We start from the raw sequence: 111972 nt of genomic DNA, 5'->3' as shown, positions 1-111972 counted from the left end.
TGCTGCACCTTGAAATCATCCAGGAACGGCTGGAGCGCGAGTTCGACCTCGACCTGATCGCGACGGCCCCTTCGGTCGTCTACAAGCTGTTCATGACCGACGGCTCGGAACGCGAGCTGCACAACCCGGCCGACATGCCCGACGTCGTCAAGATCGCCGAGATCCACGAGCCGTGGATCCGTGCGACGATCCTGACGCCCGACGACTATCTCGGTGGCATCCTGAAGCTCTGCCAGGACCGGCGCGGCATCCAGATCGAGCTGACCTATGTCGGCACCCGCGCGATGCTGACCTACGACCTGCCGCTCAACGAAGTCGTCTTCGACTTCTACGACCGCCTGAAATCGATCTCCAAGGGCTACGCCTCGTTCGACTACCAGATCACCGACCACAAGGAAGGCAACCTTGTGAAGATGTCGATCCTCGTCAACGGCGAGCCGGTCGACGCCCTGTCAATGATGGTACACCGGATGGCGGCGGAAAAGCGCGGTCGCGAGATGTGCGAGAAGCTCAAGGAACTGATCCCGAAGCACATGTTCAAGATCCCGATCCAGGCGGCAATCGGCGGCAATGTTATCGCCCGCGAAACCATCTCCGCGCTGCGCAAGGACGTGACGGCCAAGTGCTACGGCGGCGACGCCACCCGCAAGCGCAAGCTTCTGGAAAAGCAGAAGGCCGGCAAGAAGCGCATGCGCCAGTTCGGCAAGGTGGAGATCCCGCAGGAAGCGTTCATCGCCGCACTCAAGATGGGCGACGAGTAAGCGGCAGAACCGCATGCTTCTACGTTTGAAAAGGGCGGCCTCGGGTCGCCCTTTTTGGTTTGCCACTAAGACGCGCGTCAGTCCGCGTCGAGCAAATACCGCTTCGAAATCCGATCCACCAGCCGCCCGTCACTCAGCGGCACCGCCTTATCAATCTTGTAGTCTGTGAAGCCCATCCTGCCGTAATAGGTGAGGCCGCCCACGTTGTCGGCGCGGATGGTGGCGTTGAGCGCCTTGAAGCCGATGGAACGGGCGTGGTCGCGGGTGGCCTCGAAAAGCGCCGTGCCGGCGCCTTTGACCTTGTTGCCGGGGCGGGAGAAGGTGCCGATATCGGCCCAATCCTTGGGTATTCCGTCCGAGCGCTCCAGTCCCTGGAAAGCGCAAGGCTCACCATTCTCATCCTCCGCAACGAAGCAACTGACGAAGCCGGGACCTTCGAGATAGTGTTCCGCAAAGCTTTTTGGCGTGAACGGCGTCTGATGGGCGGTGGTGCCGCCGATCCGGATGATCTCGTTGAGGAAGGCGCACAGAACAGGCGCATCGTCCCGCCGCGCCGGGCGCACATGGATCGTTTTCGTCGCATCGACCATAAGAAAAACACTCCTTGAAAAGGTCTAAAGTATTCAGTTTCCTGCACGCGGCAGCGGGCGTGCCGGGTTTCCGGCGACGGTCGCCCCGGCGGGCACATCCTTCGTCACCACCGCGCCGGCGCCGACAATCGCACCATCGCCGATCGTCACACCGCCCAGGATGATGGCGCCGCCGCCGATCCAGACATCCGCGCCGATCGTCACCGGGCGGGCGACTTCGAGGCCCTGGCCACGCAGAACCGCGTCCTTGTGGTGCTCGGCACAATAGATCTGCACGCTCGGTCCCAGCATCGTGCCCTCGCCGATCGTCACCCGACCGCTGTCGAGGATCGTGCAGCCGGCGTTGAGATAGACGCGGGCGCCGAGACTTGTGTTGATGCCGTAGGAGCAATGGAACGGTGCTTCGATGAAGACGCCATCGGCAACCGCACCGAACAGTGCACGCAAAGCCGGCGCCATGCTTCCGCGCGCGGCCGGTGACATGGTGTTGTGCTGGTGGACCGCTTCGCGTGCCGTCAGTCGAAGCGCATCGAGCTCGGCATCGAGGCACGAGTACCATTCACCTGCGGCCATCTTGTCGCGTTCGCTGGCGGTCATGCTCTTGCCTTTGCTTCCGCCGCTTCGCGCCGGGCCAGGCTTTCGGCCGGCCACATCGTCTTCATGTCGTAATAGATCTCGAAGGCTGGAGCGCCGCCTTCGAGCGACAGCCACTCCACCTTGGAGCGAGTGAAAATGTGCGCATCCGGCGAGAAGTCCGAGGGACGGTCGAGGCTCGCGATGCGGAGGAAGGAGAGCCAGCCGCGCCGGCCATAGTCGCTCCAGAGCGCCGTCTGGCATTCGGCGCAGCGATAAACGTCGTGCGGGCGGCCGCTGTCGGTGGGGAGCGTCACCATGACGGGCTCGCCCTCGGTGAGCTCGATATTTTCGCGCTCGATAACGCCGTTGACAACGAAAGCGCTGCCGACCTGGCGCTGGCAATCGCTGCAATGGCAGCAATTGACGAACATCGGCGCGGCCTTCAGCCGATAGCGAATGCGGCCACAGAAGCAACCGCCGTTTAGTGTCTCGCTCATCCGTCCATCTCCTCCAATACCGGATCCGCGTTCGCGGCGGCGCCCTCACGCCGACCGATCGTCGCCACCCAGGCGCGCGCCAGCGCCAGGCCGGCAGCATCGGCCTCCCGGCCATGGCGGGCAGCGTGCTCGCGATAGCGGGCAAGCCAGGTGGTATCGAGCCGGTTGATCGTATCCGCGAAGGCGCGGTTCCAGTCCTCGACGAGATGCGTGTCCGCCTCGAAATGGAACTGGGTGCCATAGGCGGCGCGGCCGATGCGGAAGGCCTGATGGGTGGTGACGGCGTTTTCGGCGAGATGCACGGCGCCCTCGGGCAACGTAAAGGTATCGCCGTGCCACTGGAAGATCGGGAAGCTCTCGCCGACGCTGGAGAGCACCGGGTCCTCAGCGCCTTCGCCGCGCACCTGGATCTGGCACCAGCCGAACTCCCTGGCGGTGCCCAGCAGATTTTCCCCGCCATAGGCGCGCGCAAGAAGCTGGCTTCCGAGGCAGATGCCTAGCACGGAGCGGCCGCTGTCGCCGAAGGCGCGCATCAGTGCGGCGAGATCAGGCAGATAGGGATAGGTGGCATCGTCAAGCGCGCTCTGCTCGCCGCCAAGCACGACGAGCGCATCGTAACCTTCGGGCGTCGCAGGAACGGCTTCGCCCAGATAGGCGCGGTGGATCTCGATCTGCGCCTTGACCTCGCGAAGCGCCGTGCCGACCTGGCCGAGCTCGGTCTTCGCCATGTTTTCAACCACCAATACCCGCATCGTCACCTTCCCTTCGCCGTCGCGAACCGAGATTGAACACGAGCGTGGCCGCTGTTCAAGAGGCGCAATGATCCGCCCTGCGCTTTGCACCTTCCGCCACGGGTCTTGACTTCCCGGTCAAACTTTCCGACCTTCGGGGCATCATGATGTCGACGATTTCTTCCTATCACTGCTTCCGGGTGTGCCCGATCGCAGGAACCTGACCCCAGCCCGGATGCTTGCGCTCTCCGGGTAAGGGGAGCCTTTCGCGTCGGCAGAAGAAATTTTAGACGCAGCTGAACGAGCGCCGAATTCCCAGAAAATTGATTCCGAGTGCGCCCGTGGGCGCCAAGGCCGAACACGGCAGGTCACATCATGGCGGCATCCCGCAAGAAACTTCCCCCCATCATCGTCAATGCCGACGATCACAAGCGGCTGACGGCGCTGGCGTCCTCCGCGCTCGACCGCGTGCCCGACGTGGCCGAAGCGCTGCTCTGCGAGCTCGACCGCGCCCGCATTGGCGCGCCAGAGGCGCTGCCTGCCGACAGCGTGCAGATGGGCTCCAGCGTTGCCTTCGAGGCGGACAACGGCTTTGCCAAGCAGGTGACGCTCGTCTACCCCGGCGAGGCCGATATCGAGACCGGACGCATCTCGGTGCTGACGCCTGTTGGAGCAGCCCTGATCGGTCTTTCCGTCGGCCAGTCGATCGACTGGCAGGATCGGTCGGGCAAGGTCCACCGCATGACCATTCGCAGCGTGACGCCCCAAGCAATTCCAGGAAAAGTGTGAAACGGTTTCCATCCGGAATTGCGTATTCCCTGAAGGCAGACCGGCGGCATGGGCACTACGTGTCGCCAAACGAAAACGGGGAGGCCAGTCTTCACCGCCTCCCCGTTTCCCTGGTCATCGTTCGATCAATCAGAACTGCTTGCCGAGCTTGGCGTCGACCGACTGGCTGTTGGCGCCGCGGATGGCGAAGAAGAACAGGATCGCCGCCCAGAGGATGGATTTCTCAGCGCCGAAGAGGCCCTCGCCCTGCACGATGCCGTGGAAGTAGACTGTGACAAGCAGAACGATCATGCCGGCGAAAGCAGCCGGGCGCGTCAGCAGGCCGATCGCGATCAGGATGCCGCCGAAGAATTCGGTCGCAGCCAGCAGCGGTGACCAGAAGACACCGGGATAAAAGCCGAGGCCTTCAACCATGCCGATCGCGCCGAAGGGATCGGTGATCTTGCCGAAGCCGTGGACCGCGAGCAGGGCACCCGCCAGAACACGCAGCAGCGTCTCGGCTGATGTATCCAGCGGCAGATAAATCTTTTCCAGCGCCGGCAGGATGGTACGCGGGCGGGAACTGGAAGCGGTGACGTCGGTCATGAATGGCCTCTCCGGCGGTTGGGGTGCGACAATTTGTGCAATGCCGCATTGTCTCGCCGCGACGGCAGCGCAAAGCAAGCTATCCCCCGATAAAAACATGACTAAATTTGTTGACAATTATGTGAGCAGGGCGTGAGCATCTGAGGCGCAGCGACGCAGTTGTTTCCGCCTGGCGTCGCCGATATGGTCGCCGCCCCGACACATGTCCGAGACCAGGCCGATGGATCCGAAACCGCGTATCACCATCCTCTATTGCACCCAATGCAACTGGCTGCTGCGCGCCGGCTGGATGGCACAGGAACTGCTGCAGACCTTCGGGCAATCGCTCGGCGAAGTGGCGCTCATTCCCGGCACCGGCGGCAATTTCGAGATCCGCGTCGATGACGCGCTCGTCTGGGAACGCAAGCGCGACGGCGGCTTCCCCGGTCCCAAGGAACTGAAACAGCGCATCCGCGACATCATCGAGCCGGAGCGCGATCTCGGCCATACGGACAGGAGCTGATCCTGGATTTCGGAATTCTTGCCGGCGTCTTTTCCGCTGCGTTCCTGTCGGCGACGCTGCTCTTTGGCATGTCGGAGGCTGCAGTCGTTGCTGCCGCCTTGCATGGAGAAACAAGCCGCCCTGCCCTGTTCGTTGCGGCAACGCTCGGCAACGTGCTCGGCGCCGTCGTCAACTTCGCGCTGGGGCGCTTCCTGATCCGCTTCGAAGGTCGACGCTGGTTTCCGGTTTCTCCGGCAAGCCGACAGAAGGCGGAGGCGCTCTTTGCCCGCTACGGCCAGCCGGTGCTGCTGCTTTCCTGGCTGCCCGTCATCGGCGACCCGCTGACGCTGGTCGCCGGCCTGTTGCGCATGAAGCTGCCGCTATTCCTGCTGTTCGTCGCCATCGGCAAGGCGGCACGTTATGCCGTCGTCCTGTACCTGACGCCCTGACGCCAAGCAAAGCGATCAGACGTTGCGATCGCGGCTCAGCTGTGAGCGAAGATATCCGTCTCGTCCCAGCCCAGCAGATCAAGCTTGGAGCGCGTAGGCAGGAAGGCAAAGCAGGCGTCGGCATGCTCCATGCGGCCGTCGCGAAGCAGGCGGGCCGTCAGCTTGTCGCGCAGCGCATGCAGGTGCAGTACATCGGAAGCCGCATATTCGAGCTGCGCCGGCGAGAGGATGTCCGCCGCCCAATCGGACGACTGCTGCTGCTTGGAAATGTCGACGTCGAGCATTTCCTTGAGATTGTCCTTGAGGCCGTGGCGGTCGGTATAGGTCCGGGTCAGCCGCGAGGCGATCTTGGTGCAGAAAACCGGCGTCGTCGTCACTCCGAACGTGTGGAAGAGCACGGCGATATCGAAGCGGCCGAAGTGGAAAATCTTCTGGCGGGCCGGATCGGCGAGCATGGCGACGAGGTTCGGCGCTTGCCTCTGGCCGGCGGCGATGCGGATGACGTCGGCGGTGCCGTCGCCCGGCGAAAGCTGTACGACACAGAGACGGTCACGGCGGGGGATGAGACCAAGCGTTTCAGTGTCGATGGCGATCGCACCGGTATAGCGCGCAGCATCGGCTGCGGAAATGTCGCCTTCATGGACCCGTATTGCATTCGCCATCGAAAATCCCCAGATCAAACGAAGTGGTGTGGCCTATAGCGCAAGTTTGGCGCCGGCGATACCGTTACCGTATCCCGCCAGACGGTCGCCCGTTCGAAAGTCCTGACAATGACGTCTTTTCGCTCCGCTCTCGCCCTTTCGGCCCTCGCGCTGACTTTGGGGCTCTCCATCGTCCCGGCAACGGCACAGACCTACCGGGACCTGCCCGGCGTGCGCCAGATGGATCCGCTGAATGGCGGCGGAGACCATACCGTCTGCGAACAGACCTTCGTCGACCGCAACTATCCGTTCGAATCGACGGCCCGCGGCGGCCCCGTCTACGACACGATCTACAATTGCCGCCGCGGTGATGGACCGGTCTTCCAGGGCAGCGACCTGCCGCCGTCGCTCTATCGCCAGAAACGCGGCCTCGGCTATTGAAGCAGGTGTGCCTCGGCGCCCTTCGCGTTGCTCTCAAGCTTGCCTCCTCGACGACCACGCCGCTTGGCAAGGCGGGGATTTCTTCCTAGCCTGACAGCACGGAAGCGGGACTGCCTCCGCCTACAGCACTTTGAATTGCTACATGTTTTCATCCTTGAATCGGTTACGATCAAAGGAAACATGCAGTGGGAGGAACCATGCCCGATATTATGGCCAACAATCGGCCGCTTGCCATCAGCGCGCCCGCTCCGCGCACGCTTGACCTGATCTTCACGCCGCAGGCGCTGAAGGACCTGCACCAGCGTTACCGGATCGTCGAAGCCGAACCGGACGATATCGCCGGGCTTAGCGACGATATCCTGTCCGAAGCGCGCTACATCATCGGCCAGCCGCCGCTCGATCATGCAACGCTCCAGCGCATGGGACAACTCCGGGCGATCCTCAATGTCGAGAGCAACCTGATCAACAACATGCCCTACGAGGTGCTGTTTGCGCGCGGCATCCATGTGGTGACCACCGGTCAGGTCTTTGCCGAACCGGTCGCCGAACTCGGCCTTGCCATGGCGCTCAACATCGCCCGCGGCATCGTCGACGCCGACCTTGCCTTCCGCGAAGGCCGTGAACTGTGGGGCGGCGACGGCAACCGATCGGCGCGGCTTCTCGCCGGCGCCGACATCGGCATCATCGGCTTCGGCGATCTCGGCAAGGCGCTGAACCGCGTGCTCTCCGGTTTCCGCGCCAGGATCCGCGTCTTCGATCCCTGGATGCCAGCCTCGATCCTGAGGGACAACGGCGTCGAGCCGGCATCGCTCGATACGGTCCTCGGCGACAGCGACTTCGTCTTCGTCGTCGCATCGGTCACCAGCGAGAACGAAGGCTTCCTCGGCGAAAAGGCCTTTGCCCGCATGCGCCCTGGCGCTGCCTTCATCCTCTTGAGCCGCGCCGGCGTCGTTGATTTCGATGCGCTGATGGCGGCGGTCGCACGCGGCCATATCGTGGCGGCCAGCGACGTCTTTCCGGAAGAGCCGCTACCGCTCGATCATCCGGTTCGCCGCCTGCCAGGTTTCCTGCGCTCCGCCCACCGCGCCGGCGCGCTCGACAGCGCCTTCAAGAAGATGGGCGACATGGTGCTCGAGGACATGGATCTGATGGACCGCAACCTGCCGCCGATGCGCTGCAAGCGGGCCGAGCGGGAAACCGTCGCGCGCATGCGCTCGAAACCGGTGACGGTGAACTGACCCAGCGATTTTTTGAGGCGGGTGTCGGCGGGGCGTGCATCCCGCCGGTTAACGTGTTTTATGGGAATCGCATTTAACTTTCCTTGCACATGCGACCACCCTTGCACGCTAAGGTCGTCGCCAGTTGATCGGTACGGAAGCAGAGAACCGCAATGGCAGACACGGCGTCCGGTGCTCGACAAGGCAGAACACGCGATGGCTGGAACAGCTCGCTGCGGTCGCTGTTCAGCCTGGTCATCGTCACCATGCTGATTGTCGTCTCGGCCACACTCGTCGGGCTCGATTATCATCGCTCGCGCAACGCCGCGATCGCCGACGCCGAGGCCAATATGCGCGGCTTCATGAACCGCCTCGTGGATCGACTGGGCGTGCTCTCGGGCGATACCTCGGCCCTCGTCAACCTCGTTTCCTCGGTCGCCAACTCCTTCCTCGTGCCGCCGCCGGAGCGCATGAACGACAAGGTGGCGGTGCTGCGCGAGGGCATCACCCGCTCGCCGCATATTGACGGGGTCTATGTCGGCTATCCCAACGGTGCTTTCTTTCAGGTGGTCGATCTCAAGCAGGTCGCCTGGCGCATGGCGCTGGACGCGCCACGTGGTGCTGCCATTGCCGTGCGCTCGATGGAAAAGGATGCGAGCGGCAAGTCTCTGCAGCGCGTGCTCTTCCTCGACAAGGACGGCACGCAGTTTTCCGAGCGGCGGCTGCCACCTACCGGCTTCGACCCGCGGACCAGGCCGTGGTATCGCGCGGCGGTCAACGGAAAGGCCGCGGTCTCGACCGGCCCTTATGAAAGTGCCACGACCGAAACGCTGGGCATGACGATCTCGCAAGCGCATCGGGGCAATCCTGAGATCGTCATCGGCGCGGACGTCATTCTCGATACGATCACCGATTTCCTTGCCCGCGAGCGGCTGACGGCCGGTTCCGTCTCCTTCATCCTCGATGCCGTCGGGCGTCCGATCATCCACTCGGACCTGGTGATGATGCGACGCATCATGGCGGCGAAGGACAAGGATAGCCCGATCGTGCAGGCTGAGAGCGATCCCTTGATCCAGAGCATCCGCCTCAATCCGCCTAAGCCCGGCAAGGCCGACTTCGTCGAGGTCGGAGACCGAACCTATCTCGTCATGGTGACGCCGCTCGAATCCGCGCTGCTTCTCTCCGGCAACCGCGCCGTGGTGGCGGCGCCGCTGGACGAGTTGATGGCGGAGGCCAACCAGACGCTCGTGCAAGGGCTGGCGATTTCCGGATCGGTCGTGGCGCTCGCGGTGCTCGCTTCGCTGGTGCTTGCGCATTTGATCACCAAGGGGCTCAACCAGCTGACGGCCAGCGCCAACCGGCTGCAGGATCTCGACTTCACGACGCCCATCGACGTCTCGTCGCATGTCAGCGAGATCTCCACGCTCGGCGGGGCCATGAACCGGGCGCGAGACGCGATCTTCACCTTCGCGCTCTATGTGCCCAAGGAACTGGTGCGCAAGGGCATCGAGTCCGGTCAGTTCAGCGGACGCTCCGCCTGGCGACAGGAGGTGACGGCGCTCTTCACCGACATCTACGACTTCACCACGCTCAGCGAAAAATATCCGCCGGAAGATGTAGTGGCGATGCTGTCGGAGTATTTCGACATCTTCAGCGAGACCGTCGGAGAACACGACGGAACGATCATCCAGTTCCTCGGCGATTCGGTGTTCGCGATGTGGAACGCACCGGCGGCGGACGAAAAGCACGCAGAACATGCCTGTCGGTGCGCGCTGGCGGTCGAGGAACGCTTGCGTGTCTTCAACGAGGCGCAGCGTCAAAAGGGTCTTCCGGAGTTCCGCACCCGTTTCGGCATTCATACCGGCACCGCCGTCGTCGGCAATGTCGGCGCGAAGGAGCGACTGCAATATACGGCGATGGGCGATACGGTGAACGTCGCCTCCCGCCTGGAAGGCATGAACAAGAACTACGACACCACGATCATGGCGAGCGGCGCCGTCGTCGCCCATGCCGGCACCGCTATCCGCTTCCGGCCCCTCGGCTCGGCGCAGGCGAAGGGCCGCGCCTCTGCGTTGGAGATCTATGAGGTGCTGGGCGCAGAGCCGGCAGCCGCAGACATGCCGGCAACCAAGCCGGAAGGCACGCAAGGCGGGGAAAGCGTATAGGCGGCCTCAGTGACCAACACTGCGGCGCGATCGGGTGACCCAGCGGATACCGGCGACGACAGCAAAGGCGAGCAGCGGCCAGACGGCCCAGAATACTCCATGCCACGTCAGCACGTTGATCGTCAGGAGCACCAGCCCGGAAAGGGCCAGCACACCGATGCCGCGATCCACCCACGGGTTTGCCTTGAGCCACGCAAGGCCCGACAAAATGCCGAGCCCGAGCAATGGCCAAACGGACCAGAGCACCCCGTTCCAGGTGAGGAGGTTCAGCGCGACCAGTCCTGCGGCGATGACGGCGAGCACGGGAAGAGATCCTCGCTTCGCCGCGGCGACCGCCCCGCCGCCCCCCTTTGCCTCAGCCCCTGATCGGCCGCCATTCCCGCTCGCTTGACCAGCGGAACGTCCGAAGCCTTGGATGCCGATTGCCGGGCGGGGATCGGCCGTGCCGATGCGCACGGCGTAGCTCGGAACACCACCATCGATGTTCTTCACCTCCAGCGGCCCCAGAAAATCGAACCCGACGGCGACCTTGTTGCGCACCTGGTCATAGACCGTATTCGAAATGACGATGCCACCGGCGGGTGCTGAAGCCTGCAGGCGCGCCGCGACATTGACGCCATCACCATAGAGGTCGTCGCCCTCGGCGATCACGTCGCCGAGATTGATGCCTATGCGAAACAGCATCTGCTCGTCCGAGGGGCATTTCTCGTTGCGACCGGCCAACTCGTTCTGCACGTCGATCGCCGCGCGCACGGCTTCGACGACGCTCGGAAACTCCGCGATGAGGCCATCGCCCCAGGTGTTGACGACACGGCCCTCATGCGCCTCGATGAGCCGTCCCATGGCATCGCGATAGCGCTTCAACGTGGCGAGCGTGCCCTCCTCGTCGGCACGCATCAGTCGGGTGTAGTCTTGAACATCCGCGGATAGGATAGTCGTCAGCTTGCGACGCGTCTCGGACATCGCTTCGTCCTCGCTCAGTTCCGCCGCCCCGGCGGACGATTGCATGGTGCCGCGTTCGTGCGGTCTGCACGCCACTTCGTTGCGAATAGAATATCAATGCTGCCGGTCAAAGCTTCAAGGCGCGTCGCGCGAAAATAACGGCGACGCGCAACCATATCGACGGAAAGAGCGCGCCGCGCGACAGGAAATCGCCTCGATTTGCGGGCAAACGCCAGAAACGAAAAAACCCCGGCTAACCGGGGTTTTCAAAACCAAATCAAAGACTTGGTTGGGAATTTGGTGCCCAGAAGAGGACTCGAACCTCCACACCCTTGCGAGTACCAGCACCTGAAGCTGGCGCGTCTACCAATTCCGCCATCTGGGCGACGGGCTGGGGTGTAAAAGGCCCGAGCTGAAGTGTCAACAGGGTTTTTGAAGTTTTCGTGTCGGATTGCAAAAAACTCAGTTCGAAGCGGATTCTGCCCACCGGCGGATTGTGGATAGCCCCCTTGAGAGCAGCGCTTCGGCAGCCTCAGACGACTCCGCCTCGACGTAGCACCGCATCTCCGGCGCATTGCCCGAGGGTCGGAAATGGATGATCCGACCATCATCCAGCGTCACTCTCAGCCCATCGATGTCGCTCACCGCAGCGACGCCGCCGATCGGCGCCAGGAATTCCGCAAGATTTGCCTCGTCTCCGCGCAGATAGGCCATCAGCCGGGCGCTTGTTTCCACCGGGAAATTTTCGAGCCTATCGCTGAGCGCCACAGGCAACCGGTAGGAAGCGGCGAGCGCGGAAAGCGAAAGCTTGGCCTCAGCCGCCGCGGCCAGTGCCGCGACAATCGGCAGAAAGCTATCCCGGGTGGGTAGCGCTTCCAGCGTTGCGCCATTGATCTCAAAGGGGCTCGCGGTCAGCGTACCGCCATTGGCCTCGAAGCCGGCGACCTTCTGCGTACCCTCTTTCAGCGCCTGCTGCATGCCGGCGATCACGAAGGGCGAGCCGACGCGGGTGCGCAGGACGGAAAGCCCTTCCCTGCCCTCAAGGCCGGAATTCGACGTGACCGGAGTGACCGCAAGTCTGGCGCCGAGGAAACCGCAAGCCATCAGGCCCAGCAGGTCACCACGCAGGGGCAGCCCGTTCTCGTCGGCGACAAGGGGCCGGTCGCCGTCCCCATCCGCCGATACGATCGCATCGAGGCGATGTTCGCGCGCCCAATCCTGAAGCCGCTCGATCGTCTCCGCCGAAACGGCCTCGGTATCAACAGGAATGAAGTGTTCCGAGCGCCCAAGGGCCACGACATCGGCACCAGAGTGGGTCAGCAGGTCGGCGATCAGGTCGCGGGCGACGGTGCTATGCTGGTAGACACCGACCTTGAGCCCGGACAGCGCCCCGGCCGCCAGCAATTGCCGGTTCCGTTCCATGAAGAGGGCGGCGGCCCTGGCCGCGTGGTCCTCACCGGTTCCGGCATCGGCGACCGGTGCGATCTGGTTTGCAATGCCGTCGGCGATGCGGCTGATCGCCACCTCGTCCGCCTTGTCGATCTCGCCATCCGGGCGATAAAACTTGATGCCGTTGCGATCGGCCGGAATATGGGAGCCGGTGATCATCAAGCCCGCTGCCCCGTTGGCGAGGCCGTAGAGCGCCAGTGCGGGCGTCGGCACCGTGCCGCAGTCAAAAACGCGCAGCCCCTCGCGCGACAGCGCCGCGGCGCAAACGGCCGCGATCTCCGGGCTCGAATCGCGAAAATCGCGGGCGATGAGGATGGGATCGCCAGGCTTGCTGTGCCCGGACTCCACAAGATGCCGGGCGAAGGCCGTCGCATAGCGGGCGGAGGGTTCGCCCTTCAGTTCCTCGGAGAGGCCGCGCAAACCACTGGTGCCAAACTTCAATTGCATCGTGTACCTCGCTGACGACGGGAAGGGACCGGACAAGAACCACAGTGACACGACCGACGGATAGGCGCATCGTACTGAAGAGAGCAACGGGCGGAAATCCAGTGGTTCCCGCAACCACACACAGCGTCCGGCGCCATGAATAAACCAAGAAAAACAAACGTAATACAGGCAGGGACACAAACGGAAGGCATGGCCTTCTGAAAGTGAGGATAAAATGACGGGATTTCGCAATTTCGTTATCGGCTGCAGCTTGGCCGCCACCTCCCTGATCACCCCCATCGGACCTGTCGAGGCAATGCCGATCCAGGCGCCCGATCTCCAGATCAAGGCACAGGGCGACGTCCAGAATGTGCAGTATTACCACCGGCGCTACGGCGGATATGGCGGGTACGGCTGGCGTCGCGGATGGGGTCCAGGATGGGGAGGAGGGCCTTACTACCGGCGAGGATGGGGTGGCCCATATTATGGTGGTTCGGGCCTGAGCTTCTACTTCGGCTCCGGCGGCTATTATGGCGGCGGCTACGGCAGCTACTATGGCGGTGGATACTATCCCCGTTACTATGGCGGCTACTATCCGCGTCGCTACTACGGTAACCGCTATTACGGTAATAGCTACTACGGCAATAACTACTATTATCGGGACCAGTATGTTCGCGGCGGCTCACATGTGAGCTGGTGCATGTCGCGCTACCGCTCCTACAATCCGGCGACCAACCGGTTCCTAAGCTACGGTGGTGCCTACAGGGTCTGCTACTCGCCTTACCGATAGGCGAGACTGACGCGCCGCCGCGCAAAGGCGATGCTGCCTCACGCATTTCTCCGTGCGCAATCGCGGAGCAGATGGCTTCGTCTGCCCGATCGGTCCCGATTTGTGGGAAACGTCGGTTAAGCCGGCATTAACCGCGACGACCTACCGTTTCGGAAAGCTCCACGATGCTGTCCGGGGATCATACATGCTGCTTCCGACCCAGCAATCGACCGCCACCGCAACGACCAGCCTGGTCGGCTCGATCCTCAAGGACATCGAAAAGCGGCAGGCGGAAGAAGAAGAAAAGGCCAAGGGCACCAAGGACGACAAGGTCCTGAAGGCGCAGGTCCAGTCCGACGATGCCCGCAAGGCGGCCAACGAAAAGATCAACGCGCACTTCTTCGATCGCACCCAGAACGACCCCAACAGCAATCGCGCGGCTCTCGTTCGCCAAGTCGGAGCGTTCTTCCACCTCGACCGCGAGACGTTCAAATCCGACGCCGCCTTCGCCAGAACGCTCGAGAACCAGATCAAGGATCTGGATCCGAGCGATATCGCCAAGGTCGAGGAGCAGCTTGGGCTGGATAAACACGGCCTCTCCCTCACCGAATTGGCTGAGGCACTCAAAAATCCAGGCGGCCGGGAAAACGAGACACTGAAGGCGGCGCTTGGAGAGACGAGCGGCAAGAGTTCTCAAAGCCAGGCACAGGCTGCCAAGGCGGTGGATCGACTCAAGAGCACAACGGAATCCGGGTCGCTCGAGGAAGCCCAAGTCGACAGCTTGCGCAACGATCCCACGCGCAGAACCGACAAGCAGTCGCTGGTCGAACAAAACGAGCAGCTTCGTGCGCTCCAACTCAAGGACGAGATGGAAAATGTCGCCAAGCGCCGCGAAGCCGAGTTGCAAAACCTGGTCCGCTTCGACGAGAACGGCCTGTACAGCCTGACGGCGCAGAGCTTCTGATCATTTCCTCCGCACGATACCGAGCCTTGCCATGACCTCCTTGGGAATGCCGTAGCGGCGAACGGCATCGCGGCTGTCACGCAGCCCGCAGATCTCGCGCTGGATGAAAAAGGCCCAGACGACATCGGCTGCTTCATCGAGAAGCCGCTCGCGCAAATCCGGGGCCGCCTCCGCCTTCAGTTCCGACAGTGCGGCAAGCGCCTTTTCCACCTTCAGCCCATGCCGGCCGAGCGCATCGGCCCGCTCGGACATGAGTTCATATTCGAGCACGTTGAAGGCGCCGGTGGTCGAGAAGGTCGGGCTCAGGGCTTTTGGGGGACGAACGCTCATCCGAAACTCCTCAGAAGTCCAGAAGATGGCGCTGTCGAAGCCCGCAGGCAAGGGCGGGCGGCTGCCGCAGCGATCGAAACTTGGTTAAGATTTCATAAACCTCTTTCACCTAGCCTCAGTGATCATGCCGATTCCCTTATCCGCGACATGGTCGCGGCTGTCCGGCCATTGGACCCCTGCATGTTTCTTTAAAAAACATGCAGCAACTCAAAGTGCTACAGTGACCTTTGCGCGTCTCATAGACCCGCGGCGCTGTAGACGCGCATGAGGCGCCAACCCGTAAGTGACAAAGAAAACAGTTCGCACGCGAGCCGGAAATCGGTCCGTGTCCAAGCGTGCACTCGCGTTTCGTCGGTCAACGACGATTGGTCAACCTGAGGTCAAGCGAGATGGAGACCAGAATGCTGATACCCATCCAGACGGCCCGAGCCGCGGCCGCTACCGCAGAAGACACGAACACCAAAGCGCAGCAGCCGGCAGCGCTGTTGCCCGCCGGCCAACGCGGCGAAGCCATTCAAAAGATCCTGGACGCCCTGACCCGACACCTCTCGGGCCGGGAAATCCTCTCCAAGGACGCTTTGGTGCGGCTGATGGAGGATCTGGCGCGCATCCTGAAGTTCCCACCCCTGCCTCAGGAAGGCGGGCGCGATTTCGTTCGGCGCCTGGTGGCCTTCCTCGAAACGATGCCTGCATCCGATCGGCTGTTGCTCGAGCGCCAGCTCGGCGGGCGCAGCCTCGCCGTCCGGGTCGGCCTGCTTGCCGAACTGCCCGCGATCCGCAATGGCACGAGTGCCCCGAGCAGCACCGTCACTCCGATGCCCACTCAAGCGCGCGACGTCATCCTGCGTAACCCCTCTCTCCAGCCGGCAATGCCTTTCAACCCGGTTGCTGCGCGTACCCCGGTTGCCGGCGAAGTCGCGCTGCTGCAGGCGGTGCTGCGCAAGACCTTTGGGGTCGGCAACGACACCGACGCGCTCGAACCGCGGGGTGATGACCTGGACCAGGCCGGAACGACAGAGGCGCCCTCAAAAGCCCGAAACGCCGCACCGGAGCGAAGCGAAACGCGTGCGAGCACAGGCAAGCCCACGCCACAGGAAAGCACGCCGGTCGAAACCGCCGCCGCCCTGCTTGCAGGCGAAGGCGAAGTCGAGGAAGCGCCGCAAACGGCCCTCGGGCCTGAGCCTGAGGAAACCGGCCCCCCAACCGATGGCGGGCATGTCGAAACCGAGGTCCCGGCCAGCGAGAGCACGGCGGCGCCGGCCGAAGCCGATACGACTGCGGAAACCGCTGAGGACGCCGACCCCGATGGCACCTATGGCCCAATGCCTGATGCGGAGGAGAAGGACGCCAAGACAGCAACGGCGGCCGGTCGCGGCAACCCCGAAGCCCGGCCGGTGCGGGTGCTCTTCGAGGCGATCAAGACGCTCATTCGCGACAGCGTAAACCTGCCCGGAAGCGCAGCCGGCGCCGAGACCAAGCCGGCGGCTGAGCACGCCAATGGTACCGACGCGCCGGCGCCGGTCCCGGTAAAAGAAACCGCCACACCGGTGCGCGCAAACGACGCCGCGGCGCACCAGCGCGAGGCCCCGGACGGCGGCAACGCCCTGCCGTCCTTGCTCGACGACCAGACCGAGGACACAAAGGCTGCCCAGCGCCTGCCTGTGGACATGCGGCCGCAGCGCGCAACCGATGAACAGACGATGCAGCAGGTCATCGCCAGGCTGGTCGAAAACGGCCTGCCGCGCGAAGCCATTCCTTTTGCCATGATCCCCTACCCGCCAGCCGCCAAGGATGCGGCGGAGACCGAAAACCTCAGCCATGAAATGCCTGGCGGCTCGGAAGATGAAGCATCGGACGAAGAGCAGGGCGCAGAAGAAGGCGACGGCCACGATCAAGGGGATGGAGCAGAACCAACGGACGAAGCCATGCTCGAGGGCGAGACGCCGGAAGCACCCGACGCCTATGATCTTTATCGCCGGCTCGGCGGCCTCGGCTGAGGGCGCGACCCGAGCAAGTATTCGGCCAAAGAAAAACCCGCGGAGATCGCTCTCCGCGGGTTTTTCAGTTCAGGTGTCAGGCAACGATTACTCGTTGTTCTGGCGGTTCTTCAGAGCCGCGCCGAGGATGTCGCCGAGCGAAGCGCCCGAGTCGGACGAACCGAACTGAGCAACGGCTTCCTTCTCTTCAGCGATTTCCAGAGCCTTGATCGACAGCTGGATCTTGCGGTCCTTCTTGGAGAAGTTGGTGACGCGGGCGTCAACAACCTGACCAACCGAGAAACGCTCCGGACGCTGTTCGTCGCGGTCACGCGCGAGGTCAGCGCGGCGGATGAACGAGGTGATGTCTTCGTGGTTGACGAGCTTCACTTCGATGCCACCATCGTTGGTCGCGATGATTTCAGCCGAAACAACGGCGTTCTTGCGCAGTTCGCCGGAAGCAGCGGCGTCGCCGACTGCATCCTTGCCGAGCTGCTTGATGCCGAGCGAGATGCGCTCCTTGTCGACGTCGACGTCGAGAACAACAGCGCGAACGACGTCGCCCTTGTTGAACTCTTCGATGACCTGCTCGCCCGGACGGTTCCAGTCGAGGTCGGAAAGGTGCACCATGCCGTCAACGTCGCCGTCGAGGCCGATGAACAGGCCGAATTCGGTCTTGTTCTTGACTTCGCCTTCAACTTCCGTGCCAGCCGGATGGCTGTGCGCGAATGCCTGCCACGGGTTCTCGAGCGTCTGCTTGAGGCCGAGCGAGATACGACGCTTTGTCGGGTCGACTTCGAGAACGACAACGTCGACTTCCTGGCTCGTGGACAGGATCTTGCCGGGGTGTACGTTCTTCTTGGTCCAGGACATTTCGGAGATGTGGATCAGGCCTTCGATGCCCGGCTCCAGCTCGACGAACGCACCGTAGTCGGTGATGTTCGTGACGGTACCGGAGATCTTCTTGCCGACCGGGTACTTCGCACCGATGCCATCCCACGGATCCGACTCGAGCTGCTTCATGCCGAGCGAGATGCGGTGGGTTTCCTGGTTGATGCGGATGATCTGAACCTTGACCTGCTGGCCAATGTTCAGGATCTCCGACGGATGGTTCACGCGACGCCATGCCATGTCGGTGACATGGAGCAGACCGTCGATGCCGCCGAGGTCGACGAACGCACCGTAGTCGGTGATGTTCTTGACGACGCCTTCGACAACCTGGCCTTCTTCAAGGTTCTGAACGATTTCAGAACGCTGTTCGGCGCGGGACTCTTCCAGAACCGTACGACGCGATACGACGATGTTGCCACGGCGCTTGTCCATCTTGAGGATTTCGAAGGGCTGCGGGTTGTGCATCAGCGGGGTGACGTCGCGGATCGGACGGATGTCGACCTGCGAACGCGGAAGGAAGGCAACGGCGCCGTCGAGATCGACGGTGAAGCCACCCTTGACCTGATTGAAGATGATGCCTTCGACGCGTTCGCCGGCTTCGAACTTCACTTCCAGGCGCATCCAGCTTTCTTCGCGGCGAGCCTTCTCGCGCGACAGAACTGCTTCGCCGAGCGCGTTTTCGATGCGCTCAACGTAGACTTCGACTTCGTCGCCGACCTTGAGCGAGCCGTCCTTGGCCTTCGCGCCGAATTCCTTCAGAGCGATGCGGCCTTCGACCTTCAGACCGACGTCGACAACGGCGACGTCCTTTTCGATGGCCGTAACGATGCCCTTGGCAACATAGCCTTCGGCGAGATCGGTCTTCGCGAAGGATTCTTCGAGAAGAGCGGCGAAATCGTCACGGGTAGGATTGGTAGCAGACATGGAATCTCCTGCATGCATCTCATTCGAGACGCACATGCGCCGGGGGCTGGTGTTGAACAGGCCTGAACCCAGTCCGCCCCATCGAAGGGGCAATCCGGCGCGTGGACGGAATTTCAGGCTATGCAAGAAGAGCGTTTCAAACGAGGGTTGTGAAAGGGCTCTTCTTCAGATCTTCTTGATCAGGGCCGCATCGATCAAAGTCTTCGCGGCCTGAAACGCCGCCTCTATACTCATTTCAGACGTATCAAGCAAGTGCGCGTCTTCGGCAGGGCGCAATGGACTGTCGGCGCGGCCCATGTCGCGCTCGTCGCGCTTCTTCACATCCTCGAAAATCGCCTGATAGTCGGCCGGCTGGCCGCTGCCAATGATCTCATCATAGCGGCGCTTGGCCCGCACTTCCGGCGAGGCGGTGACATAAAGCTTCACCGGCGCATCCGGGCAGACGACCGTGCCGATGTCGCGTCCGTCGAGCACCGTTCCGGGCTCGCGCAGCGAAAAGGCGCGCTGCGCCTCGATCAGTGCCCGGCGCACCGCCGGCATGACGGCGATCTTCGATGCCGCCTCGCCGATCGCGTGGGCGGAAAGCACCGACCGATCAAGCCCGGCGAGCTCGACCTCGCGCGCCATCTTCTCGGCGACCGCCTCGTCATCGAGCGGCAGCCCGCTATCCAGCAGCGCCTTGGCGGTGGCACGATAGGTCAGCCCCGTATCGAGATGATGAAAGCCGTATTCCTCGGCGATCCGGCGCGAGAGCGTGCCCTTGCCGGCCGCTGCCGGCCCGTCGATGGCGATGGTGATCATAAGTTTCCTGCAATCGATGTTGTTACTGGCCTGTAACTGAAAGCGATGCTGGCTTCCATGCTTGAACAGCGACTATCTTAATCCACACAATCAAAGAAGCATCCTCCGCCGACGAACCTGAGCGGATATCGGCCGGTTCGCCCGTCGGCTTCACGCGATCCTCGCCCCGAGCCCCGCCATCAGATCAATGTACCCCGGAAAGCTCGTCGCAATCATCGTCGAGTCATCCACCTTGACGGGGTGCTCCGCGGCAAGACCCAGGACAAGGAAGCTCATGGCGATACGGTGGTCGAGATGGGTCTTCACCACTCCGCCTGAGGCATTTCCAAGGCCCTTGCCGCCGCGGCGACCGCGCACGACGAGCGAGGATCTGCCCTCCTCGCAGTCGACACCGTTGAGCTTCAGGCCCGCGGCGATGGCGGCGAGGCGATCGGACTCCTTCACGCGCAGCTCATCGAGACCATGCATGATGGTCGCGCCTTCGGCAAAGGCGGCGGCGATGGCGAGAATGGGATACTCATCGATCATCGAGGCGGCACGCTCTTCGGGGACCGTAACGCCTTTCAGTTCGGAATGGCGTACCCTCAGATCCGCCACGTCTTCTCCGCCGACCTGCCTGATGTCGATCACCTCGATGTCGCCGCCCATCTCCTGCAAGGTCAGGATCAGCCCCGTACGGGTCGGGTTCATCAGCACGTTCCGGATGGTGATGTCAGAACCCGGAACGACGAGCGCCGCGACCAGCGGGAAAGCCGTCGAGGACGGATCGCCGGGCACATCGATCTCCTGGGCGACGAGCCTGCCGCGGCCTTCGAGCCGGATGGTGCGGACACCGGTGGCATCGGTTTCCACCGAGAGTTCGGCGCCGAATCCGCGCAGCATGCGCTCCGTGTGGTCACGGGTGATCGCCGGTTCGATGACGGTGGTGATACCGGGCGCATTGAGACCGGCGAAGAGCACCGCCGATTTCACCTGGGCGGACGCGACCGGCACGCGGTAGGTGACCGGCGTCGGCGTCTTCGGTCCGCGAAGGGTCACCGGCAGCCGGTCACCCGTAGCAGCCTCTACCTGCACGCCCATCTCACGCAAGGGATCAAGCACGCGCGCCATCGGCCGCCGGCTGAGCGAGGCATCACCGATGAAGGTCGTTTCGAAATCATAGACGCCGACGAGGCCCATGATGAGGCGGCAACTGGTGCCGGCATTGCCGAAATCGAGCGGTGCTTCCGGCGCAAGCAACGCGCCGTTGCCGACGCCGTTGACGATCCAGGTGTCGCCCTCCTTGCGGATCCTGGCACCCATCGCCTGCATGGCCCGGCCGGTGGCGATCACATCTTCGCCTTCGAGCAGACCGGTGATACGCGTTTCGCCGGCGGCAAGCCCGCCCAGCATCAGCGACCGATGCGATATCGACTTGTCGCCGGGAATTCGGACCGTACCCTTAAGGCCGTCTGATTTGCGGGCGGTGGCAGGGCTTTGGCCCAATCCTTGCGACATGCGGAATCCTCGAAACATGCAAGACAGTGTCGCGCTCAAGACGCGCCAAAGTCGCGGCGGCAGCTGAATGGCTGACTGTTTTTATTCTTAGACCGGATAGGGTTGAAGAAGACAATGCAACTCGTAAGGCGTCCTTGCAGGCCGGCCTGCTGTCGGCAGCACTCCTGCCACAACCCCTGCTGCATACTTCCTTAAATCGCGGCGAGCGGCCATGCTTGCGCACGCCGGAACGCCCGTGACACAGGGCCTTGCAAGTTTTGCCTTTGACAGATGCGGTCAAGATGATTATGGGGACCGGCTAATCATCATAAGCTTGATACCCTTTCCACCCGCCGGTTTTCGGCAAGAGCCGGCTCGGCCGGCCATTCAAGAGGCTTTGACAGTGGCAAAACCGGAACTTGGAACAAAGCGCATCGACCCGGAAACCGGGCGCAAATTCTACGATCTGAACCGTGATCCGATCGTTTCGCCTTACACCGGCAAGTCCTATCCGCTGAACTTCTTCGAAGAAACCTCGGTCGCCAAGGTGCTCGAGAAGGAAGAAGAAGAAGACGTCACGGAAGTCGATGCAGAGAACACCGAAGTCGAACTCGTTTCGCTCGAGGATGCCGATGATGAGGCAGCGGGCGGCGACGACCTGCCGGATCTCGGCGACGACGATGTCGAGATCGACGGTGACGACGACGACACCTTCCTCGAAGCCGACGAAGACGAAGACGACGACGACATGAGCGGCCTCATCGGCGTCTCCGACGACGAAGAAGACGTCTAAGCGCTTCAAATGACATGGGAATGCTCCCGTCCTCGGCCTATAGGGCCCGGACGGGAGAAAATCGGCCCGGACTAGAAATAAATCCACAGGCCACGCATTTTTCGGCTTGCCATCCTCAAAAAGGGGAAGTAATAAGCCGCCACTCGCCGGACACAAAAGGCCGACGAATTTCCCGGACCGGCCTAGCCGGAACCCGATATGGGGCTATAGCTCAGCTGGGAGAGCGCTTGCATGGCATGCAAGAGGTCAGCGGTTCGATCCCGCTTAGCTCCACCAAATTTCTTCTTCGATTGATGACCAATGGACCTTCAAGGTCCCTCACTGCTTTCCAACTCGTCCAGCGAATCCAGGATCATCGTCAGCAACCGGATGATGTCGGCCGACTCGAGCAGGGCGTTGCGGATTTCGCGTTCCGATCGGTTGGGCGCGGAGGCGGCAATGTCGAGCAGAACATTGGTGACATCGGGGGCATCGGTGTTGGGTTCCATGCCGGTCTGTTCGCGCATGCAGCGGATCAGCGCCACTGCGCCTTCGAGCAACCGTTGTGCCTGCACCGGGGTGAGTTCATGGACCTCATTGGCGGCACGAAACAGCTGGGATCTGAAGCCCGATATCGTGGTCATCTCCCGGATGATACTCCTTTCGGCTTCAAATGAAAGTGGTGGCCGGACCCACCTGTGCAACGTTCGGATGAACAGGTTACGCGAGCGACCTTGCGCGAAGGCGAACAAGACGGCCAAGCCGCACAGTCACACGTCGGTGCAGCCGGCCCCTCCATCGCGTGTTTATAATTTGTTAAGCATCGGAACGCAGAAGCTGATGCCATGTTCCTGATCTCGAAAATCTTCTGGCTGGCCGCACAGCCGCTGTCGTTCTCGTTCTTCGCCGCCCTTGCCGGGCTGCTGGCGACGGCGGCGGGCCTGCGCCGCACCGGCGGCTTCCTTGGCGGGCTTGGCGCGCTGGTGCTCTTCGTCAGCCTGTTCACCACCGTCGGCCCCTACGCCCTCCAGGCGCTCGAAGACCGCTTCGCGCGCCCCTCGCCATCACCTGCAACGCTCTCCTGCATCATCGTGCTTGGCGGCGCCTTCGAGAACGAGGTGATGGCAGGCCGCGGCGGCATGGAATTCAACCAGGCGGCGGACCGCTTCATCGAGACGGTGGCGCTCGCAAAACGCTACCCCGAGGCGCGTATTCTGGTTTCCGGCGGTGACGGCTCCTTCAGCGGCGCCTATGCCGGCGACGCCGAGGCTTCGCAGGGCTTCCTCGCTGCATTCGGCGTCGGCGGCGAACGGCTGATTCGCGAAGAACAATCGCGCACGACCTTCGAGAACGCCCGTAACACCAAGGATTTGCTGGCGGCGAATGGGCTATCGAATTGCGCACTCGTCACCTCCGCCTTCCATATGCCCCGTTCGGTCGGGCTCTTCCGCGCGCTCGACATCCCGATCATTCCCTGGCCGACGGATTACCGCACCAGCGGCAAGCTTGGCCTTAGCTTCGACTTCACCCAGCCGTCGCTCAACGCACAATTGACGACGACGGCGGTGCGCGAATGGATCGGCCTCCTCGCCTATCACCTTGCCGGCCGGACACCCTCGATCCTGCCGGCGCCCTGAGAGTTGACGGCGGGGCCCGAGATAGCCCAGCTTCAAAGCGAACCGCCGAATCTTGCCCGGAGCACCCATGCCGATCTTCGAAATCCTCGACTACGCCGGTGTGGCCGTCTTCGCAGCGACCGGAGCGCTGTCGGCGTCACGCAAGCAGCTCGACATCATCGGCTATCTCTTCCTCGCCTCGGTGACCGGGATCGGCGGCGGCACGATGCGCGATGTCGTTTTGGGCGCGACACCGGTCTTCTGGGTCACCAACCCGACCTATCTTCTGGTCTGCGTCACCGTGGCGGTCATCCTCTTCTTCACCGCCCATCTCTTCGGCTCGCGCTACCGGGTCCTCGTCTGGCTCGATGCGATCGGCCTTTCAGCCTATTGCGTCATGGGTGCTGCGAAGGGATTTGCGGCCACGGGCTCAGCGGGTGTCGCGCTGGTCACCGGCATGCTGACGGCCACCTTCGGCGGCATCCTGCGCGATCTGCTCGCCGGGGAACCCTCGGTGCTGCTGCGGCCGGAAGTCTATGTCACCGCGGCATTGATCGGTGCCGGTGCCTTCGTACTTGCGACCATGGCCGGCCTGCCGCTTGCGGCGGCATCGACGCTCGGCGTCGTTTCCGCCTTTGCCGTGCGCGGCGGCGCGCTCAAGTTCGGCTGGACGCTGCCGACGGGCAAGGCGCAGCCGGGCAGAGATCCCGATGATGTGATGTGAATGGGCTCATGCGTCTGATCGGCGCAAACGCCGCGCGATCAATTTATTTTGAGGATCGCCGCGCGCGCTCGTTTGAAGTCATGCAACGGCGAACGGAACCCCGTTTCGCGCTTTTCCTGGAATTGCCCTGAGATCAGCGGCCGCTCTTGCGGCGCAGGCGGATCACCACGTCGACATGCGAAATCTCCATGCCCTCGGGCGGCTCCGGGAGATTGTCGATCTGAATGTTGCTGACGGGGATATCGAGAACCTCGTTCTGGCCCTCGACGAAGAAATGATGGTGATCCGACACATTGGTGTCGAAATAGGTCTTGGCGCTTTCCACCGCCAGGACACGGATCATGCCGGCCTCGGTGAACTGGTGCAGCGTATTGTAGACGGTTGCGAGCGAAACGGGCACCCCGGCCATGACAGCCTCCTCGTGCAGTTCCTCGACGGTCAGGTGACGGTCACCCTTGGCAAAGATCAGATCGGCGAGGGCAACGCGCTGACGGGTCGGACGCAGGCCTGAGTGGCGCAGCCTTTCTTCCGAACTCACTTCTGTTGCTTTCGTCATCAAGGGTCGTTCCATGTATCCCGGCGAAATTCACAATACTTCCGTTGCGATATAACTTTTGCGCCCCGCGCTTTCAATAGATTCTCGGTCAAACATGCGTTGCAAAGCCCGAAAAACCGGTCAAACTCGGGGAAGGCTGGCAATTAACTCTGGTCGCGCCCACATTGATCCTGTAAGCGACGGCGGAACGAAAATGCCATCTGAGGCGGCGGTAACCTGGCCGGAAACGAGAAGGTTCGGGTTCGCCACGCTTCATTTCAAGCCGAACTTGCTCTAAAGCAGATCGGACAACACGTTAAGTCATTCGGGGAAGCATCCATTCATGACCACCAGACAATCCAGCTTCAGCTACGAGGAAATCCTGGCCTGCGGCCGTGGCGAGTTGTTTGGCCCTGGCAACGCGCAGCTGCCGTTGCCGCCGATGCTGATGGTTCATCGCATCACCGAGATTTCCGAAACGGGCGGTGCCTTTGACAAGGGTTATCTGCGCGCCGAATACGACGTGCGCCCTGATGACTGGTATTTTCCCTGCCACTTCCAGGGCAATCCGATCATGCCGGGCTGCCTCGGCCTCGACGGCATGTGGCAATTGACCGGCTTCTACCTCGGCTGGCTCGGCGAGCCTGGCCGCGGCATGGCGCTTTCCACCGGCGAAGTGAAGTTCAAGGGCATGGTTCGTCCCCACACCAAGCTTCTCGAATACGGCATCGACTTCAAGCGCGTCATGCGCGGCCGGCTCGTGCTTGGCACCGCCGACGGCTGGCTGAAGGCCGATGGCGAGACTATCTATCAGGCAACCGACCTGCGCGTCGGTCTGTCCAAGGATAAGGCCGAGTAGTCCAGGCCTACCTGCACCGAACGAAATAAAGAAAAGGTCAGTATCATGAGACGGGTTGTTGTCACGGGCCTCGGCATCGTTTCCTCGATCGGAAACAACGCGGACGAAGTCACCGCGTCGCTGCGCGATGCAAAGTCGGGCATCACGTTTTCTCCCGATTTCGCGGAGAACGGCTTCAAGTGCCAGGTCTGGGGCGCCCCGTCGCTCGATCCGACCGAGCTCGTCGACCGTCGCGCCATGCGCTTCCTGTCGCAGGGCGGCGCCTGGAACCACGTGGCGATGAAACAGGCAATCGCCGACTCCGGCCTCGAAGAAACCGTCGTTGCCCGCAACGAGCGCACCGGCATCATCATGGGCTCGGGCGGTCCGTCCACCCGCACGATCGTCGAAGCCGCCGACGTCACCCGCAAGAATGTGAGCCCGAAGCGCATCGGCCCATTCGCGGTTCCAAAGGCGATGTCGTCCACGGCGTCCGCGACGCTCGCCACCTGGTTCCAGATCCACGGCGTCAACTACTCGATCTCCTCGGCCTGCTCGACCTCGGCGCACTGCATCGGCAATGCTGCCGAGATGATCCAGTGGGGCAAGCAGGACGTGATGTTTGCTGGCGGCCATGAGGATCTCGACTGGACGATGTCCAACCTCTTCGACGCCATGGGCGCCATGTCCTCGAAATACAACGAGACGCCGGCGACCGCGTCCCGTGCCTATGACGTCAACCGCGACGGTTTCGTCATTGCCGGCGGCGCCGGCGTTCTCGTTCTCGAAGAACTGGAACACGCCAAGGCCCGCGGTGCGAAGATCTACGCCGAAATCGTCGGCTACGGCGCGACCTCCGACGGCTACGACATGGTGGCTCCCTCGGGCGAAGGCGCAATCCGCTGCATGCGCCAGGCGCTTTCGACGGTGAAGGGCGATGTCGACTACATCAACACCCACGGCACCTCGACGCCTGTTGGCGACAGCAAGGAAATCGGCGCGATCCGCGAAGTGTTCGGCAGCAAGATGCCGCACATCCAGTCGACGAAGTCTCTGACCGGCCACTCGCTCGGCGCTGCCGGCGTGCAGGAATCGATCTACGGCCTCCTGATGATGCAGGCCGGCTTCATCGGCGAAAGTGCGCATATCACCGAACTCGACCCCGAATTCGAGGGCGTTCCGATCGTTCGCAAACGCATCGACAATGCCAAGATCGATACGGTTCTGTCGAACTCCTTCGGCTTCGGCGGCACCAATGCGACGCTCGTCTTCCAGCGCTACAACGGATAACACCATGACGGGACTGATGACCGGAAAGCGTGGCCTCATCATGGGTGTGGCCAACAGCCATTCCATTGCCTGGGGCATTTCCAAGGCGCTTGCGGCGCAAGGGGCGGAACTCGCCTTCACCTACCAGGGCGAAGCGCTCGGCAAGCGCGTCAAGCCGCTTGCCGGCGAGCTCGGCTCGGACTTCCTGCTGCCTTGCGATGTCGAGGACATTGCGTCCGTCGATGCCGTGATCGATGCGATCAAGGAACGCTGGGGCAGTCTCGACTTCATCGTGCATGCCATCGGCTTCTCCGACAAGAACGAGCTGAAGGGCCTCTATGCCGACACCTCGCGCGACAATTTCAGCCGCACGATGGTGATCTCCTGCTTCTCCTTCACCGAAATCGCCAAGCGTGCTGCCGAGCTGATGAATGACGGCGGCTCGATGCTGACGCTGACCTATGGCGGCTCGATGCGCGTCATGCCGAACTACAACGTCATGGGCGTTGCCAAGGCGGCGCTCGAGGCTTCCGTGCGTTACCTCGCGGCGGACTACGGCGTGCGCGGCATTCGCGTCAACGCGATCTCCGCCGGCCCGATCCGCACCCTTGCCGGCGCCGGTATTTCCGACGCCCGGGCGATGCTCTCCTGGCAGCAGAAGAATTCGCCGCTGCGTCGTACTGTCACCATCGACGACGTCGGCAATTCCGCGCTCTACCTGCTCTCGGACCTGTCGCGCGGCGTCACCGGCGAGATCCACTACGTCGATTCCGGCTACAACATCACCTCGATGCCGGCGCTCGAAACGTTGCGGACGGCCGACGCCGAGTAACGCTTTCAACTTACCGGAACACAGAACAAAGCCCGCGGATCGGCCTCGATCCGCGGGCTTTGTCATTCATGAGCCGCTCAGGGAAATAGAAACAGTGCGAGCACGGCGACCACGATCGCCAGCACGATGAACCCCGTATGCGTGCGCCGCCCCGGCTCCAGCGGCAGGTGATAGAGGCTCTTCAGGAACGACATGGGTACCTCGGAGGTCGCTCCATGTCCCTCGGCATGCTTGATGTCCTTGGCAACAGCCTCGGCCGCATCCTCGGTCAAGGGCGGCCTGTTCACTCCCCACGTCATGGCACTCATCCTCCGACGAGAAATACCGACGGCGTCATGGTGAGCCCGAACAGGGGCGAAGGCAACAGGCAAACTGTCGCTGCCCGTTGGCCGGAGCGCTACTGCATGTCTCCTTAAATCGACCTCGATTTAAGGACGAAGACATGCAGAAAATCAAAGTGCTACAGCGACCTTTGCGCGTCTGATAAGACGCGCGGCGCTGTAGGCCCGGAACGCAAAAAGCCGGGCGATTGCCCGGCTCCTTGCTTAATCCTTGATGGTCTTCAGCGCTTCGCCCAGAGCACCTTGAAGCGGGCGTTGCGGCAGGTTTCGCCGTATTCCTTGGAGTTCTCGGCCAGTACCTGCTCGTAGGGCAGGCCGCGGTTGGCGACCAGCATCAGCTTTCCGCCCTGCTTCAGCGCCTTCAGCGCCGTCTTGATGATGGCAATGCCAAGCGCCGGCTCGGCGGCGTGGGCCTCATGGAAGGGCGGATTCATGACGATGAGATCGTACTTGTCGCGCGGCTCTTCACTCGTCAGGTCGAACCAGTGGAAGCGCGCCGGCGTCGACGGCGCGTTTGCCATCATGTTGACGCGCGCGGCTTCGAGCGACTCATGGTCGGCTTCGAAGAGATCGACGCCCTTGAGGCCCGGCGAGGCTTCAGCGAGCTTGACGGCGAGATAGCCCCAGCCGGCGCCGAAATCGGCGGCATGGCCGTGAAAATCGTTCGGCAGACGCGACGCGAGCAGTTCCGAACCCGCGTCGATGCGGTCGTGCGAGAACATGCCCGGCGAAGCCTCGAACAGGCCATCGACGCGTACCGGCACCTTGGCGAGCTTGTGCACCGCGTCGGTGACGTCTTCGGGACGGGTGAACCAGAAGGCGACGCCGTGATATTTCGGCAGATGATCGCCGTCCCATTCGAACTTGGCGATCCGCTTCTTCAGCGACTGGATGCCGTCTTCCTTGCCGCCGGCAACGACGATCAGGCCGCCCTCGCGGGTGCGCTTCAGCGCCTCGGCGATCCGGTCCTCATTCTCGCCCTTGTGCTTGCCACAGAGCACCAGCGTGACGTCGTAGTCCTCGCCGGTGATCTCAGGCGTCACATCGGCGCGCATGGCCTCCAGGGCGCGATAGAGCGGCCGCAGCGGCTGAACGGCGGCGATCGAGGCTTCGAAGCCCTTGGGCAGCCTGTAGCCCGCCTCGGCGCCGAGAAAGAGAACACGCTCGCCTTCGCCCGGGGGGTCGATCACACCGCTATCGAACGGGTAAAACAGGGTCTTCAACGCATCTCGGCTCATCGGTCTATCCGTCATCTTCCTACAAGAAAGGGGCGCGGAGCGTTCTGCCCCGCGCCCCGAATGCATTCGGGTGAAGCTCGCTTATTCGGCGGCTTCGCCGTCGCCCTTCTTCTCAGACTTCTCGGCAGCAACTTCCTTGCCGGTGGCCTGGTCGACGACCTTCATGGAAAGGCGAACCTTGCCGCGCTCGTCGAAGCCCATGAGCTTGACCCAGACCTTGTCGCCTTCCTTGACGACGTCGGTCGTCTTGGCAACGCGCTCGGAAGCGAGCTGAGAGATGTGGACGAGGCCGTCGCGGGCGCCGAAGAAGTTGACGAAGGCGCCGAAGTCGGCGGTCTTCACAACGGTACCTTCATAGATCTGGCCAACTTCCGGCTCGGCGACGATCGAGTGGATCCACTTGCGGGCCGCTTCGATTTCCTTGCCCGACGAGGAGGCGATCTTCACGGTGCCGTCGTCTTCGATGTTGATCTTCGCGCCGGTCTTCTCGACGATTTCGCGGATGACCTTGCCGCCGGAGCCGATGACTTCGCGGATCTTGTCGACCGGGATGTTCATGACTTCGATGCGCGGAGCGAACTCGCCGAGCTGGCCACGGCTTTCGGAAATGGCCTTGGCCATTTCGCCGAGGATGTGGAGACGGCCGCCCTTGGCCTGGTTGAGCGCAATGCCCATGATCTCTTCGGTGATGCCCTCGATCTTGATGTCCATCTGGAGCGAGGTGATACCAGCGTCGGTACCGGCAACCTTGAAGTCCATGTCGCCGAGGTGGTCTTCGTCGCCGAGGATGTCGGAGAGAACGGCGAAGCGCTCATCTTCCTTGATCAGGCCCATGGCGATACCGGCAACCGGCTTTGCCAGCGGAACGCCGGCGTCCATGAGAGCGAGCGAGGTGCCGCAAACCGTCGCCATCGACGACGAGCCGTTGGATTCGGTGATCTCGGATACGACACGCAGTGTGTAGGGGAACTGCTCGGCTTCCGGCAGCATCGGGCGAATAGCGCGCCAGGCGAGCTTGCCGTGACCGATTTCGCGACGGCCCGGGGAGCCCATGCGACCGGTTTCGCCGACCGAGAAGGGCGGGAAGTTGTAGTGCAGCATGAAGCGTTCTTTGTACATGCCGGTCAGGCTGTCGACGTACTGTTCGTCTTCGCCGGTGCCGAGCGTGGCAACGACGATCGCCTGCGTCTCACCGCGGGTGAAGAGCGCCGAACCGTGGGTACGCGGCAGAAGGCCGACTTCCGAGACGATCGGACGAACGGTTTCCAGATCGCGGCCGTCGATACGGCTCTTGGTGTCGAGGATGTTCCAGCGAACGATCTTGGCCTGCAGGTGCTTGAAGACGGCGCCGATGACTTCAGCGGTGTACTTGGGCTCCGCACCTTCCGGGAAGAAGTGTGCCTTTACGTTCGCCTTGACGGCATCGACGGCAGCGTAGCGGGCAGCCTTTTCGGTGATCTTGTAGGCGTCGCGCAGTTCGGCTTCGGCCATGCCGAGCATTTCGGCTTCGAGCGCGGAATGATCTTCCGGTTCGAATTCGCGCGGCTCCTTGGCAGCGACTTCAGCGAGCTTGATGATCGCGTCGATGACCGGCTGGAAGCCCTTCTGACCGAAGACGACGGCGCCGAGCATGACGTCTTCAGCCAGTTCCTTGGCTTCCGATTCGACCATCAGCACCGCTTCCTGGGTGCCGGCGACAACGAGGTCGAGCGTCGATTCGTCCATCTCGTCGAGATGCGGGTTCAGCACGTACTGGCCGTTGATGTAGCCGACGCGCGCGCCGCCGATCGGGCCCATGAACGGGACGCCCGACAGCGTCAGCGCTGCGGAAGCGGCAACCATCGACAGAACGTCGGGGTTGTTTTCGAGGTCATGCTGCATGACCGTGACGATGACCTGGGTATCGTTCTTGTAGCCATCGGGGAAAAGCGGACGGATCGGACGGTCGATCAGGCGCGAAACGAGCGTTTCGTTTTCGCTCGGACGGCCTTCGCGCTTGAAGTAGCCACCCGGGATCTTGCCGGCAGCGTAGGTCTTTTCCTGGTAGTTGACGGTCAGCGGGAAGAAGTCCTGGCCCGGCTTCGGCGACTTGGCCGAAACGACGGTGGCGAGAACGACGGTTTCGCCGTAGGTGGCGATGACGGCGCCGTCAGCCTGACGAGCGACCTTGCCGGTTTCGAGCTTGAGCGGACGCCCAGCCCATTCGATTTCAACCTTGTGGGTATCGAACATGTTCTGTCCTTCGTGTGCGGCGGACCTTTCCGCGGCTGTTGCAGCGCGGGCGGTCGAAGGGCCGCATAAAATGGCGCATCACGGGCAAGACAACGGGAGGCTTCACGCTTGAAATCGGCTTGTTTCCGCTTCCCGCGCCGCTTATCTGCGGCGTTCCGGCAAGCAGGGCCGAAGCATCCTGCAATCCTGCCCCATGACGGGCCATCGGTTGATCCGCGATACCGGCCCATCCGGTTCGCTGGATTCTCTCCTGGTGCCACGCTTCCTAAGCGGCCGGAGAGATCATTGCTTGAGCGTTGAACGCTCCATAAAAAAGCCGGCGGGCCGCAAAGACCCGCCGGATAAGTCGCTTAGCGACGGATGCCCAGGGCACCGATCAGCTTGGTGTAGCGCGCTTCGTCTTTCTTCTTCAGATAGTCGAGGAGCGAACGACGGCTGGAAACCATTGCGAGCAGACCACGGCGGGAATGGTTATCCTTCTTGTGGCCCTTGAAGTGTTCGGTCAGGTTGTTGATCCGTTCCGTCAGGATAGCAACCTGGACTTCCGGAGAACCGGTGTCGCCTTCAACGGTTGCAAATTCCTTGATGAGCTGAGCCTTACGCTCTGCAGCAATCGACATCGGATGATCCTTTCGATTTCGAGGATTTAGGGACGCCGTCAGCCGGGATGTCGTCCAGCTGCGGCCGTGAATGCAACGGGCATGCGCCTTTTGCTGGCGTGCCTATAAACGAATTGGATGAAAAAGGAAAGGGTCATGGACCTGCACCCCGATGGGCTTCCGGAGGGCCTCGGATGCTTGTCGGTCGCGGCCGATTTCCGACGGTCGCGATCGACTCCGGCCTACGCTCGCGCCGTTTTTAAGGGGCCCGTCCGCATTCACGAATCTTCGTCCTTCGTATCGCGCGGAATGGTGATCCGCCACTCGATGCCATCGGCATGCATCACCCGCTCCAGCGCGGCGTTCAGCGCCATGCCGAGCATGCGCTCCAGCACCAGTGTGCCGAAGCCCTTGCGGATCGGATCGGAAGGCTTGCCGGCGAGATCCGCGCCCTCCTCCCGCCAGCGAATGGCAATGCCTTCATCCTCCAGCGACCAGCTCAGCTTGACGACCCCGGTGGTGTTGGCGAGCGCTCCGTATTTGGTGGCGTTGGTCGCGAGCTCGTGCAGGGCCATGCCGAGGGTCTGGGCGATCTGCGTGTCGAGCCTCAGAGCCGGGCCGGAGAAGATCACGCGCTTCGGATCGTCAGGCGTAAACGGCTGCAACTGGTTCTGGGCGAGCTCGCGGAAATCGACCCCTTGCGCGGCGTTGGTGATCATCAGGTCGGTGGAGCGCGCGAGTCCGGCAATGCGCTTGCGGAAGCTGTCGGCGAAGTCCGACGCGCTCTCGGCCGAATAGACCGATTGGTTCAGCATCGACTGGATGACGGTAAGCTGGTTCTTCGAGCGATGCGCCACCTCGCGCATGAGGAAGCGGATCTCGTTTTCAGCCTTGCCGCGCGCCGCCGCTGCCCGTGCGAGCGCTGCCGAGACCTGCTCGACCTCCGAGATCATGTGCGGCCGCGATTCGATCCGTTCGCCGGCGCCGAGACGGCGCGCATCCTGCGCCACGAGCTTGACGCCCTGCGACAACAGCCGCGCAATCGCCAGCGAGCCGGCAATCGCGATGCCCGCGAAGATGATGCCGCCGAGCGACAGCCACAGGAACGACCAGACGGCCGGTGCATCGACGGTCGCGCTAGGCGCCCAGGCGATGATCCGCCATCCCGTGACGACGGAAAACTCGGTCGCGACGCGATATTTAATGCCGTTTTCCTTGATGTTGCGGACACCGATGCTGATCGCCGGCACCTTGTCGAGGAAGAATGGTTCCCCGGCCTTGACGGCCGCATCCGACGAGATGATGACCTTGCCTGCGCCATCGACGAGTGCCGCGTTCCAACCGGGAGAAAGCGTGTCGCGGTTGACGGCCTTGGCCATGTTCTCGGCGTTTTGCGTCAGCGTCAGCAGATACTCCTCACCGGTCGCCAATTTCGCCGGCAGATAGACGTTGAAAACCCACTTTCCCGCGGTCTGGCCAAAGAAGACGTTGGAGACGAGCGGCGCACCATTGTTGGTGAAGGCCCGCTCGACCGAGCCCGTATCCGAGGCTTTGCTGAGTTGCGCACCGAAAGGCACCCTGGTGTTGAGCCGCTGGTTGTGCTTGCGGTCGATGACGATCAGGTAGGAGTCCGTTTCGGCGAGCGCCGTGGCGGCCCTGCGGTAGAAGGCCTCCATATTGCCGTCTTCGATCTCTTGCGATGTCGACAGCACCTTGAGCGTCGTCAGCATGCCCTCGATGTCACGTTCGACGATGCGCGTCACCGACCCGGTCGAAGCCTGCAGCAGCGCCGTGATCACCTGTTCCTGCTGGTCGACGCTGCGCTTCAGCACGACGAGCGAAAAAATGAAGGCCGGAACGATGGCCACCAGGAGCAGCGACGTCAGATAAAAACTGAACGGCCGGGTCAGGCGATGACGAACGAGATCGACGATCGTCGCCAGACCGTTCGCAGCCTTCCGCTTTTCTTCGTCCAGCACGCCCGTCACCTCAGTCGCCCTTCTTCGTTCCGCGCCGGCACACAGCCGCTTTCGGCGCGCGCCGCGGGAGACGGTGCGATCGCCAATCGGCTCCGGAGCACGGGACGGAAACGGAATCACCTCGGATGGATTGGAAGCCCATGCCGGGGATCATGCGTCAAGGATGGGGCAAAGGCAAACGCTTCCGGGCGCTTAGCCGGTGGCGAAAACACGCTTCGGGCGGAACTCACCCTCGGCGATCTCACCGATGGCGACCAGCTTGCCGCGTGCCGTCGCATAGGCTTCAGGCGTCGCAAGCGGCGCATCGCGGCCGCGCAGGATGATGGGATTGCCCATTCTCAGGCGGTGCGCCTGATCATCGTTGACGGCAACATGCGGAAGGTTAGAAAGCGCTTCACCGGTCTCGATCAGATAGGCGTCGAGCGCCGCCAGGCGTTCTTCGTCGCTCTCGATTTTCTCCAGCGCCACCAGATCGGCGAGCGGCACCATGTCCTCTTCACCAAACGGTGCGACAAAGGTGCGGCGCAGCGAGGCGATGTGGCCGAAACAACCGAGATCGCGGCCCATGTCACGCGCGAGCGAACGCACATAGGTGCCCTTGCCGCACTCGATTTCGAAATGCGCGAGATTGGGAGCGGCACCCAAGAGCGTCAGGCGGTGCACCTCGACTTCACGAGCCGGAATTTCGACCGTTTCGCCATCGCGGGCGAGGTCGTAGGCACGCTCGCCGTCGATCTTGATCGCAGAGAACTGCGGCGGCACCTGGCTGATGACGCCGGTATATTTCGGCAGCAGCGCGCGGATCGCCTCTTCGTTCGGTCGTTCGGTCGAGGAATGCGTGACCTCGCCTTCGAGATCGTCGGTCGAGCGTTCCTCGCCCCAGGCAACGGTGAATTCGTAGATCTTGCGACCGTCCATCACGTAAGGAACGGTCTTCGTCGCATCACCGAGTGCAATCGGCAGCATACCGGAGGCCAACGGGTCGAGTGTGCCGGCATGGCCGGCCTTCTGGGCCTTGAACAGCCACTTGATCTTCGAGACGGCTTCGGTGGAGCCGAAGTCGAGCGGCTTGTCGAGGATCAGCCAGCCCGAGATCGGGCGGCCCTTGGGCTTACGCGGTTTGGACATGAAATCTACTATTCTTCGTCTTCGCTGGACTGGTCGAGATCGCGGCTGACTTCCGGCGAGCGCAGCAGCTCATCGATCTTCTTGTAGTTGTCGAAGCTCGTATCGTCGCGGAAACGAACGTCGGGCATGTATTTCATCTGCCGAAGCTGGGGGCCGAGACGGCCGCGGATGTACTTGGCATTGCGGTTGAGCGCGTCGATGACTTCGGCATGATTGGGCACGCCGAGCGGCGTGACATAGGCCGTGGCGATCTTCAGATCCGGCGACATGCGCACTTCCGAGATCGCGATGACGGTCTTCTCGATCACGGGATCGCGGACCTCGCCGCGCTGCAGAACCTGGGTGATGGCAGCGCGCACCTGTTCGCCGACGCGCAGCATGCGCTGTGAAGGGGCAGAGGATGTGGCTTTGGTCATGGACGGTACCTCAAAAAAATGCGAGCGCCGAAGGACAACCCGGCGCCCGCATAATCTCTAATCGGACGGTTCTTAAAGCGTCCGCGTGATGTGCTCTACGCGGAAGCACTCGATCGTATCGCCGGCGCGGATGTCTTCGTAGTTCTCGAAGGCCATACCGCACTCCTGACCGACGTTGACTTCCGAGACTTCGTCCTTGAAGCGCTTGAGGGTCTTGAGCTTGCCTTCGTGGATAACGACGTTGTCGCGAACCAGACGGACGCCGACGCCACGCTCGACCTTGCCTTCGGTGACGCGGCAACCCGCGACCTTGCCGACCTTGGTGATGTTGAACACCTCCAGGATCTCGGCGTTGCCGAGGAAGGTTTCGCGGCGCTCCGGCGAGAGCAGACCCGACATCGCCGCCTTCACGTCATCCACCAGATCGTAGATGATGTTGTAGTAGCGGATCTCGATGCCGGCGCGCTCGGCGGCCGAACGGGCCTGCGCGTTGGCGCGGACGTTGAAGCCGATGATCGCTGCGTTCGACGCCTCGGCGAGCGAGATGTCGGACTCGGTGATACCACCGGCACCCGAATGCACGATGCGGGCACGCACTTCGTCGGTTCCGAGCTTGTCGAGAGCACCGGCGATCGCTTCGATCGAACCCTGCACGTCGCCCTTGATGACCAGCGGGAACTCCTTGAGACCGGAGGTCTGGAGCTGGGTCATCATCTGCTCGAGCGAGCCGCGCGAGCCGGACTGACGGGCAACCTGCTTCTCACGGGCGAGCCGCTGGCGGTACTCGGAGATCTCGCGGGCGCGGCTTTCGTTTTCGACGACGGCGAACTTGTCGCCGGCAGCCGGTGTTCCGGACAGGCCGAGAACCTCGACCGGCATCGACGGACCGGCTTCCTTGACGTGTTCACCCTTGTCGTTGACCAGAGCGCGCACACGGCCCCACTGGTCGCCGGCGACGATGATCTGGCCAGGACGCAGCGTGCCCTTCTGGACGAGGACGGTTGCAACCGCACCGCGACCACGGTCAAGCTCGGCTTCAACCACCGTACCTTCGGCCGTCCGGTTCGGATTGGCGCGCAAGTCGAGGATTTCGGACTGCAGCAGGATCGCTTCCAGCAGCTTGTCGAGGTTGGTGCCGTTCTTCGCGGAGACTTCCACGTCGAGAACTTCACCGCCCATGGATTCGACAAAGACTTCGTGCTGCAGCAGCTCGGTGCGAACCTTCTGCGGGTTCGCCGTCGGCTTGTCGACCTTGTTGATCGCCACGATGATCGGAACACCGGCCGCCTTGGCGTGGTTGATCGATTCGATCGTCTGCGGCATCACGCTGTCGTCGGCCGCAACCACCAGGATCGCGATGTCGGTCGCCTGGGCACCGCGGGCACGCATGGCGGTGAACGCCGCGTGGCCGGGGGTGTCGATGAAGGTGATCTTGTTGCCGTTCTGCTCGACCTGATAGGCGCCGATGTGCTGGGTGATGCCACCAGCTTCGCCGGCCACCACGTTGGCGTGGCGGATCGCATCGAGCAGCGAGGTCTTGCCGTGGTCGACGTGCCCCATGATCGTGACGATCGGCGGACGCGGCAGCAGTTCCTCGTCGGAATCGGTCACGTTGAAGATGCCTTCCTCGACGTCGGATTCCGAGACGCGCTTGACCGTGTGGCCGAATTCGCCGGCGATGAGTTCAGCCATATCGGCGTCGATCAGATCGCCGGGCTTCATCATCTGGCCTTCCTTCATCAGGTACTTGATGACGTCGACGGCGCGTTCAGACATGCGCTGCGACAGTTCCTGAATGGTGATGGTCTCAGGCAGGATGACTTCGCGCGAGATCTTCTCGCGGGTTTCCTGCATCTGGCTGCGCTTAAACTTCTCCTGGCGGCGACGCATGGCCGACAGCGAACGGGCGCGCTGGCCGCCATCCTCGTCGACGGCAGCGGTCAGCGTCAGCTTGCCCTGGCGACGACCGTCGTCGGCCTTCGGGCGGGCAGGAACCTTGGCAGGCTCGGGACGCACGACCTTGCCGCGTGCCGGGCCTGCGCCCGAACGCGGACCACGATCGTCATCCTTTTCGTTGTCGACCTTACGGCCGCGCAGAGCGCCGGCCGGAGCCGGGGTCGGAAGTCCAGTTGCCGCTTCAGCAGGCCGTGCAGCCTGCGGGCGGTTGTCGACGCGACGCTCAGTGGAAGCCGGTGCGCGAGCTGCCACGGGGCGCTCTTCGACAACCTCTTCGGCCTTTGCTTCAGGCTCGACAGCCGGGCGGGCCGCTTCTTCAGCGGCGCGGCGTGCGGCCTCTTCCTTCTCCTGAAGGAGACGGGCTTCTTCCTCGCGCTTGCGGCGTGCTTCGTTCTCGGCGCGGATGACCGCTTCTTCGGCATCGCGGATCTGCGCTTCGGCGAGAGCACGGCGGCGCGCATCGATCTCACCGGCGGAAAGCTGGTTCAGAACGACACCCACACGCGGACGGTTGGCCTGATTGGCTTCCTGGCGCGTCGAGTGCTGCTGCGGCTGCGGGGCCGGGCGGCCGGAAGGCTGCGACTGAGCCGGACGCTGTTCGACCGGGCGTGCTGCGGGAGCCGCGGCGACCGGCGTGATCGGACGCTCGTCCTTGGGGCGATGGAAGGGGCGTTTCTTGGTTTCGACCACGACCGCCTTGGTGCGGCCACGGCCCATGTCCTGACGCACGGTCCCCTGCGAAACCCCGTGGGGTTTCAGGGTCAGCGTCTTCTTGCCTGCTGCGCTGCCTGTCTTGTCGTCGTTGTTGTCGGTCATTCCGTTCCGTTCCTAGCGATCAGGGCCGGATGCGTATCACCTGACCCTGTCTTCCAAATTGTCTCAAACAATGTACGCGATGCCAGACTGTGCTGGTGACGCGGGTCATTGCTGTGGCTTGCCAGCGCCGCCGTCGGCCCGGACCGGGACGGATCCTCGGTACTTTTCGAGCATGATTGCGCGCTTCACTACACCCTCACCCGCCTGCCCTGCAAGCGCTGCGGCATGGATAAAAGCATTACTTCCTAAAAGGCCCTCCATTTCCGCCCCGGTGAAGGGACGGAACGAAGGTATTTCCATTTCATCGTCGGCCACGAAGCTCATCGCCTTGCGGGCCTGGTCTATCTTCCGCACACCGTCGGCTGCAGCGTCGGCCGCATGGAACACGGCAAGCGCTGCAAGACCGCGCACGGCCTGCTCCGTCTTCGTCGCGCCGGAGATGAACTGGGCCGCCTTGCGCGCCATGTTCATCATGCCGGCCAACTGCTCGGCGAGCAGCCGGTCGACGTCGTCGGCGAGCGTCGCGTCGGCCTTGACGTCCGCCTTCAGGGCGCGGGCGAAGAACTTCTTCGCCACCGCCTTTTCAACGAGCGCCCGCTCGGCCTTCACCCAGCAGCCGCGTCCCGGAAGCTGGCGCTTCAGATCGGGAACGACGCGACCGTCGGGCCCGGCAACGAAGCGGATCAACTCATCCGGCGAACCGCTTTCGCGGGTGACGATGCACGTCCGCGTGCTGCCGCTCCGATCCTTCGGGCCCCCATCCAAGGGCAATGTGTCCGAAGGCAGGCTGTCGGCATCATCAGAGGCGGTCATCGTCCTTAAGCGTCCTGCTCGGCGCCTTCGGCAACGTCGATCGGCTCTTCGCCTTCGACCTCATCGCTTGCCAGGTCCTCTTCCGTGATCCAGCCGGCCGCGAGGCGGGCCTGAACGATCATGGCTTCGGCTTCGGCGCGCGAAACGTCGAACTTCGAGAAGGTGCCCTCGAAGCGCTTGGTCTCGCCGTCCTTGCGTTCGCTCCAGCCGACGAGGTCGTCAGCGGCGCAGCCGGCAAAGTCTTCGATCGTCTTGATGCCTTCTTCGCCGAGCGCAACGAGCATCTGGCTCGTCAGGCCGTCGATCGAGCGCAGCTCGTCGGCAACGCCGAGTTCCTTGCGCTTGGCATCCATTTCCGCTTCGAGCTTGTCGAGGAATTCGCGCGCACGGGTCTGGATTTCGGTAGCGGTCTCCTCGTCGAAGCCATCGATCGACGAGATTTCGTCGAGGTCGACATAGGCAAGCTCCTCGACGGCGGCAAAGCCTTCGGACGCCAGAACCTGGCCGACCATTTCGTCGACGTCGAGCGCGTCCATGAACAGGTTGGTGCGCTCGGTGAATTCCTTCTGGCGACGCTCGCTCTCTTCCTGTTCGGTGAGGATGTCGATGTCCCAGCCGGTCAGCTGCGAGGCGAGGCGAACGTTCTGGCCGCGACGGCCGATGGCGAGCGAAAGCTGCTCGTCCGGAACGACCACTTCGATGCGCTCCGCATCTTCGTCGAGAACGACCTTGGCCACTTCCGCCGGCTGCAGCGCGTTGACGATGAACGATGCCGGATCCTGCGACCACGGAATGATGTCGATCTTTTCGCCCTGCAGTTCGCCGACGACGGCCTGAACGCGCGAACCGCGCATACCGACGCAGGCGCCGACCGGGTCGATCGACGAGTCGTTGGAGACAACGGCGATCTTGGCGCGCGAACCCGGGTCACGGGCAACCGACTTGATCTGGATGATGCCGTCGTAGATCTCAGGCACTTCCATGGTGAAGAGCTTCACCATGAACTGCGGATGGGTACGCGACAGGAAGATCTGCGGGCCGCGCTGTTCGCGGCGAACGTCGTAGACGAAGGCGCGGACGCGGTCGCCGTAGCGCATGTTTTCGCGCGGGATCATCTCGTCGCGGCGGATGATGCCTTCGCCACGGCCGAGGTCGACGATGACGTTGCCGTATTCGACGCGCTTGACCGTGCCGTTGACGATCTCGCCGACGCGATCCTTGAATTCGTCGAACTGGCGATCACGCTCGGCTTCGCGAACCTTCTGGACGATGACCTGCTTGGCAGACTGGGCGGCGATGCGGCCGAAGTCCATCGGCGGCAGCGGGTCGGCGATGAAATCGCCGAGCTTGGCGTCCGGATTGCGATCGCGAGCAAGCTCGAGCGGGATCTGCGTGGAATAGTCGTCAGCCTTTTCGACCACTTCCAGAAGACGCTGCAGGCGGATTTCACCGGTCTTCGAGTTGATGTCGGCGCGGATGTTCGATTCCGACCCATAGCGCGAGCGGGCGGCCTTCTGGATCGCATCGGCCATTGCGGCCAGAACGATCTCGCGGTCGATCACCTTTTCACGCGCGACGGCATCCGCGATCTGCAGAAGCTCGAGCCGGTTAGCACTGACTGCCATGTCTTATCTCCGTTGGGTTGCAGGGGGCTTCACGCTCCGCCCGACTTATTCCTCAATAGGTGAATCTTCGTCTTCGAAATTCTCGTTCGCGGCGCGCTCGGCCTTCGCCTTCTTGTCGGCCGTCAGCGCATCACGGATCAGATCGTCGGTCAGGATCAGCCGCGCTTCGGCAAGCGTGGTGAACGGGATGACGACGACAGGTTCCTCGCCGTACGCGGGCTGGTCGCGCTCAAGCCGGAAACCATCGTCATCGACGGAAACGATCTTGCCGCGGAACCGCTTGCGGCCATCGACCAGAACCGACGTCTCGCATTTCAGCAGGTGCCCCTGCCAGCGGAAGAAGTCGGACTTGCGCACCATGGGACGGTCGATGCCGGCCGACGACACTTCGAGATGATACGCCTTGTCGATCGGATCTTCCACATCGAGCACCGGCGAAATGGCCTTGGAGATCTCTTCGCAGTCTTCGACGGTCATGGTGCCGTCGTTGCGCTCGGCCATGATCTGCAACGTCAGGCCGTTCTGGCCGGACATGCGCACGCGCACCAGGCGGTAACCCATCGGCACGATGACCGGCTCGATGATGTCGGCGATGCGCTGGTCGAGACCGGTTTCGGTGATCAGGCGCGGTTCATTTGCATTTTCAGCCGTTGTCGTATCGGACAAACGATCATCTCCTCATCGGACCGGCTAATAAAAAAGAGCGGGTCCTGACGGGCCCACTCTTCATCTACCGATCAAGAATTTGAGGCTCATATACGCTTCATCGCCGCAAATTGCAAGGCATTGGGCCGTGCGCTCCAAATGCGCCGATCCGCTCGCAGACGACGATCTTCGACAACAAGGTCAATTTCAGCGGGTGGCACTTCGCGTCCTCGGGCCTATAACAGGGATAGAACCGCTTCGAGACGACAATCAAGGACAAGAGAGAAGACGAGGTGCCCCACCGTAATTCGCCGCTTGCACCCTTTAAGCACGACATCTTCCGCACGATCTGGATCGCGAGCCTCGCATCCAACTTCGGCGGCCTCATCCAATCGGTCGGCGCCGCCTGGCTGATGACCTCGATCTCACCGTCGGCAAACATGGTGGCACTGGTGCAGGCCTCGACCTCGCTGCCGATCATGCTCTTCTCGCTCATCTCGGGCGCGCTTGCCGATAATTTCGATCGGCGGCGGATCATGCTGGTGGCGCAGTGTTTCATGCTCTCCGTCTCGGCGCTTCTGACCATCTGCGCCTATGTCGGACTGATCACGCCCTGGCTGCTCCTGCTCTTCACCTTCCTCATCGGCTGCGGCACGGCGCTCAACAACCCATCCTGGCAGGCCTCGGTCGGCGACATGGTCCCGCGCGACGACCTGCCGGCGGCAGTCGCGCTCAACAGCATGGGCTTCAACATCACCCGCAGCGTCGGCCCGGCGATCGGCGGCGCGATCGTCGCCGCCGCGGGGGCTGCCGCCGCCTTCTTCGCCAATACGCTCAGCTATTTCGCGATCCTCTTTGCGCTGGTGCGCTGGCGGCGGGAAGTGCCGACGAACACACTGCCGCGCGAGACGCTCGGCCGCGCCATATCCGCGGGCCTGCGCTATGTCGCGATGTCGCCCAACATCGGCAAGGTTCTGCTGCGCGGTTTTCTCTTCGGTCTTTCGGCAAGCGCGATCCTCGCACTCTTGCCGCTCGTCGCCCGCGATCTCGTTCAAGGCGGACCGCTCACCTACGGCCTGATGCTCGGCGCCTTCGGCCTCGGCGCGATCGGCGGGGCGCTGCTCAGCGCGCGATTGAGGGAGAAGCTGTCGAGCGAGGCGATCGTGCGCATCGCCTTCACCGGCTTTGCTGCGAGCGCCGCGATCACGGCCTGGAGCACCTATGCCTGGCTCAGCTGTCTCGTGCTGCTCGTCTCCGGCGCCTGCTGGGTGTTGGCGCTTTCGCTGTTCAACACGACCGTGCAGCTCTCGACGCCGCGCTGGGTCGTTGGCCGGGCGCTATCGCTCTACCAGACTATGACCTTCGGCGGCATTGCTGGCGGCAGCTGGCTCTGGGGCACGGCGGCCGAACAATATGGTGCCGCCAATGCGCTGATGGGCTCCTGTCTGCTGATGTTCGCTGGGGTCGTGGTCGGCTTCCGGCTGCCGCTACCGGAGTTCACTTCGCTCAATCTCGATCCGCTCAACCGCTTCAACGAACCGCCGCTCGAACTGGACCTGAAGCCGCGCAGCGGCCCGATCGTCATCATGATCGACTACGAGATCGCCGACGACGATATCCCCGAGTTCCTCACGACCATGGCGGAACGCCGGCGCATCCGTATTCGCGACGGTGCGGGACACTGGGCGCTGATGCGCGACCTCGAAAACCCGACGACCTGGACCGAGACCTACCACGTGCCGACCTGGGTCGAATATGTGCGCCACAACCAGCGCCGTACCCAGGCCGACGCCGCCGTCGGCGACAAGCTGACGGCGCTGCACAGCGGTGCAGCACCACCGCGCGTGCACCGGATGATCGAACGCCAGACGATCGTGCCGACGCACTACGAGCGCTACAAACGCCAGGTCGATGTCGACATGCACTAGATCATTTCATTGTTTCATCGAAACACTGAAGTGATCTAAGTCTTTGAAACTACGCAATTCCGGACGGAAAATCGTTTCCCACTTTTCCTGGAATTGCTCTAAATGCCGTTGTCGCCCCCCACGCTGACATCGACCAATGCAACGAAAGAGGCCCGTCACGCAGGGCCTCTTTCGGTTCAGCGGTTCAGCTTGAGAGAGCGTCGACGCCTCTGGTTGAAATTGCCTTAGCGCAGCTTCGCCTTCAGCGAGGCATTGGGGAAGCAGGTGGCGGCAAGCCCGCTCTTTGCCTGCCAGTCACCGAGAGAGCGGCGCGTCTTGTAGCCGGGAAGGCCGTCGACCTTGCCGACGTCGTAGCCCTTGGCGACGAGCGCCTTCTGCATGGCGAGAACGTCCGAGCGCAGCATGTTGCCGACATCGCCCCAGCTCCCGCGGAACGCACCGCCGCCGGTGGCGATGCGGTCGGCGAGATTGCCGATGAACAGCGCATAGAGGTCGGAGTTGTTGTACTCCTTGAGCACATAGAAATTCGGCGTAACGATGAATTCCGGCCCATGCCGGCCGGCCGGCACCAGCATCATAGACGACGCCGACAGTTCATGCGACGGGAAGGCCTTGCCGGAAATCCGCGTGATGCCCTTGTTGGCCCAGTCCGAAATCGGCCGTGCGAGGTCCGGGCCTTCCTGTGCGCAGGAGACGGCGTCGGGAATCGACACCTCGAAGCCCCAGTCGCGGTTGCGCTGCCAGCCCTTCTTGACGAGATAGTTGGCGATCGAGGCCAGGCTGTCCGGCACCGAATTCCAGATGTCGCGGCGGCCGTCGCCGTCGAAGTCGACGGCATATTGCAGGAAGCTCGACGGCATGAACTGCGGCTGGCCCATGGCGCCGGCCCAGGAGCCGCGCATCGCCGTCTCGTCGACGTCGCCGCTGTCGAGAATGTGCAGCGCCGAGATCAGCTCGCGTCTGAAAAGGTCGGGCCGCGTCGACATGAAGGCCTTGGTCGCCAGCACGTCGACGACCGGATAGGGGATCTTGGCGCGGCCGAAGCCGGACTCACGGCCCCAGATCGCCACAACCACCGAGGCCGGCACGCCATAGGTGCGCTCGATCTTCTTCAGGGTCGAGGCATGGGTGGAAGCAAGGCTGCGGCCGGTTGCCGCCAGTCCTTGCAGGCGCTTCTCCGAGAAGTAGCTGCCGGGCGAGGAAAACTCCGCCTGGCTCTGCTTCTGCTCTTTCGGCTTCGGGAAGCCGGGAGGCGCCAGATCCGGCAGGTCCCAGTTGAGCTTCACGTCGGCGAAGGCGGCCTTGAATGAACCGGCGGAAATGCCAGCCTTCTGCGCTTCCGGCCAGAGATCGCTCTGGAGCCAGGCGCGAAACTCCGCCTCGACATCCGCCTTCGTCGCGGCATACGCGAACCCCAGCCAGCCACAGAGCAACAAGGTCGAAAGTGAAAGAAGTCTCAGCATAAGGCTTCCCTATCGGTTGGATCGCGGCGTTCGAAAATAGCGTCAGATCGACGTGCGGGCGCGAAGGGCGGCGGCCAGCGTGCCCTCGTCGAGATAGTCGAGTTCACCGCCAACAGGCACGCCATGGGCAAGCCGGGTGATCTTCACTTCCATGCCCTCGAGCTGGTCGGTGATGTAGTGCGCCGTGGTCTGGCCCTCGACCGTCGCATTCACGGCGATGATCAGTTCGCGGACGCCGCCATTGGCGACGCGCTGGACAAGTCCTTTGATGTTGAGGTCTTCAGGACCGACACCGTCGAGCGGGGAGAGCGTGCCGCCAAGCACGTGATAGGCGGCGTTCATCGCGCCGGCGCGCTCCAGCGCCCAGAGGTCGGAAACATCCTCGACGACGATGATGACGGACTGGTCGCGACGCTCGTCGGAGCAGACGGTGCAGGGATCGATCGTATCGACATTGCCGCAGCAGGAGCAAATACGGACCTTGCGGTGCGCCTCGCCCATCGCGTCGGCGAGCGGCCCCAGCAACTGGTCCTTCTTCTTGACGAGATGGAGGGCGGCGCGCCGTGCCGAACGCGGCCCGAGCCCCGGGACTTTTGCCAGGAGCTGGATGAGTTTTTCGATTTCGGGGCCGGTGACTCGTTTTGCCATGCGGCGCTTTTAGCCCATATCGAGCCCGAACGGAATCGACTTCGCACACTGCAGTGGGCCATCGCAAAGGGCACAGGAGAAATCGGCGTGCATTCGAGCAAGGCGCAATCTATTGTTGTTTGCAGCAGATGGAGGCTCCGATGACCAATACGCCTTTCCGCTATGCAGCCCCCAGCGATGAATGCGATCTGATCATGAAAGGCGGCATCACCTCCGGTGTGGTCTTCCCGCGCGCCATTACCGAACTCGCGACCCGCTACCGCTTCATGCACATCGGCGGCACATCGGCCGGTGCGATTGCCGCCGTCATGACAGCGGCCGCCGAATACCGACGCCAAAGTGCCGCAACGGCGGACGAAAAGAACGCTGGCTTCGCGCTGATCGATGCGATGCCGAAGGAGCTGGCTGCCAATCTCCCGACCTTCTTCCAGCCATCGGCGGAAACAGCGCCGCTCTTTCGCGTCGGGATGGCGATGGTGCGAACGCAGGGAAACAAGGTGGTGGCGGCAGCTCTGGAGACCCTCAGGGTTTTTCACCTGGCGTTGCTTCTTGCCGCCCTCCCCGGCCTCGCGCTGATCGTCGCCGGCATCGCCGCGACCGACTGGGCGCTTGGCATCCTGGGGGCGCTCGTCGTCCTGATCGGCGCGATGGCGATGTTGACCTATCAGCTCTATCGCGCGGTCGCGGTGGTGTTGCCGGCCCACGACTTCGGCCTATGCAGCGGCCTGACCCAACCGGGCGCGAAGAAACCTGCATTCACCAACTGGATTGCCGAGCGGATCGAAGCCATTGCCGGCCCGGTTCGCTCCGACGGAGAAGCGCGGCCTTTGACGATCGGCGATCTCGATCGCTACGAGATCACGTTGAAGAGCGTCACCACCGATCTCTCTTCGCGGCGGCCTTACGAGCTACCCTTTGGCGACCGGGTGCACAATTACCGCAAGTCGGAATTCGAAAGGCTGTTTCCGCCGTCCATCATGAGCTACCTCCTGAAGGAGAGCAAACCACGCGACATCGTAGGGCCGGACGGCGTGCGGGATTACTACCAGCTACCGCCGGCAAGGAAGCTGCCGGTGGCGATCATCGCCCGCATGAGTCTCAGCTTCCCCGGATTGATCCGCGGCGTTCCACTCTATCGCTACGATTATTCCCTGCGCGCGGCAGCCCGGCGCGATCCGTCAACCCATATCCGCTGCCTGTTTTCCGATGGCGGCATCACCAGCAATTTCCCGATCCATTTGTTCGACGGACTGCTGCCCGGTCGCCCGACCTTCGGTATTTCGCTGGCGAGTTACGATCCGAGGCGCCATGGAGAGGATGAGGACGGATCAGGTGGCAGCCGCGTGCACCTGCCGCGCCGTACGGCCGAAGGCAAGGCGACGCCGGTCTATCCGGTCGAGGGACTTTTCGCCTTCGTCGGCGCTATCCTCGACACAGCCCGCAACTGGCAGGACACGCTACAGAGCCAGCTCCATGGCTACAGCGAACGCATTGTCGAGGTGAGGCTCGACGATGCCAAGGAAGGCGGGCTCAATCTCGACATGGATGGAGAAACCGTGAATTTCCTGAGTATGCTCGGCGGCAAGGCCGGCGACGTCGTGCTCAAGAATTTCGACTTCAACGAACATCGATGGCGCCGGGCGATGACGATGCTGCCGACACTTTCCGAGTCGCTGCGCAAGCTGTCCAATCGTTACATGGAACCGGCGACCGAGCGCAGGATCGACTATCCGGCGATCCTGACGGAATACGATCCGACCGGCCTCGTCGGCGTTACAAAGGCTGATCGCCTAGCGCTGAACGAGCTTACCCAGAAGCTCGCAGCCATAGGCGCCGAACTCGATCGGCGCCCGATTCCTCCACCTTCCAGCCAGAAGGTGGATCTCAGGATCACCGCCAGCATGGATACCAATCCACGCGGGGCGAACCCTCCGCGGCCGGACACGCCACCGGCGCCCAATCAATAGAGCGGGATGCGGAATAATGCGTGCGGTTTTCCGAACGCACCGCGCTCCAACTCGTTCAAACCGGTCAGAACGGCAGCTTCATGCCGGGCGGGATCGGCAGGCCGGCGGTCAGTTCGGCGGTCTTTTCCGCCTGGACGGCTTCGGCCTTGTCCTTGGCGTCCTTGTGGGCGGCGACGATCAGGTCTTCGAGGATCTCGACGTCGTCTTCCTTGAAGAGCGAAGGATCGATCTTCAGGCTCTTGAGGGTGCCCTTGCCGTCGAGGCGGACGGTCACCAGACCACCGCCGGACGTGCCGTCGACTTCGAGTGCGGCGATCTCCGCCTGCATCTTCTCCATCTTGGCCTGCATTTCCTTGACCTTGCCCATCATCCCCATGATGTCGCGCATCGTCGTCTCCTGTTTTTCTGTTTCTGCTCGCAGACGGGACTATTCGATGTCGTCGCCAGGGACGATATCGCCGTCGGCGGATTCGGCTGTAGCCGGAGCAACACTCTCGGCCTCTTCCTCGACGGCGCGAATGCGCACGTCGGTGATCTTGGCACCCGGGAAGCGGGCGAGAATGGCCGCGACATCCGGGTCCTGGCGCGCATCGTTGACGCGCTGTTCCTGCGCCCGCTGTTCGGCCTCGATCAGCGTCGGCTCGCCGCGCTCTCGGCTGTAGCTGACGATCCAATGGATGCCGGTCCATTCCTTGAGCTTGACCGCGACTTCACCAAGCAGCGTCTTCGGCGCATCGTCGGAAACATTGACGTCGAGACGACCGGCCTCGATATGCACCAGCCGCAGGAAGCCGCGCACCAGCGTCTTCAGCTTGATGTCGCGGTTCTTGGCGCAAAGTTCGGCGATATCTGCGATCGAATTGACCGGAACCGATGGCTGCGGCTTGGCAGCTGGGGCCACCGCGGGTCGCTCCTCGATACGGCCGACGGTGACCGGCTGGGGTGCTGCATCCGGCACGGCGCGCAGCATCGTCGCGCCGTTGCTCGTCGGGCGCTGCACCGGCATCGCCTGCGTTGCCTGCGCCGAAATCGATCCTGAGGCGGAGGCCTGTGCCCCGCCGCCATTGCCGCCAACCGGCCCGGAACGGGCGCCGCCGCCTTCACCGCCGGAAAGCTCAAGCACGCGTCGCGCAGCCTCTTCCGGCGCCGGCAGGTGTGCGGCATGCGCCAGCCGGATCAGCACCATTTCGGCAGCTCCCGCCGGGCGCGACGAGCTTTCCGCTTCCGGAATGCCCTTGAGCAGCATCTGCCAGATACGCGAGAGTGCCGTGACCGCAACGCTTTCGGCGAAGACGGCACCGCGGGTGCGCTCGATCTCGCTCAGCGACTGATCGTTGACCGCCTCCGGCACATATTTCATGCGAGTGACAAGATGGGTGAAATCGGCGAGATCGGTCAGAACGACCGTCGGGTTGGCGCCGGCCCCGTATTGCGCGGCAAACTCCTGGAGCGCGGCCGCAACATCGCCTTTGACGACATGGTCGAAGAGATCGACGATGCGGGCGCGGTCGGCAAGGCCCAACATGGAGCGCACGGTCTCGACCTCGACCGCACCGCCGCCATGCGCAATGGCCTGGTCGAGCAGCGACAGGCCGTCACGCGCCGAGCCTTCGGCGGCGCGGGCGACCATGGCGAGCGCTTCCGGATCGAAGGAAACGCCTTCCTTGCCGAGGATCGTCGAAAACAGGCCGACGAGATCAGAGGCGCTGATGCGGCGCAGATCGAAGCGCTGGCAGCGCGACAGAACCGTGATCGGAACCTTGCGGATTTCGGTGGTGGCGAAGATGAACTTCACATGTTCCGGCGGCTCTTCGAGCGTCTTCAACAGGCCGTTGAAGGCCTGGGTCGAGAGCATGTGCACTTCGTCGATGATGTAGACCTTATAGCGCGCCGATACCGGGCGGTAGCGAACCTGTTCGATAATCTCTCTGATGTCATCGATACCGGTATGCGAGGCGGCGTCCATTTCGATGACGTCGACATGGCGGCCATCCATGATCGCCTGGCAGTGTTCGCCCGGCACACGAAGGTCGATCGTCGGCCTGTCGGTCTCAGCGGTCTTGTAGTTCAGCGCACGGGCGAGGATGCGGGCGGTGGTGGTCTTGCCGACCCCGCGCACACCGGTCAGCATATAGGCCTGCGCGATGCGACCCGTTTCAAAAGCGTTGGTGAGCGTGCGCACCATCGGTTCCTGGCCGACCATCAGGTCGGAGAAATCCTTGGGGCGATACTTGCGCGCCAGAACACGGTAGGCGGCCGGTTTCTCAACGGATGAAATGGACGTGTCGTCGCTCATCGACCCTGCCGCTGTTCGAACTCTTGTCCCGACAGGACGGAAAAGGTGGGAGGCTGGCACGATGACCCGTGCCGGGGCTCGTTAGGGCTGCTTCCTTCCGGACCTGACCCGGTTGGCGAGTGGCTCGTCCACCACCAACCTCCCGGCTTCCATATCGGCAATATCGAAAGCAAATGCAAGCCAAGCCATCAAAAAACTGATATCGATATGCAAAACAAGGCGAATCCGTTGTCTTTGCCTGAGGAGAATGACTTGGCGACCTTCACTCTCGACGAGCGGCTCGAACGCGACGGCATCCCGATCGCCTCGATCGGCCTCTGTCAGATGCGGCTGATGAACGACCGCCGCTGGCCCTGGCTCGTGCTCATTCCGCAGCGTGAAGGCATTTCGGAAATCTTCGACCTGACCCCACTCGACCAGACGATGCTGACCTTCGAGACGACCATGGCGGCAACCGCCCTGAAGACGGTCACCGGCGCTCAAAAGATCAATGTCGGCGCATTGGGCAATATCGTTCGGCAACTACATGTGCATATCATCGCCCGCAACGACGGCGACCCGAACTGGCCGGGGCCGGTCTGGGGCTTCGGCAAGCCGGAGCCGTGGGACGAGAAAGAACATCGGGACTTCGCAGCGCGCATTCTGGAAAACCTCTGAACATGACGAAATCGATCTTTGACCTTCGTAGCCCGCATCCGGAGCCAAGCACTCTCGTCGCCTTTTCCGAAAACCATCTGGACCGCCAGTCGGAGCACCGCAGCGACGATTGCGTCGAGCTGGCGCTCAAGCACCCGGGCGCCCATTTCCTGGCCTTCTCGGGACCGAAGCTGATCGTCAAGCACGACGAGAAGATCATCGACCCGCTGTTTGCCCCTTACGAACTCGAAGGGCTCGAACCCGTGCTCGACGAGACCATCCTGCTCGGCTACCTGCCGAACGGCGAGCCACGGCTTGCCGTGCCGACGGGCTTGACCGAAGAGACGATCACTGAACCCTTCAAGATCGCCGATGGCCGCACGCTCTACCGGCAGCAGATGCTGCCGGAGGAACTGCTCGGCCAATTCGCCCAGGCCTCGAGCCTCATTACCTGGAACGCCAACAACCGCTTCTGCGGCCGCTGCGCCGGGCCGATGGAAGGCACGGCCGGCGGCTATCGCCGGGTCTGCACCGCCTGCGGCCACATGGTCTTTCCGCGAACAGATCCGGTCGTCATCATGATGACGATCGACCTTGAGCGCGACCTCTGCCTGCTTGGCCGCAGCCCACATTTCGCGCCGGGCATGTATTCCTGCCTTGCCGGTTTCGTCGAGCCGGGGGAGACGATCGAAAATGCCGTGCGCCGGGAAACGCACGAGGAGTCCGGCATCCACATCGGCCGGGTGCGTTACCATGCCTCGCAGCCCTGGCCGATGCCGCACACGCTGATGATCGGTTGTTACGCCGAGGCGAAATCGACCGTCATCAAGCGCGACGAGCAGGAGCTGGAAGACGTGCGCTGGTTCACCCGCGAGGAAACGATCGCGATGCTCGAACGCTCGACCGGCGTTGCCAATACCGGCGACGAGCATATTCCGCCGCCGAAGGGCGCGATCGCGCACCAGCTGATGCGCGACTGGCTCGCCTGGGACGAGCGGGCCTGAGGGCGACGGGTTACGAGGAGGGCCGACCGTGTCCCGCTCCGAACGGCTGCTGGATCTTCTGCAGGTGCTCCGGCGCTACCGCCAGCCGGTGAGCGGCCAGCGGCTGGCGGAAGAGACCGGTGTCAGCCTCCGAACGCTCTATCGCGATATCGCCAGTCTGCAGGCTCAGGGCGCCCATATCGAGGGCGAACCGGGGCTCGGCTATGTGCTGAAACCCGGCTTCATGCTGCCGCCGATGATGTTTTCCGCGGAGGAAATCGAGGCACTGGTGCTCGGATCGCGCTGGGTTTCAAAGCGTACCGACGACGATCTCGCAGGTGCTGCAGCAAACGCCCTTGCCAAGATCGCCGCGGTGCTTCCGGCCGAGCTTCGCGAGGAGCTGGACAGCTCGACCCTGCTCGTCGGGCCGAGCCCGCCGGCCACCAACGGCATCGACATTGCCGCACTCAGGCGGGCGATCCGCAACGAGCGCAAGGTGGAACTCGACTACGTGGACAATGATGGCAGTGCAACGCAGCGCACGATCTGGCCCTTTGCGCTCGGCTTCTTCGAGAACGTCCGCATGGTCATGGCGTGGTGTGAACTGCGCCTGGACTTCCGGCACTTCCGCGCTGACCGCATGCGCCGGATGACCGTGACCGAAGCGCGTTATCCTCGTCGCCGCCAGGTACTGATGAAGGATTGGCGCGCCAGCCAGGACATCGCCGCATCCAAGCGCCAGACGGTCGGCTCCTGACAACTCTCGATGCTGACAGAAGTTGGCAGCCACCACGCCTAGCCTGCAATTCCCCGCAACAAGGAGGAAACAACATGGCCAAGGCAAATCTCATCGTTCTTTATGTCAAGGACCCGCTGGCGAGCGTGGCGTTCTACCGCGATGTCCTCGCGCAGGAACCAAGCGTCACCTACCAGACCTTTTCGTCCTTCGAACTGCCCGGCGGCTTCACCCTCGGGCTCTGGGCCGAACATACGGTCGCGCCGGAGCCGACGGCATCAGGCCATCGCTCGGAACTGGCGTTCATGGTGGAGGATGAGGGCGCAGTGCGCGCGCACTACGAGAAATGGAAGGCGGAAGGGCTGCAGATTGCGCAGGAATTGACCGAGATGGATTTCGGTCCGACCTTCGTCGCGCTCGATCCGGATGGTCACCGGCTGCGCGTCTGCCTCTTCGATTCGTGATCGAGAGGACAGCGGCGCGTATCCCGCCAGCCCTACAGCGCCGCACGTCTTAGCAGACGTGCAAAGGTCGCTGCAGCACTTACATTGCCGCATATTTTTGTCCTTTGATCGGAACGATCAAAGGACACATGCAGACGCGGCGGGATACGCGAATGATGCGGATTAGCGGCCGTAAACGGCGGCCTGGATCTGCGAACGGGACAGACCGATATCGCTCAGTGCGTGATCGTCGAGAGCGTTCAGCTCGCGGATCGCACGGCGGGTCTTCGCATATTCCATGATCTTCTGACGGATCTTCATCTTTAACACTCCTTACGTGAACGAGCGTTAGATAGGCATTTGCCTAAAATTTGTGTACCGCCGCGATTGCAGATTAGGCATGCGCCAGACGCGTAGCCGGTTAACGAATTTTTGCCACTTTCTTACGCCGCGACACGATCGTTAAGCTGATGATTCCCGTTGCAAAACCGCCTTGGATCACGGCCGGAACGAACGGGTGTTGCCACAGCCAATTCTATTGGCCAGTTTTGATAAACGAAGATGACGACATGCGAATGGGAGAAGATCGCAGCCTTTCAGATGCCATCGGAATTCGATCGCTTCGAGCGCTGGATTGCAGATCAGGTGAGCGCGGGGATCGCCCTGGAGGTCCCGGTGAGGACATCTCGTGCGGGGAGCTTACCGGACGAAAAGTGGTATCGGCACCTTGCGTCCGGTGAGGTGTGGCGGCTCGTCTCGCCCGACTTTCCCTTTCGAGGAGCTTTCGAGCGGGTCTGAGGCAAGCGTCAGAGCACGCCGCGCATCGGGTGCGCCTTGTAGGTACCAAGGATGCGGACCTTCTCGGAGAAGAAACGCAGCTCGTCCATGGCGTGGAGCACGCCGATATCGTCGGGATGGCCTTCGATATCGGCGTAGAACTGCGTCGCCACGAACTTGCCGCCGAGCTGATAGCTCTCGAGCTTGGTCATGTTGATGCCGTTGGTCGCGAAACCGCCCATCGCCTTGTAGAGGGCCGCGGGAATGTTGCGGACATTGAAGACGAAGGTGGTGATGATCAACTCGTCGTCCGCGGAACGCCCTATGCGCTGTTCTTCACGGGAAAGCACGACGAAGCGGGTGACGTTGCTTTCGGTGTCCTCGACGTTTTCGGCGACGATCTCGAGGCCGTAGAGATCGGCGGCAAGGCGCGGCGCAAGCGCCGCCATCGAGCGGTCGCCCTTTTCGGAAACAAGCTTCGCCGCGCCGGCGGTATCGCCGGCGACGACCGGCTTCCAGCCATTGGAACGCACGATCTTGCGGCACTGGCCGAGCGCGTGGATGTGGCTGTGCACGGTGCGGATTTCGTCACGCGTGACGCCGGGCAGAACCATCAGCTGGAAACGGATCGGCATGAAGTATTCGCCGACGATGTGCAGCCGCGATTCCGGCAGGAGGTGATGGATGTCGGCGACGCGGCCGGCGATCGTGTTCTCGATCGGGATCATTGCCAGGTCCGCATCGCCGTTCTCGACCGCGACGAAGGCATCCTCGAAGGTCTGGCAGGGCAGCGGCTCCATCGACGGAAACATGTCGCGGCAGGCCATGTCGGAATTGGCGCCGTAGTCGCCCTGGAAGGAAATCCTGTTGGTCTTGACGGTCACGGTAGCTTCCTTCTCAGGCTTATTCGGGATGGCGGGCGGAAAGGATACGGCGGGCTTTTTCCAGCTCCACCGGCGTATCGACGCCGAGCGGAACCGAATCGACGATCTCGACATCGATGCGCATGCCGGCCTCGAGCGCGCGCAGTTGCTCCAGCGACTCGCGGCGCTCGAGCACGGAGGGCTTTAGCGATACGAAGCGCTCCAGCGCCTGGCGGCGATAGGCGTAGAGACCGATGTGATGGTAGAGCGGGCCCTGGCCGTAGGGCGCGGTGGCGCGGGTAAAGTAAAGTGCGCGCAGGCGCGTGTCGCTCAGCGGCGAGCCGACGACCTTGACGATGTTCGGGTTGGTCTTTTCGCTCTCTTCGGTGATCGCCACCGTCAGCGTCGCGATATCGGTGCCGGCGTTTTCAAGCGGGTTCAGCGCGGCACGGATCGATGCCGGCTCGACCGTCGGCAGATCGCCCTGCACGTTGATGACGATCTCCGCTTCGCCGGTCGGGTCGGCCTTCTGCAGCGCTTCATAGATCCGGTCGGATCCGGACTGGTGATCGATGCGGGTCATGATCGCTTCGAAGCCGGCCTCCCGCACCACGTCGAAGACCTGCTGGTCGTCGACGGCGACGACCACGCGGCCGACGTCCGCTTCCTCGGCGCGTTTCGCCACCTGGACGATCATTGGCAGGCCGCAAATGTCGGCGAGCGGCTTTCCGGGCAGGCGAGTCGAGGCCATGCGCGCCGGAATGAGCACGATGGCTTTACCTGAATTTTCGCGATTCATGATCTGGCCTTCAAAAACCCCGCTGAAAGTGTCAATAAGTCTCAGTTAGGGGCCGATAATCACTGTTGCAACGCAGAGCCAAAAGACATAGGTTCCGCGCGATTTCAAGATAGGCCGGGTTTTTGTTTGCGCCGGTGGCAAAGGGAGCGTTTGCAGATGAATTCATATGTGAACATGGGCGTGGGTGCCTTTCTGGGGACGGTCTTCGTTCTGATGTCCGTGTCCATTGCATCGGAAGGCATTTTCCACTCCGAGGCTCCCGAGAAGGAAGGCTTCGCGATCGTTGCCGAAGAGGGCACGTCTGAAGCCGGCGCCGGCGGCGCCGCAGAAGTCGAAGTCGATATCAAGCCGCTGCTTCTCAAGGCCGATGCTTCTGCCGGTGAAGCCGTGTTCAAGAAGTGCGCAAGCTGTCACACCGCCGACAAGGGCGGCGCAAACAAAGTCGGTCCGAACCTCTGGGGCCTCGTCAACCGTCCGATCGCCTCGCATGAAGGCTTCAGCTATTCGGCCGGCATGAAGACCTTCTCCGAGGGCAGCAAGGTCGTCTGGGATTACGACCACCTGAGCTTCTTCATCGAAGCGCCGAAGAAGCACGTTCCGGGCACCGCCATGGGCTTTGCCGGCGTCAAGAAGCCGGACGAGCGCGCCAACCTGATCGCGTGGCTGCGCGAGCAGGCCGATTCTCCGGCTCCGCTGCCGGATGCGGCTGGCGGCGCTGCCGAAGCGGCACCGGCTGCTGGCGCCGAAGGCGCAAAGCCGGCAGAGGCTCCGGCAACCGAAACCAAGCCGGCTGAAGGCCATGCCGCTCCGGCGACGGAATCCAAGCCTGCCGAAGGCCAGCCGGCACCGGCGCAATAAGCTTAGCGGTTGGAAACAACCCATTCGAAAGGCCCGGCTCGCGCCGGGCCTTTTGCATTTGCGGGGCACGGTGACGCGACACATCCACGCGAATCGATAGACGGGATTTCGCTCCTCCCGAGGAAACACTTCCCGAAGTTCCGAAGCAGTCACACCAGCAGATAGGCCCAGACCGAAACGCTGACGACGCCGAGCGCGGTCGTCAATGTGATGGTCGAGGAGGCGAGTGCGTGGCCGACGTTGAAATGGTTGGCGATCAGCCAGGCGTTGACGCCGGTTGGAACGGCCGATGTCAGCACCAGCGCCGTCGTCCAGTTGTCGTTGAGGCCAAGCAGGTGGCAACTGGTGAACACGACCCCGGGCATGACGAGGAGCTTCAGCACACTCGTAAAGGAAGCAAGACCGAGATTGCCGGCAAGGCCGTATTTGTCTAGCGCCATGCCGATCGAGATCAGCGCTGCCGGCGCCGCCATCGAGGCAAGCTGATCGACGACAGTCTTCACAGGTCCGCCAAGCGGCTGGCCGACGAGATGAAACGCTGCGCCGCAAGCAAGCCCGATGACCAGCGGATTGCGCACCAGGTTGCGGCCGACGCCGGCGAGAAGATGCAACGGGCTTTGCCCTGGTTTGCCGCTTGCACGGCGCTCGGCACGCTCCATCAGCAGCGTGCCGGCGATCATCATGACCGGCAGATGGACGGACAGCAGGATCGAAATCGCCACTATTCCCTCCTCGCCGACGATGCGTGAAACCAACGGCAAGCCGATGAACACGGTGTTGGCGAAGGCCGAGGAGACGCCGGCAAGAACGCCCATGCGTGGGTCACGCCGGAAGATGAGCGTTGCAGCCAGATGCCCGGCCGCCCAGGTGACGGCAACGCCGGAAAAGTAGGCGACCCAGAGCGGCCAGGGCGAACCGTCCTTGAAATCCGCTTCGGCAATCGTGCGAAATAATAGAACGGGAACGGCAACACGAAAGACGAAGTCGCCGAGCGCTTCGCCGACAGCCGGTTTCAGATAGCCTGACCGAACCAACAGCCAGCCGGCAAGGATCAGGACGAAGATGGGCAGAACGTTCTGGAAGATGTCGGACATGCGCAGGCCTTGGGATGGGACTGCCAGCAATAACCGCGTTCACGCCAGGATCGCAAGCGCGGCGCGGCAGAGCACTTTCAAGGGAACCTTCGCAGACCGCAGGCGTTCGGGAAGAGCATGAGGAACATGCCATGCCGCCAGATAAGCCCATTTATGCCCATGGAGACGACGATCCGCATCTGACGGATGACGCGCTCGCCGACAAGGTGCTGCGCTTCATCCAGTATGCCGCCCTGGTCGACACGAGCGGGATATCGGTGATGGCGCTTGGCGGGCTCGTCGTTCTTTCCGGTGAGGTCGCGAGCGAAACGGACGTCGCCTGCGCCGGGGATGCGGCGGCATCGGTGATCGGTGTTGCCAGCGTCGAGAACCGGCTGAACGCGAAGCCGGGCGCGACAGGCTAAGTCGAAAGCCAACTCTCTTTCCATATTCCCCAGGACAACTCCCGGGCGAAACGCTATCGATCCATGCGCAGACGCATATTTCGATCGATTCGAACGGAAGTTGAAAATGGGACTGAGGGCTATTGCGCCGAACATGGCGCCGGACGTCGTGACGAACATCGATCGGAGGCTTGAAGCGATCCGTGGGCAGAACAATGTCGCAATCCCGATCGCGATCGAAAGCGGCAGCCGAGCATGGGGCTTTCCCTCCCCGGACAGCGACTATGACTGCCGCTTCCTCTTCGTTCGCCGGCTGGAAGACTATCTGTCTCCCTGGGTCAAGCGAGACGTTATCGAAACGCCGCTCGAGGGCGTCTTCGACGTCAACGGATGGGATCTGGGCAAAGCGCTGAAGCTGATGCTCAAGGGCAATGCCGTGATCCTCGAATGGCTGACATCCCCGATCGTCTATTGCGGCTCCGCATCGTTTCGCACCCACTTTCTGGACTTGGCACATCGGTATGCGAGCCGAGACCTGATCGGCCTCCACTACCTTCATCTGGGTGAACGCCAGCGCAAAACCTATTTTGGCGACACTCAAAACGTTGCCCAGAAGAAGGTTTTCTATGCGCTACGGCCTGCGGCTGCGCTGAGGTGGTTGCGTGGCCGTCCGGACCTGGCCGTGCCTCCCATGCATTTCCCGACTCTCATAGCCGAAATCGACCCACCGTCTGGGGTCCGGGAGATCGTGGATGATCTCCTGTTGCGCAAAGCTTCCAGTCGAGAATTGGGTTTTGCCGCCGTTCCACGCCCTATTCTCGACTTCATCGACAACGAATTCCTGCTGGCTCAGAGCGCTTTTGGCGGTGGCCGCATACATGCCCCGGCGAAAGCCCATGCGGATGCGGAAACATTCTTTCGGGAGACGGTGCTTCGATTCGCAGAAGGTGCTCAGGCTTGATGAAAGAGGGCCAGGGTTTTCGGGGTGACACGCGGCCGGGTTGTTGAAACCTGGCCCAGATGCTAAGCACGTCGACGTTTGATCGATGAATAATATTTCGGATGACCGCATGAGGACCGACGAGTCAGCAACCAGGTAAGCCGCAACAACGGTTTGAAAAAGTTGTTGCGGCGTCTGTCGGCTCACACTCCCAAGATTTGATGAAGTGGCAGATCGCCGCCGAATGTTACCCATTTGCGCGGATGTTTCATCATGCCCGATCATAACTTGCCCACCTGGTCCTATACGCTGCCGGCGGCTCTGCTGTTGATGGCGCCCTTCGATATCCTGGCGTCGCTCGCCATGGACATCTATCTGCCTGTCGTGCCGGAAATGCCTGGCATCCTCGGCACGTCGCCGGCAATCGTCCAGCTGACGCTGAGCCTCTACATGCTCATGCTGGGCTTGGGACAGGTGCTCTTCGGCCCGCTCTCCGACCGGTTCGGCCGCCGTCCGGTGCTTCTCGGAGGCGCGACTTTGTTTGCACTGACGTCATTGCTGCTGGCGGTCACCACCTCAGCGCCGGTCTTCGTGGCACTCCGGCTTGCGCAGGCGGCGGGCGCCTCGGCGGCGCTGGTCGCGACCTTCGCGACGGTGCGGGACGTCTATGGCGCACGTCCGGAAGGCGTCACCATATACGGCCTCTTCAGCGCCATGCTGTCCTTCGTTCCGGCGCTCGGACCGATTGCCGGCGCGCTGATCTCAGGCGCTCTCGGCTGGCAGGCGATCTTCCTGACGCTCGGCGTGCTCGGTCTTACCGCGCTCGGCCAGGCGCTGCTGCGCTGGTCGGAAACCCGGCCAATCCCTTCCGGCAACGGGAAGCCCAGCTTTAAGCCCATTCTCAGGAACGGCGCGTTCTGGACCTATACGCTCGGCTTCAGCACGGCGATGGGCGCGTTCTTCGTGTTCTTCTCGACCGCGCCGCGCCTGCTCATCGATCGCGCCGGCTATTCGCAGTTCGGCTTCAGCCTCGCCTTCGCGACGGCGGCAGTGGTGATGATCCTGACCACGCGCTTCGCCAAGGGTTTCGTCGGCCGCTACGGGATGTCCGGCTGCCTCATGCGCGGCATGGCAGCGCTGATCCTTGGCGGGCTGTTGCTTGCCGCCGGCGAAGTCTTCACGACACCCTCCTTCGCAAGCTTCGTGCTGCCGATGTGGGTGATCGCCGTCGGCATTGTCATGAGCGCCTCGGTGACTGCGAACGGCGCGCTGAAGGCCTTTGACGCGATCGCCGGAACGGCGGTGGCGCTCTACTTCTGCATCCAGAGCCTGATCGTCGCCGTCGTCGGCACCGGCGCCGTTCTGTTTCTGAAGGGCGATACGGCCTGGCCGCTCGTCGGCTACTGCCTGGTGATGGCGACGGTCACGCTCCTGGCGCTGGCGCTCCTGAACCGACGTGGAAGACAATAGCTGCCATGTACCTCCCGGAGCGGTTGCCTGCTCCGGGAGGTATTCAGCCAACCGGTCTGGCGGCTGCCAGCAAGACGGCAAGATGCCTCTTGACCTCGCCCCTGGGGCAGGCCCCAGACTTGTCTCATGACCGATTCTTTTTTCCTCGCCGGCCGTTTCGGCGCTGCCACAAGACTGTCGCCTAAGGCGCTCCGGCTCTATGCGGAGCAGGGCCTGCTCGTGCCCGCCCATGTCGATCCGGTGACCGGCTACCGCTACTACGCCGCCGAGCAGGCGGGCCGCGCCCGCTTGATCGCAAGGCTACGGCAATTGGGCCTGCCGATCGCCCGAATCGCGCGCCTGATCGAGCTTCAGCCCGAAGTGCGCCTCACCGAACTTCGCGCCTGGCTGGAGGTACAGACCAAACGGCTCGAGGAGCAGAGCGAGCTGGTGCAGGCGATCTTCCGGCAATCGTCCGGCGGCGATGATCCGCTGATCAAAGCCGTCCGCGTCCGCGACACTGCCCCTTCGAAGATCGTCTATCGGCAGGGTCATGTGACGGTCGATGCGCTCGACGCTTTCACGGAAAGCGCCGAAGCGGCGATCCGCAGCTACCTGGCACTATGCGGCAAGGACGACGATGGGCCGATGACGCTGCATTTCCACGAGCCCGTGAACCATGATGGCAAGGGCCTCGTCGAGGTCGCGATCGGCTACACCGGCAGCCTCGAACCGTCAGGTGATCTGCGCATGCGACTTCAGCCGGCTGGGCGCGAAGCATTCCTGCCGGTGTCCGAGACGTTCGAGACCTTTCCGGCGGTGCTGCGTGTCTACGACGCGATCGAGGCCTGGTTCGAGCACAGCAACGATCTCAATTGTTTCGGCAGCCCCTACGAAATCTACCCCGGCAGCGGCGACGCCCGTTTCGATGTCGCCTATCCCATCGTGCCCTAGAATACCGCAGCTCCGGACGGAAAACCGCTTCACACTTTTCCTGGAGCTGCTTTGAACAAAGCAATCCGGGATACACCCTCGCACCTTCATTGACCCCAAGGATTCAACCGATGCAGCACGTTCCCTATGTGGGCTCCGGCCCCTATTGCTACGCCAATTCCTTCGCCATGATGTTCGGCGAGGCGGCGCCCTCGCCCGCCGTCATCGAATTTGCCACAAGCAGCCCGTTCGGAATGCAGCTCATCGGCGGCTCGCTGCCGTTCTTCGACCCCTATGGCTGGGACCCGGAAGCCGGGTTCGACGGCGCGCTTGCCGCGCTCGGCTGGACCTCGGAAGTCAGCAAGGGTGACGATGCCGAGGACGCGCTTTCCCGCCTCCGGTCGGCGCTGAAGGATGGCCCGGTCTGGGTCGGGCCGGTGGAAATGGGACATCTCCGCCATCAACCCGGCATGACCGGGCCGATCGAGGCCGACCACTATGTCGTGGTCCTCGCGCTCGACGAGGAGCGGGTGCTGATGCACGACCCGCAGGGCTACCCCTACGCCTCGCTGCCGATCGGTGATTTCATGGCGGCCTGGAGCGCGAAGACGCTCACCTACGGTGATTCTTTCACGATGCGGTCGGGCTTTTCGCGGGTGGCGGAGGTCTCGGAGGTGGACGCGATCCGGACCTCGATCCCGGCTGCGATCCACTGGCTGTCGATGGTTACGGATCGGGCGATGCCGCCTAGGAGCCTCGGCAATGCCGAGGCCGCCGAAGCGCTGGCGGCGCGCATCGAGGAACGCTGTGACAAGGGCTTGCGGGCGCACCTGATCCATTTCGGCGTTCGCGTCGGCGCCCGCCGTGCGGCTGACGCCGCAACCTGCCTCGAGCGCGCCGGCTTTGCCAAGTCCGCCGCGATTGCCGGCGAACAGGCGCAACTCATCGGCGCGCTGCAATATCCGCTTGTCCTGCGCAGGGATGCGGAAGCGGCGGAAGCCCTGCGGCGGCTGGCTCCGACCTACGATCGGCTGCTCTCCGCCCTGCGAGGCGGAGACTGATTCCAGCAACACGCAACTCCGGACGGAAAACCGCTTCGCACTTTTCCTGGAATTGCTTTAGGCAATGAGCTCGGAGAAGCTCTTCGGCCGCTCCGACTTGGCGTCGCGTACGGTTGCGTAGTGAAGTCCGACGACACCGTTGTCGTAGTGTTCGCTGCCGATCAGCTGCAGTTCGTTCTTATCCCTCAGCCGGGCGAACCACGGTTCACCCGGCGAGACGACGGGATAGACGAAGAAGTGGTAGCGATCGACCAGCCCAAGGCCGATCACCGTCTGCGCCAGGCTGGCGCCACCCGAGAGATGGATATCGCCGCCGGGCTCAGCCTTCAGCTCCATCAGGTAGCGCGAAAGTGCGGCGTCGTCGGCAGCCACGACCTGTTCGGCATTGTGCCAGGGGCTGATTGCCTGCTCACCGGTGCGGGAGAACACAATCTTGCGGGAGTCGTGCATGCGTTTGGCCATCACGCGATTGGTCTCGCCGTTGACCTCATCGTTCAGCGCGCCGGGCCAATAGCCGACCATCTCCTCGTAGGTGGTGCGCCCGACGAGTACCGTGTCGTAGCCGGCATAGAGGCGGTCGATCGCCCGGTACTGCTCATCGACCACCGTGCCCATCCAGGCAAGCGGATCGTCGAGGCGGCCATCGAGCGTCGTCATCATCTGCAGGACGATGTTGCGCATGTCTTCGCCTCCTTAATGGGTTTGCTCGACGAGCCGGGCCAGTTGCTCCGCCACCGTTCCCCAGCCGTCGTGGAAACCCATCTCCTCGTGCATCTTCCGGTCCGCGCCGTTGCGGTGCATCACGTGGGCGGCGTACTCAGTGCCGGCCGGATGGTCGCTGAGCGTGATGATTGCCGTCATGAAGGCGTTCTCGGCCGGCCGCCAGCCGGCAACGAGCGTATCGGTGAAGACGATGCGCGAGAGTTCGTCGACCGCGAGGAAGCAGGCATTGATATGCGGCACGAACTCGCCGCCGCCTTCGCTGATCCGGGTCACGAAGCCGCCGCCCGGCTTCAGGTCCATATCGATCACCTTGCATATTGCCGGCGCCGGGACCCACCATTGCTCAAGCCGGGTCCGATCGCTCCAGGCGCGCCAGACGGTCGCGCGCGGCGCCTTGATGATGCGTGCCATCGTCAGGTCGAGTTCGGGATCTGGAGAGCGGATCATGTCATTCCTCCTCGTGTTCAGTGACGAATTTTTCCAGCCGGTCGGCACGGCCTTCCCAGAGCGCGCGCTGCGCCGAAAGCCAGGTCTCGACCACGGCGAATTGCGCCTTCTCGATGGCGCAGGTCCGCACCCGGCCCTGCTTGTGCGTGCGGATCAGGCCGCTGCCTTCCAGGAAGTGGATGTGCTTCATGAAGGACGGCAGGGCCATGTCGAAGGGTCTGGCGAGATCGCTGATGCTCGCCGGGCCGCCGCCGAGCCGCGAAAGCACGGCGCGCCGGGTGGGATCGGCGAGCGCCTGAAAGATCACGTCCAATCGGCCTGAATACTGTTCCATAAGGCTAAGTATCATGACCAAACACTTAGCGCAACAGCTAACTATTGAAGTCCTCCCCGACAGGCTCGAGCCACTTTGTCTCACGGCGCCGTGCCGTCGACCGCAGGTCGAGAGCCGAGACCATTTCCCCATTTCCCGCTGATATGTTTTACTTGCTGCACTTTGCGGGATCGACAAAGGTCAGGGGCCAAAGCTCGAATGATGCGCTTTCTTGTGTTCGCGGTCGCCGCGCTCATCGCATTCGACGGGAATGCAGCAGAGCAGAATTTCCCCGCCGATGGCGGTCTGATTTATTTCAACATGCCGACCGGCAACATCGGTTGCCAATACACGCCAGCCGGTGGCTCCGATGTTTATGTCCCGGAGGACGGCGGCCCGGAACTTGGCTGTGACCGCATCGAACCGACCTATCAGAGGTTCATTCTGGGAAAGGCGGGCAAGGCCCGACGATTCCAGAACGCGGGCGATACAGCATGCTGCGACGGCTCCCATATCCTGAGCTACGGCAACAGCTGGAAGAAGGGGCCGTTTAGCTGTCGGTCCAGCAAGACCGGGCTCAGCTGCGAGCGCAGTGACGGCCACGGTTTTTACATCAGTCGATCGAAGACCGACGTCTATTAGAGCGGCAGCAGGAAAGGTGCATACGGTTTGCCGCGCGCCCTGACTTCTGGTTGATGGCCAGAGCGGGTTTGGTCGCAATCCTGTCGCGTTAGCGCTGACGAGGCCAGCAAGGGGTCGCCGCAGCACGCGGTAGCTCGATCCGGCAGAAGATCAGCGCTCGCCTATCTCCTGCAGAAAAGTCTCCAGGACGCTGCGGCTCTGCGCCAGCTTTTCCGTCTTCTCTTCGACAAGCCGGATCTGCTCGTGCAGGGTGACGCGCAGTTCGTCGCAGGGCTCAAAGATCGGACCTTCTCCGCGAACGCACGGCAGGAACTGCAGGATCGTCGGAAGGGTCATGCCGCCGGCGCCCAGGAGCTTGATGCGCTCGACGGTTCTCACCTCCGCCAGATCATAGTCGCGATAGCCGCTTTCGGTGCGTCCAGGCTTCAACAGCCCTTCGGCTTCATAGTAGCGCAGCATCCGAATGCTGACGCCGGTGCGTTTCGACAGCTCGCCTATTTTCATTCCGGTCCCTTCGCCTCGCCCTTGACTCTGACAGCGCTGTCAGACCTTAGACCTATTGGCTCCTTCATGTGAACACACCCAGGAGCAAGACCATGCCGAACGAAACAAGCCTCTATCCCGCAGCGCTCAACGGCCGCCCGGCCAGCGCTGCCGATCTGATCCCCTTGGCTTTTGCCGGCTTCGCCCACTTCACCGCAATTCAGGTCAGGGACTGCAAGATCAGAGGTCTGGACCTGCATCTGAAGCGCCTCAGCAACGCCTCTCTCGCCTTCTTCGGCCGCGCGCTGCGCGACGAAGAATTGCGCGCCCACATCAGACAGGCAATCGACGCCGGTCCGGCGGACCAGTCGCTGGCGGTCACGATCTTTTCGCCGGACGGCGAGTTTACCGCCGACAGCATGCAGGGAGACCTCGCCGTTCTCGTGCGCAACGGCCCACCCTCCAATGGCCCGAAGGGTCCGTTGCGGCTCGCCGTCATCGAGCACGAACGGCCACATGCCACGATCAAGCACGTCGGCGAATCCGGCAAGACCTATTACCTGCATCAGGCGATCAGGGCGGGTTTCGACGACGCCGCCTTCATCGATCGGCAGGGGCACCTCAGCGAAGCCAGCATCTGGAACCTCGTCTTTTGGGACGGCGAAGCGGTCATCTGGCCCAGGGCCGAGATGCTGACCGGCACGATGATGGGCACGGTCCAGCGACAACTCGAACGCCTGGCCGTGCCGCAGCGCCGGGAGGAAATCACCCTTAGCCGGCTCAAGGATCTCTCCGGTGCGGCCGTCATGAATTCATGGACGCCAGGCATTGCCGTCAGCGCCATCGGTTCGACGGCAATCCCGGAAGCAAAGGCGTTTCTGGATCTGCTGCACCGTGCGCATGCCGCAGAGCCGGCCGAGTCAGTTTAGGGCAGTTGAGTTTGGCCGAGGCGGACACACCATGCTGCCGCGGCCTGCCTCAGCGCTTGCGAGCAACGATATAGGGACGGTTGTCGTTGCCTTTGGTCGCGTGGTTTTCGATGTCCAGAATGTCGAAGCCGGCAGCCGTTATCTCCTGGCTCAGCTCGATCAAGCCGAAGGTTCCTGCATAGGGTGCCTTTCCGAACGCGCGCATCGCCGGCAACAGCGCCAAACGGATCAGGGGGCTCATCTCCCCGACGCAGGGCGTCTTGGAGATGAACAGCCCGCTCGATGCGAGCAGGGCATGGATGCTGCCGAGCGTGCCCGAAAGGTCGCGCACCAGATGCAGATAGTTGAAGGCCAGGACCGCATCGTATTGCACGCGCTCGGCGGTCAGCGCTTCGGCCGTTGCGGCGCGGAAGACGAGGTTCGGCACCAGGTCGACGGCGTATCTCTCGCTCGCAATTGCGATCATCTCGCTGGAAAAATCGGTCGCAAGATAGTCCCGGACATCGCCTGCGAGCCGAAACGCCGTTGTCCCCGTGCCGCAACCGAGTTCCAGCACGCCGTCATCGGGCAGAAGCAGAGAGCGGGTACGGTCGAGCGTGCGCTCATATCCGGCCGGGTCCGCGATCGCCCCCTTGGCGTATCGCTGCGACGTCCGGTCCCAGAAACGCGCGTCACTCGCCGTCTTCATGCTGCCTGCTCCCCAGAGCGCGACCAGATCTCCTCGCACGGTCGAGGCCGGAGCCACGCCGGTCAAGGGATTCCGGCTACCGCGCAATCGTCAACAAATGGCGGAGATCGGACGGTCAATCAGCGAAGGCCCCTTCGCGCTAGGCCAGACGAACCCAATCGACGGTTTCAAGCACATAGGGCGCGAAGAGAAAGTCGCGGATCGCAGCGATCTCGTCCTCGCGCCAATCGAGAAGAACGAAATGCGCAGGCATCTCCATGGGCCCGGCGCTGTCGAAAACCAGCATGACCGGACGCCCCTCGATCGCACCGAGCGCGAACCGCCACCTCGTCTCCTCGGCATAGCGGGTGAAGTAGCGGCCAATGCCCTCACGGCCCTCCAGCCTCAGCCTGTTGACGAGCTCGAGCTTGACGTCTTCGGCCAGCATGGCGCGGATCGCATCGAAATCGCCCCCCTGAAACAGGCGCACATAGGTCGCCATCTTCTGCCGGTTGGCATCGGACATCAGCGGCAGCCGCATATCGTCCGGGCGATCCGCCAGTTGCCGGAGCGACGCGCGTCCGCGCTGGAGCGCCGACTTGGCAGCCGCCGGCGTGCAGTCGGCAATATCCGCGATTTCTTCGACCGAATGTCCGAGCACATCCTTGAGAATCACGGCGCAGCGCTGAAGTTCAGGCAGCTGCAGGAAGGTGTGAAAGCCGACCGCAACGATGTCCGCTTCGGGCAGCGGTGCGTCCTCCAGATCATCGCGCAGCGGAACGACCCTGTGCCGGGACCGCCGGCGCAGGAAATCGAGGCTGGTATTGTGGGCGATGCGAAGCAACCAGCCCTCGAGATTGTCCACGACCACACCGTCCGCCCGCGCCTGCAGGGCCTTGATCAAGGTATCCTGCAGCACGTCCTCGCCGTCCACGGCCGAGCCGGTCATGCGCGCGCAATAGCGATGCAGCCGCGGCCTGAACTCGCGCAGGCGATCCTCGAAATCTTCCACGTTCATGTATCGAGCTCCATGGGCGCATTTCCAGGCGTCAGCCCATCGGCGACGACGGCACGATAACGCGGGTCCAAAGAAATGTCCGCCGCCTTCCGGCCACTGTCGGCGGGCGTCGGCGGCGGATCGACATCACCTGTTATCGCTGAACACGGCCTCGCCCAGGATCGACTCAAGGCTTGCCAATTCCAGGATCTGCGGGAAGTAGGCCTTCATCCGGGGATCGGCCCGCATCGCCTCAATGGCCGCCGGCGTCTCCCATTCCGAATAGATGATGACGCTGGCGCCGTCCTTGGCGGCGATCAGCCGGCTTGTGTGCCAACCGCCGAGCGTGCTGATCACGGTTTCGATGTTGCGCTTCAGGAGCGCAATCAATTGCGCCTGCTTGCCGGGTTCGACCTTCAGCAGATTGACGAGTGTGACAGGTTCGGTGGTCATCAGCGTGTCTCCTTTGCTACGGACACAGCAAAGACGAACCGGAGAGGCGAAACGGATCGCGCCGAAGAAGATTTTTTGCGGGTTGGCGCCAAGCGGGTTGGCAACGTCTTGGCATGGATCGCTGTGGCAAGGGAGGAGAATGGCGGACAGAGAGGGATTCGAACCCTCGATACGCTTTCACGTATACACGCGTTCCAGGCGTGCGCCTTCAACCACTCGGCCACCTGTCCATCCGTCAGCAGCCGATGGTCAATCCGGCTGGATGGGAAGGGCGGGGCCCTTCGGTGTCGACCGGTGTAAACCGGCGGACGCGCGTCTATATACCGATGATTTGCTTGGGATCAACTGCTTTCTGACAGATTGTTGACATCTTGTGAAACGAGTGGCCCGTCGTCCCCATTGTGCATACCAGGCGCCACGCTTATCTCTTGCGCCGGGACGAGCGTCATGCTCTCGGCAGCGTCGACATGCCAGCTCAGCTCTGCTGCGATCACCGCATAATTTCGCCACCGGGCCTTGTCCGAGACCCCTGCGATCGAAGAAGATGCCGCCGGGGCGTTGCGCTTGACCATGACATGACGCGACCAGTGACATGAAGGGAAAATTGGACCAATGCGGTTTCTATTGAGGCTGGCGAGCGCCGTCGTGTTGTTTGCCGCCGTGCTTGCCGGTGCCGTCGACGCGATCCAGTCGGTCGCCGCATCGGAACTGGTGATGACCTCGCTTGGCGACGACCTGGAGGCGCTGGGCGCCGACACGGCAAGCTGGATCCAGTTTGCGCAGCGTTCCGATACGGCGCAGACGATCTGGCATTCGGTGCTGCATTGGCTGCTGATGCAGCCGGCCTTCGCCGTGCTGGCGCTGCTCGCGCTCGTTCTATGGATGGTCGGCTACAAGAAGCGGCCGGCGGCGGGCCGCTTCGCCGCCTGATTTTTAGCGGAGCCCGTCTCCGCAGCGACGAGGAGTATGCTGATGTTCCTGATCGACATGTTCAACAAGAAGACGATCATGCCCGATGCGCAGACGGCGCTGCCGGGTCGCGACGAGGCGATCCCGACGGCCGAGACGCATTTCGTTTCCGGACGGCCGCTGAAAGGCCCCTACCCCGACGGCGCGAAGCAGATCCTGCTTGGCATGGGCTGCTTCTGGGGCGCCGAACGCCTGCTCTGGAAGATCCCCGGTATCTACGTGACGGCTGTCGGTTACGCTGGCGGGCTGACACGGAACCCGACCTATCAGGAGACGACCACCGGGCTCACAGGCCATGCCGAGGTGGTGCTGGTCGTCTATGATCCAGAGAAGGTTCCGCTTGCGACCCTGCTCAAGACTTTCTTCGAGGAGCACGACCCGACCCAGGGCATGCGCCAGGGCAACGATATCGGCACCACCTACCGCTCGGCAATCTACACCTATGACGACGAGCAGCTGGCGGAGGCCAAGGCCGCGCGCACCACTTTCCAGGCGGCGCTGAAGTATTCCAACCATGGCGGCACGATCACCACCGAGATCGGCAAGGCCGGCCCATTCTACTTCGCCGAGGACTACCACCAGCAATATCTGGCGAAGAACCCGAACGGCTATTGCGGCCTGCGCGGCACCGGGGTGAGTTGTCCGATCGGGTACTAGAGCGCCGTGCGTTCGACTGAACGCACAAAGGACGCCCTAGCACTTTGATTCTAGAGCATCTTTCCGCCTCCGGTGGTTCCACTCGAGAGCGGGATGTTCCAGGCAGGCCGATGTGCTTGGCCTCAATCGACCCGAACCATCGACGTGATCGTTTCGTGTAAACAAGCGCGGGATGCGGGCGGAGAACCGCACACACTATTCCTCATCCCGCTCCGACACCGGGGGCCGCTTTGGGCCTCTCGAAAGCAAGCGCGATACCCACAACCCAGAGGTCGCGCCGGATGGGCGCGCACACTTGCCGGCGATCTCAAAAGCGCAACAGAACCGGTGCCTTACGGGTACCGGCTTCTGTGGCTTGTATTTTTACCATCTGAAAAATTTTGAGTGTTTTTTTGCCGTGACCGTGCAAGGATGCGCCACCCTAGCCCCAAGGAGAAGGGGGTGGGTTCCGCAGACAGGTTCCGTCGGGGAGCCGGCGGGAGGACCCAATAAGATCAATAGCGACAACAGGGCTGCACGATGAAAAAAACCATTCTCGGTCTCTTTGCCTTTTCGATGATGTCCGCGACGGCACTGGCCGCCGACATCAAGCCAGCGATCATCTACGATCTCGGCGGCAAGTTCGACAAATCCTTCAACGAGGCTGCCTTTAACGGCGCCGAAAAGTTCAAGACGGAATCGGGCGTCGAATACCGCGAGTTCGAAATCGCCAACGATGCCCAGCGCGAACAGGCGCTGCGCCGCTTTGCGAGCGACGGCAACAGCCCGATCGTCATGGCCGGCTTCAACTGGGCGGCTTCGCTCGAGAAGATCGCGCCGGAATACCCTGATATCAAGTTTGCGATCATCGACATGGTCGTCGAGAAGCCGAACGTCAAATCGGTCGTCTTCAAGGAACAGGAAGGCTCCTACCTCGTCGGCGTTCTCGCCGGCCTCGCTTCGAAGTCGAAGACCGTCAGCTTCATCGGCGGCATGGACGTTCCGCTGATCCACAAGTTCGCCTGTGGCTACGTTGGCGGCGCCAAGTCGACCGGCGCTGACGTCAAGGTTCTGGAAGCCTACACCGGAACGACGCCGGACGCCTGGAACGACCCGGTCAAGGGCGGCGAAATCGCCAAGTCGCAGATCGACCAAGGCTCGGACGTCGTCTACCACGCAGCCGGCGGCACCGGCGTCGGCGTTCTGCAGGCAGCAGCAGATGCGGGCAAGCTCGGTATCGGCGTCGATTCCAACCAGAACGGCCTGCAGCCGGGTAAGGTGCTGACCTCGATGCTGAAGCGCGTCGACGTTGCCGTCTATGAAGCCTTCACGGCGGCCAAGAACGACAAGTTCGAGTTCGGCATTTCCAACCTCGGCCTCAAGGAAGATGGCGTCGGCTATGCGCTCGACGACAACAACAAGGCACTGATCACGCCTGAGATGCTCGACGCAGTGGAAAAGGTGAAAGCCGAAATCATTGCCGGCAAGGTCGAAGTTCACGACTACATGAGCGACGAGTCCTGCCCCTACTAAGAGCAGCACTTATGTAAATAGAGAGGCCGCCGGTTCGTTGGACCGGCGGCCCTTTAATTCCCGTTTGCCGTGGCGCTCGATCAGTAGTGCGGCGGCCGGGTGATCGCCGGCGCATCGAGCGATTGCTCCTCGAGCGACAGGAAACGCTCGGTCAGCCGGTCGAGCTTGGCGCGCGTCTGTTCCACCACCTTCCATTGCTCGGCAAGCTGATCGGAAAGTTCCTCGATGGTCTTGGCCTGGTGGGCCACCGTTTCCTCGAGGTGGGTGATCCGTTCGTCCGTCTTGTTCATGTCCGCCAACTCCGTCCTGCCACGCGCCGGCGCGCCCGCGCAGCACAATGGGATCTTGCCGGCAGATTGGCCATAGCCGGCATCATGTCAAGCAAGAGCCTCTCAGGCCTTCGCCGCCGCACCGCCCGAGAGCGAAAATCCGGGATCCTTTGCCGAAAGCCGCTTGTGCAGATGCACCATCAGTCCGGCAGCAAAGAGCGGCGTCAAAAGGTTGACGAACGGCACCGCCAGAAAGGCCGCGAGCAGAAGGCCGGCGAGAAAAACGGTGGAACGGTGCTTCTCGCGGAAGAGCCGCGCCTCCGCCGGTGCACGATAGCGCATTGCCGCGAACTCGAAGAATTCGCGGCCGAGCAGATAGCCGTTGACCAGAAAGAAGGCGACGAGATTGACGCCCGGAACGAGCAGCAGGAAGAGCGCCAGCAGGTTGCCGAGGATGACAACGCCGAGAAACTTCAGCGATCCGGCGATCGCCTCGCCAAGCGGCAGCGGCCGGCCCTGCGGCTCGCTCGGATAGTCCCGCTTCTCGATCACCTCGGCAACATCGTCGAGGAAGAAGCCAGCGATCAGCGCGGTGACGGGGGCCAGAAGCAAAGCCAAGGCGAGCGCCAGCCCGAGGCTCGCGAAGATGCCGACGACGAAGGTCAGCCAACCGGCCCAGACGGGCGTGCCCGGCATCAGCGTATCGATCCACGGCAGCGCCAGCCAGATAAACACTTCGCGCACCGCAAACCAGAGCGCGACGAGCGCCAGGATCGTCAGGCCCAGCACCTTCCAGAAAACCGATCGGGTCTCGGGCGCAAGGAGATTGGCAAGCGAAAGTCGCGCCGCGTCCAAGATCATCATCGCTCTCCAGTATGGCCCAAGGTTCGATGATGCATGTAGGCAGGGGCACCACCAGCGACAAGACACACGCGGCGGAAGCCAGTCTTTATGCAAGATTCACGCGCCTCGCATAAGGGAAGCATGGAAAACGCCAAGGGCGGCGATATTGTAGACGTAGCGGACAGCAGCCGCAGGCAAGAACAGCATTCCGCGGAGGATGACATGACAGAACAAAAGACACTCGCCAGCCTTTCCGTGCTGGTGCAGAGCGGCAAGCTGGACCCCGTGGACCTCGCCAAGCAAACCTATGCGGCGATCGACGCACACGGCGACTATGCCATCTTCGTCGAACTGACGCCTGAGCGCGCGACGCGGGATGCCGAGGCCGCCTCGAAACGCCTCAGGGCGGGACGCTCGCTCGGCCTGCTCGACGGCCTGCCGGTCGCGTGGAAGGACCTCTTCGATGTGGCCGGCAGCGTCACGACCGCCGGCTCGAAGGTGCTGCAAACGCACGCCCCGGCGAGGAGCGACGCTCCGGTCGTTGCCGCCGTTGCCGCAGCCGGCATGGTCAGCGTCGGCCGCACCAATATGAGCGAGTTCGCCTTTTCGGGCCTTGGCATCAACCCGCATTACGGCACGCCGAGGAACCCCGCGGCCACCGACGTTGAGCGCATTCCCGGCGGCTCGTCGTCAGGCTCGGCGGTCGCGGTCGCGGCCGGGCTGGTGCCAGCAGCCATCGGCACCGATACCGGCGGGTCCGTGCGCATTCCCGCGGCGATGACCGGCATCGTCGGCTACAAGGCAACACGCGGCCGCTACGCGATGAAGGGCGTCTTTCCGCTGGCTGAAAGCCTGGATTCGCTTGGCCCCCTTTGCCACACGGTGCAGGACGCAGTCTGGGTGGACGCTGCCATGCACGGGCTGACGGCCCCGACCGTGCGCCGCGCCGATCTTTCCGGCGTCGCGCTGGTGATCCCGGAAACGGTGGTCTTCGACGATGCGGAGACGGAAGTCGTCGAGGCGTTCGAGGATGCCATCAGGCGGCTCGAAAAAGCTGGCGTTGCCGTCAGCCGCCGCGCCTTCCCGACCTTCTCGGCGGTCTTCGGGCTGATGGCCCGCCACGGCGCCCTGGTGACGGCCGAGGCCTATGCGCTTCATCGCGAGCGGCTGGCCGGGCACGAGGCCAATGAGATGGATCCCCGTGTCGTTGCCCGCACCAGGCTCGGCGAGAAGATCACCATGCCCGACTACATTGCCCTGCTCGACGCGCGCGACCAACTGATCCATGAGACGGTCGACAGCCTGAAGCCGAACGAGCTCATCGCCCACCCGACGCTGCCGCATGTGGCGCCGCCGATCGCGCCCCTGATCGAGGACGACGAGCTGTTCTTCAAGACCAACGCCAAGACACTGCGCAACACGTCGATCGGCAACTTCCTGGATTTCTGCGGCATCTCCATTCCGTGCGGTACTGGGGCGGCCGAGATGCCCGTTGGTTTCCAGCTTGCCGCGCCGCATCACCAGGACGATCGGCTGCTCTCCGTCGCGCTCTCGGCCGAAGCAATTATTCGGGGCGAAGCATGATCGTCTGCTTCGACATCGGCGGCTCGGCGATCAAGGGCGCGATCGTGCATTCGCGCGACCGGATCTTTCCGCTACCGCGACGGACGACGCCGCTCAGCAACTTCCGCCAGTTCGTTGAGGTGCTCGAATCGGTCCTGGACGAAGCGGGCGGACACCCGGATTGCGTGGCGATCTCGATCACCGGCGTCATCGATCCTGAGACGCGGCGGATCAAATGCGCCAACATCCCCTGTATCGACGGGCGCGAACTGGTCGCCGAACTCGAGGCGGCGCTGCACCTGCCGGTGAAGATCGCCAATGACGCCGATTGTTTTGCACTGGCCGAGGCCGGCGCGGGTGCGGGACGCGGCCATCGCATTGTCTTCGGCGCCATTCTCGGCACCGGGGTCGGCGGCGGCCTGGTGATCGACGGCCGGCTGATCAATGCCGATGGCGGCTTTGCCGGCGAATGGGGACACGGCCCGGCGATCGCGGCCGAGGCCGGCAACCCGCCGATCGCCATTCCCGCCTATGACTGCGGCTGCGGCCAGAAGCGCTGCGTCGATACCGTTGGCGGCGCCCGCGGGTTGGAGCGGCTGCACCAGACCGCCCATGGCAAGACGCTTTCAAGCCATGAGATCATCGAGGCCTGGAAGGCTGGGGATGCAGAGGCAAAGCGCACGGTCGATCTGCTCGTCGATCTCGTGAGTTCGCCTTTGGCACTCGTCATCAACATCACCGGCGCGACGATCGTGCCTGTCGGCGGCGGACTCTCCAATTCCGAGGAACTGCTCGCCGAAATCGACAGGACAGTGCGTAGCCGGATTCTCCGGCAGTTCGACCGGCCGCTGGTGGTGCGTGGTGAATGCCGGGTCGAGCCCGGATTGATCGGCGCGGCGCTGCTTGGCCTCGGCGAGGAGAAGATATGAGCGACATCAAACTGGAAGTCTGCGTCGACGATGCCGACGGGCTTTACGCGGCGATCGAGGGCGGCGCAGACCGGATCGAGCTCTGCGCCGCCCTGTCCGTCGGTGGCCTGACGCCCAATCCCGGACTGATGGCGCTGGCCGGTCCGCCGCCGGTGCCCGTTTACGCCATGATCCGCCCTCGCCCGGGCGATTTCGTCTTCTCCGCCGCGGACCTCGATGTCATGCGTCGCGATATCGACGCGGCGCGGGCGGCAGGTCTCGCCGGCGTGGTGCTCGGCGCCTCCCTTGCCGACGGTCGCCTCGATAAGTCGATGCTGATCAAGCTCACAGGCCATGCGGCCGGACTTAGGATGACGCTGCACCGCGCCTTCGATCTGGTTCCGGATTTCGCCGAGGCGATGGAGGTGGCGGTCGAGCTCGGCTTCGAACGCATCCTGACCTCGGGCGGTGCCATGAGCGCACCGCAGGCGATCGATCGGTTGGCCGAAATCGTCGATCTCGCCAAGGGCCGGCTGTCGATCATGCCGGGGTCCGGCGTCACCCTCGATACGGTCGATGCCCTTCTCGACCGGGTGACCGTCAGCGAAGTGCACTCCTCCTGCTCCGTTCGTGAGCCGGCTCAGGATCCGCGATTGGTCGAAATGGGCTTCGTTTCGGCCGACCGGCGCCGCACCGATGCGGAAACGGTCCGGGCGATGAAGGCGAGACTTTCAGCGCGCTGAGACAACGTTGCCCGAAATGAAAAGCCCCGGACAACATTTGCGCTGTCCGGGGCTTTTGCTTGATGCGTTATGATCAGGCGGCGTAGACCTGCGTGCCGCCGATCCAGGTAGAGCCCATGCCAAGCTCCGGCGTCAGAAGCACGAAATCCGCATCGGCGCCGGGCTTCAGCCGTCCCTTGTGGGTGGCGAGACCCATAGCATCGGCCGGATAGGCGGAGGCCATCCGCAAGGCTTCTTCCACCGGCAGGCCGAGCTTGTCGTGCACGAAACGGACCGACGACAGCATGTCGATGTCGGCGCCGGCGAGCGTACCGTCGGCAAGCGTCAGGCGACCGCCCTCGCGCAGGATCTCGCGGCCGTTCAGCTGGAAGCTGGTCATGTCCGTGCCGATCGGCGACATCGCGTCGGTCACCAGGAAGATCTGGCCCGGGCCGACTTTTGCGCGCAGCGCCACGCCCATCGAGGCCGGCTCGACATGGTAGCCGTCGGCAATCAGGCCCGCATGCAGCGTGCCGGTGGCAAGTGCCGCACCGACCACGCCCGGCTCGCGATGGCCAAGGCCGCTCATGGCGTTGAAGAGATGGGTCACCGTCCTTGCGCCCGCCTTGGCATAGGCGACGGCGGTTTCGTAACCGACATCGGTGTGGCCGAGGCTGACGACGGCGCCGGCTTCGGCCAGCGCCCGCACCTGTTCCCGGGTGGCGTTTTCGGGCGCCACGGTCACCATCAGCACGCCGAGCGCCTTGGCGCAATCGAGCATTTCGGCGAGATCGGCATCGTCCATCGGACGGATCAGCTTCGGATCATGGGCGCCCTTGCGTGCGACCGAGAGATGCGGACCTTCGAGATGCAGCCCGAGGAAACCCGGCACGCCAGCGGCCTTGGCGTCGAGACCCGCCTTGATGGTGGCGCTTCTGATTTCGCGTGTGTCGGTGATCAGCGTCGGCAGCAGTGCGGTGGTGCCGAACTTGGCATGCGCCGAACAGATCTGCCGGATACCCTCGACGGACGGTTCTTCGTTCAGAAGCGCACCACCGCCGCCGTTGACCTGCAGGTCGATGAAGCCCGGCACCAGCAGCATGCCATGCGCATCGATTTTTTTGGCATCGGCGGGGACGTCCGCCACTGCCACGATCGCCTTGACGCGGCCGGCCTCGATCACGAGAGCACAGCCGTCATGCCATTCGACGCCGTCGAACAGGCGGGCGCCGGTGATTGCTTTCCTCTCGCTCATCTCGTCTCCGTTACCTTCTTGAGGCTCGCCGGTGCGTCGGGGTTGAGACCGCGCGAGCGCGACCAGGCTTCGACGAAGCCATAGAACGGCAGGATCAAGGTCAGCGCGTCGGTGATCGGGTGGCCCGTCTCGACGAACGGCAGGCGCTTGGCCTTGCCGGCAAGGCTCGATGTAACATGAACCACTGCGCCCTTTTCGGCCATACCGTCGGCAATGCCGGCGACCGAAGTTTCGGCTGCATCACGGGCCGCAAGCGTCAGCACCGGGAACTTGGCGCCGACGAGCGCCACCGGCCCGTGCAGAACTTCGGCCGCGGAATAGGCTTCCGCATGCATGCCGGAGGTTTCCTTGAACTTCAGCGCCGCCTCGCTGGCGATCGCAAGCGCCGGGCCACGGCCGAGCACATAGAGCGATTCCGCCTCGCCGAGATCGTCGGCAAAGGCCTGCCAGTCGAGCTTGACCGCCTTGGCAAACTGGTTCGGCAGATCGGCGACTGCCCGCTTAAGCGCTGCGTCACCGGTCCATTCGCCGAGCACGGCAAGGCCGGCGACGATCGAATTGACGTAGGACTTGGTGGCCGCAACGGCGATTTCCGGACCGGCGAGAATGTCGAGAGGGTTGGTGCAGGCCTCGGAGATCGGCGAGGGCAGCGTGTTGGTGAGCGCAATCGAGACGGCACCGGCATCGGTCGCGGCCTGGGCCATGGCGACGATATCCGGGCTCTTGCCCGACTGCGAAATCGCGATCGCCGCAGCACCGCCGAGCTTCAGCTTGGCGCCGTAGATCGAGGCGAGCGACGGGCCGAGCGAGGCGACCGGTCGACCGGCCTGCAGCTCGATCGCATATTTGAGGAAAAGCGCGGCATGGTCGGAGGAGCCGCGGGCGATCGTGACCAGGAAGGCCGGATCCTTGGCGCGGAGAGCCGCGCCGGCGGCCTTGAGCTGATCGGCCGAGCGTTCCAGCAGGCGCTGGGCGGCTTCGGAGATCTCGTCGATTTCTCGGCGCATATTGGTCTGCATGGTCAATTCCTTTCTGCGGGCGGTCGCTTTAGGATTCCGACAGCGTCAGTTCCGCGACAAAGTCATAGGCATCGCCCCGGTAGAGCGAGCGGGTGAATTCGACGACGCGTCCGGATGCGAGATAGGAGACGCGTTCGATGGAAAGGCCGGCCGAGCCGACGGCAACGCCGAGCATCGAGGCATCCGGGTCCTTGATGTTGCAGGCGGAGATGCGCTGGACGGCGCGCACCGGACGCGAGCGCGTCTTGTCCAGCGCGGAATAGAGCGACGAGGTAACGGTCTGCGGGTCCGGCAGGAACTCCGCGGAGATGCTGGCGCGCTCGATCGCAAGCGGCATGTCGTCGGCGATTCGCAGGCGCCCGAGACGGGCAACCAGCGCGTCAGCGGGAAGGCCAAGCGCCATCATCTCATCCGGCGAAGGATGAAACAGGCCGCGTTCCAGCCAGCGCGCATGGGTGTTCAACCCGCGGCGCGCCATGTCTTCGGTGAACGACGTCAACCGCGACAGAGACTGCTGCACCTTGGAGACCGGCTTGACGACGAAGGTGCCGGAACCGTGGCGGCGAACCAGCAGCCCATCGCGCACGAGATCGTCTACCGCCTTGCGCACGGTCACGCGGCTGATGTTGGCATAGTCGGCAAGATCGCGCTCTGGCGGCAGGGCGTCGCCATGGTTGAGCTTGCCCGACTGGATTGCGTCTTCGAGCGATTGCCGAAGCTTGAGATAGAGCGGCCCCGATCCTCCGGACTGCAGGCCCTCAAGCGGCAGAATGGAAGCGAGCTGGTGCGTCATGCACTCGCCCTCGCCTGTGGGCCAAACCGTTGCGCGGCCAGAGCGACCGACCCGGTCAGTGCGTCCGCCTCGGCTTCGACGAGCAACGCCTGATGGCGCTCGGCAAGCCAGGGGCGATAGAGCGGCGCCAATCCGCCAAGCAGACACAGCCTCTCACAGCCTCGTGCAACGACGACATCGAGCGCCTCATCCACCGTAAGGGCGGCGGCCTTCAGGATCCGCACAGCGACTGGATCGCCTGCGGCAGCCCCCTCGAAGACCCGCGGCGCATAACGGCCGAACTCGCCGGGCTTCGCAAGACGGGCGAAATCGACGACATCGCGCGCGTCGTTGTTGAATTCGGCCAGAACGCTGTCCGTGACCGCGGAAGCTGCATGAATACTGTCGAAGGCAAGCAGGCTTTCCTGCAGAAGCGCATGGCCGATGCGGGCTCCGCTGCCATGGTCGCCGATGGTGAAACCCCAGCCGCCGACATAACTGACCGTATCTCCCTGGCGCAAAATATAGATGGTGCCCGTACCGAGGATGGCGACCGCGCCATCCTGGTTGCCGAGCGCACCCTGCAGCGCGATCAAACCGTCGGATTCGATATCCGCGGCGGCGAAGGGCAGACGACGCTTTACGTAATGCACGGCATCGCCGACATTATGTCCGGCCACACCGACGATCGCCTTGGCGGCGGCAATGCCCTCAGGGTCGAGGCCCGCCTCTTCAAAGGCTGCGCGGGCGGCTCCGCCGATATTGGCGAGCGCGGTTTCCGGGTCTGTCAGGATATTGGCGGCGCCGGCCTTGCCACGCCCGAGAATGCGCCCATCTGCCGTTGCCACGGCAGCTCGGCAGCTCGTCCCGCCCCCGTCGATTCCTATCAGGTAATTTGTCATGAGTACCTCCGCCCATTGAGGATACCAAAAAAATACCAATAACCAAGTCTGAATCCGCCCACGCTTTCGATTTCGTTGCAATTCATTGAAATTCAAGGACTAATTTAGACGATTGGTTTTTTCAGGCGCCAAAAGTTAAATTCTGCTGGACAATTGGTATTTTTTTGGCATTAATTTCAACCGAGAGGAGACATGACCCATGCCGTCAGCAAAGACCGAAGAGCGTCACGACAACGCCAAGGGCCTGGATCTTATGCATCCGGCGCTGGCGCTGCGACTGCTCGCCGCCGGCCAGCAGGCAGCGGCCAAGGCCGTCGATGCGGCGATCGAGTCGATCTCCGCCGCCGCCTCGATTGCCGCCGAAGCGCTCAGCTCCGGGCGGCGTCTTGCCTATGCGGGCGCCGGCAGCTCCGGTCTCATGGCGATGGCCGATGCGCTCGAGCTGCCCGGCACCTATGGTATTGCGCAGGATCAGATCGTCATCCTGCTTGCCGGCGGCGCTGCCAGCCTCAGCGACCTCGCGGGCGGTTATGAGGACGATATGGACCTCGCCCGAGAGGACGTGCGCAAGGCGGGCATCGGCGCGGGCGACTGTCTCGTTTCCGTTTCCGCAAGCGGCTCCACCCCTTACGCGCTTGCCGCCGCCGACGAGGCCCGCAAACGCGGCGCCAAGGTAATCGCCGTCGCCAACAATCCGGGTGCGGCGCTCTTCAAGGACGCGGACGTCTCGATCCTCTTGCAGACGCCGCCGGAAGTGGTCTCCGGCTCGACCCGCATGGGCGCCGGCACCGCACAGAAGATCGCCTTCAACATGTTCTCGACACTGGTCGGCATCCATCTCGGCCACGTGCTCGACGGCCACATGGTCAACCTGCGCGCCGACAATATCAAGCTGCACGGCCGCGCGATCCGCATCGTCACAGACATCACCGGCATCAGCGCCACTGAGGCCGGCCGGCTGATCAACGAGGCTTCCGGCTCGGTCAAGCTCGCGATCCTTCTCGCCTCGGGCGCGAAGGACGTTGCAGCCGCGGACGCCGCTCTGAAAGAGGCCAAGCAGAATCTGCGCCGGGCGATCGATATCGTCTCGGCCTGAATCAATTCTGGGATTCAAACCGCGCCAAAGCGGCGCCTATAAAAAGGGAGAACCTGCATGACCCGTACAACAATCAAAGGCCTGCTGCTCGCTTCGAGCATTCTCGGCACGGCCGGGCTGGCGCACGCCGAGGACGTGACGCTGACCATCGAAAGCTGGCGCAACGACGACCTGGCGATCTGGCAGGAAAAACTTATCCCTGCCTTCGAAGCGAAGAACCCGGGCATCAAGGTCAAGTTCGCCCCGATGGCGCCGACCGAATACAATGCGGCGCTGAACGCCAAGCTCGATGCCGGCTCCGCGGGTGACCTCGTTACCTGCCGTCCGTTCGACGTCTCGCTCGAACTCTACAACAAGAAGCACCTTGCCGACCTGACGGCGCTGCCGGGCATGGAAAACTTCTCGCCGGTCGCCAAGTCCGCCTGGACCACCGATGACGGCAAGTCCACCTTCTGCGTGCCGATGGCTTCAGTCATCCACGGCTTCATCTACAACAAGGACGCCTTCGACCAGCTCGGCATCCAGATCCCGACGACGGAAGCGGAATTCTTCGCCGCCCTCGACAAGATCAAGGCCGACGGCAACTACATCCCGATGGCGATGGGCACCAAGGACCTCTGGGAAGCCGCAACCATGGGCTACCAGAACATCGGCCCGAACTACTGGAAGGGCGAAGAAGGCCGCGCTGCGCTGATCAAGGGCGAGCAGAAGCTGACCGACGAACCGTGGGTCGAGCCCTACCGCGTTCTCGCCAAGTGGAAGGACTATCTCGGCGACGGCTTCGAAGCCCAGACCTATCCGGACAGCCAGAACCTCTTCACGCTCGGCCGCGCCGCGATCTATCCGGCCGGCTCGTGGGAAATCGGCCTGTTCAACACCCAGGCACAGTTCAAGATGGGCGCCTTCCCGCCGCCGGTCAAAAACGCCGGCGACACCTGCTACATCTCGGACCACAACGACATCGGCATCGGCCTCAATGCCAAGAGCGCACATGCCGAACAGGCCAAGACCTTCCTGACCTGGGTTGCTTCGCCTGAGTTCGCCGACATCTACGCCAATGCACTGCCGGGCTTCTTCAGCCTCAACTCCACCCCGGTGAAGATGACCGATCCGCTCGCTCAGGAATTCGTCTCCTGGCGCGAAAAGTGCAAGCCGACGATCCGCTCGACCTACCAGATCCTGGCGCGCGGCACGCCGAGCCTCGAAAACGAGACCTGGGTCGAGTCGGCCAACGTAATCAACGGCACGGATACGCCGGAGGTTGCCGCCGAGAAGCTGCAGAAGGGCCTCGACTCCTGGTACAAGCCGGCGAAGTGAGAAGAGACGTAAGCGCAACAGGTTCCCTCCCCTTTTTGGGGAGGGTCGGCCCTACGGCACCCGTGTCCTGTCGGACGCAGAAGGGCGCCGTAGCAGTTTGAATTGCTGCATGTTTTGTCCTTGGGACAGTTGCAGCAAGGCCGGGCGGGGCGACATTGGCCGATGAGGCACTCCCCCAGCCGTCGCGTCACAGGCCTCCCATCGTGGGAGGCCACCGACGCAGTCGTTTGCAAAAGAACGCGATAGACTTAACCTTCGTCATGAGCCCTCGCAAAAAGGGCAGATGGCATGCGGCGAGACCGGCCGTGTGGCGTCGATGCGCATCGTGACTGTCTGGGGACCGGTCTTCTAGAAACGGATGGACCAATGAGTGACGCTCTTTCAGTGCAAGACGGACAGCCGACCGCAAGGCGGCCGAAGCGCTGGCACATCCTCGTTTTCCTGCTGCCGGCCTTCCTGGTCTATTCGGCGGTGATGATCCTGCCGCTGATCGAGACGCTCAGGCTCTCTCTGTACAACACGGTTGACGGACAGCCGGCTTTCGTCGGCCTTGCCAATTTCCAGACGCTGTTTGGGGAAGAGCGCTGGGCCCACGACTTCTGGAACGCGCTGAAGAACAACGTCATCTTCTTCATCATCCACATGTGCGTGCAAAACCCGATCGGCGTCGCCCTCGCCGCCATGCTGTCGATCCCGAAGCTGCGCTTCGTCACCTTCTACCGCACGGCGATCTTCCTGCCGACGCTGCTCTCCTTCGTGATCGTCGGCTTCATCTGGAAGCTGATCCTGTCGCCGATCTGGGGCGTGTCGCCCTGGATACTCGACCTCGTTGGCCTGAAGTCGCTGTTTGCGCCCTGGCTCGGAAAGCCGGGCTCGGCCCTCATCGCCGTGTCGCTGATCTCGGTCTGGCAATATGTCGGCATCCCGATGATGCTGATCTACGCAGCGCTGCTCAACATTCCCGATGAGGTGATCGAGGCTGCCGAATGCGACGGCGTCACCGGCTGGAGCCAGTTCTGGAAGATCAAGCTGCCGCTGATCCTGCCGGCCATCGGCATCATCTCGATCCTGACCTTCGTCGGCAACTTCAACGCCTTCGACCTGGTCTACACGGTGCAGGGCGCGCTCGCCGGGCCTGATGGTTCGACCGACATTCTCGGCACGTTGCTTTACCGCACCTTCTTCGGTTTCCAGCTGCAGCTCGGTGACCGCTCCATGGGCGCGACGATCGCCACGGTGATGTTCCTGATCATCCTCGCCGGCGTGTCGCTCTACCTCTTCGTCATTCAGCGCCGCATGCGCCGCTACCAGTTTTGAGGAGACCGGAGATGTCGAAAGCACGCGATTCTTTCCTCCGCACCGGCTTCGTCCACGTGGCGCTGATCGCCTACACGCTGGTGTCGCTGTTCCCAGTGTTCCTGACGATCATCAACTCGTTCAAGGATCGCAACGCGATCTTCAGGGCGCCGCTGACGATCCCGACGCCGCAGACCTTCAGCCTGATCGGCTATGAAACGGTCCTCGGCCAGGGCGATTTCGCCACCTATTTCCAGAACAGCTTCATCGTCACGATCGTCTCGATCGCACTGGTGCTGCTCTTCGGGGCGATGGCCGCCTTCGCGCTGTCGGAATACCGTTTCCGCGGCAACACGGTGATGGGCCTCTATCTTGCGATCGGCATCATGATCCCGATCCGTCTCGGCACCGTCGCCATTCTCCAAGGCATGGTCGCCGCCAATCTGGTCAACACGCTGACGGCGCTGATCCTGGTCTACACGGCGCAAGGCTTGCCACTCGCGATCTTCATCCTCTCGGAGTTCATGCGCACGGTCTCGGATGACCTGAAGAACGCGGGGCGCATCGACGGGCTTTCGGAATACTCGATCTTCTTCCGCCTGGTTCTGCCGCTGGTGCGGCCGGCCATGGCGACTGTCGCGGTGTTCACGATGATCCCGATCTGGAACGACCTCTGGTTCCCGCTGATCCTGGCCCCGGCGGAGGCGACCAAAACGGTGACGCTCGGCTCGCAGATCTTCATCGGCCAGTTCGTCACCAACTGGAATGCGGTTCTGGCGGCCCTCTCGCTCGCCATCCTTCCGGTCCTCGTTCTCTACGTCATCTTCTCGCGGCAGCTGATCCGCGGCATCACGGCAGGAGCAGTCAAGTGAGTGCAAGCAGCAAACCCGTCCGGGTCCTCGTCGCAGGGCTCGGCAACATGGGGCGCAGCCATGCGCTCGCCTATCACAACAACCCCGGCTTCGAGATCGTCGGTCTAGTCAACCGTTCGAAGGTGCCGCTGCCGGAGGAGCTCAGCGGCTACACGATCTATCCCGATTTCAGATCGGCGCTTGCCGAACTGAAGCCGGATCTCTGCTCGATCTGCACCTATTCCGACAGCCATGCCGACTTTGCCGTCATGGCGTTTGAAGCCGGTGCCGACGTCTTCGTCGAGAAGCCGCTGGCAACCACCGTCGCCGACGCAGAGCGCGTCGTCGCGGCTGCAAAGAAGCACGGTCGCAAGCTGGTGATCGGCTACATCCTGCGCCACCACCCCTCGTGGATCCGGCTGATCGCCGAGGCCCGCAAGCTCGGCGGCCCCTATGTCTTCCGCATGAACCTGAACCAGCAGTCGAGCGGACCGACCTGGGAGACGCACAAGTCGCTGATGAAGACGACGTCGCCGATCGTCGACTGCGGCGTGCACTATGTCGACGTCATGTGCCAGATCACCGACGCAAAGCCGGTGGAAGTGCGCGGCATGGGACTTCGCCTCTCGGACGAGATCGCCCCCGACATGTACAATTACGGCCACCTGCAGGTGATCTTCGAGGATGGGTCGGCTGGCTGGTATGAAGCCGGCTGGGGTCCGATGATCTCGGAAACGGCCTTCTTCGTGAAGGACGTGATGTCACCCAAGGGCTCCGTGTCGATCGTCATGGACCAGAACGCCAAGTCCGACGACATCGACATGCATACCAAGACCGCGGTGATCCGGCTGCACAACGCCGAAACCGGTCCCAATGGTCGCTTCCTGAGGGCCGATGAGGATCTCAAGATGGACGGCGAGCCCGGGCACCAGGAACTCTGCGACCGCGAGCAGGCCTATGTCCTGAAAGCCATTCGCGAAGACATCGACCTCGACCGTCACATGAACGATGCCGTCCAGTCGCTCCGCATCTGCCTTGCCGCAGACGAAAGCGTGCGCACCGGCAGACCAGTCAAACTCTAAAGGGGGCAACCAGGTGGGATCGCTTCAACTCAAATCCATCCGCAAGGCCTATGGCAGCCATGAAGTGCTGAAGGGCATCGACCTCGAGGTGAAGGACGGCGAGTTCGTCATCTTCGTCGGCCCGTCCGGCTGCGGCAAGTCGACCTTGCTGCGCACCATCGCCGGCCTCGAAGACGCGACCTCCGGCAGCGTGCAGATCGACGGCACCGAAGTCGGCCATGTGGCGCCCGCCAAGCGCGGCATCGCCATGGTGTTCCAGTCCTACGCGCTCTATCCGCACCTGACGGTGAAGGACAATATGGGCCTTGGCCTCAAGCAGGCCGGCAAGCCGAAAACCGAGATCGACGACAAGGTCGGCAAGGCGGCGAACATGCTGTCGCTCGATCCCTATCTTGCCCGGCGCCCGGCCGAACTCTCCGGCGGCCAGCGTCAGCGTGTGGCGATCGGCCGTGCGATCGTGCGCGAACCGAAGCTCTTTCTGTTCGACGAGCCGCTCTCCAACCTCGATGCGGCGCTGCGCGTCAACACCCGGCTCGAGATCGCCCGGCTGCACCGCAGCCTGAAGGCGACGATGATCTACGTGACCCACGACCAGGTGGAGGCGATGACGCTCGCCGACAAGATCGTCGTCTTGAACGCCGGCCAGATCGAACAGATCGGCTCGCCGATGGACCTCTACAACCGGCCGGCAAACGTCTTCGTCGCCGGCTTCATCGGCTCGCCGCAGATGAACTTCATCGAGGGCGCGCGGCTCGGCGATATCAGCGCCAAGACGATCGGCATTCGCCCCGAGCACATGGCGCTTTCGCGCGAGAGCGGCGACTGGAAGGGCAAGGTGGTGCACGTCGAACATCTCGGCGCCGACACCATCGTCTACATCGATTCCGAGCAGGTGGGCCTGATCACCGTCCGCCTCTTCGGCGAGCATCGCTATGCACCTGACGATATCGTCTATGCGACACCGATGGTGGGCAGCATGCACCGTTTCGGCGACGACGATCGCGTTCTCGCCTGACCCCATTTTGGGGCCGACGCCCCATCACAGCTGCGTGAAAACCAGCCGCCACAGGGACTAAATCCCTGTGGCGGCTGAATTATTTTTTGATTCTACGCACCGCATCACGCTGTTGCACTGCAAAGCGAATTAACATACATTTGTGTTTGTATATTAGCTTTCCGGTATTTGCCGAACCTGATACCGGTTCCGCTCCCCTTCACTTCCGGACCGCACGGGCACCTTGCGAGATGCAGCCGTTGCCTGCGGTCACCGAATATGGACATCGCTATGCGCATGAACCGACCGACACTGGCCGCCGCCTTGGCAACTGTGATTCTTCTTTCCGGTTGCCAGAAAGAGGACGAGCAGCCGGCCGCCGCCGCATTCCCACCGTCCGCGGTCGCGGTCTTCACGACCAAGACCGAAACGCTGCCGATCACCAACGAGCTCCCCGGCCGCATTACCGCGACACGCGTCGCCGAGGTCCGCCCGCGCGTTTCCGGCATCGTCGTCGAGCGCGTCTTCCAGCAGGGTTCCAAGGTCAATGAAGGCGACGTGCTCTACCGCATCGATCCGGCGCCCTTCCGCGTGCAGGTCGAAAAGGCCGAAGCAACGCTTCGGCGCGCCCAGTCCGTGCGCCTGCAGGCCCAGCAGAAGGCCGATCGCCAGGAACAGTTGAAGAAGGCGAACGTCGTCGCCGCGCAACAGTTGGAAGATGCGGCGGCCCTGCTCGCGACCGCCGACGCCGATGTTGCGATCGCCGAGGCCGGCCTCGCGGCAGCGAAACTCGACCTGCAATATGCCGACGTGACGGCACCGATCAGCGGCCGCATCGGTCGCGCGATGATCACCGAAGGCGCGCTCGTCAGCACCAACAGCTCGGAAAATCTCGCGACGATCCAGCAGCTCGACCCGCTCTATGCCGACTTCACCCAGTCGGCGACCGACCTCATCCGCCTGCGCAAGGCGCTCGAGGACGGCAAGATGCTGAGCGGCGACGAAGAAGCCGAAGTCCAGCTCGTGCTCGACGACGGCACGGCCTACGAACACAAAGGCAAGCTGCTGTTCTCCGAAGCGGCCGTCGATGCGACGACCGGCCAGGTGACGCTGCGTGGCGAATTCCCGAACCCCGAAAACGACCTGCTTCCCGGCATGTATGTGCGCGTGCTCGTCCAGCAGGGCGTCGAGAAGGATGCGATCACCGTCCCGCAGCAGGCCGTCCAGCGCAACAATGCCGGCCAATCGCAGGTCTACGTCGTTGCCGCAGACAACAAGGTCGAGTTCCGCAATGTGACGCTCGGCCGCACCATCGGCACCCGCTGGCAGGTAACCTCCGGCCTCAAGGCCGGCGAGAAGGTCATCGTCGAAGGCTTCCAGAAGATCGGTCCCGGCGCCCCAGTAGAGCCGACGGACTGGAACCCGGATGCCAAGCCTGCGGCAGAAGCAGCCCAGACGACGGCCTCTGCCGACGAAAAGCCTGCCGAAGCTACAAAGTGAGTTTGATTGATGCCCAGTTTTTTCATCGACAGGCCTATTTTTGCCTGGGTGGTGGCGATCTTCATCATGGTCGCCGGCGTCATTGCGATCCCGCTTCTGCCGGTATCGCAATATCCTGACGTCGCACCGCCGCAGATCTCTATCAACACGAGCTACCCCGGCGCCTCGTCACAGGACACCTATCAGAGCGTCACACGACTGATCGAAGACGAGTTGAACGGCGTCGAAGGCCTGCTCTATTTCGAATCGACCTCCAGCGCCTCCGGTTCGGTCGAAATCAGCGCCACCTTCGCGCCCGGCACAGATCCGGGACAGGCGGCAGTCGACATTCAGAACCGCGTTCGCCGCGTCGAGCCGCGCCTGCCCGATTCGGTCAAGCGCCAGGGCGTTCAGGTCGATGAAGCCGGTTCCGGCTTCCTGATGATCGTGGCCCTGACCTCGACCGACGGCTCGATGGATGCCATCGGCCTCGGCGATTATCTCAGCCGCAACGTTCTGAGCGAAATCCAGCGTGTGCCCGGCGTCGGCCGAGCACAGCTTTTTGCCACCGAACGTTCGATGCGCGTCTGGCTCGACCCGGACAAGATGCTGGGTCTGAACCTGACCGCGGCGGACGTGACGAACGCGATCACGGCGCAGAACGCCCAGATTGCCTCCGGTTCGATCGGCGCACAACCGAACCCGATCAGCCAGCAGATCAGCGCGCCCGTTGTCGTCAAGGGCCAGCTGGAAAGCGCCGAAGAGTTCGGCGCGATCGTGCTTCGCGCCAATCCGGATGGTTCGTCCGTTCGCCTGCGCGACGTCGCCCGTATCGAAATCGGCGGCGAAAGCTACGCCTTCTCGACGCGGCTCAACGGCAAGCCGTCCGCGGCCATCGCCGTCCAGCTGTCGCCGAGCGGCAATGCCATGTCGACCTCCGCGGCCATCAAGGAACGCATGGACGAACTGGCGAAGTTCTTCCCGCAGGGCCTCGAATATTCGGTCCCCTACGATACTTCGCCCTTCGTCGCCGTCTCGATCGAGAAGGTGCTTTCGACGCTGGTCGAAGCGGTCGCGCTGGTGTTCATCGTGATGTTCCTGTTCCTGCAGAACATCCGCTACACCATCATCCCGACGCTCGTCGTGCCTGTCGCCCTGCTCGGCACCTGCGCGGTCATGCTGGCGATGGGCTTCTCGATCAACGTTCTGACCATGTTCGGCATGGTGCTGGCGATCGGCATTCTCGTCGACGATGCGATCATCGTCGTCGAAAACGTCGAGCGCATCATGTCCGAGGAAGGACTGACGCCGAAGGAAGCAACCCGCAAGGCGATGAAGCAGATCACCGGCGCCGTCATCGGCATCACGCTGGTTCTCGCCTCCGTGTTCATCCCGATGGCCTTCTTCCCGGGCGCCGTCGGCGTGATCTATCGCCAGTTCTCGCTGACGATGGTCGTCTCGATCCTGTTCTCGGCGCTGCTTGCCCTTTCGCTGACACCGGCGCTCTGCGCGAGCTTCCTGAAGCAGGTGCCGAAGGGCCATCACCACGCCAAGCGCGGCTTCTTCGGCTGGTTCAACCGCAGCTTCGACAAGACCTCGCACGGCTATAGCGGCATCGTGAAGCGCCTGGTCCACCGGACCGGCCGCTACATGATCGTCTATGTCGCGGTGCTCGCCGGCCTCGGCTGGCTGTTCATGAAGCTGCCGTCGTCGTTCCTGCCGGACGAAGACCAGGGCTTCGTGATCGTCATGATGCAGCTGCCGTCGGAAGCGACCGGCAACCGCACGACCGAGGTGGTGGAGCAGGCCGAGAAGATCTTCGGCCAGGAGCCCGCCGTCGAACGCATCATCGCGATCAACGGCTTCTCCTTCTTCGGTACCGGCCAGAACGCGGCGCTTGCCTTCGTGACGCTCAAGGACTGGAAGGAGCGCGACGCCAACAACGCCGCACAGTCGATCGCGATGCGCGCGACGATGGCGATGAGCCAGATCAAGGACGCGATCAGCTTCGCGCTGTCGCCGCCGGCGATCCAGGGCCTCGGCACCACGGGCGGCTTCTCGTTCCGCCTGCAGGACCGCGGCGGTCTCGGCCAGGCGGCACTGTCGCAGGCCCGTGACCAGCTTCTCGGCATGGCAGCCGAAAGCAAGGTGCTTGCCGGCGTCCGCTTCGAGGGCATGCCGGATGCGGCCCAGGTCAGCGTCACCATCGACCGCGAGAAGGCCAACACCTTCGGTGTGACCTTCGCCGACATCAACTCGACGATCTCGACAAACCTCGGCTCGTCCTACGTCAACGACTTCCCCAATGCCGGGCGCATGCAGCGCGTGACGGTGCAGGCGGATGAAGGTCAGCGCATGCAGACCGCCGACCTCCTGAACCTGAACGTCCGCAACGCCAATGGCGGCATGGTGCCGCTGTCGGCCTTCGCGACCGTGGAATGGGTCAAGGCCTCGACCCAGACGATCGGCTATAACGGCTACCCGTCGGTCCGTATCAGCGGCGAAGCCGCCCACGGCTACTCCTCGGGTGACGCGATCGCAGAGATGCAACGGTTGGCGGGACAATTGCCTGCAGGCTTCGGTTACGAGTGGACAGGGCAGTCCCTGCAGGAAATCCAGTCCGGCACCCAGGCGCCGCTCCTGATCGCGCTGTCCTGCCTTCTGGTGTTCCTGTGCCTGGCCGCACTCTACGAGAGCTGGTCAATCCCGGTGGCGGTGATCATGGTGGTGCCGCTCGGCGTCATCGGTTCCGTGCTCGCCGTGATGATGCGCGACATGCCGAACGACGTGTACTTCAAGGTGGGCCTGATTGCGATCATCGGTCTGTCAGCCAAGAACGCGATCCTGATCATCGAGTTTGCCAAGGAACTGCGCGAGCAGGGCAAGTCGCTGATCGACGCGACGCTGGAGGCGGCACATCTTCGCTTCCGGCCGATCCTGATGACGTCGCTGGCCTTCACGCTCGGCGTTCTGCCGCTGGCGATCGCCACGGGTGCGAGCTCCGGCAGCCAGCGCGCCATCGGCACCGGCGTCATGGGCGGGATGATCTCGGCAACGGTGCTCGCCATCTTCTTCGTTCCGGTCTTCTTCGTGTTCGTCACGAAGCTCTTCGGTCGAAAGAAAGTGGAAAACACACCGGCAGCCGCAGAAAACCCGACGCCCGCCGAGTAAAACGACAACAGACGGCCCGCTGAACACCACTGTCGGCGGGCCGTCTGATGAGGAGGAATGAATGCGCCGAACAAAAGCCGACGCAGAAGTAACCCGACAGAAAATCCTGTGCGCCGCCGAGCGCGTCTTCTACGAAAAGGGCGTCTCGAACACGACGCTGGAAGAAATCGCCAAGGCCGCCGGCGTGACGCGCGGTGCCATCTACTGGCACTTTGCCAACAAGACCGACCTGTTCCTCGCACTGCACGACGCCGTGCCCCTGCCGCAGGAAGACATGGTCGCCCGCGAGATCGAGGCGGAAGCCGCCGATACCCTTTCCATTCTCGAAAGCGCCATGGGCGACTGGCTCGATGTTCTCGCCGCCGACGAGCAGCGCCAGCGCATTCTGACGATCATGCTGCGCACCAATTACGACGGCGACATGAGCGAGGTCCTGACCCGCCAGAAAGAACTCGACGAGCGCCACAACGTTCTGCTTGAGCTCGCCTTTTCGCGAGCGCTCGCCAAGGGGCAGATGCACGAGAGCTGGACGCCGGCCTCGGCGACGCGGACGCTGCACTGGATGATGCTCGGGCTCTGTACGGAATGGCTGCTTTTCGGCCGTCCCTTCGATCTGACGGCCGAGGGACGCGAAGGCCTGAGCCGGCTCTTCGCGAGCTTCCGCGCGCCGGCGATCACGGCAACCGCCGTTGCCGCACGCCCCTGACATCCTTAGCCGGCGCCCGTGCGGGTACCGGCTCAGATGCTTTCGGACCCTGTTAGCTGAACACCACCGTCTTGTGACCGTTGAGCATCACGCGCCGCTCCAGGTGCAGCTTGACGGCCCGGGCAAGCACGCGGCTTTCGATGTCGCGGCCGGTGGCGACGAAGTCCTCGGCCGTCAGCGCATGGCTGACGCGCTCGGTTTCCTGCTCGATGATCGGACCCTCGTCGAGATCGGGCGTGACGTAATGCGCCGTCGCGCCGATCAGCTTCACCCCGCGCTCATGCGCCTGATGATAGGGCTTGGCGCCCTTGAAGCTCGGCAGGAAGGAATGGTGGATGTTGATCGCCTTGCCGTAGAGGCGCTTCGACAGATTGTCCGAAAAGACCTGCATGTAGCGGGCAAGGATGACGAGATCGGCGCCGGTCTCCTGGACCAGGCGCAACAGCCTCTCCTCCTGTTCGGCCTTGTTGTCCTTCGATACCGGCCAACAGTGGTAGGCGAGCCCCTCGGCCTCGGCCGTGCCTCGGCTGTCCTCGTGGTTGGAGACAATGGCAACGACCTCCGCGTTCAGCCAGCCGACACGGATCTGGTAGATGAGATGCAGGAGCGCATGATCGAACCTGGAGACGAGGATGAGGATCTTCGGCTTCACTGTGGCGTCCGCGAGAACGGTCCGCATCTGGAAACGCTCGACGGCCGGGCGCAAGGCCCGCTCGACATCACCAGCCTGAACGCTCGCCGCGACCTGAAATGCGATGCGCATGAAAAAGCTGTTGGTCTTTGTGTCCCAGAACTGGTTGCTTTCGGCGATGTTCGCGCCGAGCGCGGCAAGCTCGGTGGTGACGGCCGCGACGATGCCGGGTTTGTCGTCGCAGGAAAGCACAAGAATGAAGGTCTTCGGCGCCATGATCTCCTCCGATTGCGGCGGTTCCGGATGAGGCCTCGAGCCCCCTCCCAACCGCTGCCTATGGGGAGTTGAACGCGCCGGCAATCGTTCCGGCTGCGACGGCCGACGCTTTCTATCATCCTGATGGAAAGACGCCCGAGGGCATTAAATGCCCCCGGGCGCTGCAAGATTCATCGCATATGACTTTTGAGGTTTTCTGAGGGAATTCCATCAGAAAACCAGGCACAGGGCCGCTCGGATTAGTGCGCCTCGTCCCAGTTGGTCGCGGCGCGCGCATCGACCTTGAGCGGCACCTTCATGTCGAGCGCCGGCATGGCGGCGTTCTCCATCACCGAGACGACGATCGGAATGGTCTTTTCCACCTCGGCGTCCTCAACCTCGAAGATCAGTTCGTCGTGCACCTGCAGCAACATGCGGGCCGAGAGTTTCGCCTCGGCCAGCGCCGGCTCCATCTTCGCCATGGCGCGGCGGATGATATCGGCGGCCGAGCCCTGGATCGGCGCGTTGATCGCGGCGCGTTCGTTGAAGGCGCGATGCGACGGGATCGACGAGCGGATATCCGGATAATGTGCCCGGCGACCGAAGATGGTCTCGACGTAACCGTGCTCGCGGGCGAACACCTTGGTGCCTTCCATGTAATCGCGAATGCCCGGGAAGCGCTCGAAATAGCGCTTGATGTAGTCGCCGGCCTCGGAGCGTTCGATCGACAGCTGGTTGGCGAGCCCGAAGGCCGAGATGCCGTAGATGATGCCGAAGTTGATCGCCTTGGCGCGGCGGCGGATCTCGCCCGGCATGCCCTCGACCGGAACGCCGAACATTTCCGAGGCCGTCATCGCATGAATGTCGACGCCGTCGGCGAAGGCCTGGCGAAGCTGCGGAATGTCGGCGACATGGGCGAGCACGCGCAGTTCGATCTGGCTGTAGTCGGCCGAGACGAGCTTGTGGCCGGGCGTCGCGACAAAGGCAGTGCGGATCTTGCGGCCTTCGGCGGTGCGCACCGGGATGTTCTGCAGGTTCGGATCGGACGACGACAGGCGACCGGTCGTGGTGGCGGCCAGCGCGTAAGACGTGTGAACACGCTTTGTCTCCGGGTGGACGAAGCCCGGAAGCGCATCGGTGTAGGTGGATTTGAGCTTGGTCAGCTGCCGCCAGTCGACGATCTTGCGCGGCAGCTCGTGGCCTTCGGCGGCGAGATCTTCCAGCACCTGCGCCGAGGTCGACCATTGCCCGGTCTTCGTCTTCGACCCGCCGGCAAAGCCCATCTTGCCGAACAGGATGTCGCCGAGCTGCTTCGGCGAACCGATGGTGAAGGTTTCGCGAGCGAGCTTGTAGATCTCGTCCTCCAGAGCCGCCGCACCTTGCGCGAGCTCGCCTGAAAGCCGCGACAGGATCTGGCGATCAATGGTAATGCCGCGATCTTCCATGCGCGCAAGCACGGCGACCAGCGGCCGCTCGAGCCGTTCATAGACGCGCGTCAGCCCCTTGGCGGCCAGCCGCGCCTTCAGGATGTGCCAGAGTCTCAGCGTGACGTCCGCATCCTCGGCGGCATAGGCCGTCGCCCTGTCGATATCGACGAAGTCGAAGGTCACCGACGACTTGCCGGAGCCGGTGATGTCCTTGTAGGCGATCGGCTTGTGGTTCAGCCAGCGCTCGGAAAGCGCATCCATGCCGTGCGTGCCGTTGCCGGCATCGACGACATAGGACATGAGCATCGTGTCGTCGAAACTCTCCACGGTGATGCCGTGCCGCTTCATCACGAGGTAATCGTATTTCAGGTTCTGCGCGACCTTGAGGACCGACGGGTCCTCGAGCAGGCGCTTCAGCCGGCTGAGCGCCTCCCCGACCGGGATCTGGTTTTCGGCGAGCCCGCCGCCCAGGAGATCGCCGACACCGGTCTTGTGGATCAGCGGCACATAGGCCGCCCGGATGGCGGTTCCCGTCGGGTCCGCCCGATGGTCGGCGATCGCCAGCGAGAAACCGACGAGATCGGCCTGCATGGCATCGAGCGAGTTCGTTTCCGTGTCGAAGCCGACGACGCCGGCATCGTGCGCGGCTGATATCCACTGGTCGAGAGTGGCGACATCACGGATCGTGACATAGGCGCTGTGATCGAACGGTGCCTTGGCGAAGATTTCGGCTCGAGCCGCTGCCAGCGCCTGCGGCGTGGCGTCTGCCGCATCCGTTTCGCCGGCACGTGACAGGACAGCGGCGGATTCGGCGGCCTCACCGCGGATCGCTGCCTTGGCGGTGGAACCTTCACCGACAGCCGTCGCCGCGTCTCCCTTGTCGAGGTCCGGGCCGCGCGCATCCGCGCCCCATTCCACCGGCACGCTTGCGGCCTCCACGGCGTCGGCGTCCGTGCCCGTCGCCACGGCGACACGACGCGTCAGGGTGGTGAATTCCATCGCCTTGAGGAAGGCGATCAGCTTCGGCCCGTTCTGCGGCTCCAGGCTCAGCTCTTCCAGCGGGACATCGAGCGGCGTGTCGGTCTTGAGCTCCACGAGCTGGCGCGACAGGCGCGCGAGGTCGGCATTGGCGATGATGTTCTCGCGGCGCTTGGCCTGCTTGATCTCGCCGGCACGCGCCAGCAGCGTTTCAAGATCGCCGTATTCTTCCAGCAGCTGCGCCGCCGTCTTCGGGCCGATGCCGGGAATGCCGGGAACGTTGTCGGTGGAGTCACCCGTCATCGCCTGGAGATCGATCATCTTCTCCGGCGGCACGCCCCATTTTTCGATGACCTCGGGGATCGAGATCTGCTTGTCCTTCATGCTGTCGTACATCGATACGTTCGACGTGACGAGCTGCATCAGGTCCTTGTCGGACGAGACGATGGTGACACCCGCGCCGGCCGCCTCGGCAAGGCGCGCATAGGTGGCGATCAGATCGTCCGCCTCGTAGCCTTCCTTTTCGATGCAAGGCAGGTTGAAGGCGCGGGTCGCGTGACGGATCAGGCCGAACTGCGGAATGAGGTCTTCCGGCGGCGCCGTCCGATTGGCCTTGTACTGATCGTAGAGCGCGTTGCGGAACGTCTTCGAGGAATAGTCGAAGATGACGGCGAAATGGGTCGGCGTGACGCCGACCGAGGTGTCACGCGCATCGGTGAGCAGCTTCCACAACATGTTGCAGAAACCCGATACCGCATTGACCGGGAGGCCATCGGATTTGCGGTTGAGCGGCGGGATGGCATGGAACGCCCGGAAGATGAATCCGGAGCCGTCGACGAGGAAGAGATGATCACCGTTTTTCATGGGCAAATGGATAGCGCGGGGTGAGGCAAAGGTCCATTGCGGTTTTCCCGCCGGGCACTACAATCTCCACTTGCCACAGAGGAGGCCAACCATGCCGCATGACGTGCGCTACGCCCTGCAACAGTATCTCCTTCTTTCAGGCTTTGCCGTCTTTAGCTTCCTTATTTCCTGGCTCCTGTCGGCCGATCCGACATTCCTTATCGTTATCAAGACGGCTTTCGCACCCATCTATCTGCTCGCAATGGCGGGCCTCGATACCCATTTTAAGCGCGCGGACGGCGCTCCCTGGCCGCGTTGGCAGAAGGTGGAATATGCAGCAGCCCGTGCCGCACTCAACGTTGCCTTCATTGTCGTCATATCGATCACGCCAGATCAAACAGCTGGCGAAATGGCGAAGACGGCGATGATGGTTGCAATGGCGATCGGCGTTGGGGAACTCATTTTCGCCTTGCGAAATCGGGCCTCGACGGATCGCTGAGAGGTGCGTGAGCTTTCACGCAAACGTTACGCATTTGTAATGTCGGAATCGCACCGGCTATCCTTGAAAAGCCACATTTGACTCCTCAAATCTTAGTCAACGGCACCGAGTGATGCCGTCTTCTGGTGATTGGCCTGTCCCCCGCCCGCACCAGATGAGGACAAAGGCCTTATCCCCCTCTCCGGGCCTTTGTCCCGTTTTCAAGAAGCCGTCACGGCGCCGCCTCCGCGCCGTGACGGTTTTTTATTTGGCACCAAGGCTTTCGATAAAGTCCGCTCAAATCGAAGTGAGCTCAGCGCTTCCCAAGGTTCATCGCCTGCATTGTAACTTGTCTTCATGACGCTTCGGGCGTACCGATAGGCATGGCCTTCAATCGTATGGAATCTGCGACCTATCTGGCCAGCCTGCTGGCTAAGAGCTTTTCGCGCGCGCTTCACGAGCGCGGCCAGAAGCTTGGTTTCGCACCCGGTCAGTTTCCGATTCTGCTCGAACTTTGGGCCGAGGAAGGCCTGACGCAGAAGCAACTGCTCGATCGCCTCGACATCGAGCAGGCGACGATGGCCAACACGCTCTCCCGCATGGAGCGGGACGGGCTCATCGTCAGACGCAAGCACCCTCAGGACAAGCGCTCGCAGCAGATCTTCCTAACCGAACGGGCAAAGGAGATGGAGGCAGCCGCCAAGGAAGCAGCCCTTGCCGCCGACCAGTCGCTGCTTTCCGGCCTTAGGAATTTCGAGCGCGAGCTGATGCTCGAATATATGCGCATGGCGCTTGCCAGCGTGGCACGTGGCGACGGCCGCGCCTGAAGCTTCGCACCTCCCCTGATCGATCCATCAAAATATTTGGCTTAAAGCGAATGACCTTAGGCTCTAAAACCAGAGCGAGCGCGTCCAGTGCCTTTGCGTGTCTGAAGGCGCAGCGTCGAATGCTCGTCAGTCGCTGCCGCTCTACAGCGCCGCGCGTCTTATCAGACGCGCAAAGGTCGCTGCAGAACTTTGATTTGCTGCATGTCTTTGTCCTTAAATCGAAGTCGATTAAAGGAGACATGCAGTGGAACGTCGCCACGGATTTCGTGCGCAAATCGATTTCGATTTGGCGATTGATGCAGTAGGTTCCGGCAAAACTTGAAGCAAGGATATGCATGATGGCAGATATCACCCCCGTTCTCGAACGCGCAGACGCCAACCTGCCTGACAGCCTCGACCGGCTGTTCGATCTCGTTCGGATCAAGTCGATCTCCACCGACCCGGCCTTCAAGGCGGAATGCCGCAAGGCAGCCGAATGGCTGGTCGCGGAACTCAATGGCCTCGGCTTCACCGCCTCGGTGCGCGACACCCCCGGCCATCCCATGGTCGTCGCTCATCACGATGCTGCCAAGCCAGATGCGCCGCATGTGCTGTTTTACGGTCACTACGACGTCCAGCCGGTCGATCCGCTCAACCTCTGGGACACGGACCCGTTCGAGCCGGGCATCAAGGAAATCGAACCCGGCCGCAAGGTGATCACCGGCCGCGGCACGGCCGACGACAAGGGGCAGCTCTTGACCTTCGTCGAAGCGGTACGTGCCTACAAGGACGTCCATGGCGGCCTGCCCTGCCGCGTCACCATTCTGTTCGAGGGCGAAGAGGAATCCGGCTCGCCGTCGCTGAAGCCTTTCCTGGAAGCCAATGCCGCCGAACTCAAGGCCGATTATGCGCTGGTCTGCGATACCAGCATGTGGGACCGCGATACGCCGGCCATCTCCGCGGGCCTGCGCGGCCTCGTCGGCGAAGAGGTCATCGTCAGGGCTGCCGACCGCGATCTGCATTCCGGCTATTTTGGCGGCGCTGCAGCCAACCCGATCCGCATCCTCACCACCATTCTCGCCGGCCTTCACGACGAGAACAGCCGCGTAACGCTCCCAGGCTTCTACGAAGGCGTCGAAGAGACCCCGGCCCAGATCAAGGCTGCCTGGGAAACGCTCGGCCAGACGGCGGAGAAGTTCCTCGGCGAAATCGGCCTGTCGATCCCGTCGGGCGAAAAGAACCGCTCGGTGCTGGAACTGACCTGGGCGCGCCCGACCGCCGAAGTCAACGGCATCACCGGCGGCTATACCGGCGAAGGCTTCAAGACGGTGATTGCGGCCGAGGCTTCGGCGAAGGTTTCCTTCCGCCTCGTCGGCAACCAGAACCCGGAGAAGATCCGCGAGGCGTTCCGCGCCTATGTGCGCTCCAAGGTTCCGGCGGATTGCTCGGTCGAGTTCCACGCCCACGGCGGTTCTCCGGCCATCCACCTTCCTTACGAATCGCCGCTGCTCAACACGGCGAAGGTGGCGCTTTCCGACGAGTGGCCGAAGCCGGCCGTCATCATCGGCATGGGTGGCTCGATCCCGATCGTCGGCGACTTCCAGAAGATGCTTGGCATGGAATCGCTGCTGGTCGGCTTCGGCCTTTCCGACGACCGTATCCATTCGCCGAACGAGAAGTACGAGCTGCAGTCCTACCACAAGGGCATCCGCTCCTGGATCCGTATCCTGGACGCGCTCGCCGCTTGACATCATCAGAGCCGCGGCGAAGTGCTTCGCCGCGGCCTTCGACTGCGGTTGCACACACGCCAATCACGCAGCTCTCACGCGCAGTGCATCAACCGACACGCGCGCATTTCCAAACGATCGACGCGGTGTCCGCGCTTTACCGTTTCCCCTTCACCGTTTCCCGGCGGTTTCTCCGGTTTCGGCAGACCCTCAATCCTTGACCTCAGGGGTCTCAGGTGCTTCCTTTTTGTGAAACAAATCACAAAGGGAAATCGGATCATTGGCAAGGGTAAGGACCGAAGCGTCGCGCTGCGGGCGTGACGCTACGACAAAGCAGCTTAGAAAACAGGATGTCTCCGCTCGGAGAACCACTCCGGCAGCTGCAACAGAAGTGTCCTCGGAACGCCTCGCCCACGTCCTCACAACGATCGCGGCGCCTGTATGAAGAGGCTGCAGACCTATTTCTGGCCCGTTGTCGGCCTTCTCGCGATCCTCTTTTCGGTGAATGCGCTTTATCACGAGCTCCGCGGCCTTTCGCTCGACGAGTTCCTCGCAAGCTTCAACGCGATCTCGCTTAAAAGCTGGCTGTTGGCGATCTGCTCGACACTGGTCGCCTATGCGGCGCTTGCGGCTTACGACCGGCTGGCGCTCGACCATCTCGGTCACCGCATCTCGATCTGGTTCATCACGCTCTGCTCGTTCACGACCTACGCGCTGTCGCACAATCTCGGTGCCTCGGTCTTTTCCGGCGCGGTCGTTCGCTACCGGGCCTATCGCTCCAAGGGGCTTTCTCCAGGTGAAGTCGGCGTGCTCGTCGCCTTCTGCTCCTTCACCTTCACGCTCGGCACACTGGTGCTTTCGGCCATCGTCCTCCTGGTGCGACCCGACATCATCGAGCGCTTCGCCGAATTCCTGCCGGTGGAAATGTCGCTGACCACAGGCGTGCTCATCCTCGTCGTTATCGGGCTCTATGTCATCGGCAGCCTCGTCGGGCTGCCATCGTTCCGCACGCGCTGGTTCCACCTTCACTACCCGAAGCCGAGGATCGTCTTCCGGCAATTGGTGATCGCACCCGTGGAACTGATCGGCGCTGCCGGGATCATCTATTTCGCACTGCCGGAAGCCGGAAACCCGGGCTATATCGTCATCCTCGGGATCTTCCTCGCCTCGTTCTCGGCGGCGCTGCTCTCGCATGCACCGGGCGGGCTCGGCGTGCTCGAGCTGATTTTCATCGCAGCCCTGCCGGAAATGGATCCGGCCGACGTTCTGGCGGCGCTGGCCATCTTCCGCCTGCTCTACCTAGTCATCCCGTTTGTCCTGGCATTGGTGGTGATCCTCGTTTTCGAGCGGGCACGCTTCTTGGCACAACGCCCTCCCCCGGGAGGGACCGACCTTCCCTAGAGTAATTCCAGGAAAAGTGCGAAACGGTTTTCCGTCAGGAATTGCGCAATTTCAAAGACTTAGATCACTTCAGTGTTTCGATGAAACAATGAAGTGATCTAAGGGGATCGCCTGCTTCACTTTGACTGGAATTGCGGCGTGGTGGAAACTTTACGCTTCCCTCGACCCACGTCAGGGCGCGTTGCAGACCGTCGGCAGCGCCTGCTCGAGCGGCCCTTTCACTTCCTTAAGCCGCGCCGCTTCGACCTGGTAGGGCGTGAAGGGCGGCACCTGTAGCGACGGGTTGATGATGCGCGTGACATAGCAGCCGGCGAAGAACCGGACCCGCGCGCGCTTCTCGATAGACTTCACCGCAACCGGAACCGCCGAATAGATGCTGCCGGCGCCAGCCTCCGTTTTCACCTTGCCGATCTTCACCTCGACCGACACGGTGCGATCATAGCCGCGGGTGAAGGACTTGTAGCCGCCGACGGGCTTCGATTCGCCGAAATAGCCGTAGGCGCGGGCATATTCCTTGCGGTTGATGGCATTGTAGAGCGAACGGACGAGAGCTGCCCCGTCGGAGCGGTCGTCGACATAGGCGACGCCTTCCTGTGCCAGAGCCTCGCCGTTCAACGCTGCAAATGCGCCGAGGGCGAAGACGGTGGATCGAAGCTTCATGGCAGTCCTCCTTTTGTCGAGCGCCAGCCGAGCACAACAATAAGGCGAAGCCATAGCAGGATTCGCTACCCGCATGTTTCCCCAAGTCGTCGCCGACGCGGCGCTGAGCTCAGGCCGGAGGCAAGCCGGCACGGCGGCGCGCGACGACGCGCTCGCGCCACACGGTGAAGATGCCGGCGGCGACCACCAGCAGGGAGCCGACGATCATGTTGACCGTCAGCGTCTCGCTGAAAATCGTCACGCCCATGATCGAGGCAAAGACGAGCTGGAGGTAGGTGAGCGGCTGAACGGCCACCGCATCCAGCACCTCATAGGCCCGGATGAGGAAGTAGTGGCTGGAGGATCCGGTGATGCAGAGCAGCAGCATCCAGCCCCAGTCAGCCGGCGCAAGCGTGACCCAGAAGAACGGGCCGACCAGGCTGATCGCGGCAGCACCGACGACGCCGGTGTAGAAGAAACTGGTCATCGCCGAATCCTGCCGGCTGACGAGCCGCGTGACGATGACATAGAGCGCAAACAGCAGAGCCGCCCCGAGCGGCAAGAGGAAGGTCCGGTCGAACAAGCCGTCTGCGGGCTTCAGAATCAGAAGCACGCCGCCGAGACCGACGGAGATTGCCAGCCATCGCCGCCAGCCGACGCGCTCGCCGAGAAGCGGCATGGACAGGAGGGCAACGAACAGAGGCGTCGCCGCCAGGATCGCTTGCGAATGGGCAAGCCCGACCCAGGTGAAAGACGTGATCACCATGACGATCTGGGTCGGCAGCAACACGCCGCGCACGATCTGAAGCCACGGTCTCCTGGTTGTCGCCGTGATCTTCAGGCCTTCCTTGGTACGCGCAGCCAGCGCAATCGCGAAAAGTGCAAAGGCCCAATAGCGGATCATCGCGACGAAGGCCGGCGGATAGATCGCGCCCAGATGCTTGGAGATCCCGTCCTGGATCGAAAAGATGACGATCGCCAGAAGCGTGAAGATGTAGCCGTTTGCCTTGGAAGCCTGTGAGACGGTGGACGTCATGGCGCGCCGATACCTGCGAGAACCCGCCGCGCCGCCAATTGCGCACGACAGGTGCCACATACAGGGAAACACGGCCGTATTCGAGACATGAAAAGAGCCCCGTGTGGGAGGAGGTACACGGGGCTCTCGAACTTGATCGGTGACTGGGAGGAGGAGTGCCACCGACCCGCATCGGGCGCCGCGGGAGGAGGTGCAGCGCTTCGATAAGTCATATAATAATCGTGCGTCGCAGCAATTTCAAGACGTGATTTTTGCATTGCACAAAATCGTGAAGGCGAAGCGTCAGGTCGAGCCATCTTGACCCGCTGATCGGAGCCTGAGCCAGGGAACAACTCGTCGCCGGGCCGGCACGCGAAAGCCATGCATGGCGCGGTAACCAGCCGGAAACCACAACCTTTGATAGCTTTTTACTCTACTTCAGCTTTCCTGATATACGACCAGCAATATTAGAAGAAATATATTCACTCTCCATAATTGCAGGCTTTCAGATGAAATTATTGCTCCAGGTCCCCACCGCAATCATCGTTGTCCTGATCCTCGCCACCTGGATCGCCAGCCTGCGCCTCGTCGTGCTGCCACCGGGCTCCTTCAAGTTAAGAGCGATGACGGCGCTCGTTTATCAAGGGCACGACTACCGGCTGGTGGACAGCCCGCGCGCCATGTGCGACCGACAGGCCTACCAGGCGAAGGACTGCGAGGAAGTGGCGATGAACCACCTGGGGAAACGGGTTCTGTTTCGGCTTCCCTATAGCCAATGGCTCTACGACTTTACCGAGCCCGGTGCTGCGGCATCGAACGTGGCGGTCGAAGATACGCCACTGCGCAGCTCCATCCAGTAGTTGCGGCCATATGGGCTCGTTAGCACAACGGAGTGGACGTCTCACCCACTGCCACGCGCAGCGCGTCGCTTAAACGCAAGTTGTTGAAGACCATGCGTATTTCACGATGCGCTTCTTAACTCCCCCTTAAATTGCCGCATTTAAAGTTCACCCGGTCGCCGTGGCGGATGGGCGCAGAGCGCCGGTACCGCCGTCGAGATCGAAGTCACCGTCGTGGTTGAGCCAATCGGCCCCGCAGACGGCAGAGGGACAAATCCAAACGGCATGGCAACAAACGGCAGGTCAGGAGAGCGGATCGAGCCATCGTTCGGCGGAAACCAGGACGATGATGACGATTTTCGCGTCGAGGCCAGCGATCGTGTGACCGCCAGCCGCAAGGCACCCCGCGGCAAATCTTCGGGCAGCGGCAAGAAGGGCAGCAGCAAGAAGAAGGCAGCCGGCAAGCGCGGCAGCGCACGGCGCAACTCTGGCGGCGGCGGCTTTGTTGGCCTTGTCCGCACGCTGTTCTACTGGTGCATCGTGCTCGGCATCTGGGGCGCCATGGGCGTCGGCGGCCTGGTGCTCTACTACGGCGCGCGCATGCCGAGCGCCGAGAGCTGGTCGATCCCCGAGCGGCCGCCGAACGTCAAGATCCTTGCGGTCAGCGGCGACGCCATCGCCAATCGCGGCACCACCGGCGGCGAAGCGCTGTCGCTGGAAAACATGTCGCCCTATATCCCGCAGGCGGTCATCGCGATCGAGGACCGCCGCTTCTATTCGCATTTCGGCATCGATCCGCTGGGTCTCGCCCGCGCCATGCTGACGAACCTCACCACCGGCCGCATGGTGCAGGGTGGCTCGACCTTGACGCAGCAGCTTGCCAAGAACCTGTTCCTTTCGCCCGAGCGCACGCTCGAACGCAAGGTGCAGGAGGTGCTGCTCGCCTTCTGGCTCGAGCAGAAATATTCCAAGGACCAGATCCTGGCGATGTATCTCAACCGGGTGTTCTTCGGCTCCAACGCCTATGGCGTGGAGGCGGCATCGCGGCGCTATTTCAACAAATCGGCGCGCGACGTGAACCTCGGCGAGGCCGCACTGCTTGCAGGCCTGCTCAAGGCTCCTTCCCGCCTGTCGCCGGCCCGCGACCCGAAGGCTGCGGAAGAACGCGCCCAGGTCGTTCTCGGCGCCATGCGCGAGGAAGGTTACGTCACCGATAGCGAGATCAAGACGGCGATGTCGCAGACCCCGACCAAGGCGAAGAGCTACTGGTCAGGCGCCGAGCACTACGTCGCCGACATGGTGATGGACCAGCTTCCCGGCATGATCGGCGAGATCAAGGAAGATCTCATCATCGACACGACGATCGACCTCAATCTCGAGAAGAAGGCCGAGGAGGTGATCGCTGCCACGCTGGACGCCGACGGCAAGAAGCTCGACGCTTCGCAGGCAGCACTCGTCTCGATCGATGGCACCGGCGCCATCCGGGCGCTCGTCGGCGGCAAGGACTACGCAGAGAGCCAGTTCGACCGCGCCTCCAAGGCCAAGCGTCAGCCGGGCTCTGCCTTCAAGCCCTTCGTCTATGCCGCGGCACTCGAGATCGGCCGCACGCCGATGTCGATCCGCAACGACGGCCCGGTCCGGATCGGCAACTGGACGCCCGAGAATTACGACCAGAAATATCGCGGCGAGGTTACGATCGCCGATGCGCTCGCCAATTCGCTGAACACTATCGCCGCGCAATTGGTGATGGAGGTCGGGCCGCAGAACGTCGTCAAGGTCGCCCATCGCCTCGGCATCGATTCCGAGATGCAGGCCAATGCCTCGATCGCGCTCGGCACATCCGAAGTCAGCCTCGTCGAACTGACGTCGGCCTATGCCCCGTTCATGAATGGCGGCTTCAAGGCGACGCCGCATGTCATCCGCCGCATCTCCAAGGCCGACGGCACGGTGCTTTACGAAAACACCTACGACAACCCGCCGCGTGTGCTCGACCCGGCGATCGTCAGCGAAATGAACCAGATGATGGTGCGTGTGCTGACCAAAGGTACGGGCAAGAAAGCGCAGCTCAAGGGCTGGGAGGCGGCCGGCAAGACCGGTACGACGCAATCCTTCCGCGACGCGCTGTTCGTCGGCTACACCTCGAACCTGACAACCGGCGTCTGGTTCGGCAACGACGATGGCAAGTCGATGAAGAAGGTCACGGGCGGCGGCCTGCCGGCCAAGGCCTGGCACGATTTCATGATGGCGGCCCACGAGGGCCTCTCGCCCTCGCCGCTCTTCGGCACGACGGGCGTGCAGCCGGTCTTCGACGAAGGCGTAGGCGCACCGGCCGGCGACTTGCTCTCCGGCGATCCGGAAGCCTTCCCGGAAGCACCCGTGGGCGTCAATGGCGCGGTCGCAGTGGGGCAGCGCCCGGTAGACCAGGGCGGCGAATGGGATGGCCAGAGCGCCGATCAGGGCAATGGCGGTCTCGTACCACCGGCCGATGTCGGCCAGACGACGGGTGCCACGCGCCGCACGACCCTCTTCGACATTTTGACCGGCGGTTGAGCCGGCGCGACTGGCGCTGCAAGCGTGCGACTGGTGCCATTCTCACCAGCCGCGCATAGCCCATTTCTAGCTAGGCAAATCCCGGACTTGCATTTGCCCCCAAACGCCCCGCAGAATGCCTTGCAGTCCGAAACGCCGGTCCTTATATACGCCGCATCGGCGCAGTCTCGACTGCGAAGAAATCCTGAGACCATCCCGTTAGGGGCTGTCTTACGAATGCCTGACCGGGTTCCGACAGTCCGCTGCAAGGAGAGAACGACATGGCTAAAGTTATTGGTATTGACCTGGGAACGACCAACTCCTGCGTCGCCGTCATGGACGGAAAAGACGCGAAGGTGATCGAAAACGCCGAGGGTGCGCGCACGACCCCCTCGATGGTGGCATTCAGCGACGACGGCGAACGTCTCGTCGGCCAGCCGGCCAAGCGCCAGGCCGTCACCAATCCGGAAAACACGCTTTTTGCGATCAAGCGCCTGATCGGCCGGACCTTCCAGGACCCGACCACGCAAAAAGACAAGGACATGGTTCCTTACAAGATCATCAAGGCCGACAATGGCGACGCCTGGGTCGAAGCGCACGGCAAGGATTATTCCCCGTCGCAGATCTCCGCCATGATCCTTCAGAAGATGAAGGAAACGGCCGAATCCTACCTCGGTGAAAAGGTCGAAAAGGCCGTCATCACCGTTCCGGCCTACTTCAACGACGCCCAGCGCCAGGCAACCAAGGATGCCGGCAAGATCGCGGGCCTTGAAGTTCTGCGCATCATCAACGAGCCGACCGCGGCAGCCCTTGCCTACGGCCTCGACAAGAAGGACGGCAAGACGATCGCCGTCTACGACTTGGGCGGTGGTACCTTCGATATCTCGGTTCTGGAAATCGGCGACGGCGTCTTCGAAGTGAAGTCGACCAACGGCGACACCTTCCTCGGCGGTGAAGACTTCGACATGCGTCTCGTCGAATACCTCGCCGGCGAGTTCAAGAAGGAACAGGGCATCGACCTGAAGAACGACAAGCTCGCCCTTCAGCGCCTGAAGGAAGCTGCCGAAAAGGCCAAGATCGAGCTGTCCTCGTCGCAGCAGACCGAAATCAACCTGCCGTTCATCACGGCTGACGCTTCCGGTCCGAAGCACCTGACGATGAAGCTGTCGCGCGCCAAGTTCGAAAGCCTGGTCGACGACCTGATCCAGCGCACCGTTGCGCCGTGCAAGGCAGCCCTCAAGGATGCCGGCGTCTCGGCTGCCGAGATCGACGAAGTCGTTCTCGTCGGCGGCATGAGCCGCATGCCGAAGGTTCAGGAAACCGTGAAGCAGTTGTTCGGCAAGGAGCCGCACAAGGGCGTGAACCCGGATGAAGTGGTCGCCATGGGCGCCGCCATCCAGGCCGGCGTTCTGCAGGGCGACGTCAAGGACGTTCTTCTGCTCGACGTCACCCCGCTGTCGCTCGGCATCGAAACGCTCGGTGGCGTCTTCACCCGCCTGATCGAACGCAACACGACGATCCCGACCAAGAAGTCGCAGACCTTCTCGACCGCCGACGACAACCAGTCGGCCGTGACGATCCGCGTCTCCCAGGGTGAGCGTGAAATGGCCGCCGACAACAAGCTGCTCGGCCAGTTCGACCTCGTCGGCATTCCGCCGGCACCGCGCGGCATGCCGCAGATCGAAGTCACCTTCGACATCGACGCCAACGGCATCGTGCAGGTTTCGGCCAAGGACAAGGGCACCGGCAAGGAGCACCAGATCCGCATTCAGGCTTCTGGCGGTCTTTCCGACGCCGACATCGAAAAGATGGTCAAGGATGCCGAAGCCAATGCCGAGGCCGACAAGAAGCGCCGCGAAGGCGTCGAAGCCAAGAACCAGGCCGAAAGCCTGATCCACTCCAGCGAGAAGTCGCTGAAGGATTACGGCGACAAGGTTTCGGAAGCCGACCGCAAGGCGATCTCCGACGCGATTGCCGCACTGAAGACTGCCGTCGAAGCCTCCGAGCCGGACGCCGAAGACATCAAGGCCAAGACCAACACGCTGATGGAAGTTTCCATGAAGCTCGGCCAGGCGATCTATGAAGCGCAGCAGACGGAAGCCGCCCATGCGGATGCCGCAGCAGACGCGGCGCGCGACGGCGATGTCGTCGATGCCGACTACGAAGAAGTCAACGACGAGGACGACCGCAAGCGTTCGGCCTAATCCGTCCCTTCGATCAGACGAAAAGCCCGGGTTCGCCCGGGCTTTTTGTTATCTGCACAGCCCGGCGCGACGGGCAAAAGTGGCGACAAGTGCCGCGAGCCGCTGCAAACGTTACTTTTCCGACAAAAAACCGCATCTACCACCGCTCGGGCTATGGTATCGCGCTTCAAGGTTTACTAAATCGGTGGCAAGGTAAACGGGCAGCCGCCGAGCCCTCGCGCTGGCATGCCAACAGGATAATCTTCGACGAATGAAACGTGATCTCTACGAAACGCTTGGCGTTGCCAAGAACGCCGACGAGAAGGAGCTAAAGGGCGCCTTCCGCAAGCTCGCAATGAAGTATCACCCGGACAAGAACCCCGGCGACGCGGCAGCGGAGAAGACCTTCAAGGAAATCAACGAGGCCTATGAGACCCTCAAGGACCCGCAGAAGCGCGCCGCTTACGATCGCTACGGTCATGCGGCCTTCGAGCAGGGCGGCATGGGCAACGGCTTCGGCGGCGGGGGGGCCGGCGGCTTCTCCGACATTTTCGAAGACATCTTCGGCGAGATGATGGGTGGCGGGCGCCAGCGGCGTTCCTCGGGCGGCCGCGAACGCGGCGCCGATCTTCGCTACAACATGGAGATCTCGCTCGAGGAAGCCTTCAGCGGCAAGACCGCGCAGATCCGCGTTCCAACCTCGATCACCTGCGACGTCTGCAGCGGCTCCGGCGCCAAGCCCGGCACGAGCCCTAAGACCTGCGGCACCTGTCACGGCTCCGGTCGCGTGCGCGCTGCCCAGGGCTTCTTCTCGATCGAACGCACCTGCCCGACCTGCGGCGGGCGCGGCCAGACGATCACCGATCCCTGCGGCAAGTGCCATGGCCAGGGTCGTGTCACCGAAGAGCGCACGCTCTCGGTCAACATTCCGGCCGGCATCGAGGACGGAACGCGTATCCGCCTCTCCGGCGAAGGCGAAGCGGGGCTTCGCGGCGGACCGGCAGGCGACCTCTACATTTTCCTCTCGGTCCGGCCGCATGAGTTCTACCAGCGCGACGGCGCCGATCTCTATTGCAGCGTGCCGATCTCGATGACGACGGCAGCTCTTGGCGGCAAGTTCGATGTGACCACGCTCGACGGCACCAAGTCGCGCGTCACGGTTCCCGAGGGCACCCAGGCGGGCAAGCAGTTTCGTCTCAAGGGCAAGGGCATGCCGGTGCTGCGCTCGGCCCAGTCCGGCGACCTCTACATCCAGATCCAGATCGAAACGCCGCAGAAGCTGACCAAGCGCCAGCGCGAACTGCTGCAGGAATTCGAACAGATCTCCTCGAAGGACAACAATCCGGAATCGACGGGCTTCTTCGCCCGGATGAAGGACTTCTTCGATACGCTGAGCGACTAAGGCGCCCGGCGTTCCCACAGCGATCTTGCGCGCCGGATAGGGCGCGCAGTGCTGTAAGCTTCACGTCATGGCCGCAAGCTGCCACAGCCCGGCCATGACGAGCGCCACCCCAGCGATACGGGACAGGAGCCGGCCGCCGGGCACCACCTTTTCGGCGAGCACGAAGATGGCGATCGCCGCGATCCACAACACGTTCATCACCCCGCCGACGAACAGAAGCGCCATCAGCGCCCAGCAGCAGCCGACGCAATAAAGGCCGTGTCGCAGGCCGAGGCCGAAGGCGGCACCCGCCTCGCGGCGAAATCCGCCGTGGTTCTGGATGAATAGCAGCGGCGACTGGCATTGCCTGAGGCAACGATCCTTGAGCGACGTCCACTGAAACAGGCCGACGGCGACGAGGACCGCACCGCTCAAGGCTTGGTTGGCGCTCGAAAGCATTGGGGTGAGCAGCAAGGCATGATCCAGGAGCCATTGCCCGAGAACGGCAATCAGCGCGAACAAGGTCCAGGCCAGCAGATAGCCGCCGGCGAAGAAGCCGGTTGCGGCGAAGGGCTTGCCCTGCTGTGCCGCCTGTCTTCCGACCCGAGCATAGAGCAGGATCATCGGCGTTGCCGACGGCACCATCATACCAACCATCATGACAGCCCACATGACAAAGGCATAGGCGAAGGTTGCCGCGGTCCAGGGACCGGCGGCCGCAGTCGCCATCGATGTCATCGATCCCCCTTGCGCCTCCATAGGCATGTTCATCGGCATGTCCATGGGCATCTCCATGTCCATGCCCGAGCCCATATCCATGGTGCCGGAGGCTGCCGGGGGCGCAGCCATGTCCATGGCCGAAGCCAGCCACAGGACGTAAATCCAGCTGATCGCCGTCAGCGTAATCAGCGCCGCCACAACGATGGCGCGGTCGCGCCTGAGCAGGGTTTCGAGCGCCGTATCCTTCATCGACGTCAGTGGATCACGCCGCTTTCGGTCAGGTGCATGCGCGCGAAATGAGCATGCGAGTCCGCCAGTGCCAAGGTCAGCGGCCCCTTGGTATCGGCCCATCCGCGCCCGACTTCGCAGACGTCGTATTCGAAGCCCTGGGGGAGATTGATGCGCGCCTGATGGGCGGCGCCGGTCACCGGATTGAGGATCGGTTCGCCGCGAGCGACGAGCCAGCCCGGCACATTCAGCCGCGCCGTACGCGCGCCGACATCGACCTCGAAATCGATTTCGGCAAAGACAGGCTCGTGCATGGTTTCGAAGGTCGTCGCAAAGACCTGGAAGAAGGTGGCACCCGGTTCCGTATCCTCGCCGCTCATAATGCGCAGCAACGCACCGCGCTGTTCGGCGGAGGCGCGGCTATCGACGATCGGCACAACCTGCCCCCTCCCCTCGTGGATGGCGCCCGGCCAGGCGGCGATCAGGCCGCCACGAAGCCCATCGAGCCGCGTATCGCCGTGATAGCCTTCCTCGATCTCGAAGGCGCCGACGGCGCTGCAATGGCCTTGTGTCGGCAATGCATTGAACTGGCAAGGACAGCCATAGGCGCAGTTGCAATGTATGAATTCGCGCCCCTTCATCATCCATCTCACACTCGTCATCGTCTCCTCCTGGGATCTGATCGGTGTTCCGTCTATGTCGATTTCTTGCGACTGGATGCATTCCATTAGATTGCAGAAATATACTCCTCCCAACCAGCGATGCCAACGGCCGGCCGAAGACGACGGGAAGCGCCGCGCATCCGATTGAACACGCGGCGCTTCTGTCTGTTCGTTAGAGTTAAGCCGTGATCAGAGCGTCGCCATGCCGCCATCGATGATCAGTTCGGCGCCGACAGTGAAAGCAGCCTCGTCGGAGGCGAGGAAGACGACCGCCTTGGCGATTTCGCTTGCGTTGCCGAAGCGGCCAAGCGGGATCTGCGCAGCGATCGCATCAACAACCTGCTTGTTTTCCTCCACCGTCGGGGCATGGCCGTCATGCAGCGGCGTGCGGATCGGGCCGGGGCTGACGGCGTTGACCCGGATGCCGCGGCCGATGAGTTCGCCGGAGAGCGTTTTGGCGAGCGATAGCAGCCCCGCCTTGGTCAAGGCATAGACGCTTGAGGTCGGCATGCCGATATGGGCGTTGATCGAGGTGTTGAGCACGATCGATGCCGGTTTGGACAAGACCGGCAGCAAGGCCTGGATCAGGAAATACGGTCCCTTGAGGTTGATGGCGAGCGAGCGGTCGAAGCTTGCCTCGTCCCACTGCTCGATCGGCTGCAGCTTGGCGATGCCGGCATTGATGAACAGGATATCGAGCGTGCCCAAGGCGGCGCGGATCTTTTCAGCGACGGCGGCCTGGCCGGCGACATTGCCGGCATCGGCCTCGATGATCAGAGCTGTCTCGCCAAGGACGGCGCGTGCTTCGGCAATGTTCTTCGGATTGGTGCCGGTGACGGCGACCCTTGCGCCTTCGGCGATGAACTGGCGTGCGGTTTCGAGACCGATGCCGCTGGTGCCGCCGGTGATGAGTGCCGTCTTGTTCTGCAAACGTGACATGATGAAAGTCCTCTTGTTGGGTTGAAGAGGAGATCGGCTCGGTTGGCTGGAACCGTCGTCCTCGAATGCAGACAGATATGGCGGAAAACGATCGTTCGGATTAGTCTTCCAATTGTGGAACTCGAATTCGGAAAAGTCGAACGATGGTGAAGATCGAGGGAATAACCGCCTTTGTCGCGGTCGCCGAAGCTGGCTCGATCAGTGAAGCGGCGCGGCGCCTGCGCCTGTCGAAATCCGTCGTCAGCGAACGCGTGGCGGAACTGGAGCGCGGGCTCAACGCCACGCTCCTCCATCGCACGACGCGCAAGCTGACGCTCACCGAGGACGGCATCGCCTTCCGCGAGCGCGCCGTCAGGATCGTCAGCGAGGTGCAGGCGGCCGCGAGCGACCTTGCCGAGCGGCGCGGACAGCTGACGGGGCCGCTTCGGATCGCCGCGCCCGTCAGCTTTGGCCGCCGGCATCTCGGTCCGGCGCTCTATCCGTTCCTGGCGCGCCATCCGGAAATCGAACTGACGCTCGACCTCGACGACCGGCGGGTCGATGCGGCCTCGGAAGGCTACGACGCGATTGTCCGCCACGGCGTGATCGCAGATTCCCGCCTGATGGTTTGGAAACTTGCCAGAAGCCGGCGCCTGCTCGTCGCCTCGCCCGATTATCTTGAACGACACGGCACGCCGGCGTCGCTTGCCGAGCTCGAAGGCCATCGCGGCGTCTTCTACACCAATCGCGGTGCGGCCGATTGGCGGTTCGAGGGACCTTCCGGTGCAACGATCGTCAGGGCGCGCCTGGCCCTCGGCATGAACAATGGCGACATGATGCACGACGCCGCCGTCGCCGGGCTCGGCATCGCGCTGTTGCCCGCCTTCATCGCCGGCCCCGCGGTGCGCGAAGGGCAATTGCGTGAGATCGATGTCGGGCTGCGTCCGGAGCCCGAATTCATCTACATGGCGCATCCGGAAGGACGACGCGTCTCCGCCAAGCTCCGAGCCATCGCCCAACATCTGAAGGAAGCTTTTGGCGATCCGCCCTATTGGGATCCGTGAACCGTTTCCGCAACCCTGGCGTAATCGCTGTCGGCGACGGTATCTCGCCGATTGCCGATCGAGTCTCGACAGAAGCTTGATCGAAATCGGCTGGCATGCGCTTCGCACCCATCGCATGGTTTCCTATCTTCTCATCATGCGGACCTTCTTTCTGAACTGGATCGTCGCCATGACGCTTGGCACCGCCGCCCATGCGGACAACCTTTCCGCGGCTCCGACCGATGCCGAAATCCTGAATATTCTGACCGATCGAATCGACAAGCAGCAGCAGTCGGTCGGCATTGTCGTCGGAATCATCGATGCCGATGGACGACGCATCGTCGCGCATGGCCATCCGGCCAAAGGTGACCCGCGCCCGGTCGATGGACGGACCGTGTTCGAGATCGGCTCGGTCACCAAAGTCTTCACCGCGCTGTTGCTCGCGGACGCGATTGAAAAAGGCACGCTGCGCCTCGACACGCCCGTCTCCACGTTGCTTCCGCCAGGTGTGGCGATGCCGGACGACAAGGAGGAGCCGGTCACGCTGAAGGACCTGGCGACGCACATGTCCGGTCTGCCGCGGCTACCCACCAATCTGGACCCGACAGACACAAGCAATCCGTATGCGGACTACGGCACTGCAAAGCTTTATGCCTTCCTGTCCCATCACAAGCCGCTGCGGCGCCCTGGCGTCGAGCACGAGTACTCCAATCTCGGCGCCGGGCTTCTC

At 62.8% G+C, this 111972-nt stretch carries 109 protein-coding genes, 3 tRNA genes and 1 other RNA gene (2 of these 113 cut by a window edge); 56 read left to right on the top strand and 57 right to left on the bottom strand.

Going from position 1 to position 111972, the window contains the following annotated elements:
* On the top strand, positions 1–761 hold the 3' portion of the coding sequence (gene lepA, locus AC3WWH_RS00840; RefSeq protein ID WP_373419933.1) for a translation elongation factor 4. 1066 nt of this gene lie to the left of the window's left edge; the window shows 761 of its 1827 coding nt (coding positions 1067–1827); its start codon lies beyond the left edge, outside the window; it ends in the stop codon at positions 759–761.
* A 77-nt stretch (positions 762–838) separates the two neighbouring features.
* On the opposite strand, the gene AC3WWH_RS00835 is transcribed toward lepA, so the two are convergent.
* The 4 genes from AC3WWH_RS00835 to AC3WWH_RS00820 are packed head-to-tail and all read right to left on the bottom strand — an operon-like array spanning position 839 to position 3176.
* Entirely contained in the window at positions 839–1351 is a 513-nt protein-coding gene (locus tag AC3WWH_RS00835) for a GNAT family N-acetyltransferase (protein WP_057247850.1), read from the bottom strand.
* A gap of 33 nt (positions 1352–1384) precedes the next feature.
* Complete coding sequence (locus AC3WWH_RS00830) at positions 1385–1948, bottom strand: sugar O-acetyltransferase (protein ID WP_058324540.1); 564 nt, start codon at positions 1946–1948, stop codon at positions 1385–1387.
* On the bottom strand, positions 1945–2424 hold the full coding sequence (locus AC3WWH_RS00825; RefSeq protein WP_058324539.1) for a GFA family protein: 480 nt from the start codon (positions 2422–2424) through the stop codon (positions 1945–1947). The genes AC3WWH_RS00830 and AC3WWH_RS00825 overlap by 4 nt, the downstream gene beginning before the upstream one ends.
* Positions 2421–3176 (bottom strand): type 1 glutamine amidotransferase, encoded by a 756-nt coding sequence (locus AC3WWH_RS00820; RefSeq protein ID WP_058324538.1) that lies wholly within the window; start codon positions 3174–3176, stop codon positions 2421–2423. The genes AC3WWH_RS00825 and AC3WWH_RS00820 overlap by 4 nt, the downstream gene beginning before the upstream one ends.
* 354 nt (positions 3177–3530) lie before the next feature.
* Here AC3WWH_RS00820 and rnk point away from each other — a divergent pair, with 354 nt between their 5' ends.
* Entirely contained in the window at positions 3531–3944 is a 414-nt protein-coding gene (rnk, locus tag AC3WWH_RS00815) for a nucleoside diphosphate kinase regulator (RefSeq protein WP_058324537.1), read from the top strand.
* 129 nt (positions 3945–4073) lie between these two features.
* On the opposite strand, the gene AC3WWH_RS00810 is transcribed toward rnk, so the two are convergent.
* Positions 4074–4529, bottom strand: coding sequence for a DoxX family protein (locus AC3WWH_RS00810; protein WP_057247845.1), 456 nt, complete (start codon positions 4527–4529; stop codon positions 4074–4076).
* Positions 4530–4749: 220 nt separating this feature from the next.
* Between AC3WWH_RS00810 and AC3WWH_RS00805 the strand changes: the two genes are divergently transcribed.
* Positions 4750–5031 carry an Rdx family protein gene (locus AC3WWH_RS00805; protein ID WP_058324536.1) on the top strand — a complete coding sequence of 94 codons (282 nt, stop codon included), beginning with the start codon at positions 4750–4752 and terminating at the stop codon, positions 5029–5031.
* 68 nt (positions 5032–5099) lie between these two features.
* Positions 5100–5459: a YqaA family protein gene (locus AC3WWH_RS00800; RefSeq protein ID WP_082615689.1), complete on the top strand. Its 360-nt coding sequence runs from the start codon at positions 5100–5102 to the stop codon at positions 5457–5459.
* A gap of 35 nt (positions 5460–5494) precedes the next feature.
* On the opposite strand, the gene AC3WWH_RS00795 is transcribed toward AC3WWH_RS00800, so the two are convergent.
* Positions 5495–6121: a ribonuclease D gene (locus tag AC3WWH_RS00795; RefSeq protein WP_057248232.1), complete on the bottom strand. Its 627-nt coding sequence runs from the start codon at positions 6119–6121 to the stop codon at positions 5495–5497.
* 108 nt (positions 6122–6229) lie between these two features.
* Between AC3WWH_RS00795 and AC3WWH_RS00790 the strand changes: the two genes are divergently transcribed.
* From AC3WWH_RS00790 to AC3WWH_RS00780, 3 genes are all read left to right on the top strand, one after another.
* Positions 6230–6541 carry a hypothetical protein gene (locus tag AC3WWH_RS00790; RefSeq protein WP_057247842.1) on the top strand — a complete coding sequence of 104 codons (312 nt, stop codon included), beginning with the start codon at positions 6230–6232 and terminating at the stop codon, positions 6539–6541.
* A 197-nt stretch (positions 6542–6738) separates the two neighbouring features.
* Complete coding sequence (locus tag AC3WWH_RS00785; protein WP_058324535.1) at positions 6739–7779, top strand: hydroxyacid dehydrogenase; 1041 nt, start codon at positions 6739–6741, stop codon at positions 7777–7779.
* Positions 7780–7931: 152 nt separating this feature from the next.
* Complete coding sequence (locus AC3WWH_RS00780; protein ID WP_057247840.1) at positions 7932–9923, top strand: adenylate/guanylate cyclase domain-containing protein; 1992 nt, start codon at positions 7932–7934, stop codon at positions 9921–9923.
* A 6-nt stretch (positions 9924–9929) separates the two neighbouring features.
* Here AC3WWH_RS00780 and AC3WWH_RS00775 read toward each other — a convergent pair whose 3' ends face one another.
* The 3 genes from AC3WWH_RS00775 to AC3WWH_RS00765 form a co-directional block, all read right to left on the bottom strand.
* On the bottom strand, positions 9930–10886 hold the full coding sequence (locus AC3WWH_RS00775; protein ID WP_058324626.1) for an adenylate/guanylate cyclase domain-containing protein: 957 nt from the start codon (positions 10884–10886) through the stop codon (positions 9930–9932).
* 277 nt (positions 10887–11163) lie between these two features.
* Positions 11164–11250: transfer RNA gene (locus tag AC3WWH_RS00770), tRNA-Leu, on the bottom strand.
* A 77-nt stretch (positions 11251–11327) separates the two neighbouring features.
* Positions 11328–12761: a phosphomannomutase gene (locus AC3WWH_RS00765; RefSeq protein ID WP_057247839.1), complete on the bottom strand. Its 1434-nt coding sequence runs from the start codon at positions 12759–12761 to the stop codon at positions 11328–11330.
* 214 nt (positions 12762–12975) lie between these two features.
* Between AC3WWH_RS00765 and AC3WWH_RS00760 the strand changes: the two genes are divergently transcribed.
* Positions 12976–13530: a BA14K family protein gene (locus AC3WWH_RS00760; RefSeq protein ID WP_057247838.1), complete on the top strand. Its 555-nt coding sequence runs from the start codon at positions 12976–12978 to the stop codon at positions 13528–13530.
* A gap of 184 nt (positions 13531–13714) precedes the next feature.
* Entirely contained in the window at positions 13715–14473 is a 759-nt protein-coding gene (locus tag AC3WWH_RS00755; RefSeq protein ID WP_058324534.1) for a hypothetical protein, read from the top strand.
* Here AC3WWH_RS00755 and AC3WWH_RS00750 read toward each other — a convergent pair whose 3' ends face one another.
* Positions 14474–14803 (bottom strand): DUF6665 family protein, encoded by a 330-nt coding sequence (locus AC3WWH_RS00750; RefSeq protein WP_058324533.1) that lies wholly within the window; start codon positions 14801–14803, stop codon positions 14474–14476.
* A 401-nt stretch (positions 14804–15204) separates the two neighbouring features.
* On the opposite strand from AC3WWH_RS00750, the gene AC3WWH_RS00745 reads away from it, so the two are divergent.
* Positions 15205–16800, top strand: a complete 1596-nt coding sequence (locus AC3WWH_RS00745; protein ID WP_058324532.1) for a hypothetical protein — start codon at positions 15205–15207, stop codon at positions 16798–16800.
* A gap of 87 nt (positions 16801–16887) precedes the next feature.
* Here AC3WWH_RS00745 and rpsA read toward each other — a convergent pair whose 3' ends face one another.
* From rpsA to aroA, 3 genes are all read right to left on the bottom strand, one after another.
* Positions 16888–18612 carry a 30S ribosomal protein S1 gene (rpsA, locus tag AC3WWH_RS00740; RefSeq protein ID WP_082641184.1) on the bottom strand — a complete coding sequence of 575 codons (1725 nt, stop codon included), beginning with the start codon at positions 18610–18612 and terminating at the stop codon, positions 16888–16890.
* Positions 18613–18759: 147 nt separating this feature from the next.
* Positions 18760–19395, bottom strand: coding sequence for a (d)CMP kinase (cmk, locus tag AC3WWH_RS00735; RefSeq protein WP_058324530.1), 636 nt, complete (start codon positions 19393–19395; stop codon positions 18760–18762).
* 150 nt (positions 19396–19545) lie between these two features.
* Positions 19546–20892 carry a 3-phosphoshikimate 1-carboxyvinyltransferase gene (aroA, locus tag AC3WWH_RS00730; protein ID WP_058324529.1) on the bottom strand — a complete coding sequence of 449 codons (1347 nt, stop codon included), beginning with the start codon at positions 20890–20892 and terminating at the stop codon, positions 19546–19548.
* Positions 20893–21274: 382 nt separating this feature from the next.
* Here aroA and AC3WWH_RS00725 point away from each other — a divergent pair, with 382 nt between their 5' ends.
* On the top strand, positions 21275–21664 hold the full coding sequence (locus AC3WWH_RS00725; RefSeq protein ID WP_057247831.1) for a TIGR02300 family protein: 390 nt from the start codon (positions 21275–21277) through the stop codon (positions 21662–21664).
* Between the two features lie 200 nt (positions 21665–21864).
* Positions 21865–21940, top strand: a tRNA-Ala gene (locus AC3WWH_RS00720).
* Positions 21941–21972: 32 nt separating this feature from the next.
* Here the strand turns inward: AC3WWH_RS00720 and AC3WWH_RS00715 are convergent.
* A complete protein-coding gene (locus tag AC3WWH_RS00715) occupies positions 21973–22287 on the bottom strand; it encodes a hypothetical protein (protein WP_058324528.1) in 315 nt (104 codons plus the stop codon).
* 201 nt (positions 22288–22488) lie between these two features.
* Here AC3WWH_RS00715 and AC3WWH_RS00710 point away from each other — a divergent pair, with 201 nt between their 5' ends.
* Positions 22489–23280, top strand: coding sequence for a YdcF family protein (locus tag AC3WWH_RS00710; RefSeq protein WP_058324527.1), 792 nt, complete (start codon positions 22489–22491; stop codon positions 23278–23280).
* A gap of 67 nt (positions 23281–23347) precedes the next feature.
* On the top strand, positions 23348–23983 hold the full coding sequence (locus AC3WWH_RS00705) for a trimeric intracellular cation channel family protein (protein WP_058324526.1): 636 nt from the start codon (positions 23348–23350) through the stop codon (positions 23981–23983).
* A gap of 133 nt (positions 23984–24116) precedes the next feature.
* Here AC3WWH_RS00705 and irrA read toward each other — a convergent pair whose 3' ends face one another.
* The gene (irrA, locus tag AC3WWH_RS00700; protein ID WP_058324525.1) at positions 24117–24539 is read right to left on the bottom strand and encodes an iron response transcriptional regulator IrrA; all 423 of its coding nucleotides are present in this window, start codon (positions 24537–24539) and stop codon (positions 24117–24119) included.
* A gap of 322 nt (positions 24540–24861) precedes the next feature.
* On the opposite strand from irrA, the gene fabA reads away from it, so the two are divergent.
* Genes fabA through fabI form a run of 3 tightly spaced genes read left to right on the top strand, consistent with a single transcriptional unit; the run spans position 24862 to position 27457 of the window.
* On the top strand, positions 24862–25377 hold the full coding sequence (gene fabA / locus AC3WWH_RS00695; protein ID WP_029742379.1) for a 3-hydroxyacyl-[acyl-carrier-protein] dehydratase FabA: 516 nt from the start codon (positions 24862–24864) through the stop codon (positions 25375–25377).
* 45 nt (positions 25378–25422) lie between these two features.
* Positions 25423–26646, top strand: a complete 1224-nt coding sequence (fabB, locus tag AC3WWH_RS00690; RefSeq protein WP_058324524.1) for a beta-ketoacyl-ACP synthase I — start codon at positions 25423–25425, stop codon at positions 26644–26646.
* A 4-nt stretch (positions 26647–26650) separates the two neighbouring features.
* Positions 26651–27457 carry an enoyl-ACP reductase FabI gene (fabI, locus tag AC3WWH_RS00685; protein WP_058324523.1) on the top strand — a complete coding sequence of 269 codons (807 nt, stop codon included), beginning with the start codon at positions 26651–26653 and terminating at the stop codon, positions 27455–27457.
* A 77-nt stretch (positions 27458–27534) separates the two neighbouring features.
* Here fabI and AC3WWH_RS00680 read toward each other — a convergent pair whose 3' ends face one another.
* The 11 genes from AC3WWH_RS00680 to rimP all read right to left on the bottom strand — a co-directional run bounded on the left by AC3WWH_RS00680 (position 27535) and on the right by rimP (position 41266).
* Positions 27535–27756, bottom strand: a complete 222-nt coding sequence (locus tag AC3WWH_RS00680; RefSeq protein ID WP_058324522.1) for a hypothetical protein — start codon at positions 27754–27756, stop codon at positions 27535–27537.
* A gap of 263 nt (positions 27757–28019) precedes the next feature.
* Positions 28020–29036 carry a class I SAM-dependent methyltransferase gene (locus AC3WWH_RS00675; RefSeq protein WP_058324521.1) on the bottom strand — a complete coding sequence of 339 codons (1017 nt, stop codon included), beginning with the start codon at positions 29034–29036 and terminating at the stop codon, positions 28020–28022.
* 81 nt (positions 29037–29117) lie between these two features.
* Positions 29118–31268, bottom strand: a complete 2151-nt coding sequence (gene pnp, locus AC3WWH_RS00670) for a polyribonucleotide nucleotidyltransferase (protein ID WP_058324520.1) — start codon at positions 31266–31268, stop codon at positions 29118–29120.
* Positions 31269–31618: 350 nt separating this feature from the next.
* Complete coding sequence (rpsO, locus tag AC3WWH_RS00665) at positions 31619–31888, bottom strand: 30S ribosomal protein S15 (protein ID WP_029742369.1); 270 nt, start codon at positions 31886–31888, stop codon at positions 31619–31621.
* A gap of 257 nt (positions 31889–32145) precedes the next feature.
* Positions 32146–33855, bottom strand: coding sequence for a sensor histidine kinase (locus tag AC3WWH_RS00660; protein WP_058324519.1), 1710 nt, complete (start codon positions 33853–33855; stop codon positions 32146–32148).
* A gap of 183 nt (positions 33856–34038) precedes the next feature.
* On the bottom strand, positions 34039–34974 hold the full coding sequence (truB, locus tag AC3WWH_RS00655) for a tRNA pseudouridine(55) synthase TruB (RefSeq protein ID WP_057247820.1): 936 nt from the start codon (positions 34972–34974) through the stop codon (positions 34039–34041).
* Between the two features lie 8 nt (positions 34975–34982).
* Positions 34983–35390, bottom strand: coding sequence for a 30S ribosome-binding factor RbfA (rbfA, locus tag AC3WWH_RS00650; RefSeq protein WP_058324518.1), 408 nt, complete (start codon positions 35388–35390; stop codon positions 34983–34985).
* A 72-nt stretch (positions 35391–35462) separates the two neighbouring features.
* Positions 35463–38162: a translation initiation factor IF-2 gene (infB, locus tag AC3WWH_RS00645; RefSeq protein WP_113399015.1), complete on the bottom strand. Its 2700-nt coding sequence runs from the start codon at positions 38160–38162 to the stop codon at positions 35463–35465.
* 105 nt (positions 38163–38267) lie between these two features.
* Entirely contained in the window at positions 38268–38975 is a 708-nt protein-coding gene (locus AC3WWH_RS00640) for an RNA-binding protein (protein ID WP_057247817.1), read from the bottom strand.
* 5 nt (positions 38976–38980) lie between these two features.
* Positions 38981–40600 carry a transcription termination factor NusA gene (nusA, locus tag AC3WWH_RS00635; RefSeq protein ID WP_057247816.1) on the bottom strand — a complete coding sequence of 540 codons (1620 nt, stop codon included), beginning with the start codon at positions 40598–40600 and terminating at the stop codon, positions 38981–38983.
* A gap of 45 nt (positions 40601–40645) precedes the next feature.
* The gene (rimP, locus tag AC3WWH_RS00630) at positions 40646–41266 is read right to left on the bottom strand and encodes a ribosome maturation factor RimP (RefSeq protein WP_057247815.1); all 621 of its coding nucleotides are present in this window, start codon (positions 41264–41266) and stop codon (positions 40646–40648) included.
* A gap of 272 nt (positions 41267–41538) precedes the next feature.
* Here rimP and AC3WWH_RS00625 point away from each other — a divergent pair, with 272 nt between their 5' ends.
* Positions 41539–43173 (top strand): MFS transporter, encoded by a 1635-nt coding sequence (locus AC3WWH_RS00625; RefSeq protein ID WP_057247814.1) that lies wholly within the window; start codon positions 41539–41541, stop codon positions 43171–43173.
* A gap of 224 nt (positions 43174–43397) precedes the next feature.
* On the opposite strand, the gene AC3WWH_RS00620 is transcribed toward AC3WWH_RS00625, so the two are convergent.
* Both AC3WWH_RS00620 and recR read right to left on the bottom strand, forming a co-directional pair.
* Positions 43398–44636, bottom strand: coding sequence for a lytic murein transglycosylase (locus AC3WWH_RS00620; protein WP_058324517.1), 1239 nt, complete (start codon positions 44634–44636; stop codon positions 43398–43400).
* Between the two features lie 42 nt (positions 44637–44678).
* Positions 44679–45284: a recombination mediator RecR gene (gene recR / locus AC3WWH_RS00615; RefSeq protein ID WP_057247812.1), complete on the bottom strand. Its 606-nt coding sequence runs from the start codon at positions 45282–45284 to the stop codon at positions 44679–44681.
* 140 nt (positions 45285–45424) lie between these two features.
* On the opposite strand from recR, the gene AC3WWH_RS00610 reads away from it, so the two are divergent.
* Complete coding sequence (locus tag AC3WWH_RS00610; RefSeq protein WP_058324516.1) at positions 45425–47251, top strand: patatin-like phospholipase domain-containing protein; 1827 nt, start codon at positions 45425–45427, stop codon at positions 47249–47251.
* Between the two features lie 64 nt (positions 47252–47315).
* On the opposite strand, the gene AC3WWH_RS00605 is transcribed toward AC3WWH_RS00610, so the two are convergent.
* The 3 genes from AC3WWH_RS00605 to ffs form a co-directional block, all read right to left on the bottom strand.
* The gene (locus AC3WWH_RS00605; protein WP_057247810.1) at positions 47316–47639 is read right to left on the bottom strand and encodes a YbaB/EbfC family nucleoid-associated protein; all 324 of its coding nucleotides are present in this window, start codon (positions 47637–47639) and stop codon (positions 47316–47318) included.
* A 39-nt stretch (positions 47640–47678) separates the two neighbouring features.
* The gene (locus AC3WWH_RS00600) at positions 47679–49547 is read right to left on the bottom strand and encodes a DNA polymerase III subunit gamma/tau (protein WP_058324515.1); all 1869 of its coding nucleotides are present in this window, start codon (positions 49545–49547) and stop codon (positions 47679–47681) included.
* 45 nt (positions 49548–49592) lie between these two features.
* An RNA gene (gene ffs, locus AC3WWH_RS00595) (signal recognition particle sRNA small type) lies at positions 49593–49690 on the bottom strand.
* A 64-nt stretch (positions 49691–49754) separates the two neighbouring features.
* Between ffs and AC3WWH_RS00590 the strand changes: the two genes are divergently transcribed.
* From AC3WWH_RS00590 to AC3WWH_RS00575, 4 genes are all read left to right on the top strand, one after another.
* Positions 49755–50204: an HIT family protein gene (locus AC3WWH_RS00590; protein WP_058324514.1), complete on the top strand. Its 450-nt coding sequence runs from the start codon at positions 49755–49757 to the stop codon at positions 50202–50204.
* A 2-nt stretch (positions 50205–50206) separates the two neighbouring features.
* Positions 50207–51187, top strand: a complete 981-nt coding sequence (nudC, locus tag AC3WWH_RS00585) for an NAD(+) diphosphatase (protein ID WP_057247807.1) — start codon at positions 50207–50209, stop codon at positions 51185–51187.
* 28 nt (positions 51188–51215) lie between these two features.
* A complete protein-coding gene (locus AC3WWH_RS00580) occupies positions 51216–51923 on the top strand; it encodes a helix-turn-helix transcriptional regulator (protein WP_057247806.1) in 708 nt (235 codons plus the stop codon).
* Between the two features lie 74 nt (positions 51924–51997).
* Entirely contained in the window at positions 51998–52366 is a 369-nt protein-coding gene (locus AC3WWH_RS00575; RefSeq protein ID WP_058324513.1) for a VOC family protein, read from the top strand.
* A gap of 162 nt (positions 52367–52528) precedes the next feature.
* Here AC3WWH_RS00575 and AC3WWH_RS00570 read toward each other — a convergent pair whose 3' ends face one another.
* The 3 genes from AC3WWH_RS00570 to AC3WWH_RS00560 all read right to left on the bottom strand — a co-directional run bounded on the left by AC3WWH_RS00570 (position 52529) and on the right by AC3WWH_RS00560 (position 54784).
* Entirely contained in the window at positions 52529–52666 is a 138-nt protein-coding gene (locus tag AC3WWH_RS00570; RefSeq protein WP_064817013.1) for a DUF1127 domain-containing protein, read from the bottom strand.
* 485 nt (positions 52667–53151) lie between these two features.
* Positions 53152–54006: a prephenate dehydratase gene (locus tag AC3WWH_RS00565; RefSeq protein WP_058324511.1), complete on the bottom strand. Its 855-nt coding sequence runs from the start codon at positions 54004–54006 to the stop codon at positions 53152–53154.
* Positions 54007–54025: 19 nt separating this feature from the next.
* Positions 54026–54784, bottom strand: coding sequence for a 3-deoxy-manno-octulosonate cytidylyltransferase (locus tag AC3WWH_RS00560; protein ID WP_058324510.1), 759 nt, complete (start codon positions 54782–54784; stop codon positions 54026–54028).
* A 156-nt stretch (positions 54785–54940) separates the two neighbouring features.
* Here AC3WWH_RS00560 and AC3WWH_RS00555 point away from each other — a divergent pair, with 156 nt between their 5' ends.
* Positions 54941–55642 (top strand): c-type cytochrome, encoded by a 702-nt coding sequence (locus AC3WWH_RS00555; RefSeq protein WP_058324509.1) that lies wholly within the window; start codon positions 54941–54943, stop codon positions 55640–55642.
* 149 nt (positions 55643–55791) lie between these two features.
* Here the strand turns inward: AC3WWH_RS00555 and AC3WWH_RS00550 are convergent, their stop codons facing one another.
* Entirely contained in the window at positions 55792–56736 is a 945-nt protein-coding gene (locus AC3WWH_RS00550; RefSeq protein WP_057247800.1) for an AEC family transporter, read from the bottom strand.
* 131 nt (positions 56737–56867) lie between these two features.
* On the opposite strand from AC3WWH_RS00550, the gene AC3WWH_RS00545 reads away from it, so the two are divergent.
* The 5 genes from AC3WWH_RS00545 (at position 56868) to AC3WWH_RS00525 (ending at position 61502) form a co-directional block, all read left to right on the top strand.
* Entirely contained in the window at positions 56868–57140 is a 273-nt protein-coding gene (locus AC3WWH_RS00545) for a BON domain-containing protein (protein ID WP_058324508.1), read from the top strand.
* A 106-nt stretch (positions 57141–57246) separates the two neighbouring features.
* Positions 57247–58080 (top strand): nucleotidyltransferase domain-containing protein, encoded by an 834-nt coding sequence (locus AC3WWH_RS00540; protein WP_197417440.1) that lies wholly within the window; start codon positions 57247–57249, stop codon positions 58078–58080.
* Between the two features lie 252 nt (positions 58081–58332).
* Positions 58333–59529 carry a CmlA/FloR family chloramphenicol efflux MFS transporter gene (gene cml / locus AC3WWH_RS00535; RefSeq protein ID WP_058324506.1) on the top strand — a complete coding sequence of 399 codons (1197 nt, stop codon included), beginning with the start codon at positions 58333–58335 and terminating at the stop codon, positions 59527–59529.
* Between the two features lie 126 nt (positions 59530–59655).
* Entirely contained in the window at positions 59656–60462 is an 807-nt protein-coding gene (locus AC3WWH_RS00530; RefSeq protein ID WP_058324505.1) for a MerR family transcriptional regulator, read from the top strand.
* Positions 60463–60572: 110 nt separating this feature from the next.
* Positions 60573–61502, top strand: a complete 930-nt coding sequence (locus tag AC3WWH_RS00525; protein ID WP_058324504.1) for a YobF C-terminal domain-containing protein — start codon at positions 60573–60575, stop codon at positions 61500–61502.
* Between the two features lie 57 nt (positions 61503–61559).
* Here the strand turns inward: AC3WWH_RS00525 and AC3WWH_RS00520 are convergent, their stop codons facing one another.
* The 3 genes from AC3WWH_RS00520 to AC3WWH_RS00510 are packed head-to-tail and all read right to left on the bottom strand — an operon-like array spanning position 61560 to position 63006.
* Positions 61560–62183, bottom strand: coding sequence for a dihydrofolate reductase family protein (locus AC3WWH_RS00520; RefSeq protein WP_057247795.1), 624 nt, complete (start codon positions 62181–62183; stop codon positions 61560–61562).
* A gap of 12 nt (positions 62184–62195) precedes the next feature.
* A complete protein-coding gene (locus AC3WWH_RS00515) occupies positions 62196–62672 on the bottom strand; it encodes an SRPBCC family protein (protein ID WP_057247794.1) in 477 nt (158 codons plus the stop codon).
* A 1-nt stretch (position 62673) separates the two neighbouring features.
* Positions 62674–63006: an ArsR/SmtB family transcription factor gene (locus AC3WWH_RS00510; protein WP_057247793.1), complete on the bottom strand. Its 333-nt coding sequence runs from the start codon at positions 63004–63006 to the stop codon at positions 62674–62676.
* 198 nt (positions 63007–63204) lie between these two features.
* Between AC3WWH_RS00510 and AC3WWH_RS00505 the strand changes: the two genes are divergently transcribed.
* Complete coding sequence (locus AC3WWH_RS00505; protein WP_113399017.1) at positions 63205–63627, top strand: DUF6636 domain-containing protein; 423 nt, start codon at positions 63205–63207, stop codon at positions 63625–63627.
* A 150-nt stretch (positions 63628–63777) separates the two neighbouring features.
* Here AC3WWH_RS00505 and AC3WWH_RS00500 read toward each other — a convergent pair whose 3' ends face one another.
* Positions 63778–64131, bottom strand: a complete 354-nt coding sequence (locus tag AC3WWH_RS00500) for a MerR family transcriptional regulator (RefSeq protein WP_057247792.1) — start codon at positions 64129–64131, stop codon at positions 63778–63780.
* Positions 64132–64223: 92 nt separating this feature from the next.
* Here AC3WWH_RS00500 and AC3WWH_RS00495 point away from each other — a divergent pair, with 92 nt between their 5' ends.
* Entirely contained in the window at positions 64224–65039 is an 816-nt protein-coding gene (locus AC3WWH_RS00495; protein ID WP_058324503.1) for an aminotransferase class IV family protein, read from the top strand.
* A gap of 49 nt (positions 65040–65088) precedes the next feature.
* On the opposite strand, the gene AC3WWH_RS00490 is transcribed toward AC3WWH_RS00495, so the two are convergent.
* From AC3WWH_RS00490 to AC3WWH_RS00470, 5 genes are all read right to left on the bottom strand, one after another.
* Entirely contained in the window at positions 65089–65727 is a 639-nt protein-coding gene (locus tag AC3WWH_RS00490; protein ID WP_058324502.1) for a class I SAM-dependent methyltransferase, read from the bottom strand.
* A gap of 139 nt (positions 65728–65866) precedes the next feature.
* A complete protein-coding gene (locus AC3WWH_RS00485) occupies positions 65867–66724 on the bottom strand; it encodes a sigma-70 family RNA polymerase sigma factor (RefSeq protein ID WP_058324501.1) in 858 nt (285 codons plus the stop codon).
* A gap of 126 nt (positions 66725–66850) precedes the next feature.
* Positions 66851–67156: a putative quinol monooxygenase gene (locus tag AC3WWH_RS00480; protein ID WP_057247789.1), complete on the bottom strand. Its 306-nt coding sequence runs from the start codon at positions 67154–67156 to the stop codon at positions 66851–66853.
* 140 nt (positions 67157–67296) lie between these two features.
* Positions 67297–67386, bottom strand: a tRNA-Ser gene (locus AC3WWH_RS00475).
* 111 nt (positions 67387–67497) lie between these two features.
* Positions 67498–67728 carry a hypothetical protein gene (locus tag AC3WWH_RS00470; RefSeq protein WP_156433216.1) on the bottom strand — a complete coding sequence of 77 codons (231 nt, stop codon included), beginning with the start codon at positions 67726–67728 and terminating at the stop codon, positions 67498–67500.
* 40 nt (positions 67729–67768) lie between these two features.
* On the opposite strand from AC3WWH_RS00470, the gene AC3WWH_RS00465 reads away from it, so the two are divergent.
* The 3 genes from AC3WWH_RS00465 (at position 67769) to AC3WWH_RS00455 (ending at position 70294) form a co-directional block, all read left to right on the top strand.
* A complete protein-coding gene (locus AC3WWH_RS00465; protein WP_057247788.1) occupies positions 67769–68086 on the top strand; it encodes a hypothetical protein in 318 nt (105 codons plus the stop codon).
* A 42-nt stretch (positions 68087–68128) separates the two neighbouring features.
* On the top strand, positions 68129–68782 hold the full coding sequence (gene msrA / locus AC3WWH_RS00460; protein WP_113399020.1) for a peptide-methionine (S)-S-oxide reductase MsrA: 654 nt from the start codon (positions 68129–68131) through the stop codon (positions 68780–68782).
* Between the two features lie 519 nt (positions 68783–69301).
* Entirely contained in the window at positions 69302–70294 is a 993-nt protein-coding gene (locus AC3WWH_RS00455) for a BMP family lipoprotein (RefSeq protein ID WP_057247787.1), read from the top strand.
* Between the two features lie 80 nt (positions 70295–70374).
* On the opposite strand, the gene AC3WWH_RS00450 is transcribed toward AC3WWH_RS00455, so the two are convergent.
* Positions 70375–70584 carry a SlyX family protein gene (locus AC3WWH_RS00450; RefSeq protein WP_057248228.1) on the bottom strand — a complete coding sequence of 70 codons (210 nt, stop codon included), beginning with the start codon at positions 70582–70584 and terminating at the stop codon, positions 70375–70377.
* Positions 70585–70686: 102 nt separating this feature from the next.
* Entirely contained in the window at positions 70687–71424 is a 738-nt protein-coding gene (locus tag AC3WWH_RS00445; RefSeq protein ID WP_058324625.1) for a sulfate transporter family protein, read from the bottom strand.
* A 204-nt stretch (positions 71425–71628) separates the two neighbouring features.
* On the opposite strand from AC3WWH_RS00445, the gene AC3WWH_RS00440 reads away from it, so the two are divergent.
* The 3 genes from AC3WWH_RS00440 to AC3WWH_RS00430 are packed head-to-tail and all read left to right on the top strand — an operon-like array spanning position 71629 to position 74620.
* Positions 71629–72990 (top strand): amidase, encoded by a 1362-nt coding sequence (locus tag AC3WWH_RS00440; protein WP_058324624.1) that lies wholly within the window; start codon positions 71629–71631, stop codon positions 72988–72990.
* Positions 72987–73898, top strand: coding sequence for an ROK family protein (locus tag AC3WWH_RS00435; protein WP_058324500.1), 912 nt, complete (start codon positions 72987–72989; stop codon positions 73896–73898). Before AC3WWH_RS00440 ends, AC3WWH_RS00435 begins: the two co-directional genes overlap by 4 nt.
* Complete coding sequence (locus AC3WWH_RS00430) at positions 73895–74620, top strand: copper homeostasis protein CutC (RefSeq protein ID WP_058324499.1); 726 nt, start codon at positions 73895–73897, stop codon at positions 74618–74620. Before AC3WWH_RS00435 ends, AC3WWH_RS00430 begins: the two co-directional genes overlap by 4 nt.
* 73 nt (positions 74621–74693) lie before the next feature.
* On the opposite strand, the gene nagA is transcribed toward AC3WWH_RS00430, so the two are convergent.
* From nagA to AC3WWH_RS00410, 4 genes are read right to left on the bottom strand one after another with little or no spacing between them, the layout of a single operon-like run.
* On the bottom strand, positions 74694–75854 hold the full coding sequence (gene nagA, locus AC3WWH_RS00425) for an N-acetylglucosamine-6-phosphate deacetylase (RefSeq protein WP_058324498.1): 1161 nt from the start codon (positions 75852–75854) through the stop codon (positions 74694–74696).
* Positions 75851–76873 carry an SIS domain-containing protein gene (locus tag AC3WWH_RS00420; RefSeq protein ID WP_058324623.1) on the bottom strand — a complete coding sequence of 341 codons (1023 nt, stop codon included), beginning with the start codon at positions 76871–76873 and terminating at the stop codon, positions 75851–75853. The genes nagA and AC3WWH_RS00420 overlap by 4 nt, the downstream gene beginning before the upstream one ends.
* Before the next feature lie 28 nt (positions 76874–76901).
* A complete protein-coding gene (locus AC3WWH_RS00415; RefSeq protein WP_058324497.1) occupies positions 76902–77666 on the bottom strand; it encodes a GntR family transcriptional regulator in 765 nt (254 codons plus the stop codon).
* Complete coding sequence (locus AC3WWH_RS00410; RefSeq protein WP_058324496.1) at positions 77663–78547, bottom strand: glucosamine kinase nucleotide-binding domain-containing protein; 885 nt, start codon at positions 78545–78547, stop codon at positions 77663–77665. Before AC3WWH_RS00410 ends, AC3WWH_RS00415 begins: the two co-directional genes overlap by 4 nt.
* Before the next feature lie 199 nt (positions 78548–78746).
* On the opposite strand from AC3WWH_RS00410, the gene AC3WWH_RS00405 reads away from it, so the two are divergent.
* The 9 genes from AC3WWH_RS00405 (at position 78747) to AC3WWH_RS00365 (ending at position 90539) form a co-directional block, all read left to right on the top strand.
* Positions 78747–79643, top strand: a complete 897-nt coding sequence (locus tag AC3WWH_RS00405) for an N-acetylmuramic acid 6-phosphate etherase (protein WP_058324495.1) — start codon at positions 78747–78749, stop codon at positions 79641–79643.
* Between the two features lie 57 nt (positions 79644–79700).
* Positions 79701–80960 carry an ABC transporter substrate-binding protein gene (locus tag AC3WWH_RS00400; RefSeq protein ID WP_058324494.1) on the top strand — a complete coding sequence of 420 codons (1260 nt, stop codon included), beginning with the start codon at positions 79701–79703 and terminating at the stop codon, positions 80958–80960.
* Between the two features lie 366 nt (positions 80961–81326).
* Positions 81327–82277 (top strand): carbohydrate ABC transporter permease, encoded by a 951-nt coding sequence (locus AC3WWH_RS00395; protein WP_057248225.1) that lies wholly within the window; start codon positions 81327–81329, stop codon positions 82275–82277.
* An 11-nt stretch (positions 82278–82288) separates the two neighbouring features.
* Entirely contained in the window at positions 82289–83128 is an 840-nt protein-coding gene (locus AC3WWH_RS00390; protein ID WP_057247778.1) for a carbohydrate ABC transporter permease, read from the top strand.
* Complete coding sequence (locus AC3WWH_RS00385; protein WP_058324493.1) at positions 83125–84189, top strand: Gfo/Idh/MocA family protein; 1065 nt, start codon at positions 83125–83127, stop codon at positions 84187–84189. The genes AC3WWH_RS00390 and AC3WWH_RS00385 overlap by 4 nt, the downstream gene beginning before the upstream one ends.
* 13 nt (positions 84190–84202) lie before the next feature.
* The gene (locus AC3WWH_RS00380; RefSeq protein ID WP_058324492.1) at positions 84203–85204 is read left to right on the top strand and encodes an ABC transporter ATP-binding protein; all 1002 of its coding nucleotides are present in this window, start codon (positions 84203–84205) and stop codon (positions 85202–85204) included.
* Between the two features lie 270 nt (positions 85205–85474).
* Positions 85475–86683, top strand: a complete 1209-nt coding sequence (locus tag AC3WWH_RS00375) for an efflux RND transporter periplasmic adaptor subunit (protein WP_492376864.1) — start codon at positions 85475–85477, stop codon at positions 86681–86683.
* Between the two features lie 9 nt (positions 86684–86692).
* Complete coding sequence (locus AC3WWH_RS00370) at positions 86693–89833, top strand: multidrug efflux RND transporter permease subunit (RefSeq protein ID WP_058324491.1); 3141 nt, start codon at positions 86693–86695, stop codon at positions 89831–89833.
* A 61-nt stretch (positions 89834–89894) separates the two neighbouring features.
* On the top strand, positions 89895–90539 hold the full coding sequence (locus tag AC3WWH_RS00365) for a TetR family transcriptional regulator (RefSeq protein WP_058324490.1): 645 nt from the start codon (positions 89895–89897) through the stop codon (positions 90537–90539).
* Positions 90540–90591: 52 nt separating this feature from the next.
* Here the strand turns inward: AC3WWH_RS00365 and purU are convergent, their stop codons facing one another.
* Positions 90592–91446 carry a formyltetrahydrofolate deformylase gene (gene purU / locus AC3WWH_RS00360; RefSeq protein WP_058324489.1) on the bottom strand — a complete coding sequence of 285 codons (855 nt, stop codon included), beginning with the start codon at positions 91444–91446 and terminating at the stop codon, positions 90592–90594.
* A 239-nt stretch (positions 91447–91685) separates the two neighbouring features.
* Positions 91686–94694 (bottom strand): DNA polymerase I, encoded by a 3009-nt coding sequence (gene polA / locus AC3WWH_RS00355; protein ID WP_058324488.1) that lies wholly within the window; start codon positions 94692–94694, stop codon positions 91686–91688.
* A gap of 91 nt (positions 94695–94785) precedes the next feature.
* Between polA and AC3WWH_RS00350 the strand changes: the two genes are divergently transcribed.
* The 4 genes from AC3WWH_RS00350 to AC3WWH_RS00335 all read left to right on the top strand — a co-directional run bounded on the left by AC3WWH_RS00350 (position 94786) and on the right by AC3WWH_RS00335 (position 99085).
* Complete coding sequence (locus AC3WWH_RS00350) at positions 94786–95172, top strand: hypothetical protein (RefSeq protein ID WP_058324487.1); 387 nt, start codon at positions 94786–94788, stop codon at positions 95170–95172.
* 362 nt (positions 95173–95534) lie between these two features.
* A complete protein-coding gene (locus tag AC3WWH_RS00345; protein WP_057247769.1) occupies positions 95535–95978 on the top strand; it encodes a MarR family winged helix-turn-helix transcriptional regulator in 444 nt (147 codons plus the stop codon).
* 335 nt (positions 95979–96313) lie between these two features.
* Complete coding sequence (locus tag AC3WWH_RS00340; protein WP_058324486.1) at positions 96314–97705, top strand: M20/M25/M40 family metallo-hydrolase; 1392 nt, start codon at positions 96314–96316, stop codon at positions 97703–97705.
* Positions 97706–98125: 420 nt separating this feature from the next.
* Positions 98126–99085 (top strand): lysylphosphatidylglycerol synthase transmembrane domain-containing protein, encoded by a 960-nt coding sequence (locus tag AC3WWH_RS00335; protein WP_058324485.1) that lies wholly within the window; start codon positions 98126–98128, stop codon positions 99083–99085.
* Between the two features lie 171 nt (positions 99086–99256).
* Here AC3WWH_RS00335 and AC3WWH_RS00330 read toward each other — a convergent pair whose 3' ends face one another.
* Entirely contained in the window at positions 99257–99745 is a 489-nt protein-coding gene (locus AC3WWH_RS00330; protein ID WP_057247766.1) for a hypothetical protein, read from the bottom strand.
* 109 nt (positions 99746–99854) lie between these two features.
* Positions 99855–100760: a DMT family transporter gene (locus AC3WWH_RS00325; protein ID WP_113398981.1), complete on the bottom strand. Its 906-nt coding sequence runs from the start codon at positions 100758–100760 to the stop codon at positions 99855–99857.
* Positions 100761–101248: 488 nt separating this feature from the next.
* On the opposite strand from AC3WWH_RS00325, the gene AC3WWH_RS00320 reads away from it, so the two are divergent.
* The 4 genes from AC3WWH_RS00320 (at position 101249) to dnaJ (ending at position 107692) form a co-directional block, all read left to right on the top strand.
* Positions 101249–101599 carry a hypothetical protein gene (locus AC3WWH_RS00320; RefSeq protein WP_057247764.1) on the top strand — a complete coding sequence of 117 codons (351 nt, stop codon included), beginning with the start codon at positions 101249–101251 and terminating at the stop codon, positions 101597–101599.
* Between the two features lie 264 nt (positions 101600–101863).
* Positions 101864–104128 (top strand): transglycosylase domain-containing protein, encoded by a 2265-nt coding sequence (locus AC3WWH_RS00315; protein ID WP_057247763.1) that lies wholly within the window; start codon positions 101864–101866, stop codon positions 104126–104128.
* Positions 104129–104388: 260 nt separating this feature from the next.
* Positions 104389–106311, top strand: a complete 1923-nt coding sequence (gene dnaK / locus AC3WWH_RS00310) for a molecular chaperone DnaK (protein ID WP_057247762.1) — start codon at positions 104389–104391, stop codon at positions 106309–106311.
* A gap of 250 nt (positions 106312–106561) precedes the next feature.
* A complete protein-coding gene (gene dnaJ, locus AC3WWH_RS00305) occupies positions 106562–107692 on the top strand; it encodes a molecular chaperone DnaJ (RefSeq protein WP_057247761.1) in 1131 nt (376 codons plus the stop codon).
* A gap of 60 nt (positions 107693–107752) precedes the next feature.
* Here dnaJ and AC3WWH_RS00300 read toward each other — a convergent pair whose 3' ends face one another.
* The 3 genes from AC3WWH_RS00300 to AC3WWH_RS00290 form a co-directional block, all read right to left on the bottom strand.
* On the bottom strand, positions 107753–108640 hold the full coding sequence (locus AC3WWH_RS00300) for a DUF2182 domain-containing protein (RefSeq protein WP_058324482.1): 888 nt from the start codon (positions 108638–108640) through the stop codon (positions 107753–107755).
* Between the two features lie 5 nt (positions 108641–108645).
* The gene (locus AC3WWH_RS00295; protein WP_057247759.1) at positions 108646–109281 is read right to left on the bottom strand and encodes a DUF1326 domain-containing protein; all 636 of its coding nucleotides are present in this window, start codon (positions 109279–109281) and stop codon (positions 108646–108648) included.
* A gap of 189 nt (positions 109282–109470) precedes the next feature.
* Positions 109471–110220, bottom strand: a complete 750-nt coding sequence (locus AC3WWH_RS00290) for an SDR family oxidoreductase (RefSeq protein WP_058324481.1) — start codon at positions 110218–110220, stop codon at positions 109471–109473.
* 143 nt (positions 110221–110363) lie between these two features.
* Between AC3WWH_RS00290 and AC3WWH_RS00285 the strand changes: the two genes are divergently transcribed.
* Positions 110364–111263 (top strand): LysR family transcriptional regulator, encoded by a 900-nt coding sequence (locus tag AC3WWH_RS00285; RefSeq protein WP_058324480.1) that lies wholly within the window; start codon positions 110364–110366, stop codon positions 111261–111263.
* A 76-nt stretch (positions 111264–111339) separates the two neighbouring features.
* A protein-coding gene (locus AC3WWH_RS00280) for a serine hydrolase (RefSeq protein ID WP_058324479.1) crosses the window boundary here: on the top strand, positions 111340–111972 show its 5' end (the start). It continues 819 nt past the right edge of the window; 633 of the gene's 1452 nt are visible here — the first part of the coding sequence; it begins with the start codon at positions 111340–111342; its stop codon lies off the right edge, out of view.

The organism is Ensifer sp. EB106-03-01-XG145 (assembly GCF_058792075.1).
Note: the sequence above shows the minus strand (reverse complement) of the source record. Positions and strands in the feature narration are given on the sequence as shown.

Excerpts from the sequence above, each read along its gene's own strand:
- AC3WWH_RS00835 (WP_057247850.1), bottom strand. The coding sequence starts at position 1,351 with ATGGTCGATGCGACGAAAACGATCCATGTGCGCCCGGCGCGGCGGGAC.
- AC3WWH_RS00830 (WP_058324540.1), bottom strand. The coding sequence starts at position 1,948 with ATGACCGCCAGCGAACGCGACAAGATGGCCGCAGGTGAATGGTACTCG.
- AC3WWH_RS00825 (WP_058324539.1), bottom strand. The coding sequence starts at position 2,424 with ATGAGCGAGACACTAAACGGCGGTTGCTTCTGTGGCCGCATTCGCTAT.
- AC3WWH_RS00820 (WP_058324538.1), bottom strand. The coding sequence starts at position 3,176 with ATGCGGGTATTGGTGGTTGAAAACATGGCGAAGACCGAGCTCGGCCAG.
- rnk (WP_058324537.1), top strand. The coding sequence starts at position 3,531 with ATGGCGGCATCCCGCAAGAAACTTCCCCCCATCATCGTCAATGCCGAC.
- AC3WWH_RS00810 (WP_057247845.1), bottom strand. The coding sequence starts at position 4,529 with ATGACCGACGTCACCGCTTCCAGTTCCCGCCCGCGTACCATCCTGCCG.
- AC3WWH_RS00805 (WP_058324536.1), top strand. The coding sequence starts at position 4,750 with ATGGATCCGAAACCGCGTATCACCATCCTCTATTGCACCCAATGCAAC.
- AC3WWH_RS00800 (WP_082615689.1), top strand. The coding sequence starts at position 5,100 with ATGTCGGAGGCTGCAGTCGTTGCTGCCGCCTTGCATGGAGAAACAAGC.
- AC3WWH_RS00795 (WP_057248232.1), bottom strand. The coding sequence starts at position 6,121 with ATGGCGAATGCAATACGGGTCCATGAAGGCGACATTTCCGCAGCCGAT.
- AC3WWH_RS00790 (WP_057247842.1), top strand. The coding sequence starts at position 6,230 with ATGACGTCTTTTCGCTCCGCTCTCGCCCTTTCGGCCCTCGCGCTGACT.
- AC3WWH_RS00785 (WP_058324535.1), top strand. The coding sequence starts at position 6,739 with ATGCCCGATATTATGGCCAACAATCGGCCGCTTGCCATCAGCGCGCCC.
- AC3WWH_RS00780 (WP_057247840.1), top strand. The coding sequence starts at position 7,932 with ATGGCAGACACGGCGTCCGGTGCTCGACAAGGCAGAACACGCGATGGC.
- AC3WWH_RS00775 (WP_058324626.1), bottom strand. The coding sequence starts at position 10,886 with ATGTCCGAGACGCGTCGCAAGCTGACGACTATCCTATCCGCGGATGTT.
- AC3WWH_RS00765 (WP_057247839.1), bottom strand. The coding sequence starts at position 12,761 with ATGCAATTGAAGTTTGGCACCAGTGGTTTGCGCGGCCTCTCCGAGGAA.
- AC3WWH_RS00760 (WP_057247838.1), top strand. The coding sequence starts at position 12,976 with ATGACGGGATTTCGCAATTTCGTTATCGGCTGCAGCTTGGCCGCCACC.
- AC3WWH_RS00755 (WP_058324534.1), top strand. The coding sequence starts at position 13,715 with ATGCTGCTTCCGACCCAGCAATCGACCGCCACCGCAACGACCAGCCTG.
- AC3WWH_RS00750 (WP_058324533.1), bottom strand. The coding sequence starts at position 14,803 with ATGAGCGTTCGTCCCCCAAAAGCCCTGAGCCCGACCTTCTCGACCACC.
- AC3WWH_RS00745 (WP_058324532.1), top strand. The coding sequence starts at position 15,205 with ATGCTGATACCCATCCAGACGGCCCGAGCCGCGGCCGCTACCGCAGAA.
- rpsA (WP_082641184.1), bottom strand. The coding sequence starts at position 18,612 with ATGCATGCAGGAGATTCCATGTCTGCTACCAATCCTACCCGTGACGAT.
- cmk (WP_058324530.1), bottom strand. The coding sequence starts at position 19,395 with ATGATCACCATCGCCATCGACGGGCCGGCAGCGGCCGGCAAGGGCACG.
- aroA (WP_058324529.1), bottom strand. The coding sequence starts at position 20,892 with ATGTCGCAAGGATTGGGCCAAAGCCCTGCCACCGCCCGCAAATCAGAC.
- AC3WWH_RS00715 (WP_058324528.1), bottom strand. The coding sequence starts at position 22,287 with ATGACCACGATATCGGGCTTCAGATCCCAGCTGTTTCGTGCCGCCAAT.
- AC3WWH_RS00710 (WP_058324527.1), top strand. The coding sequence starts at position 22,489 with ATGTTCCTGATCTCGAAAATCTTCTGGCTGGCCGCACAGCCGCTGTCG.
- AC3WWH_RS00705 (WP_058324526.1), top strand. The coding sequence starts at position 23,348 with ATGCCGATCTTCGAAATCCTCGACTACGCCGGTGTGGCCGTCTTCGCA.
- irrA (WP_058324525.1), bottom strand. The coding sequence starts at position 24,539 with ATGACGAAAGCAACAGAAGTGAGTTCGGAAGAAAGGCTGCGCCACTCA.
- fabA (WP_029742379.1), top strand. The coding sequence starts at position 24,862 with ATGACCACCAGACAATCCAGCTTCAGCTACGAGGAAATCCTGGCCTGC.
- fabB (WP_058324524.1), top strand. The coding sequence starts at position 25,423 with ATGAGACGGGTTGTTGTCACGGGCCTCGGCATCGTTTCCTCGATCGGA.
- fabI (WP_058324523.1), top strand. The coding sequence starts at position 26,651 with ATGACGGGACTGATGACCGGAAAGCGTGGCCTCATCATGGGTGTGGCC.
- AC3WWH_RS00680 (WP_058324522.1), bottom strand. The coding sequence starts at position 27,756 with ATGACGTGGGGAGTGAACAGGCCGCCCTTGACCGAGGATGCGGCCGAG.
- AC3WWH_RS00675 (WP_058324521.1), bottom strand. The coding sequence starts at position 29,036 with ATGAGCCGAGATGCGTTGAAGACCCTGTTTTACCCGTTCGATAGCGGT.
- pnp (WP_058324520.1), bottom strand. The coding sequence starts at position 31,268 with ATGTTCGATACCCACAAGGTTGAAATCGAATGGGCTGGGCGTCCGCTC.
- rpsO (WP_029742369.1), bottom strand. The coding sequence starts at position 31,888 with ATGTCGATTGCTGCAGAGCGTAAGGCTCAGCTCATCAAGGAATTTGCA.
- truB (WP_057247820.1), bottom strand. The coding sequence starts at position 34,974 with ATGTCCAAACCGCGTAAGCCCAAGGGCCGCCCGATCTCGGGCTGGCTG.
- rbfA (WP_058324518.1), bottom strand. The coding sequence starts at position 35,390 with ATGACCAAAGCCACATCCTCTGCCCCTTCACAGCGCATGCTGCGCGTC.
- infB (WP_113399015.1), bottom strand. The coding sequence starts at position 38,162 with ATGACCGACAACAACGACGACAAGACAGGCAGCGCAGCAGGCAAGAAG.
- AC3WWH_RS00640 (WP_057247817.1), bottom strand. The coding sequence starts at position 38,975 with ATGACCGCCTCTGATGATGCCGACAGCCTGCCTTCGGACACATTGCCC.
- nusA (WP_057247816.1), bottom strand. The coding sequence starts at position 40,600 with ATGGCAGTCAGTGCTAACCGGCTCGAGCTTCTGCAGATCGCGGATGCC.
- AC3WWH_RS00620 (WP_058324517.1), bottom strand. The coding sequence starts at position 44,636 with ATGCTGAGACTTCTTTCACTTTCGACCTTGTTGCTCTGTGGCTGGCTG.
- recR (WP_057247812.1), bottom strand. The coding sequence starts at position 45,284 with ATGGCAAAACGAGTCACCGGCCCCGAAATCGAAAAACTCATCCAGCTC.
- AC3WWH_RS00610 (WP_058324516.1), top strand. The coding sequence starts at position 45,425 with ATGACCAATACGCCTTTCCGCTATGCAGCCCCCAGCGATGAATGCGAT.
- AC3WWH_RS00605 (WP_057247810.1), bottom strand. The coding sequence starts at position 47,639 with ATGCGCGACATCATGGGGATGATGGGCAAGGTCAAGGAAATGCAGGCC.
- AC3WWH_RS00600 (WP_058324515.1), bottom strand. The coding sequence starts at position 49,547 with ATGAGCGACGACACGTCCATTTCATCCGTTGAGAAACCGGCCGCCTAC.
- AC3WWH_RS00590 (WP_058324514.1), top strand. The coding sequence starts at position 49,755 with ATGCAAAACAAGGCGAATCCGTTGTCTTTGCCTGAGGAGAATGACTTG.
- nudC (WP_057247807.1), top strand. The coding sequence starts at position 50,207 with ATGACGAAATCGATCTTTGACCTTCGTAGCCCGCATCCGGAGCCAAGC.
- AC3WWH_RS00575 (WP_058324513.1), top strand. The coding sequence starts at position 51,998 with ATGGCCAAGGCAAATCTCATCGTTCTTTATGTCAAGGACCCGCTGGCG.
- AC3WWH_RS00570 (WP_064817013.1), bottom strand. The coding sequence starts at position 52,666 with ATGAAGATCCGTCAGAAGATCATGGAATATGCGAAGACCCGCCGTGCG.
- AC3WWH_RS00560 (WP_058324510.1), bottom strand. The coding sequence starts at position 54,784 with ATGAATCGCGAAAATTCAGGTAAAGCCATCGTGCTCATTCCGGCGCGC.
- AC3WWH_RS00555 (WP_058324509.1), top strand. The coding sequence starts at position 54,941 with ATGAATTCATATGTGAACATGGGCGTGGGTGCCTTTCTGGGGACGGTC.
- AC3WWH_RS00550 (WP_057247800.1), bottom strand. The coding sequence starts at position 56,736 with ATGTCCGACATCTTCCAGAACGTTCTGCCCATCTTCGTCCTGATCCTT.
- AC3WWH_RS00545 (WP_058324508.1), top strand. The coding sequence starts at position 56,868 with ATGCCGCCAGATAAGCCCATTTATGCCCATGGAGACGACGATCCGCAT.
- AC3WWH_RS00540 (WP_197417440.1), top strand. The coding sequence starts at position 57,247 with ATGGGACTGAGGGCTATTGCGCCGAACATGGCGCCGGACGTCGTGACG.
- cml (WP_058324506.1), top strand. The coding sequence starts at position 58,333 with ATGCCCGATCATAACTTGCCCACCTGGTCCTATACGCTGCCGGCGGCT.
- AC3WWH_RS00530 (WP_058324505.1), top strand. The coding sequence starts at position 59,656 with ATGACCGATTCTTTTTTCCTCGCCGGCCGTTTCGGCGCTGCCACAAGA.
- AC3WWH_RS00525 (WP_058324504.1), top strand. The coding sequence starts at position 60,573 with ATGCAGCACGTTCCCTATGTGGGCTCCGGCCCCTATTGCTACGCCAAT.
- AC3WWH_RS00520 (WP_057247795.1), bottom strand. The coding sequence starts at position 62,183 with ATGCGCAACATCGTCCTGCAGATGATGACGACGCTCGATGGCCGCCTC.
- AC3WWH_RS00515 (WP_057247794.1), bottom strand. The coding sequence starts at position 62,672 with ATGATCCGCTCTCCAGATCCCGAACTCGACCTGACGATGGCACGCATC.
- AC3WWH_RS00510 (WP_057247793.1), bottom strand. The coding sequence starts at position 63,006 with ATGGAACAGTATTCAGGCCGATTGGACGTGATCTTTCAGGCGCTCGCC.
- AC3WWH_RS00505 (WP_113399017.1), top strand. The coding sequence starts at position 63,205 with ATGATGCGCTTTCTTGTGTTCGCGGTCGCCGCGCTCATCGCATTCGAC.
- AC3WWH_RS00500 (WP_057247792.1), bottom strand. The coding sequence starts at position 64,131 with ATGAAAATAGGCGAGCTGTCGAAACGCACCGGCGTCAGCATTCGGATG.
- AC3WWH_RS00495 (WP_058324503.1), top strand. The coding sequence starts at position 64,224 with ATGCCGAACGAAACAAGCCTCTATCCCGCAGCGCTCAACGGCCGCCCG.
- AC3WWH_RS00490 (WP_058324502.1), bottom strand. The coding sequence starts at position 65,727 with ATGAAGACGGCGAGTGACGCGCGTTTCTGGGACCGGACGTCGCAGCGA.
- AC3WWH_RS00485 (WP_058324501.1), bottom strand. The coding sequence starts at position 66,724 with ATGAACGTGGAAGATTTCGAGGATCGCCTGCGCGAGTTCAGGCCGCGG.
- AC3WWH_RS00480 (WP_057247789.1), bottom strand. The coding sequence starts at position 67,156 with ATGACCACCGAACCTGTCACACTCGTCAATCTGCTGAAGGTCGAACCC.
- AC3WWH_RS00470 (WP_156433216.1), bottom strand. The coding sequence starts at position 67,728 with ATGGTCAAGCGCAACGCCCCGGCGGCATCTTCTTCGATCGCAGGGGTC.
- AC3WWH_RS00465 (WP_057247788.1), top strand. The coding sequence starts at position 67,769 with ATGCGGTTTCTATTGAGGCTGGCGAGCGCCGTCGTGTTGTTTGCCGCC.
- msrA (WP_113399020.1), top strand. The coding sequence starts at position 68,129 with ATGTTCCTGATCGACATGTTCAACAAGAAGACGATCATGCCCGATGCG.
- AC3WWH_RS00455 (WP_057247787.1), top strand. The coding sequence starts at position 69,302 with ATGAAAAAAACCATTCTCGGTCTCTTTGCCTTTTCGATGATGTCCGCG.
- AC3WWH_RS00450 (WP_057248228.1), bottom strand. The coding sequence starts at position 70,584 with ATGAACAAGACGGACGAACGGATCACCCACCTCGAGGAAACGGTGGCC.
- AC3WWH_RS00445 (WP_058324625.1), bottom strand. The coding sequence starts at position 71,424 with ATGATCTTGGACGCGGCGCGACTTTCGCTTGCCAATCTCCTTGCGCCC.
- AC3WWH_RS00440 (WP_058324624.1), top strand. The coding sequence starts at position 71,629 with ATGACAGAACAAAAGACACTCGCCAGCCTTTCCGTGCTGGTGCAGAGC.
- AC3WWH_RS00435 (WP_058324500.1), top strand. The coding sequence starts at position 72,987 with ATGATCGTCTGCTTCGACATCGGCGGCTCGGCGATCAAGGGCGCGATC.
- AC3WWH_RS00430 (WP_058324499.1), top strand. The coding sequence starts at position 73,895 with ATGAGCGACATCAAACTGGAAGTCTGCGTCGACGATGCCGACGGGCTT.
- nagA (WP_058324498.1), bottom strand. The coding sequence starts at position 75,854 with ATGAGCGAGAGGAAAGCAATCACCGGCGCCCGCCTGTTCGACGGCGTC.
- AC3WWH_RS00420 (WP_058324623.1), bottom strand. The coding sequence starts at position 76,873 with ATGCAGACCAATATGCGCCGAGAAATCGACGAGATCTCCGAAGCCGCC.
- AC3WWH_RS00415 (WP_058324497.1), bottom strand. The coding sequence starts at position 77,666 with ATGACGCACCAGCTCGCTTCCATTCTGCCGCTTGAGGGCCTGCAGTCC.
- AC3WWH_RS00410 (WP_058324496.1), bottom strand. The coding sequence starts at position 78,547 with ATGACAAATTACCTGATAGGAATCGACGGGGGCGGGACGAGCTGCCGA.
- AC3WWH_RS00405 (WP_058324495.1), top strand. The coding sequence starts at position 78,747 with ATGCCGTCAGCAAAGACCGAAGAGCGTCACGACAACGCCAAGGGCCTG.
- AC3WWH_RS00400 (WP_058324494.1), top strand. The coding sequence starts at position 79,701 with ATGACCCGTACAACAATCAAAGGCCTGCTGCTCGCTTCGAGCATTCTC.
- AC3WWH_RS00395 (WP_057248225.1), top strand. The coding sequence starts at position 81,327 with ATGAGTGACGCTCTTTCAGTGCAAGACGGACAGCCGACCGCAAGGCGG.
- AC3WWH_RS00390 (WP_057247778.1), top strand. The coding sequence starts at position 82,289 with ATGTCGAAAGCACGCGATTCTTTCCTCCGCACCGGCTTCGTCCACGTG.
- AC3WWH_RS00375 (WP_492376864.1), top strand. The coding sequence starts at position 85,475 with ATGCGCATGAACCGACCGACACTGGCCGCCGCCTTGGCAACTGTGATT.
- AC3WWH_RS00370 (WP_058324491.1), top strand. The coding sequence starts at position 86,693 with ATGCCCAGTTTTTTCATCGACAGGCCTATTTTTGCCTGGGTGGTGGCG.
- AC3WWH_RS00365 (WP_058324490.1), top strand. The coding sequence starts at position 89,895 with ATGCGCCGAACAAAAGCCGACGCAGAAGTAACCCGACAGAAAATCCTG.
- purU (WP_058324489.1), bottom strand. The coding sequence starts at position 91,446 with ATGGCGCCGAAGACCTTCATTCTTGTGCTTTCCTGCGACGACAAACCC.
- polA (WP_058324488.1), bottom strand. The coding sequence starts at position 94,694 with ATGAAAAACGGTGATCATCTCTTCCTCGTCGACGGCTCCGGATTCATC.
- AC3WWH_RS00350 (WP_058324487.1), top strand. The coding sequence starts at position 94,786 with ATGCCGCATGACGTGCGCTACGCCCTGCAACAGTATCTCCTTCTTTCA.
- AC3WWH_RS00345 (WP_057247769.1), top strand. The coding sequence starts at position 95,535 with ATGGCCTTCAATCGTATGGAATCTGCGACCTATCTGGCCAGCCTGCTG.
- AC3WWH_RS00340 (WP_058324486.1), top strand. The coding sequence starts at position 96,314 with ATGATGGCAGATATCACCCCCGTTCTCGAACGCGCAGACGCCAACCTG.
- AC3WWH_RS00335 (WP_058324485.1), top strand. The coding sequence starts at position 98,126 with ATGAAGAGGCTGCAGACCTATTTCTGGCCCGTTGTCGGCCTTCTCGCG.
- AC3WWH_RS00330 (WP_057247766.1), bottom strand. The coding sequence starts at position 99,745 with ATGAAGCTTCGATCCACCGTCTTCGCCCTCGGCGCATTTGCAGCGTTG.
- AC3WWH_RS00325 (WP_113398981.1), bottom strand. The coding sequence starts at position 100,760 with ATGACGTCCACCGTCTCACAGGCTTCCAAGGCAAACGGCTACATCTTC.
- AC3WWH_RS00320 (WP_057247764.1), top strand. The coding sequence starts at position 101,249 with ATGAAATTATTGCTCCAGGTCCCCACCGCAATCATCGTTGTCCTGATC.
- AC3WWH_RS00315 (WP_057247763.1), top strand. The coding sequence starts at position 101,864 with ATGGCAACAAACGGCAGGTCAGGAGAGCGGATCGAGCCATCGTTCGGC.
- dnaK (WP_057247762.1), top strand. The coding sequence starts at position 104,389 with ATGGCTAAAGTTATTGGTATTGACCTGGGAACGACCAACTCCTGCGTC.
- dnaJ (WP_057247761.1), top strand. The coding sequence starts at position 106,562 with ATGAAACGTGATCTCTACGAAACGCTTGGCGTTGCCAAGAACGCCGAC.
- AC3WWH_RS00300 (WP_058324482.1), bottom strand. The coding sequence starts at position 108,640 with ATGAAGGATACGGCGCTCGAAACCCTGCTCAGGCGCGACCGCGCCATC.
- AC3WWH_RS00295 (WP_057247759.1), bottom strand. The coding sequence starts at position 109,281 with ATGACGAGTGTGAGATGGATGATGAAGGGGCGCGAATTCATACATTGC.
- AC3WWH_RS00290 (WP_058324481.1), bottom strand. The coding sequence starts at position 110,220 with ATGTCACGTTTGCAGAACAAGACGGCACTCATCACCGGCGGCACCAGC.
- AC3WWH_RS00285 (WP_058324480.1), top strand. The coding sequence starts at position 110,364 with ATGGTGAAGATCGAGGGAATAACCGCCTTTGTCGCGGTCGCCGAAGCT.